This window comes from Paenibacillus rhizoryzae (genome assembly GCF_059686995.1).
Window position 1 is genome coordinate 288357 of record NZ_JCAALT010000003.1, and the last position, 113208, is coordinate 401564.

Annotated in this window: 129 protein-coding genes and 1 riboswitch (1 of these 130 cut by a window edge); of the genes, 113 read left to right on the forward strand and 16 right to left on the reverse strand. The window is 50.6% G+C overall.

Features of this window, described 5'->3' with window-relative positions:
- Window positions 1–416: the 3' end of a stalk domain-containing protein gene (locus tag AC6ESO_RS10140; protein WP_497091262.1), read on the forward strand. Its footprint begins 1558 nt before the window's first position; only the last 416 of its 1974 coding nucleotides appear in the window; the start codon falls outside the window, past its left edge; its stop codon occupies window positions 414–416.
- 88 nt (window positions 417–504) lie between these two features.
- Here the strand turns inward: AC6ESO_RS10140 and AC6ESO_RS10145 are convergent, their stop codons facing one another.
- From AC6ESO_RS10145 to AC6ESO_RS10155, 3 genes are read right to left on the reverse strand one after another with little or no spacing between them, the layout of a single operon-like run.
- A complete protein-coding gene (locus tag AC6ESO_RS10145; RefSeq protein WP_494818835.1) occupies window positions 505–1593 on the reverse strand; it encodes a Gfo/Idh/MocA family oxidoreductase in 1089 nt (362 codons plus the stop codon).
- Complete coding sequence (locus tag AC6ESO_RS10150; protein WP_497091263.1) at window positions 1590–2567, reverse strand: AraC family transcriptional regulator; 978 nt, start codon at window positions 2565–2567, stop codon at window positions 1590–1592. Before AC6ESO_RS10150 ends, AC6ESO_RS10145 begins: the two co-directional genes overlap by 4 nt.
- Window positions 2568–2598: 31 nt before the next feature.
- Window positions 2599–3594 carry a Gfo/Idh/MocA family protein gene (locus AC6ESO_RS10155; protein ID WP_091219297.1) on the reverse strand — a complete coding sequence of 332 codons (996 nt, stop codon included), beginning with the start codon at window positions 3592–3594 and terminating at the stop codon, window positions 2599–2601.
- Between the two features lie 241 nt (window positions 3595–3835).
- Between AC6ESO_RS10155 and yidD the strand changes: the two genes are divergently transcribed.
- From yidD to AC6ESO_RS10185, 6 genes are all read left to right on the forward strand, one after another.
- Window positions 3836–4111 carry a membrane protein insertion efficiency factor YidD gene (yidD, locus tag AC6ESO_RS10160; RefSeq protein WP_475779293.1) on the forward strand — a complete coding sequence of 92 codons (276 nt, stop codon included), beginning with the start codon at window positions 3836–3838 and terminating at the stop codon, window positions 4109–4111.
- 378 nt (window positions 4112–4489) lie between these two features.
- On the forward strand, window positions 4490–6508 hold the full coding sequence (gene metG, locus AC6ESO_RS10165) for a methionine--tRNA ligase (RefSeq protein ID WP_497091264.1): 2019 nt from the start codon (window positions 4490–4492) through the stop codon (window positions 6506–6508).
- A 120-nt stretch (window positions 6509–6628) separates the two neighbouring features.
- Window positions 6629–7576: a metal ABC transporter solute-binding protein, Zn/Mn family gene (locus AC6ESO_RS10170; protein WP_497091265.1), complete on the forward strand. Its 948-nt coding sequence runs from the start codon at window positions 6629–6631 to the stop codon at window positions 7574–7576.
- A gap of 15 nt (window positions 7577–7591) precedes the next feature.
- Window positions 7592–8392: an ATP-binding cassette domain-containing protein gene (locus AC6ESO_RS10175; RefSeq protein WP_494818840.1), complete on the forward strand. Its 801-nt coding sequence runs from the start codon at window positions 7592–7594 to the stop codon at window positions 8390–8392.
- Complete coding sequence (locus AC6ESO_RS10180; protein ID WP_494818841.1) at window positions 8393–9199, forward strand: metal ABC transporter permease; 807 nt, start codon at window positions 8393–8395, stop codon at window positions 9197–9199.
- Window positions 9200–9217: 18 nt separating this feature from the next.
- Window positions 9218–9931: a cytochrome c biogenesis CcdA family protein gene (locus AC6ESO_RS10185; protein ID WP_497091266.1), complete on the forward strand. Its 714-nt coding sequence runs from the start codon at window positions 9218–9220 to the stop codon at window positions 9929–9931.
- Window positions 9932–10102: 171 nt separating this feature from the next.
- On the opposite strand, the gene splB is transcribed toward AC6ESO_RS10185, so the two are convergent.
- Entirely contained in the window at window positions 10103–11173 is a 1071-nt protein-coding gene (gene splB / locus AC6ESO_RS10190) for a spore photoproduct lyase (RefSeq protein ID WP_497091267.1), read from the reverse strand.
- A gap of 183 nt (window positions 11174–11356) precedes the next feature.
- On the opposite strand from splB, the gene mntR reads away from it, so the two are divergent.
- Window positions 11357–11779, forward strand: coding sequence for a transcriptional regulator MntR (mntR, locus tag AC6ESO_RS10195; RefSeq protein WP_494818844.1), 423 nt, complete (start codon window positions 11357–11359; stop codon window positions 11777–11779).
- 70 nt (window positions 11780–11849) lie between these two features.
- Here mntR and AC6ESO_RS10200 read toward each other — a convergent pair whose 3' ends face one another.
- Window positions 11850–12146 carry a hypothetical protein gene (locus AC6ESO_RS10200; RefSeq protein ID WP_494818845.1) on the reverse strand — a complete coding sequence of 99 codons (297 nt, stop codon included), beginning with the start codon at window positions 12144–12146 and terminating at the stop codon, window positions 11850–11852.
- 32 nt (window positions 12147–12178) lie between these two features.
- Window positions 12179–13075 carry a DUF1385 domain-containing protein gene (locus AC6ESO_RS10205; protein ID WP_497091624.1) on the reverse strand — a complete coding sequence of 299 codons (897 nt, stop codon included), beginning with the start codon at window positions 13073–13075 and terminating at the stop codon, window positions 12179–12181.
- A gap of 256 nt (window positions 13076–13331) precedes the next feature.
- Here AC6ESO_RS10205 and AC6ESO_RS10210 point away from each other — a divergent pair, with 256 nt between their 5' ends.
- From AC6ESO_RS10210 to AC6ESO_RS10230, 5 genes are all read left to right on the forward strand, one after another.
- On the forward strand, window positions 13332–13856 hold the full coding sequence (locus AC6ESO_RS10210) for a YqhR family membrane protein (protein ID WP_497091268.1): 525 nt from the start codon (window positions 13332–13334) through the stop codon (window positions 13854–13856).
- Between the two features lie 85 nt (window positions 13857–13941).
- Complete coding sequence (aroQ, locus tag AC6ESO_RS10215; protein ID WP_494818848.1) at window positions 13942–14394, forward strand: type II 3-dehydroquinate dehydratase; 453 nt, start codon at window positions 13942–13944, stop codon at window positions 14392–14394.
- Between the two features lie 4 nt (window positions 14395–14398).
- Window positions 14399–15475, forward strand: a complete 1077-nt coding sequence (locus AC6ESO_RS10220) for a M24 family metallopeptidase (protein WP_497091269.1) — start codon at window positions 14399–14401, stop codon at window positions 15473–15475.
- A 133-nt stretch (window positions 15476–15608) separates the two neighbouring features.
- On the forward strand, window positions 15609–16175 hold the full coding sequence (gene efp, locus AC6ESO_RS10225) for an elongation factor P (RefSeq protein ID WP_090976934.1): 567 nt from the start codon (window positions 15609–15611) through the stop codon (window positions 16173–16175).
- A 138-nt stretch (window positions 16176–16313) separates the two neighbouring features.
- A complete protein-coding gene (locus AC6ESO_RS10230) occupies window positions 16314–17567 on the forward strand; it encodes an aspartate kinase (protein ID WP_494818850.1) in 1254 nt (417 codons plus the stop codon).
- 75 nt (window positions 17568–17642) lie between these two features.
- Here the strand turns inward: AC6ESO_RS10230 and AC6ESO_RS10235 are convergent, their stop codons facing one another.
- The 3 genes from AC6ESO_RS10235 to comA all read right to left on the reverse strand — a co-directional run bounded on the left by AC6ESO_RS10235 (window position 17643) and on the right by comA (window position 19800).
- Complete coding sequence (locus tag AC6ESO_RS10235; RefSeq protein WP_494818851.1) at window positions 17643–18104, reverse strand: DUF441 family protein; 462 nt, start codon at window positions 18102–18104, stop codon at window positions 17643–17645.
- Window positions 18105–18219: 115 nt separating this feature from the next.
- On the reverse strand, window positions 18220–18930 hold the full coding sequence (locus AC6ESO_RS10240; protein ID WP_497091270.1) for a 2-phosphosulfolactate phosphatase: 711 nt from the start codon (window positions 18928–18930) through the stop codon (window positions 18220–18222).
- Between the two features lie 30 nt (window positions 18931–18960).
- Complete coding sequence (comA, locus tag AC6ESO_RS10245; protein ID WP_497091271.1) at window positions 18961–19800, reverse strand: phosphosulfolactate synthase; 840 nt, start codon at window positions 19798–19800, stop codon at window positions 18961–18963.
- 204 nt (window positions 19801–20004) lie between these two features.
- Between comA and AC6ESO_RS10250 the strand changes: the two genes are divergently transcribed.
- From AC6ESO_RS10250 to clpP, 29 genes are all read left to right on the forward strand, one after another.
- Window positions 20005–20271 carry a YqhV family protein gene (locus AC6ESO_RS10250; RefSeq protein ID WP_497091272.1) on the forward strand — a complete coding sequence of 89 codons (267 nt, stop codon included), beginning with the start codon at window positions 20005–20007 and terminating at the stop codon, window positions 20269–20271.
- A gap of 149 nt (window positions 20272–20420) precedes the next feature.
- Complete coding sequence (spoIIIAA, locus tag AC6ESO_RS10255) at window positions 20421–21431, forward strand: stage III sporulation protein AA (protein WP_497091273.1); 1011 nt, start codon at window positions 20421–20423, stop codon at window positions 21429–21431.
- The gene (gene spoIIIAB / locus AC6ESO_RS10260) at window positions 21424–21942 is read left to right on the forward strand and encodes a stage III sporulation protein SpoIIIAB (RefSeq protein WP_494818855.1); all 519 of its coding nucleotides are present in this window, start codon (window positions 21424–21426) and stop codon (window positions 21940–21942) included. The genes spoIIIAA and spoIIIAB overlap by 8 nt, the downstream gene beginning before the upstream one ends.
- A 15-nt stretch (window positions 21943–21957) precedes the next feature.
- Entirely contained in the window at window positions 21958–22161 is a 204-nt protein-coding gene (spoIIIAC, locus tag AC6ESO_RS10265; RefSeq protein WP_494818856.1) for a stage III sporulation protein AC, read from the forward strand.
- Between the two features lie 30 nt (window positions 22162–22191).
- On the forward strand, window positions 22192–22587 hold the full coding sequence (gene spoIIIAD / locus AC6ESO_RS10270) for a stage III sporulation protein AD (RefSeq protein ID WP_091219247.1): 396 nt from the start codon (window positions 22192–22194) through the stop codon (window positions 22585–22587).
- 6 nt (window positions 22588–22593) lie between these two features.
- Window positions 22594–23874, forward strand: a complete 1281-nt coding sequence (gene spoIIIAE / locus AC6ESO_RS10275) for a stage III sporulation protein AE (protein WP_497091274.1) — start codon at window positions 22594–22596, stop codon at window positions 23872–23874.
- A gap of 23 nt (window positions 23875–23897) precedes the next feature.
- Window positions 23898–24602: a stage III sporulation protein AF gene (gene spoIIIAF, locus AC6ESO_RS10280; protein ID WP_497091275.1), complete on the forward strand. Its 705-nt coding sequence runs from the start codon at window positions 23898–23900 to the stop codon at window positions 24600–24602.
- 18 nt (window positions 24603–24620) lie between these two features.
- Complete coding sequence (gene spoIIIAG / locus AC6ESO_RS10285) at window positions 24621–25256, forward strand: stage III sporulation protein AG (RefSeq protein ID WP_497091276.1); 636 nt, start codon at window positions 24621–24623, stop codon at window positions 25254–25256.
- A gap of 36 nt (window positions 25257–25292) precedes the next feature.
- Window positions 25293–26015 carry a SpoIIIAH-like family protein gene (locus AC6ESO_RS10290; RefSeq protein WP_494818860.1) on the forward strand — a complete coding sequence of 241 codons (723 nt, stop codon included), beginning with the start codon at window positions 25293–25295 and terminating at the stop codon, window positions 26013–26015.
- 265 nt (window positions 26016–26280) lie between these two features.
- Entirely contained in the window at window positions 26281–26772 is a 492-nt protein-coding gene (accB, locus tag AC6ESO_RS10295; protein WP_497091277.1) for an acetyl-CoA carboxylase biotin carboxyl carrier protein, read from the forward strand.
- A 55-nt stretch (window positions 26773–26827) separates the two neighbouring features.
- Window positions 26828–28186 (forward strand): acetyl-CoA carboxylase biotin carboxylase subunit, encoded by a 1359-nt coding sequence (gene accC, locus AC6ESO_RS10300; protein WP_497091278.1) that lies wholly within the window; start codon window positions 26828–26830, stop codon window positions 28184–28186.
- A gap of 139 nt (window positions 28187–28325) precedes the next feature.
- On the forward strand, window positions 28326–28733 hold the full coding sequence (locus AC6ESO_RS10305; RefSeq protein WP_090976899.1) for an Asp23/Gls24 family envelope stress response protein: 408 nt from the start codon (window positions 28326–28328) through the stop codon (window positions 28731–28733).
- A gap of 100 nt (window positions 28734–28833) precedes the next feature.
- Entirely contained in the window at window positions 28834–29397 is a 564-nt protein-coding gene (gene amaP, locus AC6ESO_RS10310) for an alkaline shock response membrane anchor protein AmaP (RefSeq protein ID WP_497091279.1), read from the forward strand.
- A gap of 11 nt (window positions 29398–29408) precedes the next feature.
- Entirely contained in the window at window positions 29409–29639 is a 231-nt protein-coding gene (locus tag AC6ESO_RS10315; RefSeq protein ID WP_497091280.1) for a DUF2273 domain-containing protein, read from the forward strand.
- A 105-nt stretch (window positions 29640–29744) separates the two neighbouring features.
- Complete coding sequence (gene nusB / locus AC6ESO_RS10320; RefSeq protein WP_494818865.1) at window positions 29745–30197, forward strand: transcription antitermination factor NusB; 453 nt, start codon at window positions 29745–29747, stop codon at window positions 30195–30197.
- Between the two features lie 134 nt (window positions 30198–30331).
- On the forward strand, window positions 30332–31192 hold the full coding sequence (folD, locus tag AC6ESO_RS10325) for a bifunctional methylenetetrahydrofolate dehydrogenase/methenyltetrahydrofolate cyclohydrolase FolD (RefSeq protein ID WP_497091281.1): 861 nt from the start codon (window positions 30332–30334) through the stop codon (window positions 31190–31192).
- An 11-nt stretch (window positions 31193–31203) separates the two neighbouring features.
- On the forward strand, window positions 31204–32556 hold the full coding sequence (xseA, locus tag AC6ESO_RS10330; RefSeq protein WP_497091282.1) for an exodeoxyribonuclease VII large subunit: 1353 nt from the start codon (window positions 31204–31206) through the stop codon (window positions 32554–32556).
- Window positions 32557–32559: 3 nt separating this feature from the next.
- Window positions 32560–32817 carry an exodeoxyribonuclease VII small subunit gene (gene xseB, locus AC6ESO_RS10335; protein WP_091219218.1) on the forward strand — a complete coding sequence of 86 codons (258 nt, stop codon included), beginning with the start codon at window positions 32560–32562 and terminating at the stop codon, window positions 32815–32817.
- Between the two features lie 2 nt (window positions 32818–32819).
- Window positions 32820–33731 (forward strand): farnesyl diphosphate synthase, encoded by a 912-nt coding sequence (locus AC6ESO_RS10340; protein ID WP_494818868.1) that lies wholly within the window; start codon window positions 32820–32822, stop codon window positions 33729–33731.
- Window positions 33732–33834: 103 nt separating this feature from the next.
- Window positions 33835–35733 (forward strand): 1-deoxy-D-xylulose-5-phosphate synthase, encoded by a 1899-nt coding sequence (gene dxs / locus AC6ESO_RS10345; protein ID WP_497091283.1) that lies wholly within the window; start codon window positions 33835–33837, stop codon window positions 35731–35733.
- 17 nt (window positions 35734–35750) lie between these two features.
- Complete coding sequence (locus AC6ESO_RS10350) at window positions 35751–36584, forward strand: TlyA family RNA methyltransferase (protein ID WP_497091284.1); 834 nt, start codon at window positions 35751–35753, stop codon at window positions 36582–36584.
- Between the two features lie 231 nt (window positions 36585–36815).
- Window positions 36816–37277: a hypothetical protein gene (locus AC6ESO_RS10355; RefSeq protein WP_497091285.1), complete on the forward strand. Its 462-nt coding sequence runs from the start codon at window positions 36816–36818 to the stop codon at window positions 37275–37277.
- Window positions 37278–37343: 66 nt separating this feature from the next.
- Window positions 37344–37793, forward strand: coding sequence for a transcriptional regulator AhrC/ArgR (gene ahrC, locus AC6ESO_RS10360; protein WP_494818872.1), 450 nt, complete (start codon window positions 37344–37346; stop codon window positions 37791–37793).
- A gap of 60 nt (window positions 37794–37853) precedes the next feature.
- On the forward strand, window positions 37854–39554 hold the full coding sequence (recN, locus tag AC6ESO_RS10365; protein WP_497091286.1) for a DNA repair protein RecN: 1701 nt from the start codon (window positions 37854–37856) through the stop codon (window positions 39552–39554).
- Window positions 39555–39677: 123 nt separating this feature from the next.
- Window positions 39678–41003 carry a SpoIVB peptidase gene (gene spoIVB, locus AC6ESO_RS10370; RefSeq protein WP_494818874.1) on the forward strand — a complete coding sequence of 442 codons (1326 nt, stop codon included), beginning with the start codon at window positions 39678–39680 and terminating at the stop codon, window positions 41001–41003.
- Window positions 41004–41234: 231 nt separating this feature from the next.
- Window positions 41235–42053 carry a sporulation transcription factor Spo0A gene (gene spo0A, locus AC6ESO_RS10375; protein WP_475779326.1) on the forward strand — a complete coding sequence of 273 codons (819 nt, stop codon included), beginning with the start codon at window positions 41235–41237 and terminating at the stop codon, window positions 42051–42053.
- Window positions 42054–42179: 126 nt separating this feature from the next.
- Entirely contained in the window at window positions 42180–43370 is a 1191-nt protein-coding gene (locus AC6ESO_RS10380; RefSeq protein WP_497091287.1) for an MFS transporter, read from the forward strand.
- 80 nt (window positions 43371–43450) lie between these two features.
- The gene (locus AC6ESO_RS10385; RefSeq protein ID WP_497091288.1) at window positions 43451–44131 is read left to right on the forward strand and encodes an RNA polymerase sigma factor; all 681 of its coding nucleotides are present in this window, start codon (window positions 43451–43453) and stop codon (window positions 44129–44131) included.
- Between the two features lie 27 nt (window positions 44132–44158).
- A complete protein-coding gene (gene clpP / locus AC6ESO_RS10390) occupies window positions 44159–44731 on the forward strand; it encodes an ATP-dependent Clp endopeptidase proteolytic subunit ClpP (RefSeq protein WP_494818877.1) in 573 nt (190 codons plus the stop codon).
- Between the two features lie 70 nt (window positions 44732–44801).
- Here the strand turns inward: clpP and AC6ESO_RS10395 are convergent, their stop codons facing one another.
- On the reverse strand, window positions 44802–45095 hold the full coding sequence (locus tag AC6ESO_RS10395) for a DUF2627 domain-containing protein (protein WP_497091289.1): 294 nt from the start codon (window positions 45093–45095) through the stop codon (window positions 44802–44804).
- A gap of 161 nt (window positions 45096–45256) precedes the next feature.
- Here AC6ESO_RS10395 and lpdA point away from each other — a divergent pair, with 161 nt between their 5' ends.
- The 5 genes from lpdA (at window position 45257) to lipB (ending at window position 51024) form a co-directional block, all read left to right on the forward strand.
- Window positions 45257–46684: a dihydrolipoyl dehydrogenase gene (gene lpdA, locus AC6ESO_RS10400; RefSeq protein WP_497091290.1), complete on the forward strand. Its 1428-nt coding sequence runs from the start codon at window positions 45257–45259 to the stop codon at window positions 46682–46684.
- Window positions 46685–46830: 146 nt separating this feature from the next.
- On the forward strand, window positions 46831–47865 hold the full coding sequence (locus AC6ESO_RS10405; RefSeq protein ID WP_497091291.1) for a thiamine pyrophosphate-dependent dehydrogenase E1 component subunit alpha: 1035 nt from the start codon (window positions 46831–46833) through the stop codon (window positions 47863–47865).
- 1 nt (window position 47866) lies between these two features.
- Window positions 47867–48850: an alpha-ketoacid dehydrogenase subunit beta gene (locus tag AC6ESO_RS10410; protein WP_497091292.1), complete on the forward strand. Its 984-nt coding sequence runs from the start codon at window positions 47867–47869 to the stop codon at window positions 48848–48850.
- A 39-nt stretch (window positions 48851–48889) separates the two neighbouring features.
- Window positions 48890–50284 (forward strand): dihydrolipoamide acetyltransferase family protein, encoded by a 1395-nt coding sequence (locus tag AC6ESO_RS10415; protein WP_497091293.1) that lies wholly within the window; start codon window positions 48890–48892, stop codon window positions 50282–50284.
- A 17-nt stretch (window positions 50285–50301) separates the two neighbouring features.
- Window positions 50302–51024: a lipoyl(octanoyl) transferase LipB gene (gene lipB, locus AC6ESO_RS10420; protein ID WP_497091294.1), complete on the forward strand. Its 723-nt coding sequence runs from the start codon at window positions 50302–50304 to the stop codon at window positions 51022–51024.
- Here the strand turns inward: lipB and prli42 are convergent.
- The gene (gene prli42, locus AC6ESO_RS10425; RefSeq protein ID WP_494818884.1) at window positions 50992–51090 is read right to left on the reverse strand and encodes a stressosome-associated protein Prli42; all 99 of its coding nucleotides are present in this window, start codon (window positions 51088–51090) and stop codon (window positions 50992–50994) included. The two genes, lipB and prli42, sit on opposite strands and share 33 nt — an antisense overlap.
- Before the next feature lie 78 nt (window positions 51091–51168).
- Between prli42 and AC6ESO_RS10430 the strand changes: the two genes are divergently transcribed.
- Complete coding sequence (locus AC6ESO_RS10430) at window positions 51169–52302, forward strand: M20/M25/M40 family metallo-hydrolase (RefSeq protein ID WP_497091295.1); 1134 nt, start codon at window positions 51169–51171, stop codon at window positions 52300–52302.
- Window positions 52303–52394: 92 nt separating this feature from the next.
- On the opposite strand, the gene mciZ is transcribed toward AC6ESO_RS10430, so the two are convergent.
- A complete protein-coding gene (mciZ, locus tag AC6ESO_RS10435; protein WP_497091296.1) occupies window positions 52395–52553 on the reverse strand; it encodes a Z-ring formation inhibitor MciZ in 159 nt (52 codons plus the stop codon).
- 109 nt (window positions 52554–52662) lie between these two features.
- Between mciZ and AC6ESO_RS10440 the strand changes: the two genes are divergently transcribed.
- The 4 genes from AC6ESO_RS10440 to fur all read left to right on the forward strand — a co-directional run bounded on the left by AC6ESO_RS10440 (window position 52663) and on the right by fur (window position 55717).
- The gene (locus AC6ESO_RS10440) at window positions 52663–53220 is read left to right on the forward strand and encodes an NUDIX hydrolase (RefSeq protein WP_497091297.1); all 558 of its coding nucleotides are present in this window, start codon (window positions 52663–52665) and stop codon (window positions 53218–53220) included.
- Between the two features lie 2 nt (window positions 53221–53222).
- Window positions 53223–54443, forward strand: a complete 1221-nt coding sequence (locus AC6ESO_RS10445; RefSeq protein WP_497091298.1) for an endonuclease Q family protein — start codon at window positions 53223–53225, stop codon at window positions 54441–54443.
- A 65-nt stretch (window positions 54444–54508) separates the two neighbouring features.
- The gene (gene spoIIM / locus AC6ESO_RS10450; RefSeq protein WP_497091299.1) at window positions 54509–55153 is read left to right on the forward strand and encodes a stage II sporulation protein M; all 645 of its coding nucleotides are present in this window, start codon (window positions 54509–54511) and stop codon (window positions 55151–55153) included.
- Between the two features lie 99 nt (window positions 55154–55252).
- Entirely contained in the window at window positions 55253–55717 is a 465-nt protein-coding gene (fur, locus tag AC6ESO_RS10455; protein WP_497091300.1) for a ferric iron uptake transcriptional regulator, read from the forward strand.
- Window positions 55718–55787: 70 nt separating this feature from the next.
- On the opposite strand, the gene AC6ESO_RS10460 is transcribed toward fur, so the two are convergent.
- Entirely contained in the window at window positions 55788–57080 is a 1293-nt protein-coding gene (locus AC6ESO_RS10460) for a S8 family peptidase (RefSeq protein ID WP_497091301.1), read from the reverse strand.
- A gap of 207 nt (window positions 57081–57287) precedes the next feature.
- On the opposite strand from AC6ESO_RS10460, the gene ald reads away from it, so the two are divergent.
- The 34 genes from ald to AC6ESO_RS10630 all read left to right on the forward strand — a co-directional run bounded on the left by ald (window position 57288) and on the right by AC6ESO_RS10630 (window position 90086).
- Window positions 57288–58430, forward strand: coding sequence for an alanine dehydrogenase (ald, locus tag AC6ESO_RS10465; RefSeq protein ID WP_497091625.1), 1143 nt, complete (start codon window positions 57288–57290; stop codon window positions 58428–58430).
- A 119-nt stretch (window positions 58431–58549) separates the two neighbouring features.
- On the forward strand, window positions 58550–58783 hold the full coding sequence (locus AC6ESO_RS10470; protein ID WP_497091302.1) for a DUF4227 family protein: 234 nt from the start codon (window positions 58550–58552) through the stop codon (window positions 58781–58783).
- A 100-nt stretch (window positions 58784–58883) separates the two neighbouring features.
- On the forward strand, window positions 58884–59792 hold the full coding sequence (gene xerD, locus AC6ESO_RS10475; protein ID WP_497091303.1) for a site-specific tyrosine recombinase XerD: 909 nt from the start codon (window positions 58884–58886) through the stop codon (window positions 59790–59792).
- Window positions 59793–59799: 7 nt separating this feature from the next.
- Entirely contained in the window at window positions 59800–60975 is a 1176-nt protein-coding gene (locus tag AC6ESO_RS10480) for a phosphopentomutase (protein ID WP_497091304.1), read from the forward strand.
- A 58-nt stretch (window positions 60976–61033) separates the two neighbouring features.
- The gene (locus tag AC6ESO_RS10485; RefSeq protein ID WP_497091305.1) at window positions 61034–61858 is read left to right on the forward strand and encodes a purine-nucleoside phosphorylase; all 825 of its coding nucleotides are present in this window, start codon (window positions 61034–61036) and stop codon (window positions 61856–61858) included.
- Between the two features lie 112 nt (window positions 61859–61970).
- Window positions 61971–62144: an aspartyl-phosphate phosphatase Spo0E family protein gene (locus AC6ESO_RS10490; protein ID WP_497091306.1), complete on the forward strand. Its 174-nt coding sequence runs from the start codon at window positions 61971–61973 to the stop codon at window positions 62142–62144.
- Window positions 62145–62192: 48 nt separating this feature from the next.
- Window positions 62193–63521, forward strand: a complete 1329-nt coding sequence (locus AC6ESO_RS10495) for a pyrimidine-nucleoside phosphorylase (protein WP_497091307.1) — start codon at window positions 62193–62195, stop codon at window positions 63519–63521.
- A gap of 195 nt (window positions 63522–63716) precedes the next feature.
- A complete protein-coding gene (locus AC6ESO_RS10500) occupies window positions 63717–64907 on the forward strand; it encodes a serine hydrolase (protein WP_494818898.1) in 1191 nt (396 codons plus the stop codon).
- 206 nt (window positions 64908–65113) lie between these two features.
- On the forward strand, window positions 65114–65467 hold the full coding sequence (gene spoIIAA / locus AC6ESO_RS10505; protein WP_494818899.1) for an anti-sigma F factor antagonist: 354 nt from the start codon (window positions 65114–65116) through the stop codon (window positions 65465–65467).
- Window positions 65464–65910, forward strand: a complete 447-nt coding sequence (gene spoIIAB / locus AC6ESO_RS10510) for an anti-sigma F factor (protein WP_497091308.1) — start codon at window positions 65464–65466, stop codon at window positions 65908–65910. The genes spoIIAA and spoIIAB overlap by 4 nt, the downstream gene beginning before the upstream one ends.
- Before the next feature lie 20 nt (window positions 65911–65930).
- Window positions 65931–66686 carry an RNA polymerase sporulation sigma factor SigF gene (sigF, locus tag AC6ESO_RS10515; RefSeq protein ID WP_494818901.1) on the forward strand — a complete coding sequence of 252 codons (756 nt, stop codon included), beginning with the start codon at window positions 65931–65933 and terminating at the stop codon, window positions 66684–66686.
- Between the two features lie 128 nt (window positions 66687–66814).
- Entirely contained in the window at window positions 66815–67480 is a 666-nt protein-coding gene (locus AC6ESO_RS10520; RefSeq protein WP_497091309.1) for a stage V sporulation protein AA, read from the forward strand.
- On the forward strand, window positions 67473–67916 hold the full coding sequence (locus tag AC6ESO_RS10525) for a stage V sporulation protein AB (RefSeq protein ID WP_494818903.1): 444 nt from the start codon (window positions 67473–67475) through the stop codon (window positions 67914–67916). Before AC6ESO_RS10520 ends, AC6ESO_RS10525 begins: the two co-directional genes overlap by 8 nt.
- A gap of 180 nt (window positions 67917–68096) precedes the next feature.
- Window positions 68097–69677, forward strand: coding sequence for a spore germination protein (locus tag AC6ESO_RS10530; protein WP_497091626.1), 1581 nt, complete (start codon window positions 68097–68099; stop codon window positions 69675–69677).
- A gap of 132 nt (window positions 69678–69809) precedes the next feature.
- The gene (lysA, locus tag AC6ESO_RS10535) at window positions 69810–71141 is read left to right on the forward strand and encodes a diaminopimelate decarboxylase (RefSeq protein ID WP_497091310.1); all 1332 of its coding nucleotides are present in this window, start codon (window positions 69810–69812) and stop codon (window positions 71139–71141) included.
- A gap of 26 nt (window positions 71142–71167) precedes the next feature.
- Window positions 71168–71599: a peptidylprolyl isomerase gene (locus AC6ESO_RS10540; protein WP_494818905.1), complete on the forward strand. Its 432-nt coding sequence runs from the start codon at window positions 71168–71170 to the stop codon at window positions 71597–71599.
- Window positions 71600–72163: 564 nt separating this feature from the next.
- Window positions 72164–72367: riboswitch (FMN riboswitch) on the forward strand.
- Between the two features lie 150 nt (window positions 72368–72517).
- Window positions 72518–73642, forward strand: a complete 1125-nt coding sequence (ribD, locus tag AC6ESO_RS10545) for a bifunctional diaminohydroxyphosphoribosylaminopyrimidine deaminase/5-amino-6-(5-phosphoribosylamino)uracil reductase RibD (RefSeq protein WP_497091311.1) — start codon at window positions 72518–72520, stop codon at window positions 73640–73642.
- Window positions 73643–73662: 20 nt separating this feature from the next.
- Window positions 73663–74352 (forward strand): riboflavin synthase, encoded by a 690-nt coding sequence (ribE, locus tag AC6ESO_RS10550; RefSeq protein WP_497091312.1) that lies wholly within the window; start codon window positions 73663–73665, stop codon window positions 74350–74352.
- Window positions 74353–74387: 35 nt separating this feature from the next.
- A complete protein-coding gene (locus AC6ESO_RS10555) occupies window positions 74388–75614 on the forward strand; it encodes a bifunctional 3,4-dihydroxy-2-butanone-4-phosphate synthase/GTP cyclohydrolase II (RefSeq protein WP_497091313.1) in 1227 nt (408 codons plus the stop codon).
- 57 nt (window positions 75615–75671) lie between these two features.
- Complete coding sequence (ribH, locus tag AC6ESO_RS10560; RefSeq protein ID WP_494818909.1) at window positions 75672–76142, forward strand: 6,7-dimethyl-8-ribityllumazine synthase; 471 nt, start codon at window positions 75672–75674, stop codon at window positions 76140–76142.
- A gap of 36 nt (window positions 76143–76178) precedes the next feature.
- Entirely contained in the window at window positions 76179–76964 is a 786-nt protein-coding gene (locus AC6ESO_RS10565) for a segregation/condensation protein A (RefSeq protein ID WP_494818910.1), read from the forward strand.
- The gene (scpB, locus tag AC6ESO_RS10570) at window positions 76933–77547 is read left to right on the forward strand and encodes an SMC-Scp complex subunit ScpB (protein WP_497091314.1); all 615 of its coding nucleotides are present in this window, start codon (window positions 76933–76935) and stop codon (window positions 77545–77547) included. Before AC6ESO_RS10565 ends, scpB begins: the two co-directional genes overlap by 32 nt.
- Before the next feature lie 69 nt (window positions 77548–77616).
- A complete protein-coding gene (locus AC6ESO_RS10575; protein WP_497091315.1) occupies window positions 77617–78312 on the forward strand; it encodes a DUF2953 domain-containing protein in 696 nt (231 codons plus the stop codon).
- 83 nt (window positions 78313–78395) lie between these two features.
- Window positions 78396–78848, forward strand: a complete 453-nt coding sequence (gene ytfJ / locus AC6ESO_RS10580; RefSeq protein ID WP_494818913.1) for a GerW family sporulation protein — start codon at window positions 78396–78398, stop codon at window positions 78846–78848.
- A gap of 131 nt (window positions 78849–78979) precedes the next feature.
- Complete coding sequence (locus tag AC6ESO_RS10585) at window positions 78980–80188, forward strand: D-alanyl-D-alanine carboxypeptidase family protein (RefSeq protein ID WP_497091316.1); 1209 nt, start codon at window positions 78980–78982, stop codon at window positions 80186–80188.
- Window positions 80182–80862 carry a nucleoside recognition domain-containing protein gene (locus AC6ESO_RS10590; RefSeq protein ID WP_497091317.1) on the forward strand — a complete coding sequence of 227 codons (681 nt, stop codon included), beginning with the start codon at window positions 80182–80184 and terminating at the stop codon, window positions 80860–80862. The genes AC6ESO_RS10585 and AC6ESO_RS10590 overlap by 7 nt, the downstream gene beginning before the upstream one ends.
- A 37-nt stretch (window positions 80863–80899) precedes the next feature.
- Window positions 80900–81388, forward strand: a complete 489-nt coding sequence (locus AC6ESO_RS10595) for a spore maturation protein (RefSeq protein ID WP_497091627.1) — start codon at window positions 80900–80902, stop codon at window positions 81386–81388.
- A gap of 121 nt (window positions 81389–81509) precedes the next feature.
- The gene (locus AC6ESO_RS10600; protein WP_090976791.1) at window positions 81510–82250 is read left to right on the forward strand and encodes a pseudouridine synthase; all 741 of its coding nucleotides are present in this window, start codon (window positions 81510–81512) and stop codon (window positions 82248–82250) included.
- A 102-nt stretch (window positions 82251–82352) separates the two neighbouring features.
- Window positions 82353–82880 (forward strand): redoxin domain-containing protein, encoded by a 528-nt coding sequence (locus tag AC6ESO_RS10605; protein ID WP_494818916.1) that lies wholly within the window; start codon window positions 82353–82355, stop codon window positions 82878–82880.
- 18 nt (window positions 82881–82898) lie between these two features.
- A complete protein-coding gene (gene resB, locus AC6ESO_RS10610) occupies window positions 82899–84563 on the forward strand; it encodes a cytochrome c biogenesis protein ResB (protein ID WP_497091318.1) in 1665 nt (554 codons plus the stop codon).
- Window positions 84560–85819 (forward strand): cytochrome c biogenesis protein CcsA, encoded by a 1260-nt coding sequence (gene ccsA / locus AC6ESO_RS10615; RefSeq protein ID WP_497091319.1) that lies wholly within the window; start codon window positions 84560–84562, stop codon window positions 85817–85819. Before resB ends, ccsA begins: the two co-directional genes overlap by 4 nt.
- Window positions 85820–85855: 36 nt before the next feature.
- Window positions 85856–86572, forward strand: coding sequence for a response regulator transcription factor (locus tag AC6ESO_RS10620; RefSeq protein WP_091219085.1), 717 nt, complete (start codon window positions 85856–85858; stop codon window positions 86570–86572).
- Window positions 86573–87982 (forward strand): ATP-binding protein, encoded by a 1410-nt coding sequence (locus tag AC6ESO_RS10625; protein ID WP_497091320.1) that lies wholly within the window; start codon window positions 86573–86575, stop codon window positions 87980–87982.
- A gap of 178 nt (window positions 87983–88160) precedes the next feature.
- A complete protein-coding gene (locus tag AC6ESO_RS10630) occupies window positions 88161–90086 on the forward strand; it encodes a glycoside hydrolase family 130 protein (RefSeq protein ID WP_497091321.1) in 1926 nt (641 codons plus the stop codon).
- Window positions 90087–90205: 119 nt separating this feature from the next.
- On the opposite strand, the gene serA is transcribed toward AC6ESO_RS10630, so the two are convergent.
- On the reverse strand, window positions 90206–91798 hold the full coding sequence (gene serA, locus AC6ESO_RS10635) for a phosphoglycerate dehydrogenase (protein WP_497091322.1): 1593 nt from the start codon (window positions 91796–91798) through the stop codon (window positions 90206–90208).
- A gap of 264 nt (window positions 91799–92062) precedes the next feature.
- Between serA and AC6ESO_RS10640 the strand changes: the two genes are divergently transcribed.
- Window positions 92063–92389, forward strand: coding sequence for a rhodanese-like domain-containing protein (locus AC6ESO_RS10640; RefSeq protein WP_497091323.1), 327 nt, complete (start codon window positions 92063–92065; stop codon window positions 92387–92389).
- A 4-nt stretch (window positions 92390–92393) separates the two neighbouring features.
- On the opposite strand, the gene AC6ESO_RS10645 is transcribed toward AC6ESO_RS10640, so the two are convergent.
- The gene (locus AC6ESO_RS10645) at window positions 92394–93320 is read right to left on the reverse strand and encodes a hypothetical protein (RefSeq protein ID WP_497091324.1); all 927 of its coding nucleotides are present in this window, start codon (window positions 93318–93320) and stop codon (window positions 92394–92396) included.
- 164 nt (window positions 93321–93484) lie between these two features.
- Between AC6ESO_RS10645 and AC6ESO_RS10650 the strand changes: the two genes are divergently transcribed.
- From AC6ESO_RS10650 to AC6ESO_RS10660, 3 genes are read left to right on the forward strand one after another with little or no spacing between them, the layout of a single operon-like run.
- Window positions 93485–94078: a CPBP family intramembrane glutamic endopeptidase gene (locus AC6ESO_RS10650; protein ID WP_497091325.1), complete on the forward strand. Its 594-nt coding sequence runs from the start codon at window positions 93485–93487 to the stop codon at window positions 94076–94078.
- Window positions 94075–94311: a hypothetical protein gene (locus tag AC6ESO_RS10655; RefSeq protein ID WP_497091326.1), complete on the forward strand. Its 237-nt coding sequence runs from the start codon at window positions 94075–94077 to the stop codon at window positions 94309–94311. Before AC6ESO_RS10650 ends, AC6ESO_RS10655 begins: the two co-directional genes overlap by 4 nt.
- A 44-nt stretch (window positions 94312–94355) precedes the next feature.
- Window positions 94356–95228, forward strand: a complete 873-nt coding sequence (locus AC6ESO_RS10660; protein ID WP_497091327.1) for a metallophosphoesterase — start codon at window positions 94356–94358, stop codon at window positions 95226–95228.
- Here AC6ESO_RS10660 and AC6ESO_RS10665 read toward each other — a convergent pair.
- Window positions 95182–96183, reverse strand: coding sequence for a polysaccharide deacetylase family protein (locus AC6ESO_RS10665; RefSeq protein WP_497091328.1), 1002 nt, complete (start codon window positions 96181–96183; stop codon window positions 95182–95184). The two genes, AC6ESO_RS10660 and AC6ESO_RS10665, sit on opposite strands and share 47 nt — an antisense overlap.
- Window positions 96184–96361: 178 nt before the next feature.
- Here AC6ESO_RS10665 and AC6ESO_RS10670 point away from each other — a divergent pair, with 178 nt between their 5' ends.
- The 23 genes from AC6ESO_RS10670 (at window position 96362) to AC6ESO_RS10780 (ending at window position 113184) form a co-directional block, all read left to right on the forward strand.
- On the forward strand, window positions 96362–96682 hold the full coding sequence (locus tag AC6ESO_RS10670; protein ID WP_494818928.1) for a hypothetical protein: 321 nt from the start codon (window positions 96362–96364) through the stop codon (window positions 96680–96682).
- Between the two features lie 359 nt (window positions 96683–97041).
- Window positions 97042–97647 (forward strand): genetic competence negative regulator, encoded by a 606-nt coding sequence (locus tag AC6ESO_RS10675; RefSeq protein WP_475779370.1) that lies wholly within the window; start codon window positions 97042–97044, stop codon window positions 97645–97647.
- A gap of 159 nt (window positions 97648–97806) precedes the next feature.
- The gene (locus AC6ESO_RS10680) at window positions 97807–99048 is read left to right on the forward strand and encodes a Glu/Leu/Phe/Val family dehydrogenase (protein WP_497091628.1); all 1242 of its coding nucleotides are present in this window, start codon (window positions 97807–97809) and stop codon (window positions 99046–99048) included.
- 72 nt (window positions 99049–99120) lie between these two features.
- Window positions 99121–99819: a glutamic-type intramembrane protease PrsW gene (gene prsW / locus AC6ESO_RS10685; protein ID WP_494818929.1), complete on the forward strand. Its 699-nt coding sequence runs from the start codon at window positions 99121–99123 to the stop codon at window positions 99817–99819.
- A 50-nt stretch (window positions 99820–99869) separates the two neighbouring features.
- Window positions 99870–100028: a hypothetical protein gene (locus tag AC6ESO_RS10690; RefSeq protein ID WP_475779372.1), complete on the forward strand. Its 159-nt coding sequence runs from the start codon at window positions 99870–99872 to the stop codon at window positions 100026–100028.
- A gap of 101 nt (window positions 100029–100129) precedes the next feature.
- The gene (ypeB, locus tag AC6ESO_RS10695) at window positions 100130–101464 is read left to right on the forward strand and encodes a germination protein YpeB (RefSeq protein WP_497091329.1); all 1335 of its coding nucleotides are present in this window, start codon (window positions 100130–100132) and stop codon (window positions 101462–101464) included.
- A gap of 108 nt (window positions 101465–101572) precedes the next feature.
- Complete coding sequence (locus tag AC6ESO_RS10700) at window positions 101573–102226, forward strand: flagellar brake protein (protein ID WP_497091330.1); 654 nt, start codon at window positions 101573–101575, stop codon at window positions 102224–102226.
- 100 nt (window positions 102227–102326) lie between these two features.
- On the forward strand, window positions 102327–102503 hold the full coding sequence (locus AC6ESO_RS10705) for a hypothetical protein (protein WP_497091331.1): 177 nt from the start codon (window positions 102327–102329) through the stop codon (window positions 102501–102503).
- Window positions 102504–102642: 139 nt separating this feature from the next.
- Entirely contained in the window at window positions 102643–103338 is a 696-nt protein-coding gene (gene cmk / locus AC6ESO_RS10710; RefSeq protein WP_497091629.1) for a (d)CMP kinase, read from the forward strand.
- 3 nt (window positions 103339–103341) lie between these two features.
- Window positions 103342–103920, forward strand: coding sequence for a lysophospholipid acyltransferase family protein (locus AC6ESO_RS10715; RefSeq protein WP_497091332.1), 579 nt, complete (start codon window positions 103342–103344; stop codon window positions 103918–103920).
- Between the two features lie 107 nt (window positions 103921–104027).
- The gene (gene rpsA, locus AC6ESO_RS10720; protein ID WP_497091333.1) at window positions 104028–105275 is read left to right on the forward strand and encodes a 30S ribosomal protein S1; all 1248 of its coding nucleotides are present in this window, start codon (window positions 104028–104030) and stop codon (window positions 105273–105275) included.
- Window positions 105276–105418: 143 nt separating this feature from the next.
- Window positions 105419–106048, forward strand: a complete 630-nt coding sequence (locus AC6ESO_RS10725; protein ID WP_497091334.1) for a YphA family membrane protein — start codon at window positions 105419–105421, stop codon at window positions 106046–106048.
- A 3-nt stretch (window positions 106049–106051) separates the two neighbouring features.
- Complete coding sequence (locus AC6ESO_RS10730; RefSeq protein ID WP_497091335.1) at window positions 106052–106990, forward strand: YIEGIA family protein; 939 nt, start codon at window positions 106052–106054, stop codon at window positions 106988–106990.
- Window positions 106983–107168, forward strand: a complete 186-nt coding sequence (locus AC6ESO_RS10735) for a capping complex subunit for YIEGIA (RefSeq protein WP_091219041.1) — start codon at window positions 106983–106985, stop codon at window positions 107166–107168. Before AC6ESO_RS10730 ends, AC6ESO_RS10735 begins: the two co-directional genes overlap by 8 nt.
- A 139-nt stretch (window positions 107169–107307) precedes the next feature.
- Window positions 107308–108630, forward strand: coding sequence for a ribosome biogenesis GTPase Der (der, locus tag AC6ESO_RS10740; RefSeq protein ID WP_494818936.1), 1323 nt, complete (start codon window positions 107308–107310; stop codon window positions 108628–108630).
- Between the two features lie 78 nt (window positions 108631–108708).
- Window positions 108709–109308, forward strand: coding sequence for a glycerol-3-phosphate 1-O-acyltransferase PlsY (plsY, locus tag AC6ESO_RS10745; RefSeq protein ID WP_494819232.1), 600 nt, complete (start codon window positions 108709–108711; stop codon window positions 109306–109308).
- Window positions 109309–109320: 12 nt separating this feature from the next.
- Window positions 109321–110343, forward strand: a complete 1023-nt coding sequence (locus tag AC6ESO_RS10750) for an NAD(P)H-dependent glycerol-3-phosphate dehydrogenase (protein ID WP_494818937.1) — start codon at window positions 109321–109323, stop codon at window positions 110341–110343.
- Window positions 110344–110462: 119 nt separating this feature from the next.
- The gene (locus AC6ESO_RS10755) at window positions 110463–110744 is read left to right on the forward strand and encodes a stage VI sporulation protein F (protein ID WP_091219033.1); all 282 of its coding nucleotides are present in this window, start codon (window positions 110463–110465) and stop codon (window positions 110742–110744) included.
- A gap of 178 nt (window positions 110745–110922) precedes the next feature.
- The gene (locus AC6ESO_RS10760) at window positions 110923–111102 is read left to right on the forward strand and encodes a DUF2768 family protein (protein WP_494818938.1); all 180 of its coding nucleotides are present in this window, start codon (window positions 110923–110925) and stop codon (window positions 111100–111102) included.
- A gap of 52 nt (window positions 111103–111154) precedes the next feature.
- Window positions 111155–111451, forward strand: a complete 297-nt coding sequence (locus AC6ESO_RS10765; RefSeq protein WP_494818939.1) for a 2Fe-2S iron-sulfur cluster-binding protein — start codon at window positions 111155–111157, stop codon at window positions 111449–111451.
- A 17-nt stretch (window positions 111452–111468) separates the two neighbouring features.
- A complete protein-coding gene (locus tag AC6ESO_RS10770) occupies window positions 111469–112047 on the forward strand; it encodes a hypothetical protein (RefSeq protein ID WP_497091336.1) in 579 nt (192 codons plus the stop codon).
- 42 nt (window positions 112048–112089) lie between these two features.
- Window positions 112090–112437, forward strand: a complete 348-nt coding sequence (locus tag AC6ESO_RS10775) for a 2Fe-2S iron-sulfur cluster-binding protein (RefSeq protein ID WP_497091337.1) — start codon at window positions 112090–112092, stop codon at window positions 112435–112437.
- 15 nt (window positions 112438–112452) lie between these two features.
- On the forward strand, window positions 112453–113184 hold the full coding sequence (locus AC6ESO_RS10780) for a YphF family lipoprotein (protein WP_497091338.1): 732 nt from the start codon (window positions 112453–112455) through the stop codon (window positions 113182–113184).
- The last annotated feature ends 24 nt before the right edge of the window (window positions 113185–113208 follow it).

A 113208-nucleotide genomic window follows, 5' to 3' on the forward strand; every position in this document is an offset into this window, starting at 1 on the left:
ATAACGCAGACCGCGACATCGATCTGACTGACTCCCTGGGTGAAACGCCGCAGCGCATTATGCTTGGCGATAAGAAGCTGGACACGTATTTGGATGGAATCGATGAAACTAGCGGTCAATTAGAGTACAACATCGGCAATTTCGGCGTACTTTACAAAATACGTCTGCCGCATGTAGCGCCTAATACGCTTATTGCTCTTAATGCAAGAGGCGGGTACTATACCGGGGCCTTTATGATCAATGGTCAGGTGGTTACCGTCGCGAACGAAACGATTCTTAAGGACAATAAGGAAGCGGTTGTGTTATACCGCACCGGCAATTCGGAAGAATCCGTTGAACTGGTATTCACCTTAGCCGCGGGCAGCAACCTGCCTGTTGCGATGTTGTTCCTGCCGCTGCCGGGTTTCCGGCGGTAAATGAAAAAGCCTGCAAGCTGGATACACGCTCTGGAGAAGAGCGGGTACCTGGCTTGCAGGCTTTTTTGTCGGTTACAGGTAGTTTAGTTTACCAAGGCAGTACGATTTCAACTTCGCGACGAAGCTCAGCGGAACGAATAACACCGTCAATAATCGCTTGCTGAATCATGATTTGCTCGCCTGGGATCGGGGCAGGACGGCCTTCGCGAATCGCATCCACGAAGTCGCGGACTTTCTCGAAGAACAGGTCTTTATTGTGCTCGATGGCAGGTACCGGCGTAGAGGTTTGCTGGCCCATGAAGTCATGGTACAGCGTCATGCTGCCGACTTTGCCATCCCAGACGCCGGACCAGTTGCCGGTCCCGTGCGGGTTGACTTTGAGGCCGCCATCCGTGCCAAGGAAAATCGTGGAGCCGAGTGAGTCCATATGCATCGCCCAAGAAATTTTGAACTGAAGCACAAGGTCGTTCTCGAAACGGACCATCGCAACGCCGAAGTCTTCGACTTCGAACTTGCTTGCTTCGGGATGATAAAGCGGATTCGTGCCGAAATGATTGCTTGTAAAAGCCGAGACGGTAAGAGGACGCGGGTAGCCAAGTGCATTCAACGCCATATCGAGCGAGTAGCAGCCGATATCCGCCATTGCGCCGGCGCCGGCAAGCGCTTTGCTGATGAACGTGCCCCCAGGCATACCGCGTCTGCGTCCGCCGCCGGTTTCTACGTAGTAAACATTGCCGAGCTTGCCGGACTGTACGATGTCCTGAACAAGCTTCATATTAGGGTCGTAGCGCGGCTGAAAGCCAATTGTCAGCATGCGATCCGTTTCGCGGGCGGTTTGCACCATGTCTACGGCTTCAGCCAGAGTAACGGACATCGGCTTCTCAAGCAGAACTTGCTTGCCGGCACGAAGGGAATCGACCGTAGTGGCATGATGGGACACGTTCGGCGTACAAATGCTGACTCCGTCCAGATCCAATTCCAGCATACTGCGGTGACTGTCAAAAGCTTGCGTATCTGTCAATGAGAGCGATTCCGTAAATTGCTTGGCTTTGCCTGGAATGACGTCGGCTACTGCTACAATTTCAACGCCCGGTAACTGTTTATATTGCCGAACATGGGCATGCGCGATTCCGCCGCTTCCGATAATCCCGATTCGAATAGGCTTCGTTGTGGTCAACTTCGATTCATCTCCTTTAGCTTCTCGTCCATTCCGGACGACTTCACCGACGTATGCTGAATGCGGAACTGTCTCGGCGTCATATTGAACCGCTTCTTGAAGACATAATACAAATAATTGCTGCTGGCAAAACCATGCTCAAGCGCAATATGCTCAATCGGATTCTGGCCTTCAATAATCGCGGAGCATACTTGAGAGAGCCGGTAATTTTCTAGATACGCACTGAACGATTCTTCACCTTGCTCGCGGAAGATCCGCTGCAGCTGCCTTGCACTGATCGGAATACGCTCCGCAACCTCTTGGAGGGTCAATGGCTGCGCATAGTTGTCGTGAATAAATTGGGTAGCGATACGAAAACGGTGCTCATTCATATTCCTTGACGGCGGTTTGAACGTTGCGTTAGGAACCGACGACATCCGTGATGCACGAAGCAGGATCTGTATAATCGACTGCTTGATCGAAGAGAAAGCACCGGGCTGTCCTTCTGTCCAAGCTCGGTAAGCCGACAGAAACCAAGACATTGCATTGTACTGGTCGACATGCGGACGCAGCGGCAGGTTGTTGAGCGCCTGAATACAATTCTCCGCCTCATGGCGTTCCCAAGGATCTCCCCAGCTTTCCTCATCATCACTTTCGGGAATCGGCACGATATCAATATGCAGACACAGCTCATCCATCGCTTCGCGGGCATCCGCTTCTTGCTGATGGAGTACATTCGGGCCGGTCAAATAAAACAGCCCTTCGTGCAGCTGGTGGACCGTGTCTTCCATAATAACCGTACCTTTGCCGCGAGGAATAAAATGAAACTCGTATTCCGAATGCTTGTGGAAACGAACGATTTTGCCCGGAGAGAAGGTAGCGAGATGGCAGCGAAGTACGCGAAAGCCATACCCTCCCCAGCGGAACTGAATGTCCAGCCGATCTATTTCATCACTGCGAGTTGCCATGATTGAATACGTAAACGGTTTAGCCAAGGCGCTGCCACCTCCTTCTTCGGAATTTCGTTTAGTTTTTCAGCTCGGACAGGGATACCGAACGTTTCTCGTTCTCGGAAATCGTGGAAGCTTCCATGATTTTAGTCAGATCGATCGCAAGTGCGATGTTCTCATCGGCAGTTGTGTCATTCAAGATATGACCTACCCATTGATCGAAAGCTGGGATACGGTTAGCCGGTTGGTCGATCGTTACCCACTCTTGCGGCGAATCCGACTTCGTGCTGCGTACGCGAACCGCATTGTCCGGGAAGCCGTAGAGGAGCGATCCGTCTGTACCATGGATTTCGAAGCAGAATGGGGAGCACGCGTTAACGAAGCCCGCTTCCGCGATACCGAATGCGCCGTTTGCATAACGCAAAGTTGTAACGGTGTTGTCATCGACTTCTTTGCCTGTAACGTGACCGAAAGTCGCATTAACGCTCTCAGGCAAGCCGAGGAACAAACGAGTCAGGTAAACCGGGTGGCAGCCCAGATCGATCAGAGCGCCGCCGCCGCATTGCTCCAAGTTGTAGAAATGCTCAGGCAGCCAGCCAGCTGTCGCACCGTTGTGGGACAGACGAACGCGCACTTGAGTCAAATCGCCAAGCAGACCTTGGCTAAGCACTTCTTGTGCAGCAAGCGTGTAAGAATCGTTGATACGCGGAAGGGAAACGGTCAATTTCACGCCTGCTTCATTAACAGCAGCGATAATTTCGTTTACTTCGCTAAGCGTTGGAGCGATTACTTTCTCTGTGAAAATATGTTTGCCGGCGCGCGCAGCCTTAACCATTACGTCGCGGTGCATGTTTGTCGGTGTATCTACAACTACAGCGTCGATATCTGTGCGAGCAAGCAGCTCATCCAGGTCAGCGATGAATTGTACGCCGAGTTTGTCCGCATTTTCTTGACCGCGGTTTGGCAGCTCGTCCCATACAGCTACGATCTCTGTGTTTGGATTTTCTTGAACTTGTTTGGTGTAATCCCAGGCATGAACATGCCAGTAGCTAAGCATTCCTACGCGAATCATCTAGAAATTCCTCCTGTTAAGTGCTTGAATTTGGGTAACGATGTCGTGCGATCGCAGTTTTTTGTGCTCTGATTATGCGACATGGTTTAACCCTAACACAATTGAAACCGCTGTTTAATACGTTACTATGACATATTAACTATAAAATTACGACATTGCTAGTGTGAAGTGGGTTCATATGTTTGTAAAATTGACGTTAAGATGAAATTAGGTCAAAATAGAACAAAAGGAGGCTGCGGCCATGCGAGCGATCATTAAAGCACCGATTCACGTATACCGCCGGTTCATTTCGCCGATCAAGCCGCCGACCTGCCGTTTCTATCCGAGCTGCTCTGCCTACGCGCTGGAGGCGATCGATAAGCATGGTCCGCTTCGCGGAAGCTGGCTGGCAGCCAAACGCATTTGCCGCTGTCATCCCTTTCATCCCGGAGGCATCGATTATGTACCGCCGACCCGCGAAGAACGCGAGAGGCAGGCATCTGCCGGCCTTGACAGTGATACGCAAGATTCGGTATAGTTTTCGCAAGAGAATCATTACCAATAGGATGTTCGATGAACGGATAAGTACAAGAGAAATGACCTAACCAGAGAGCCGGGACAGGTGGAAGCCGGCAAGGTGCAGCTTTTGGAAAATGGTCCGGGAGAACTCGTGCTCGAGCGCTCAGCCGATTGGAAGGCTGAAGTAAGGGTACGGCGACTGACCTCGTTATCGGTTTGAAGGCCATCTCTTTGCATGTGCGGGCAGATGGTTCTAATGAAGCTTTCTTCGGAGCAGCATGCCGGGGAGAGAAAATTGGGTGGTACCGCGTTAGCGACAAGCTTTCGTCCCATAGTGGATGGAAGCTTTTTTTGCGTTTATGATTCAGACAAAACCCGAACAAGGAGACGAGAGACAATGAGCGAAACGACGAAACCATCCTTTTATATTACGACACCCATCTATTATCCGAGCGACAAGCTCCATATCGGCCATGCGTATACGACGGTAGCAGGTGATGCGATGGCCCGCTACAAGCGTCTGCGCGGTTATGACGTTTGGTATTTGACCGGCACTGACGAGCACGGCCAGAAGATCGAACGCAAGGCACAAGAGAAGGGCAAGACGCCTCAGCAGTTCGTCGACGATATCGTAGTAACCATTAAAGAGCTGTGGAAGAAGCTGGATATCTCCAACGATGATTTCATTCGCACAACGGAAGATCGCCATAAAGCAGTCGTGGAGCAAATCTTCGACCAGCTGCTTCAGCAAGGCGATATCTATAAAGGAAACTACGAAGGCCTGTACTGTACGCCATGTGAATCGTTCTTCCTGGAGCGCCAGCTGGTAAACGGAAACTGTCCGGATTGCGGACGTCCGGTCGAGCTCGTGAAGGAAGAGAGCTACTTCTTCCGGATGAGCAAATACGCGGATCGTTTGCTGCAGTTCTACGAAGAGAATCCGGAGTTCATTCAGCCGGAATCCCGCAAGAACGAAATGATCAACAACTTCATTAAGCCGGGTCTGGAAGACTTGGCGGTATCCCGTACAACGTTCGATTGGGGCGTCAAAGTAAAAGGCGATCCGAAGCATGTCGTGTATGTATGGATCGACGCATTGTCGAACTATATTACGGCACTGGGTTACGGGTCGGCCAATCAAAGCCAATACGACAAGTTCTGGCCGGCCGACGTTCATCTGGTTGGCAAAGAAATCGTTCGTTTCCATACGATCTATTGGCCGATTATGCTGATGGCGCTTGATCTGCCGCTTCCGAAGAAGGTCTTCGCACACGGATGGCTTCTAATGAAGGATGGCAAAATGTCCAAGTCCAAAGGCAATGTCGTGGATCCTGTAACGTTGATCGACCGTTACGGCCTAGATGCGCTTCGTTATTACTTGCTGCGCGAAGTTCCGTTTGGTGCAGATGGTACGTTCACACCGGAGAATTTCGTGGAACGGATCAACTTCGACCTAGCGAATGATCTTGGAAACCTGCTGAACCGGACGATCGCGATGATCGACAAATATTTTGGCGGCAACGTTCCGGCTTACGACGGCATTGTAACAGCATTCGATGAGACATTGTCCACACTTGCAATTGGCACGGCTGAGCAGGTTGAAGCAGCCATGGAGCGTATGGAGTTCTCCGTAGCGCTTACTGCAATTTGGCAGCTAGTCAGCCGCACAAATAAATATATCGATGAAACCCAGCCATGGACGCTTGCTAAGAACGAAGAGAAACGCGGCGAACTTGCTTCTGTTATGCACCACTTGGCGGAATCGCTCCGGATCATCTCGATACTGCTGCAGCCGTTCCTGACGAATGCACCGCTTAAGATCCGCGCTCAGCTTGGCCTTACCGAAGGCGCGTTGACGGATTGGAACAGCACGAAGCAATTCGGCCAATTCCCGGGCGGCACAAAAGTAGCGAAAGGCGATCCGATCTTCCCGCGCCTCGACGTAGCGGAGGAGACATCGTTTATTGCCATCTCCATGGCCGGCGGAACTGCGACTGCTGAAGCTGCTGAAGAGCCGGCTGCAGGTGCTGAAACTGCGGCGTCTGCTGCAGCTCCAACTGCTCCTGCCGAGACAGAAGCACCTGCGCTGAAAGAAGAGATTGCCATTGACGAGTTCGCCAAGGTAGAGCTGCGCGTGGCGCAAGTGCTGGCTGCCGAGCCGATTCCAAAGGCGGATAAGCTTCTGAAGCTGCAGCTCGACCTCGGCTTTGAGAAACGCCAGGTCGTATCCGGCATTGCCAAATTCTACACACCGGAGCAGCTTGTAGGACGCAAGGTCATTTGCGTAACGAACCTGAAGCCGGTGAAGCTGCGCGGCGAAATGTCGCAGGGCATGATTCTTGCCGCTTCACACGGCGATCAATTGACATTGGCGACTGTGCCTGATGATATGCCTAATGGCGCAATTGTGAAATAAGCATGAACGATAGACCGCCGGAGCGCTATGCTCCGGCGGTTGCTTGTTGACAGGGCATATAGGCGTCTATATAATCAAATTGTAATGTTTACGATTATGAGAAGTAGAGGTGCAGTGTAAATGGTTTCGAAATCGTTCCGTCCAATGGCACTGTCAGCGATTACGCTGGCATTTCTTGTTTTTATACTTGCTGGCTGCGGTTCCGCATCGAAAGGCAAGCTTGTCGAGGGGAAGCTGAATGTGGTTACCAGCTTCTACCCGCTCTATTTCCTCGCTAAGGAAATCGGCGGAAACGGCACGAATGCCATTAACATGATTCCGGCCGGCGTAGAGCCGCATGATTGGAGTCCGAAGAGCCGTGACTTGGACACGGCATCGCAAGCGCGGCTGTTTCTGTATAATGGCGCTGGGCTAGAAGGCTGGGTAGATGACTTCTTGGAAGGTTTGCCGAGCGATACGAAGGTGATGACCGTAGAAGCAAGTAAAGATATTGAGAAGCTTTCCGGTAATCCGGAGGAAGAAGAAGGGCACACCGATGACAGCCATCATATTGATCCTCATACGTGGGTAAGCCCGAAATCGATGCTCATCATGGCGAAGACCGTACTCGATAGTTTCATTGCGGCAGATCAGTCGCATAAGAGCGATTATGAAGCGAACTATGCAACGCTGCATGCGAAGCTAACGGAATTGGATGACTCGTATACGAAGGCGTTAAGCGCAGCCCCTCGTAAGGATATAGTGACATCGCATCAAGCATTTGGTTATTTGGCCCGTGATTATGGACTGAAACAAGTGGCTATAATGGGGTTGTCCCCTGATGCAGAGCCGAAGGCGCAGGATTTGCTTCGGATCGCCAAGTATGTGAAGGACAATGGGATCAAGTATATCTTCTTTGAAGAGCTGGTAAGCGATGAATTAGCTAAGACGCTTGCTAGAGAAGCTGATGTGAGCACCATGGTGCTGAACCCGCTAGAAGGGCTTACGCCGGAGCAGGAAGCCAAGGGGGAAGATTACTTCTCTCTAATGAAGGTGAATTTGCAAAATCTAGTTCAAGCCTTACAATAGAAAGAAGGAAGTAAGATGCAGACAAAGCAGCAACAACCGCAATTTGTGTGTCATCAGCCGATCATAGAGTTAAACGATGTTTCGTTTGCTTATGAGCAAAAACCGGTCATCGACGATGTCTGTTTTTCGATCCAGGAGCGGGACTTCGTTGGGCTGATTGGCTCGAACGGCGCAGGGAAGACGACACTACTGCGTATGATTGTAGGCTTGATGAAACCAACTAGCGGGACGATCAAGCTGTTCGGAGAGCCAATCGGGCAGTTTAGAGATTGGAATCGAATCGGCTATGTACCGCAAAAGAATTCGTTTAATCCACTGTTTCCGGCTACCGTGCGCGAGGTCGTGTTATCCGGGTTATACAGCCGCAACAAACTGTTTAAACGTGTGTCGAAGGCGGATGGCATAAAATGCGATGAAGCACTGCATGCGATGAAGATCGAGGATCTGGCCGGCAAACGTATCGGTCAATTGTCCGGCGGCCAACAGCAGCGTGCTTTTCTCGCGCGTGCACTCATCAACAATCCCGCATTGCTCATCCTGGACGAGCCGACGGTAGGCATCGATTCCGAGACGCAGGAAGGATTCTTCCACCTGATCAAACATATGCATCAGCACCATAACATTACGTTCCTGATGGTTTCGCATGATATGGAGATGATCCGTTCTTACCTGGGTCAGCAGCCGAAGCAGCAATGCGGCAAAATCAAGTTTTATGTGAAGCATTCCCATGATCTGGAGGATTGTGTGGAAACGAATTTGACGCATAGCTTAAGAGAGCTGCGTCATTCCATGGAGAGAGGGAAAGTAGGCGTTTAGGTGGATATCGTAACGAGTGAATTTTTTCAGAGGGCGCTGATCGGGGGCGTGCTCATTGGTATCACGGCCCCGTTGATGGGCCTTTTTCTTGTCTTGCGTAGGCTCTCTATGATCGGAGATACGTTAGCGCATGTGTCGATAGCGGGGGTTGCACTTGGTTTTCTGATCGGCGTCTACCCTGTTGCAATGGGTCTTCTATTCGCGCTTGCCGCTACCTTCGCCATAGAGAAGCTGCGCAAAGCGTACAAGACCTATGCAGAGCTATCTATCGCAATCATCATGTCAGGCGGCGTAGCGCTCGCATCCTTGCTTTTTACAATGGGCAAAGGCTTTAACGTAAGCGTCAGCGGTTATTTGTTCGGCAGCATCTATACGCTTGATTCCGTGGATCTCATCTTAATCGGAGTCGTAACCGTCATCGTTCTGCTCGCTGTAGCGCTTCATGCGAAGGAATTGTTTCTGCTCACCTTCGACGAAGATGCAGCCGCCGTCAGCGGTTTGCCGACGCGTTATTTTAATTTCATGATAAGCGTACTGACGGCACTCGTGATCAGCGTGTCAATCAAGATCGTCGGAGCGCTGCTTGTGTCCGCACTGCTAACTATTCCGGCGGCCTGCAGCCTAATCATCGCCAGAAGCTTCCGGCAATCGGTAGTCACCGTCGTTGTCATCGCAGAACTTGCGGTTACGATCGGGTTGCTCGTTGCAGGTGTTTGGAACTTGGCGCCTGGCGGTACGATTGTTATGCTGCTTATTGTTTTTCTATTGCTGCTGCTTTCCATCAGACGGAAATTTAGCGCAGGATGAAGATGGGGGTGAGTACATATGTCTGACGTAACGATTTGGGCTGCTTTCGGAGCAGGGATCGCTTCTTTTATTTCTCCGTGCTGTCTGCCGCTGTACCCGTCCTATTTATCCTATATTACCGGCGTGTCCGTAAGTGATCTGAAGAGCGAGCATCCCGGCAAAGAAGTGCGGATTCGCACGATGGCCCATACGTTTTTCTTCATCTTAGGGTTCTCCGTCGTCTATTACACGCTGGGTTATGGCACCAATGCGTTCGCGGAGCTGTTCTCCGAGTATCAGACGCTAATCCGGCAGCTCTCTGCTGTCCTTATCATTCTGATGGGCCTTGTCTTAATGGGACTGATTCAGCCGAAATTATTGCTGCGCGAAATGAAAATTCCGCTTAAAACCAACCGTTCCGGTTACTTTGCATCGTTCATCTTCGGCATCGGCTTCTCAGCAGGCTGGTCGCCGTGTACGGGTCCGATTCTGGCCAGTATCCTCTTAATGGCTGCTTCCGAGCCGGGAACATGGTTCCAGCTCACGACCGCTTATGCCCTTGGATTTGCGATCCCGTTCTTCGTATTAGCCTTCTTCATTGGCTCGACAAGATGGATCGTGCGTTACTCCAGTATCATGATGAAAATCGGCGGCGCCGTTATGCTGCTCATGGGCATCCTGCTCTTCACCGACCGGATGACCAAAATTACGATCTGGCTGAACACCATCACGCCGGATTGGCTGAAGTTCTAAGAGTACTTTCATTACCGTTTTTAACGGGGGAAGATAAGAAGGGATTGTGACCGGAGAGTTTACGTGCCGCCTTTGATAGGGGGATATCACCTTATAACCTAATCCAGAATAACCCCCTATCAACAGCGGCCGCAGGCACATCCCTTCGTTCTGAAGATTCCGTTTAAACCATCAAGTGAAGTATTCAATCTTAGCGTCTTCAAAATGTTCAAAGATGCGCTCCGAGATAAACATGCGGAGCGCTTCTGCTTGTTCATTGGGATATACATATTTGCCTTGTCCCCAGCGGCCCCATTTGTATTTGCGCTTCTCGATGTCCATCTCCAGCTTAGTGCGTGGATACCGTTTCTCGATGACGTTCTTCGCTGTTTTCGTGAAGCGATGCTGAATGAGCTCGAAGGTCAAATTCGATGAGGCATCCTTCGGGAGAGCGGCAGCAAGAGAAGAGAGGAGCTCCGCATAACCTTCTTGCCATCCGTCGTACCAAATAATCGGCGCGATGATGAAGCCGAGCGGGTAGCCGGCTCTGGCGATTTTGGCGGCAGCTTCAATACGCTGTTCGAACCTTGAGGTGTTCGGCTCGAAATTCTTGATGACGTAATTGGCATTGACGCTGAAACGGATGCGGGTGTGATTATTATGTTTAATATCCAGCAGCGAATCGACATAGTGATATTTCGTAACGAAACGGAGCCTGCCGTACTCTTGTCCGGCCATGAACGTGATAAGCTCGCGCAAGCTGCCTGAAATGGGCTCGAGCCCAACCGGGTCTGAGGTACAGGCAGCCTCGAACCTTGTGATTTCCGGAATGCGCTCATCGATATAGCCTTTAGCGGCTTGAATGATCTCATCGGTATTCACGTAAATACGGATATAGGGCTTAGCTCCCAGCGTGGTTTGAAGGTAACAATAATGGCAGTGACCCATGCAGCCGGTGGCGATGGGAATGGCGTATTCGGCCGATGGCTTGGACGTATCAAATTTCAGCGTTTTTCGGATACCGACAACAAGCGTTCTTTTCGCGATTTTATATTGTTCCAGCTCGGTTTCACCGGGTAAATTGGTGATTCGGTTATGGGAGGTCGTCATCTTATAGGGAATACCGATCGACTTCACCCATTCCATTATTCGTTGGCCTTTAGGGTAGTCAAGCGCGGCAGGCTCGAAATAAACAAGCTCCGGAATAAAGGACTCATGCACCCGTATGTTCACGGGCGGTCGTTCCAGCAAAGTTGTACTCAAGTGGAATACACCTCCTTAGGATTCAAACGAAAAGTAGCATTAGTTTGAGGAAATTCGTCACAAAGCAAACATGGAAAGTTAAGTGCGACAGGTTGCGGCGCGTATGGCGGGCGGTGTATGATACTAAGAGTAATGCGAGGATGGTCCTAACGTACGGGATGACGGTGAATGGAGGAAAGTGGAATGCCTACTCCGAGTATGGAGGATTATTTAGAACGAATTTATAAATTAATCGATGAAAAAGGATACGCGCGGGTCTCCGATATTGCGGAGGGACTTGAGGTTCATCCTTCATCTGTAACGAAAATGATTCAGAAGCTGGATAAAGACAGCTATCTGATCTATGAGAAGTACCGCGGCCTAGTGCTGACCAATAAAGGGAAGAAAATGGGCAAACGTCTCGTGGAGCGGCATCATTTGCTCGAAACGTTCCTGACACTTATAGGGGTACAAGACGAGAACATTTATAAAGATGTGGAAGGGATCGAGCATCACTTAAGCTGGGATTCGATTACCTGCATCGAAACGCTTGTGGAATTTTTCCGTCGGGATCCTTCGCGCATGGAAGATTTCAAGGCCGTACACGCAGATCTGAATAACGAGTAGAACAAAGGGGCATCTCCAAACGTCATGATTGTCATGGCGCTTAGGGATGCCCCTTTATAGGTGGTGCTGCTTAATGATATTTAGGTAAATTGTCATCATCCTTGCCGCCTTCGATCACGCGAAACGGCATATTCTTGCGAGTTTTACTCTTGCTTGCCTGCGGTTGGTCTTTTCGTGCTCCGGTCTTATACCGCGGCTTTGCTTTTGCCCTTGCGGCGCCCGGAGGGAATTTGTAAAGCAGGTAGATAGCACCGAATACGGCGACCGGGATGATAAGCTGGTAGGGATTGCTTATCGTTTGGCTAATGATACCGATGACGACAAGCGCTAGGATGATGACTGACAGAAGGCTCATTTTACGAGGCATGACCTTCACCCTTCCTTCCCATATCTTGACTATTAGGCTTGCGTTTTGGCTACTTGACCGTCCAGCTCCAGCATACGGTTGAAGGAAGCGATCGATACAGCTACTTGCTCATCGGTAGGCTCTTTCGTCGTAAGCTTCTGAAGCCACAGCCCCGGGTAACCAAGGAAACGAAGTACGGGCAGATCACGCAGCGCGTTCGTGAAACGAAGGGCTTCGTAAGATGCACCGAGTACTACAGGCAACAACAAGATGCGAATATAAATTCGTTCCCATAACGAATCCCAATGGAAGAACGAATATACGATCACGCCGACCAATACGGAGAACACGATGAAACTGCTTCCGCAGCGGTAATGCAAGCGTGTGAATCGTTGTACATTGGAAACCGTGAGCTCCGCTCCTGCTTCGTAAGCGCTTATTACTTTATGCTCGGCGCCGTGATACTGGAACAATCGTTTAATGATCGGTGTGAGCGAGATGAAATATAAATAAGAGAGCAGCAGCAAGATTTTGATAAAACCTTCAATAAGGTTGTGTACTATTATATTCTCGAAAGCATGTTCGAAGAGCAACTGTTCGAGAAGTGCAGGTACAAGTGTGAAAATTAATTTACCGAATACGAAGGATAGAATACCCGCGATCGCAACCCCGACAATCATGCTGAGGCTCCAGCCGCTTTTCTCCTTGGCTGCGGGCTTGTCTCCGTCTTTGGATTCGTCAAGCTCATCTTCCGCATACGATTCCATCGAGAAGTTTAAATGCTGTGATCCTTTGGCGCTTGATTCTAGAATTGCGACCACGCCGCGGAGCAACGGTATTTTTTTGAGCTTCTGAATCCAAGGTTTTGTCGTGCGTGGTACCTCATAGAAAATAATTTCATTATTCTTCCGACGAACCGCAGTCACATTCGCATGTCTTCCTGCAAACATAACTCCTTCAATGACGGCTTGTCCGCCATAAATATTTTGCGTGCTCTGAGACAAGGGCGAATCACCATCCTTTAGTTTGACATTTGCGTCTATGAATAATTTCGAATTCTCTCCTTATTGTACTTGATTCGCGTACTGATTGCGAGTAGCATCGATTCCCTGAAATGCCGAATGTTCCGATTTGCGGCAGAAACGATTGCGCATACTAATGTCAATCACTCGCTTGATCAAGCCAATTATAGGAGGCACACGACAGATGCGGAAAGTAAAGTCAGAGCGCAGAAAGCACAACAGTCCAAGCGATTACAACGGTAAGGCGCATACAAACTCGTTTCGTTATTGTTTAAAATTAGGTTTCTATGCAGGCTTAATATGGGGCTTGCTGCACTGGTTGCTTTTCGCGATCAAATTTACGAAGGTAACGCCGGGGTTTCTCATTGAGCCTTTCTTCCAACAGTCCTTCATCAAGACAGGATGGGGATATTTCGTTGGCATCTTAGCGTTTATCGTGTTCTCGATTGTGGCTGCTTTTATTTATAAGCTGCTGCTGGGAAGGTTACAAGGTCCATGGGCCGGGCTAATCTACGGCTTAGTCTGGTGGCTCCTGCTGTCCATGACGATCGGTCCGGTCATGCGGATGATGGATCCCGTCAATAAAATCGGCTACGATACGTTAATTACAGAAGGCTGTTTCTTCACCCTATGGGGACTGTTTATCGGCTTTACAATTGCCTTCGAATTTACCGACGAAGCGTCCAGAGAGCCGGCTGGCGCACTCTAGAAACACACGGGTCTGGAGAGCTCTTCTCAAAGGGTGGGTCTTTGTGATAGAATGGCTAATGATCTATGCGCCGGGAGGACTCTCCATGACCAGAATACTCGTACTAAATGGGCCGAATTTAAACATGCTCGGCATCCGGGAACCCGGTGTTTACGGCTCGATGTCGCTTCAAGCCATCGAAGCGCTCGTGAAGGAAACCGCGGATTCGCTTGGAGTGGAAGTTTCGTTCTTTCAGTCGAATCATGAGGGAGCGATTATCGATCGCATTCATGAAGCCTATGGCCAAGCGGATGGAATCGTAATGAATCCGGGAGCCTTTACACATTACAGCTATGCGATTCGCGATGCGATTGGCGGCGTAGGCTTGCCTGTGGTAGAGGTGCATATCTCGAATATTCATAAACGTGAAGCTTTCCGCCATGTTTCGGTCATTGCGCCTGTGGCCATCGGTCAAATCGCCGGTTTCGGTGCACAGAGCTATGTACTTGGCCTAAACGCACTGATTCAACATTTACAGCAGCATAATGAAAAAGGGTGATTCCATGACATCTAAACGATTAGCCGGTTTACGCGACAAGCTCCCTGCCCTGCAGGTGGATGCGATTCTCGTAACGAGTGCCGTTAACCGTCGGTACATAAGTGGATTTACAGGCTCATCAGGCGTGCTGCTCATCACCGCTACGGACAGTTGGCTGTTGACCGATTTCCGTTATATGACACAGGCCCCGCAGCAAGCACCGAACTTTACGGTTGTTGAGCATGGACCGAAGTGGATTGAAACGGTAAGAGATCTGGCCGCTTCTGCGGGAGTTCGCAAGCTCGCTTTTGAACAGGATCACGTCGTATTCAGCAGCTACACCGCTTGGAACGAAGCGCTTGGCGCTGCCATCGAATTAACTCCGGCTTCCGGTGTTATCGAAGATCTGCGATTGTTCAAGGATGAAGCGGAGCTAGCGGTAATACGCGAATCTTGTGCGCTTGCAGATGAAACGTTCAAGCATATTCTTGGCTTTATCAAGCCGGGTCTGCGGGAACGCGAGGTAGCGCTTGAGATGGAGATGTTTATGCGCAGCAGAGGCGCGACATCGTCGTCATTTGATACGATTGTAGCTTCCGGGGAACGTTCCGCACTGCCGCATGGTGTTGCAAGTGATCGGGTTATTGGCAATAATGAGTTTGTAAAGCTTGATTTTGGCGCTTTATATAACGGTTATTGCTCCGATTTAACGAGAACGATCGTTGTAGGGAAGCCTACAGATCGCCATCGTGAGATTTATGGCATTGTATTGGAAGCACAGCTTGCTGCATTGGCAGGCATTAAACCGGGCATGACCGGACGTGAAGCAGATGCGCTGGCGCGCGACATTATTACGCGTCATGGCTACGGCGACAAATTCGGACATGGTACAGGTCACGGCTTTGGCATGGAAATTCACGAGTCGCCGCGTTTGTCGGTGGGCGGAACAACCGTGCTTGAACCGGGCATGACCGTTACGGTAGAGCCGGGCATTTACATTCCCGGTTTTGGCGGCGTTCGGATCGAAGACGATATCGTCATCACCGCTGATGGAAATGCGTTATTAACCTCATCACCGAAGACATTGTTCACTTTGGCGTGAGTTTTATAAAAGAAGGGGTCTCAAACACCCTATTACCATTTAAGGTGAGAGTTTGACTTCGTCAAACGCCCCTATTACCAATCAAGGAGAGGGTTTGACTCCGTCAAACGCCCCTATTACAGGAGGAAAAGCAGTGATTTCAGTTAATGATTTTAAAACAGGCCTAACCGTTGAGGTAGAAGGCGATATCTTTACCGTTATTGATTTTCAACACGTTAAACCGGGTAAAGGCGCAGCATTCGTTCGCTCGAAGCTGAAAAACCTTAGAAACGGTAACACAGTTGAAAGAACGTTCCGCGCAGGCGAGAACATCGGTAAAGCAAACATCGAGAACCGCGCGGTTCAATACCTGTACAACTCCGGTTCCGAGTATTCTTTCATGGACAACGAAACTTATGACCAATTCACGCTTGATAAAAAGCAGTTGGAATGGGAAATTAACTTCCTGAAAGAAAACATGACCGTTAACATCTCCAGCTACAATACAGAAATCATCGGTATCCAATTGCCGAACACGGTTGACCTGAAAGTAACTGAAACAGAGCCAGGCGTTAAAGGAAACACAGCACAAGGCGCTACGAAGAACGCAACTTGTGAAACAGGCCTTAACGTTCAAGTTCCTCTGTTCATTAACGAAGGCGATGTACTGCTGATCGATACACGCGACGGCAAATATATCTCCCGTGCTAAAGAGCAATAAGAACCAGCAGCAAAGCCGTCCGGACATCGTGCCGTACGGCTTTTTTGTCATATTCAAACTTACGCATATATGCTATAATCTTGTTTTATGAAGAACTTTAGACTTTACACTTAGAACTGCGTTGGGAGTGGATCAGAAGTGTCGTTGATAGTAATGAAGTTCGGCGGCAGCTCCGTCGGCTCAACAGAGCGGATGCAACGGGTTGCAAGGCGAATCGCCGATTATAAGGAAGCCGGTCATAAGGTTGTAGTAGTCGTCTCCGCTATGGGAGATACAACCGATGACCTAATCGATCAATCCAAGCTGCTAAACGCGAACCCGCCCGCACGCGAAATGGATATGCTGCTGACGGTAGGCGAACAAATATCGGTTGCGCTGCTTTCGATGGCCATTGATGCAATTGGGCATAAGGCCATGTCATTCACAGGTTGGCAAGCAGGAATCGAGACGGAAGCGGTACATGCGAAAGCACGGATTACGGATATCAAGCCGGATCGTATTTTTGCTGCATTGGACAATGGGTACACGGTTATTGTTGCGGGCTTCCAGGGTTCCACTTCTGAAGGCGAAATTACGACACTGGGCCGCGGAGGCTCCGATACTACGGCTGTAGCGCTGGCTGCTGCCATTAAAGCGGATGTCTGTGAAATCTACACGGATGTGGACGGAATCTACTCCACAGATCCGCGCGTAGTCAAATGTGCTCGTAAATTGGATGAGATTTCGTATGACGAAATGCTCGAGCTCGCGAACTTAGGTGCAGCGGTCCTTCATCCACGAGCGGTAGAATATGCGAAAAATTATAATGTGCGTCTTGTAGTTCGTTCTAGCTTTACGCAAAATGAAGGCACGAGTGTGAAGGAGGAAGCGGTCATGGAACAAGGGATGGTCGTTCGCGGCATCGCCTATGACAAAAACGTAGCACGAATCAGTATTCTGGGTGTAGAAGATATTCCGGGCGTACTTGCAAAAGTGTTCGGCGCGCTTGCTTCTAGCGGCATCGACGTCGATATCATCGTTCAAAGCGGCACCCAAGACGGCAAAGCAGACTTTGCGTTCACGGTTTCCCTGAACGATAAAGATAAAGCAATCGCAGTCGTAGAGCGCATCCGCAGCGAAGTGCCATACCGTGAAGTGAACTCGGAAGTTGACCTCGTTAAAGTGTCTATCGTTGGCGCAGGCATGGTCAGCAATCCGGGGGTTGCAGCGAAAATGTTCGCGGCGATCTACGAGCTCGGCATCAGCATCAAGCTGGTTTCGACTTCCGAGATTCGTCTATCGGTTGTAATCGCGGCCGATACGGTTCATGATGTTATCCGTGCGCTTCATACCGCTTACGGATTGGACACGGCGGAGCAAGTATTCGTTGGCGGACCACAAGACAGACGTTAATTTCATACAACCAATAGAAAAAAGGACAGCAGCGCGATTGAGCGCTGCTGTCCTTTTTGTTTTCTGATTAAGTGCTTAGAAACGTTCGGCGATAAAGCTGAATAGCTTAAACAAGATTGCCGTGATCCCGGCAGCCATAAGCGGACCAACCGGAATGCCGCGCAGAAACACAATGCCAATTATAGATCCGACGACAAGGCCAACGATGAGCTGGGGATCAAACTTTAGCATTTCGAGGCCTTTTCCGTTCACGTAAGTGGCGATCGCGCCGCCGGTCAGCGCCAGTATACCGGGCCAGGAGGTGATGACATTCAGCATATCCTTGGAGCTGATTCGCTCGGATGCAAATGGAACGAGAACGCTGAACGTCAGAAATAACAACCCTAGCTCGAGTCCTCTGCGTTCGATCGTAGGGAGAAAACGCTCCAAATGGACGAGCTTGACGATCAGCAGCACGCAGGCTGCCGTTGAAATAATCGGCGAACGGCCGATTAAGCCGATCACAATCAGAAGAACAAGAACTACTTCCCCGCTCATGCTTGTTGACTCCTTCAATTCGTATGTCACCGCCTTCGCGCCTCACGCGCAGGCGCCCATACCCCATTGTATGGAACAAGCCTCCCGGTTATGTCATGACAGCTGTCAGCAAAGCTCAGCTCTGTACGAGCATATCGCCTTGCATCCTCGGCACGATACCGCTGATATTCACTTGACTGCAGCGCTCAATATCGCGTCCGCTGCCATTCTTGTTCAGCCGTTTACCCGTCGTGCTGGTCTGAAGCAGCTCATGGATCGTACTCTCAGCACTTCTATATAGGCCAAGCATCGCGGAGCCAATATCGTTCATCTCAAGCGGAGCGGGGCTGAGCAGCTGAAGCTCGCTTATGAGCAAGCCCGCGCATAAGCCGTCCTCGAGAGCGAACTCATCGTGGCTGCCGGCGCACAGCAGCACGATATCGCGGCGCAGCTCCAGCGCCGTACGCGCGCAGGCTGCCGCATTATTGAGGGAACCGACAAGCACATGATCGGCTCGCATCGCTTTATGAATGGCACGCGTGCCATTCGTTGTGGTTAATACGATCCGGCGGCCGAGTACGTTGTCAGCCGTGAACTCCTCCGGGGAGTTTCCCAGATCAAAGCCGGGAATTTTGCGGCAGAAGCGTTCGCCCGCGATCAAATTGCCGCCGCTTTGCAGCGCTCTCGCTTCAAGAACGGTTTCGACAGGCACAATGCCGGCAGCTCCGGCTTCCAACGCAGCAACGATCGTACTCGTAGCGCGCAGCACATCTATGACGATAGCCGTCCGATGCGTAAAGCGTTCGGATTGCGCTTCGTTGACGTTGGAAATGACTTCGATATGCATACGTGAAACAACATCCCTTCCCATGCTTCCTTAAATCATATAAATAAACGGCTCAACGCGAGCGCCGAAATGGAACGTATCTGAGCGGAGTCCGCGGCGCATCGTTTCCAGCGCCATCACTTCAGTAGGTTGAATATTGCCTAAATTCACTTCCGGGCCGAAGGTTTGCAGAAGCAGAACCTGCTGCTGCTTCAAGGGCGTTTCCCACATGATGCGAGAAATATCGCCTAGGGAGTGGCTGACAGCTTCCAGCACGCTTTGGGAGCAATCGCCGTTGCGATCGAATAAGCCCACGTCCATCCCCGATTCTCTTGCTTCAATCGTGACCAATGAGGCGCCTGCCTGCCAGTCAGCCTCTGCAGTTACGACTAATTCATTGGCATCTACAAGGGAACCGGATAATTTCTTGCCGTATTCCGTGACGACATTCAGACCATTGTTAAGTCCTTCTTTAATAAGCTCTGTACGGAGCTTGCGGCTCAGCTCGATGGTGCCATCCGATACTTCGATCCCATTAAAGCCGAGCCGGCATACCGTGCGGAAGAAAGCAGGCACGACATCCTGTTGAACGGCCGTCTCAAGCAGCGTGCCGCCGGGCATGATCGTAAGTCCGCACCGTTTGGCCAGTTCGATTTTGCTCAAGAGGAGATCGGTCGGATAGAGGGGAGCAGTCCCGAATCCGAGCTTAATGCAATCGATGTAACCTGCTGATGTTTCGAGCAGATCAGAGAACGCATGACGTCCGAGTCCTTTGTCAATGACCATGGTTTTGCCGCGTCCGGAAGTCCGGTGCGCATGTTGGGCGACCTCACGCTGGCCGCTTGGATCGTTTAAAGCCGAAGGCCAAGTAGCCTGTGAAATAGATCTCATGATATCTCCTCGCAATCGTTTCTTTTCCACAGCAATATATGCAGGGAGCCCAGAGCGTGTGCGAGGGGGAAAGTGCCTCGTACTCGCATTTTGCCAAAGTTATGAGAATGAAAGAGAGACAGGCCTGCATAGGCTGTAGAAGAGCCGGGCGTTCTAGCAATACGTGCTGCGCGCTCATGTTCACTAGGGAAAGAGGCGATAGAGATGCTTAACAAAATCGTGCTTAGTATGGCATCGATCCGCATGTTCTCCGGCTCGCTGGAGATTATGGCCGCACTGCTGATGCTGCGCCTGAATCAAATCGATAAAGCGCTCGTTGTGAATTCGTCACTTGCACTCGTCGGACCGTTCGTGCTTATTTCGACGACGATGATCGGCCTCGTTGGTCTATCAGATAAATTATCCTTTGGCAAAATGCTTTGGATCGTTTGCGGCGTCGCCTGCATTCTGGTCGGTGTTCTCAAGAAATGAACGAGCGGCGCCTTCCGCGACGATCAAGGACGCAGTGAATCTAGTCATATTACGCGGCTCTGCGGAATAGAATGGGATACAAAGATGGACAATCACTCATCACTCACTCTATCAATCTAGTAGAAACGAAGAGCCGGGAGGGATGCCGGATGCTAAAAAAAGTGCAGCACTTGCTGCCTTCCGAGCTTACAGAGGTGCTCGGACGAATACCGGAGCGGCTGAAGGACGCCGTTGAAGAGATTCGCATCCGAGAGAACAGACCGCTTGAAATCAGCACCGGACTAGCCTTCTGGTTCGTCTCCGCGCAAGGTGTCCTGCTGCCGAATCCGGAGAATGCGTACAAGCCTTCTCCGGAGACATGCCGCAAGCTGCTCGAACGAGTGACGAATCATTCGCTTTATGCGATGGAAGAAGAACTGCGTCGCGGCTACATTACAGTCGCCGGCGGCCATCGAATTGGACTGGCTGGGCGCACGGTGCTGGAGCACGGACAAGTTCGCGGCATCCGTGATATAGCTGCGTTTAACGTGCGGATTGCAAGAGAAGTCATCGGCGCTGCTTCCTCGCTGCTGCCGAAGCTGCTGGATCATCAGAGACGGTCCTTGCAGTCAACGCTCGTGATCGCACCGCCTCAGCAAGGAAAGACGACGTTGGTCCGCGATCTGGCAAGGGCGGTCAGCAGTGGTTCTTGGGGACATCCTGCCGCGCTGGACTGGCCCGGACGCAAGGTCGGCATTGTAGATGAACGTTCTGAAATCGCCGCTTGTGTCAGAGGAGTCCCCACCTTTAATGTTGGCCCTCGAACCGATGTGATGGATGCATGTCCTAAAGCAGAGGGGATGATGATGATGCTTCGCTCGATGTCGCCGGAGATCATGATCGTCGATGAAATCGGCCGCGAAGAGGATGGCGATGCCATTCTGGACGCGAGCCATGCCGGCGTTACGGTCATCGCGACAGCACATGCCAAGGACTTGGAGGATGCAAGAGGCCGACCGGTGCTTGGCAGATTGCTCGCTGCCGGAGCCTTCCAACAATGCGTGGAGCTTCGGCGCAACGGTGGAAGCCTGATGAGCCGAGTGCTCCCGGCTGCGGCGGCCGGAAGGGCGCCGACGGCAAGAGAGCCCACTGTCTGGAATGGGGGCGATCGCCATGGTTAAGCTTATCGGCGCTGCGTTAATCTTGTTCGCCGGCACCATGATTGGCTTCCTCCAGGCGTCGCGCTATGCTTCGAGGCCGATTCAGATCAGGCAGCTCATCTACGCCTTACAACGGCTTGAGACCGAAATCGGTTATGGATATACGCCGCTTCCGGAAGCCATCAGCCGCTGCGCAGCTTACTTGCCTGAACCGGTAGCATCGTTGCTCCTTGACGTTAACAGACGGCTCGAGCAAGCAGGTGAGCTTACCTTCCGCGAAAGCTGGGAAGGGGCCGCGAACGCATTTTGGCCGCATACGGCCATGCGGCAGCCAGAGCAGGCTGCACTGATTCGGCTCGGCTCTGCGCTTGGCATAAGCGACAGGGAAGATCAGATCAAGAACCTGAAGCTTGCGATGCAGCAGCTGCAGTCGGAGGAAGAAGCGGCACGGCACGATAGTGCGCGGTTTTCGAAAATGTGGAAGAGCCTCGGAGTTCTCACAGCCGCGCTAGTCGTCATTTTGATTTTGTAGCGGGGTGCCGAAAGAATGAACATTGATGTGAGCGCCATCTTTCAAATTGCCGGAATCGGCATTATCACGGCGATGATCCATACCGTACTCAAGCAGATGAACAAAGAAGATATGGCGCATTGGGTGACGCTGATCGGCTTTGTCGTCGTCCTTTTTATGGTCGTGAGTCTCTTGAATGATCTGTTTCAAGAAATCAAAACGATCTTCCTGTTTCAATGACGCTACTGGGGCAAGGCGGGTGAACGGAACTTGGAAATCATCCAAATCGTCGGGCTGGGCTTAGTCGCGACGGTGCTCGTCCTCGTCGTACGCGAACAGAAGCCGATGTTCGGTTTCCTGCTGGCAGCATTTACGGGGCTCTTCATTTTCTTGTTTGTTATCGGCAAAATCGAAGCGGTCATCACTGTGCTGGAACAGCTCGCCGATCGTTCCGGCATACCGTCCATCTACCTGAAGACCATTTTGAAAATCATTGGAATTGCCTACATTGCGGAGTTCGGTTCTCAGATTGTACGCGACGCCGGTCAGGAAAGCATCGCCTCCAAGATTGAATTTGCCGGAAAAATACTCATTCTTGTGCTGGCCGTCCCAATCATCAGCGTCATTGTAGAAACAGTACTCGGCCTTCTGCCGGTGGGGAGTTGAAGCATTATGCGGCGGCACTGGACCATCCGCTTCGCGGTGCTGCAAGCCGTGCTCTTGCTGGGGCTGCTGACGATTCTGCCAATCGCCGCATTTGCGGATTCACAAACCGGCAGTCACAATACAGCCGCTATAGTCGAACCGACAGCTGCGCCTGAAGCGGACGACCCTTCTCTGAACGATAATGCAGCCTCGGTGAATAAGAACTTGGCCGGAGATCAGGTCAAGGAGATCAACACGGAGGACGTAGAGAAGTATTGGAACAAGCTGGTGTCTGAATATGGGGGGTTCTTCCCGGATAACGATGTGCCAAGCTTCGCCGAAATGATCATGCCCGGCGGTGAAGGCCTGAAGCTGACTACGGTGCTTGCCGGATTGCTCAAGTATATCCTGCACGAGATCTTGTATAACGGTAAACTGCTGGTCACGATTGTCATTCTCACCGTGTTCAGCATGATGCTGGAGACGATGCAAACTGCCTTCGAACGCAATACGGTCAGCAAAGTAGCATACAGCATTACCTACATGGTCATGATCGTCCTGGCAGTGAACAGCTTTAACGTAGCCATTGGCTACGCGAAGGATGCCATCACCGGTATGATCCAGTTCATGCTCGCGATGGTGCCGCTGCTGCTGACGCTTCTGGCCACAATGGGCAGCGTTGTAACGGTCTCGGTGCTTCACCCGTTGATCATCTTCATGATTAACGCGGTCGGCACGGTTATCTACACCTTCGTCTTTCCGCTGCTGTTCTTCTCAGCTGTCTTGCATATCGCGAGTGCGGTATCGGATAAGTTCAAGGTGACGCAGCTGGCGAATGTACTTCGTAACTTCAGCGTCGGTTTACTGGGTGTCATGCTCACGGTATTCCTTGGGGTCATCTCCGTGCAGGGTGCTACCGGGTCAGTGACGGATGGCGTTACAATGCGGACCGCGAAGTTTATTACGGGAAATTTCGTCCCTGTTATCGGACGAACCTTCTCGGATGCAGCGGATACGGTCATGTCGGCATCACTGCTTGTGAAGAATGCAATCGGTCTTGCAGGTGTAGTCATTATTTTGTTCCTCTGTGCGTTTCCTGCGATCAAAATCATTACACTTGCGCTCATCTACAACGTTTCAGCAGCCATCATGCAGCCGCTTGGCGATAGTCCTATCGTGAGCTGTCTGCAAACCATTGGCAAAACGCTGATTTATGTGTTTGCCGCACTAGCCGCTGTCGGACTCATGTTCTTCCTGGCCATCACCATCGTTTTGACAGCAGGCAATGCAGCAATCATGATTCGGTAAAAAGTTAGGCGGTGGACTTCAACATGATGAGCTGGCTGGCGGTTTGGCTGCAGCAAATAATCGCGGTTGTGCTGCTGGCGGGGTTTATCGACCTGCTGCTGCCGAACAAAGCGATGCAGCGTTATGTCAGACTTGTAGCGGGTTTGATTATTCTGCTGACGATCCTGACACCAATCATCAGAGTGCTGCAGGGTGATTTTAACGCTAAGCTTGACGCGCAGGTGGAGAATTGGGTTAACAGTTCGAAAACCGAACAATTTCACATGCCGACACTTGAAGATATCCAGCAAAATGCCAAGGATCTGCAGCGCAAGCAGCAGTCCGCAGCGACGGCATTGACCGAGCAGAAGCTGGAGGAAGCGATGAAGGCAGAACTGGCAGAGAACGCGGGGCTTCATGCAGCGGCAGTCCAGGTCAAGCTCGAATTGAACAAAGACGGCCAATCCGCTCAAATTGCAGGCGTTACCGTGTCGCTGCTGCCGCCCGAAGAGCAGGCTGCAGCCGAAGCTGAGCAGTCTGATCAAACGAAGAGCGTCGATGAGGTCCAAGCCGTTGATGTTACCGTACAGCCGGACTCGACAGTCCAGGGCGATAGGGAAACGGCCGTGAAAGAAGCACCGGATGCAGTGGCCAATGCGGTGAAAGATGTCCTTCGATTAGGGTGGGGCGTAGCGCCTCGATTCGTTGAGGTGAACGTACTGAATGCAGACTCGGACGCGGCGTACTAATGAAAGGGGAGAACGAAGTTGGCCAATTGGCTGAGCGGGTTAGAGACAACCATCGGCAAAGGGCAAGGCGGACCTAGGCGAGTCAGGACGCTGCGCTGGCTGCTCATTATCGGCTTAATCGGAATAGGGCTTATGGTGGTCAACTCTTTTCTGTCCTATCAGAAAGTGCCAACTGCAGACCAAGCTGCTTCCGGAACACCGCCAACTGAAGAAGCGTTCCTCAGCAATAATTCATCCGAGCATTCTTCCTTTGACGGCATCGAACAGCCGCTTGAGGCGAGGCTCAAAGATATTTTGGAGAAAATCGTCGGTGTCGGCTTGGTCGATGTACTCGTGACCGTCGATTCGACGGAAGAGGTAACGGTCCATATCGACGAGAAGGAATCGCAGCAAATTACGAATGAAGTCGATAAGAATGGCGGCAAACGCAGCATTACGTCCATCACCAAAGAAGGCAAAGTCGTGCTCTACAACACGAATGGAGATACGGCTCCGATTATCGTCAAACGGATCCAGCCGAAGATCCGCGGTGTGCTTATAGTGGCTAAAGGCGCGGAGAACGGCGTGGTTAGACGTTTAATTATAGACGCGGTGGAGAAAGGGCTCAATGTCGCGATTAATCGAATTTCGGTCGTTCCACGCAAGCATCAATAATACCAATTGGACAATGAAAAGGGAGGCTGTTCGTTCATGAACAACAAAAGGCAAACGATTTGGCTGGTATCCATGCTGAGCTTGATGGTTATATTATCGGCCTACTACTTGTTTACGGAGGATGTGAATCCATCGCCGGTAGCAACAGACGGCACGCAGCAAGAACAGGTAAAAGGGGATGCGACCGAGGCATCCGGCACGTCGGCGAATGATGATGGAATTACAGTTTCGGACGTAACAGACGGGACAAACGCGAATGCAACCGATCCGAATGCAACAGATTCAAATGCAGCAAATTCGAATGCGGCTGACGCGAAGGATCAAGGAACGGCAGCAGATTCTGCGGCAACGGCAGCCGGTAATGCGGAAGATCAAGAGGTGCTCCGTCAACTCGGAGAAGCGGGCGGCTTCAGCGCGAGCGTATTCAGCCAAATGCAGGAGAAACGTGATCAGAAATTATACGATGAGTATAATAAACTGTATGGCACAATCTCAGATACGAAGCAGGATGACAAAGCAGCCGGGTCGGCAGTCGAACAGCTGAATCTGCTTGAAGACAAGAGCTCTAAGATCACAGGGCTTGAGGAAGAACTGGTGAAGCAATTCAATAACGCAGCTGTTTATCCGGACGGAGATCGCTATAAAGTCGTAGTACAAAGCGACAAATTAGAGAAAAGCCAAGCGGACAGCATCCTTACAATGGTCATTACAGAGCTCGGTGTTTCGCCGGAGCAAGTCACCATTCAGTACGTGAAGTAAGGCAAATGCGGAAGGCCCCGATGCCAAAGTTAGCGGCAATGGGGCTTTTTCCCATCAGGGATGTATAAAAAATGGGTTCGTGTTCCGCGCGGTTTGTGCTATAATGGTTTCGGTATGTGCAGGTTTGGTAAATGTCACCTTTTTGCAGGGTGCTTACAACCTCACACAGTAGAAGCAGGCTGATGCATGCAGTAGAGCAGCAGGCAGCAATGCAATCACGCAGCGTCTTCTTGCATGAGGCGCAAAAACTTATAGGAGTGAAACGATGTTTAAGCTGAGCGAGATTAAAGAATTGATCAAGCTGGTTGATGGGACTTCCGTACACGAACTTGAAATTGAAAACGATGGCGCCCGCCTGATGATCCGCAAGCCCGGCAAAGCGGAAGTGGTGAATGTACAAGCTGCGTCTCTCGTTCCTACATATACGCAGTCTTACCAGCCACAAGTTCAACCGGCGCAAGGTATGCCTGGCGGTGCTGCGGCAGCTCCGCAAGCACCTGCGCCTAAAGAAGAGAACTATCACCAAATCCTCTCTCCGATGGTCGGTACTTTCTACCGCGCATCGTCGCCTGAGAAAGGACCTTTCGTAAACGTAGGTGACCGTATCAACGAGAAGTCGATCGTATGTATTCTTGAAGCGATGAAGCTGATGAATGAGCTGGAAGCGGAAGTTCGCGGCGAGATCGTGGAAATTCTCGTTGAGAATGGCCAGCTTGTCGAGTACGGGCAGCCATTGTTCTTGGTTAAACCGGAGTAGCAGAACAAAGCTAAGGTGACACCTAGATACAATGCGCACGAGAGGAGCTTTTACCGTGAAATTCAATAAAATTTTGATTGCCAATCGGGGAGAAATTGCCGTACGTATTATTCGCGCTTGCCGCGAGCTCGGCATTCAAACCGTTGCCGTCTACTCCGAGGCAGACCGTGAATCGCTGCATGTCCGTTTGGCGGACGAGGCTTATTGCATCGGTCCCGTTGCTTCCAAAGACAGCTATCTCAATTTAACTAATATTATGAGCGTTGCAACCTTAACGGACTGTGATGCTATTCATCCCGGCTATGGTTTCTTGGCGGAGAATGCGGATTTCGCGGAAATTTGTGAGTCCTGCAATGTGACGTTTATCGGACCTTCTCCTCAAGCCATCAGCAAGATGGGCGATAAAGCAGTAGCGAAGAAAACGATGAAGGAAGCGGATGTGCCGATTATTCCGGGCTCCGACGGACTTGTCGAAGATATGGACGATGCGATTCGCGTTGCGCGCGAAATCGGTTATCCGGTTATTATTAAAGCGACTGCGGGCGGCGGCGGTAAAGGCATCCGGATCGCGGAAGATGAAGAAACGCTGATTTCCCAAATCTCGACGGCACAGAACGAAGCGCAGAAAGCATTCGGTAATTCAGGCGTCTATTTGGAGAAATATTTGACAGGCATGAAGCATGTCGAAATTCAAATTATGGCTGACAAGCACGGCAATGCCGTTCATTTGTTTGAACGCGATTGTTCGGTACAACGCCGTCGCCAGAAGCTCGTGGAAGAAGCGCCATGTCCGGTACTGAGTCCTGCTATGCGGGAACGTATGGGTCAAGCGGCAGTACGTGCCGCACTGGCTGTGCAATATTCAGGTGCCGGAACGCTCGAGTTCCTGCTTGGTCCGGATGGTAATTTCTACTTCATGGAGATGAACACTCGTATTCAAGTTGAGCATCCGGTAACGGAAATGATTACCGGCGTAGATTTGATTAAAGAGATGATTTCCGTCGCAGAAGGCAATCCGTTGTCGATCAAACAAGAAGAACTGAAGATTAACGGCTGGTCGATTGAATGTCGCATCAATGCCGAGGATTCGGAACGCGGCTTTATGCCTTCGCCGGGTCAAATCCAGTTTTACTTGCCTCCGGGCGGCTTGGGCGTTCGCGTAGACAGCGGCGCTTATCCCGGCTATACGATTTCACCTCATTACGACTCCATGATCGCGAAGCTGATCGTATGGGGAGCAACGCGTGAGGATGCAATTGCCAGGATGAAACGAGCGCTTGCGGAGTTTGCAATCGACGGTATTCGTACGACGATTCCATTCCATATGAAGCTGCTTAATCATCCAAAGTTTCTCAAAGGGAATTTCGACATCAAGTTCTTAGAGGAAAATGACGTCAACAATCCAGAGGAATAATCGTCTATTCTGGCGGTAAACTCAAGCGGAGCGGTTTGTCATATTTCCCTCAGAATGCTATAGTATAGGAATAAGAAGCGGATAAGCTATCGGTTTTTCGATCGGTAGCAAGCTACTTTACGGGAGGTGTAGGATAACCATGAGTACGCTGGCAGCGGACTACGAGAAAACAGACATGGGCACTATTCAAATCGCACCCGAAGTCATTGAAGTGATTGCAGGACTTGCGACAATTGAGGTTCGTGGCGTGGCAGGCATGAGCGGCGGTTTTGCCGGGGGCATCGCTGAGCTATTGGGCCGTAAAAATTTGTCCAAGGGCGTTAAAGTTGAGGTAGGTCAACGCGAGGCGGCAGTCGATGTGTCCATCATTGTAGAATATGGTCACAGGATTCCGGAAATTGCGGCAGACATCCAAAACAACGTCAAACGTTCGATCGAGATGATGACTGGCTTGCATGTCGTTGAAGTGAATGTTCATATTCATGACGTTCATTTCAAAACGGTTGAGAAGCCGGAAGAAGAAGAGATCCAACTGCGAGTCAAATAACGGATCAAGCGTGAATGAATGACGACATACCCCCTAGTGGTTGGGCTTGCCGCTCGGCGCTAGGGGGTTTTATCTAGTCCGCCCCGAGGAGGAACTCTCGTTGATAAGAGTGTTGGACAAGCTTCTGCTGTTTCTATACAGCATCGCGATCGGCGCTGTAGCCGTAATCGCGTTTAGTGCAGGCGTATACTGGTTTCCGGAAGAATGGCTGAACAACCTGGTACATAATTTGTACGGCGGCGATTACCGCTGGCTGCAAGCGACGGTTATTATTGTTTCCACGATTGTGTTATTAATCAGTCTTCGTTTCCTTTACGTATCGCTTCGCCGCAGCAACGCCTCGGCACCTTCTATTGACCAACGGACGGAATTCGGTGATATTCGGATCTCGCTGGAAACGGTGGAGAACTTAGCGCTTAAAGCAGCGAGCCGTCAGAAGGGTGTCAAAGATTTAAAGGCGCGGATCAGAATCAGCGAAGCGGGTATCGAAGTTTCGCTTCGCGCAATTGCAGATGGTGAGAGCTCTATTCCGACATTGACGGAAGAAATACAACGTGCTGTCAAATCCCATGTGGAAGAGATTACAGGTATTCCTGTAGCGGGCGTGTCCGTATTTGTAGCTAACATCATCCAAACCGCGAACTTTAAAAGTCGCGTAGAATAGGGGTGATGCCGATGTGGAAGGAAATCTGGACAACCTATGGTGGACGGATCGCCGGTGTGTCAGTAGGTATCATTCTCGGATTGCTTTATTTTATCGTTGGATTTTGGGACATGTTATTTTTCGGCTTACTGCTTTGGATCGGCTACACGATCGGGAAAGTTAAAGACGAGCAAAGCGGCCCTATTATTCCATGGCATCGGGTAACCGAGTGGCTTATGGAGAGATGGCGGCCGTTCAAATAGTACTATGGTCTCCTCCGTACCCCGGACATTGCATGATGAATGTTCGGGGCAGGGAGGAGATCATATTTTGTAGATCGAATCTGTGCGAAATTGTCAGGAGGCCCCATGAAACGTAGGTTAGCGCGGGAGATTGTGGTACAGAGCTTGTACCAAATGGAAATGAATGAAGAAGCTACGGCAGCGTCAGCTGTAGATATGCTTGTTAACGAAGTGAATGACGAGAATGAAATTGAGGCCGATGCGGCGGATGTGGAACGGATTGATGTGTATGTCCGTGAAATGGTTCAAGGTGTCATTGAACGCAAGACAGCGATTGACGACATGCTGCAGCATTATTTAACGGGCTGGCAGGTAGATCGTTTATCGCGCGTTGACCGTCAAATATTGCGTCTGGCTTGCTACGAGCTGGTGTTCCGCGATGATGTTCCGCCGAAGGCGATTATCAACGAGGCTATCGAGCTTGCGAAGCATTTTGGAACCGATGAATCCGGCAAGTTTGTCAACGGTGTTCTGGGACGGCTGCTTCAAGCATTGGACGAGCTAAAGCCGAAGGCATAATGGTAGGAATATGCCATGGCCATGTAGCCGTTTAGCTTCATAACGAGTAGTACGAGCCCCTTAGAGCCCTCCATCATGAGGGATTTAAGGGGCTTACGAAAATTTATAATAAAGACACGATTGGGAGTGATTGCATGTCTGCACAACGTATCGAGGGAAAAGTGATTTCAGATGCAATTCGTTTGGAGATTAGCGAAGCTGCGGCGAAGCTTGCCGAGAGAGACATTAAACCCGGCTTGGCTGTAGTTTTGGTTGGCGAAGATCCGGCTTCCAAGGTATATGTGGGAAGCAAAGAGAAGGCATGCCAGCAGCTCGGCTTTTACTCGGAAGTGCATAGGCTGGATGCAGCGACATCGCAAGAAGAGCTGCTCGCTCTTATCGATAAATTGAACAACCAAGCAAACATTCATGGAATCCTCGTGCAGTTGCCGCTTCCAAAGCATATTGATGAGAAATCGGTTATCGATGCCATCAGTACGGCTAAAGATGTGGATGGCTTCCATCCTGAAAGCGTCGGTAATCTCGTAATTGGCGATGACAGCCTGCTGCCATGTACGCCGGCTGGCGTCATAGAGATGATTAAACGGACAGGACTTACAATTGCAGGGAAACATGCCGTTGTTATCGGCCGTAGTAATATTGTCGGTAAACCGGTTTCAATGCTGCTTCTTAGAGAGCATGCGACTGTGACAATCTGCCATTCCAGAACGGCGAACATGGAGGAAATCGCGCGTACTGCCGATATTCTCGTAGTCGCCATCGGTAAGGCCAAAGCGATCGGCCGTCAATTCGTTAAGCCGGGTGCAATCCTAATCGATGTGGGTATTAACCGCCTTGAAGACGGCAAGCTTGCCGGAGACGTTGATTATGATGATGTTTTGGAAACAGCCGGATATATTACTCCGGTACCTGGCGGCGTTGGCCCAATGACCATTACAATGCTGATGCAGAACACGCTTAAAGCGGCAAAACAACAACATGCAATCAAGGAGTGAGTAATCCGAAGATGGCTGAACCGGCGCGTATACTTTCGATTAAAGAAATAAACCGCTATATCGGGATGAAGCTGGAATCGGACGAGCTGCTCAGCGACGTTTGGCTGCGCGGCGAAATATCAAACTTTACGCATCATTCCAGCGGACATATGTATTTCACCTTGAAGGACAAAGACAGCCGGCTGAAATGCATTATGTTTGCCTCTTATAATCAGAGACTTCCGTTCATCCCGAAGGAAGGCGCCAAGGTGTTGGCGCGCGGTAATATATCCGTCTATGAACGAGATGGCAATTATCAATTTTATTGTACAGCGATGCAGCCCGATGGAATCGGCAGTCTTTATCTTGCTTATGAGCAGTTGAAGCGGAAGCTTCAAGACGAAGGGCTTTTTGATGGGGCAAGGAAAAGGCCGATTCCGCGTTTTCCGAAAGCAATCGGTATTATTACGTCGCCGACCGGCGCTGCTGTCAGAGATATAATTATTACGCTGCAGCGCCGTCACCCTTCTGTGCCGGTGCTGCTTTTTCCCGTACTGGTTCAAGGGACCGGCGCTGCACCTTCGATCGTGAAGGCGATCGAAACAATGAACCGTTTAGCCGAAGTTGACGTATTAATAATTGGCCGGGGCGGAGGCTCTTTGGAAGAACTTTGGGCTTTCAATGAAGAATCTGTTGCAAGAAGCATTGCGAAGTCATCTATCCCGATCATATCCGCCGTCGGTCACGAGACGGATTTTACGATTGCTGACTTTGTAGCGGATCTTCGTGCCGCAACCCCTACAGCTGCAGCTGAGCTGGCTGTTACGAGTATGCAAGAGATGAAAACCAGACTTTCGCAAGTGGAGTCCAGGCTCGTGCAGAATCTTCGGATGACGCTGCAGAACCGCAAGGATCGGCTTGCAAGGCTGCGGAGATCACCGCTTTTCTTGAACCCGCGCAAGTATCTGCTCCAGCATGCCGAACGGCTTGATCGTACGGAGGAGAGATTGAGGGCGAGAGCCATTCGTTTCGCGGAGAAACATCGGGAGCGGTACGCAGCACTGAATCATGCTTTGACACGCGTTTATCCCGGAGCGCAGGCCACCTTGGCTGCTAAACAATTGGAACGTCTAAGCGTACGATTAGAGTCAACCATGCAGCAAGGCTTGAAGTCGCGGCGCGTTCAACTGCTGGCTTCTATCCGTCAGCTGGATGCACTGAGTCCTCTTAAAGTAATGTCTAGGGGTTATAGCTTAGTTTACGATGATAAAGATCAAAGGCTCATTAAATCAATTTCGGATGTACAGCTTGGCGATTTGCTCCACGTTAAGGTGGCCGATGGTCAGCTGGAATGTCAGGTTTGGGGAATGAAAGGGGAGGCCTAGCAGATGGCAGCAGCTAAAGAACAAGAAGCGATGAGCTTTGAAGCGGCGATGGAGCGTTTAGAGTCGATCGTAAGTAAGCTGGAGAGCGGCGATGTTCCTCTGGAAACGGCAATCGAGCTTTTTCAAGAAGGAATGAAGCTGTCTTCCTTGTGCGGCTCCAAGCTTGAACAAGTGGAGCGGAAGATCGAGGTTCTGATTGAAACCGAAAATGGGTTACATAAAAAACCGTTTGCGCAAGCAAACGAAGATAGAGGGGAATAACAGTGAAAACTTCGGTTTCTACTGCAGATTATTTAACACGCTCCGTTCTGGAAATCGAAGAGGCGCTGCAGTCCTCACTGCCGCAGGGCTGGGATATTCCGCCGAAGCTTCGTGAGGCGATGATGTATTCCCTTGAAGCGGGCGGTAAGCGTCTTCGCCCGATTCTTGTACTCACAGCTGCCGAGGCGGTTGGCCAAGATTTAAAGGCGCGTAAACAAGCGATGCCCATTGCTTGCGCGATTGAGATGATCCACACGTATTCGCTCGTTCATGATGATTTGCCTGCGATGGATAATGATGATTATCGCCGAGGCAAACTAACGAATCATAAAGTATTCGGCGAAGCCATGGCTATTCTGGCCGGTGACGGCTTGCTCACGCATGCTTTCTACTCCGTAACGCAGGCTTCTGCCCTAGGTGCATCGCCGGAGACAACTCTTGCGATTGTGGCTGACCTCGCTAAACTGGCGGGAGCTGCCGGTATGGTCGGCGGGCAAGTAGCTGATATTTTGGGCGAGCAAGGTGTTACTTCTCTGGAAGAGCTCGAATATATCCATCTTCATAAAACAAGTGATTTGATCGTATTCTCTGTGCTGGCTGGCGCTCGGATCGGTGGAGCAAGTCAGCAACAGCTGGAATCGCTGCAGCAATTTGCTCGAAAACTTGGTCTTGCTTTTCAAATCCAGGATGATATTCTCGATTTAATCGGTGATGAATCAAAGCTCGGCAAGCCGGTCCAAAGTGATGTGGAGCAGCAGAAGGTAACTTATCCTTACCTGATTGGGATGGATGAAAGCCTTGCACTCGTAGAGCGACTGACCCAAGATGCGAAGCAAGCACTTGCAGAATCGAAGCTTGCAATGCCTGATTACTTGCTTGCGATTGCAGATTATTTAATGCGCAGGGATCATTAATAAGCGAGACTTGGGATTTTTGCGTCGTTCTATGTTATAATTTAGCCACATTTGGAGTTTACTGGACAACGGGGATTGCCCACCGGGAAAGCGAGGAAATACCGTGTTACTGGAACACATTCATGATCCTAAAGATTTGAAATCTCTCTCAGTTGCACAATTAGAGCAGCTTGCAGCTGAAATTCGTGCTTTTCTCATCGAGAAGCTATCGGAGACGGGAGGTCATCTTGCGCCGAATTTAGGCGTCGTCGAGCTTACTTTGGCGCTGCATTATTTATTTGACAGCCCGAAGGATAAGTTTCTTTTTGACGTAGGCCATCAATCATACGTTCATAAAATTTTAACGGGTCGCAAGGACCAATTCGATACACTTCGTAAATATAAGGGACTGTGCGGTTTCGTTAAACGCTCAGAAAGCCCGCACGATGTATGGGAAGCTGGACATAGCAGCACATCGCTGTCTGCCGCAATGGGAATGGCGCTCGCGCGTGACTTGAAAGGCGAGAAGAACAAGGTAGTCGCGATTATTGGCGATGGCGCCTTAACGGGCGGTATGGCTCTGGAAGCGCTCAACCATATCGGACATGAGAAGAAGAATTTGATGGTCATTCTTAATGACAACGAAATGTCGATTGCGCCGAATGTCGGTGCCTTACATCATTACCTCGGAAAGATCCGAACAGATCGCCATTATCAGAAGGCGAAGGAAGAGCTGAATCAACTGCTTAACAAAATTCCGGCAATCGGGGGCAAGCTTGCCAAGACTGCAGAGCGCTTGAAGGACAGCGTGAAGTACTTGCTTATGAGCGGTATTTTGTTTGAACAGTTTGGTTTCACCTATTTCGGACCGGTAGACGGTCACGACTTGGAGCAATTGACGGAGCTGCTTGAACAGGCGAGCCATGTACCTGGGCCGGTTCTGGTACACGTTATTACGACTAAAGGCAAAGGCTATTCGCCGGCGGAAGCCGATTCCCATAAATGGCATGGCACCACGCCGTACAAAATCGAGTCCGGTCAAATGCTCAAGGCTGTTGGACCGCCGATGTATACGGAAGTTTTCAGCGAAGCATTGATGGACCTGGCTGATGAAGATAGCCGAATCGTAGCGGTAACTCCGGCGATGCCTGGAGGATCCGGATTGACTAAATTCGCTGCTAAATACCCGAATCGGATGATCGATGTAGGGATTGCCGAGCAGCATGCTGCGACGATGTGCGCAGCGATGGCTTTGGAAGGTCTTAAACCGGTTTATGCGGTCTATTCCACCTTCCTGCAGCGTGCATACGACCAAGTCGTTCATGATATTTGCCGTCAAAATACGAATGTCTTATTCGCGATTGATCGTGCAGGTTTCGTTGGGCCGGATGGCGAGACACATCAAGGGGTATATGATATTCCTTTCCTGCGACACATTCCGAATATGGTGCTGATGATGCCTAAGGATGAGAATGAGCTGCGCCGGATGATGAAGACGGCGATCGATTATAATGAGGGGCCAATCGCGATTCGCTACCCTCGGATTAACGGGCTAGGCGTGCAGATCGAGAAAGAAATGAAGCCGATTCCGTTTGGTACATGGGAAACGGTGCGTGAAGGGGATTCAGCGGTTATCGCTGCGATCGGACCGATGATTCCAGTGGCGGAAGAAGCCGCTGAACTGTTGAAACGCGAAGGACTCAATGTACGCGTAGTTAACGCGCGATTCATTAAACCGATGGATGAAGCGATGCTGCTGCAGATCGCCAAAGAAGGATTGAATATGCTTGTACTGGAGGAAAGTGCCGTACAAGGCGGTCTTGGCAGTGCAGTGCTGGAATTCTATTCCTTGCATAACGAGCATAATATTTCGGTACGCATTATGGGTGTGCCGGACGTCTTCGTGGAGCATGGAACGATCAAAGAACAGCGGCAGGAAGTCGGCCTTACTGCGGAACATGTGGCAGTTGAACTTAAGACGCTGCTGCCACGACTTCGTAAGCGCGTAACCGGCCAAGTGTAGAAGAGCGGGAGACACCGATGACGATTGCGAAAGAACGAATTGATATTTTGTTAGTCGAGCAAGGCTTCTATGACAGCCGCGTGAAGGCGAAGGCGGCACTGATGGCAGGACTCGTTATCGTCGACGGTGAGCGGATCGAGAAGAGCGGCATGAAAGTGCCAAGATCAGCCTCCATAGTCGTAAAAGGAGCTCTCCATCCGTATGTCAGCCGCGGAGGATTGAAGCTGGAGAAGGCGATCAAGCAATTCCAGCTTCAGCTGGATGGAGCGGTCATGCTGGATATCGGAGCTTCCACCGGCGGGTTTACCGACTGTGCGCTGCAGAACGGGGCGGCATATGTATATGCCATTGATGTAGGCTACAACCAATTAGACTGGTCGCTGCGCCAGGATGAACGCGTCAATGTGATGGAGCGTACCAATTTCAGATATACCGTGCCGGAAGATTTGAAGGGGCCGCAGCCGACATTTGCGACAATCGACGTCTCCTTCATCTCGCTGAAGCTCATACTGCCTACGCTTGGCACGCTGCTTAAGCAAGGTGCGGGAATTGTAGCGTTGATTAAACCGCAATTCGAAGCAGGCCGTGAGAAGGTACCTAAAACCGGTGTCGTACGGGAGTCTGCTGTACATCGGGAAGTGCTTGGGCAAGTGCTAAGCATGGCAGCTTCGGAAGGTTATGTGCTGGATCAGCTCACGTTCTCTCCAATTACCGGGGGAGAAGGGAATATTGAATTTCTGGCTTATTGGCGGTGGGAACCGGGTAGTCAGTCAGAGCCTCCGGGTGAAGAAGCGATTGCGGCTGTAGTGAAAGAAGCTGCAGGAACATTCTCGCTAGAGGGTAAAGGGTAACGAATGAAAGCCTTTCTTCATGGCTGCGGCCGTGTTGAAGGGCTTTTTATGTTTTTTTAGGCGGCCCCTCTTTGCAGGATGGACATTATTTGGTACACTAGGAACGAAACCAAACAAACGTTCGGTATTAGGCCGAAACCTCTGGCATATGGCGTCCTCTTGTTAGAGGAAAAGCATCTGGAGAAGCGAAATGAATAGGGTATGCCTAATCATGGTGCTGGAGGGATCCTGATGGGAAACTACGGGGACTGGCTGGTTATGTTTGTTGCCGGCGGGTTGATCTTGTTCTGGCTTTATCGCATGTTTTACCGCTGGCTTCACGAACCGCCTGGAATGAATACGAAGCTTCTTCTAAGCGATGCCGAGGATGTGCACGATGATGATATTAACGTGCAGTTTCTGGAGAAAGCAGGCTATGAGGTTACGCATGGCAAGTACCGAGTTCCGATTACGATTGACTTAGATGGCACTACTTTGCAGAGCCGATTATTTATCGATTTATTTGCAGAGAAAGATGGCAAACATTATATTGTAAAAACAGCGCGCGAACGGATGCCGATTGATTGGACAGGCAGTGGCGTTCGAGATCGATTGCTTGTCTACGCGCTGCTGCTGCCTGAGTGCGAAGGGATCCTGTTTGTAGATCATAAGGAGCTTACCATTCGCACGATCACATTTCGATTCGGTTCCTAACTATTGAATGGCTCAAGATCGAATTCGATTCATGAATTCAAAATCTTGATCCTACAGGAGGATATTATGAAGAGTGTAAGACAAATGAAAATACGTGAACTGATCACAAGTCAAATCGTGGAGACGCAGGACGAGCTGGTCGATACGTTGCGATCGGAAGGCTTACAGGTCACGCAAGCGACAATCTCAAGGGATATTAAGGAAATGCAGCTGATCAAGGTTCCTATCGAGGATGGACGCTACAAATACTCGCTGCCTCAGGAGACTAGATCCAATTCCATTCACAAGCTGAAGCGGACGTTGTCCGATCACTTTCTGCATATTGACTACACGGATAATCTGGTTGTGATGAAGTGTTTACCGGGTACGGCGAACGCGATTGGAGCCATGATCGACAATATGGAATGGTCTGAGGTTATGGGGACGATCTGCGGGGATGATACGATTCTGTTGATTTGCCGGACGAAACCACAGAGCGGGGAAATTGTAGAACGACTGCTCGGTTTGATGAATTAAAGACGCAATGAAAGCAAATATATCAATGGGTGCGGAGAATCTTTAAGGAGGAGAGCAACAATGCTAAGCGAGCTGTCTATACGTAATTTGGCTGTTATTGAGTATGTTTCGGTGAAATTCCACGATGGGTTTCATGTATTAACGGGCGAAACCGGAGCGGGGAAATCCATTCTAATCGATGCGCTGAGCCTTGTGGTCGGAGGAAGAGGCGCATCAGACATGGTCAGGTATGGCTGTGACAAAGCTGAAATTGAAGCTATGTTCGAGCTTCCGGCTTCGCATCCGGTTTGGTACACGCTGAAAACCTTCGGCATCCATGTTACGCCTGAAGAAGGGCTCGTCATTAGACGGGAGCTCTCCTCCCAAGGCAAGAGCATCAGCCGCGTCAATGGACATATCGTAACTTTATCGATGCTTCGTGAAACCGGGGAATGTTTAGTCAATATTCACGGTCAGCATGAGCATCAATCTCTCCTTCGTACGGAGAAGCATTTGGAATGGCTGGATTTATATGCTGGAGAAACCGTTGCTGAAACTTTGAATGCATATCGAGCTATTTACAGAGAATATGAGAAAGTACGCATTCAGCTTAAAGAGCTGGAGGATACTTCGCGTCAGAATATGCAGATGCTGGACTTATTCCGCTTTCAAATCGAAGAGATCGCATCTGCCCGGTTGAAGGCAGGGGAAGACGAAGCAATGGCGGAAGAAAAACAGAAACTCATGTATGCGGTCAAACGCAGAGATTCAGCTTCCGAAGCGTATGCACTGCTGCATGGCAATAAAGGTTTAGATGCCATTAGCCGTGCCGTCAGCCGGGTATCGGACATTCGGGAATATGACCCAGCGATTCTGGAGCCGCTGCTCGAGCAGCTGCAATCGGCTTTTTATCAGCTTGAAGATGCGGCTTTCCAGCTAAGGGATTACCGTGATTCTGTTGAATCTGACCCGGAACGATTAACGCATATTGAAGATCGCCTTGATTTGATTCACAGCTTGAAACGGAAGTACGGGGAAACAATCCCTGATATTTTGTCCTATTTGAGCGGAATCAAATCGGAAGCAGATAAGATCGAGAATCGGGACGAGCATTTGGCGCGTCTACAAGCAGAGCAGTCCCGTTTGTTCGCAGAAGCTGTTGTCCTTGGCAACACACTTTCCGTATACCGCAGGGAAGCCGCTGATAAGCTGTCGGGAGCGATTGAGAGCGAGCTGCGTCAACTACAGATGGAACGTACAACGTTCCATGTTCAGCTGCAGCAAACTAAAGATGGCGATTCCTACAAGCTGCACGCAAACGGAATCGACGAAGCAGCATTCCTAATTGCACCGAATCCGGGCGAACCGTTGAAACCAATCAGCAAAATTGCCTCCGGCGGTGAAATGTCGCGTATTATGCTTGCACTCAAAACCATTTTTGCATCTATAGATGAAGTGCCCGTGCTTGTTTTTGACGAGGTGGACACGGGCGTTAGCGGTCGTGCCGCTCAAGCTATTGCCGAGAAGATGTCGAGACTGTCAACGCATTGTCAGGTGTTCTCCATCACTCATCTGCCTCAGGTTGCTTGTATGGCGGATCATCATTATGAAATCAAGAAAACGATTATTGCGGAACGGACATCAACAATGGTAACCGAGCTTGGTTCGTCGACGCGCATCGAGGAACTTGCCCGAATGCTGGGTGGCGTGGAAGTCACGGAAAAAACCCGCCATCATGCACAAGAAATGCTTGACTTGGCAGATAGACAAAAGGGAGCGTAATGGAAGGCAATCAGGGAATGTTTTTGGCGACATAAAACTGTTGGGGCGGGGATACCTTAAAGGTACGCAAATGGCGAACCACCTTTCTCGTCAAGCGATTTTGCAACAGGGAGCGTGAAGTCATTGAATGCCAATCAGCGGAAGCGGTGGCTGGGTTTACTTCTCGTTATCATCGTTTGCATGCTTGGTCTATCCTCTCCAATTCAACATTTCGCCGCATTTCCGAACGAAGTTCGTTTGTTCTCCGGCCAGTTGAAGCAATTAGACTATGGTATGCCTGTACATGCTCAAGTTACCGTTGATCCGCACATGCTGCAAGTCAACGGTTCATCTGACCGTTCACTGTCCATCAATTTGAACAAACCGCTCTCCATTCAGTCGTCACACAGCGGAAAGACTACAATGAAATTGAAATTATTTGGAAAAATTCCGTTTAAGACTGTCAAAGTAAATGTTGTACCTGATTTACGTGTCATTCCCGGTGGACAAACCATCGGCGTCAAAGTGAAATCAGCCGGTATTATGGTTGTAGGCCATCATCAGGTTACTGATGCAAAAGGCGCTCGGGTATCGCCCGGCGAACAAGCGAATTTACAGCTTGGCGATCTTATTATCCGAATTAATGGGAAGTACATTAACGAGGTGCATAAAGTTGCCCAGATGGCAGAAGAAGCGGGCGACGCGAAACAGGCGCTGCAATTAACGGTTAAACGCGGAACACGTTTATTTGAAACGAAGCTTTCGCCTGTATTTGACTCGGAGGACCGTGCATGGCGGTTAGGACTGTACATTCGAGATTCTGCTGCAGGTGTTGGGACATTAACTTTCTATGCTCCGGATCAAGGCGTTTACGGTGCACTCGGACATGTCATTACCGATATGGATACTCAAACTCCGATTGAAGTTGGTGAAGGTCAGATTTTGCAGTCCAATGTGACGTCCATCAACAAGAGCCAAAATGGCGAACCCGGGGAAAAAAGAGCACATTTCATTAAAGAAAGTAAAGTGCTTGGCAATATTGAGCGCAATACGTCGTTTGGCATCTTCGGCAAAATGAAGGAACTGCCGTCACATAGCTACAATCAGCAGTCGCTTCCTGTTGCATTTGCAGAAGAAGTGAAGGAAGGTCCGGCTCAATTGCTCACTGTTGTAAATGGTCAGAAGGTGGAACGTTTTAATGTAGAGATCGTTCATGTCACAAGGCAGCAATCACCGGCAACGAAGGGTATGGTTATCAAAATTACGGACAAGCGTTTGCTGGAACAAACAGGCGGCATTGTGCAGGGGATGAGCGGCAGTCCAATTATTCAAGATGGCAAGCTGATCGGTGCGGTTACTCATGTATTTGTTAATGATCCTACATCGGGGTATGGCTGCTTTATCGAGTGGATGCTGCAAGATGCGGGCGTTCTTCTCAAACCAGCAAGCTTAAATCTTAAGGCGGCCTAGCCACCTTAAGATTTTTATTTTTTTGTCGAATTAGTGCGAATTCTGATAAATGTTGTAGTAAATTATCCATTATAAATCAGATCAATTTAATAATAAAGAAAAATATTATTCGACAGAAGGAATTTCATTGGTCATGTCGAAAATGTTAGTTAGACAAGCTAAGATACGCACAGAGGGCTTTTAAGCGTTAACGACAATAGAGTGAATTACTAGTCTAAGGAGGACTTTACCTTGCAAAGAATTGAAGTGTTGTTGGCTGATGACAATCGGGAATTTACAAATTTGTTGTCCGAGTATATTTCTGAACAAAACGATATGGTCGTTACCGGTGTCGCCTATAACGGCGAGGAAGTGCTTCGCTTATTGGAAGAAACGCGGGAAGTACCGGATGTTCTGATTTTGGATATTATTATGCCGCATCTTGATGGTCTTGGCGTGTTGGAACGGCTTCGTGAAATGAATTTGCCGCAAATGCCCAAAATCATTATGCTAACAGCATTTGGTCAAGAGAATATTACGCAAAAGGCTGTACAGCTTGGCGCATCTTACTACATATTGAAGCCATTTGACATGGAAATACTTGCGAACCGCATTCGCCAATTGGTTGGAAATCCAACCGTCATTTCATCATCATATTCGTCATCCGCTTCTTCATCCATTTCGAATAAATCCAATGTTGTACCGATTGCAAAAGGTAAAAACCTGGATGCAAACATTACGAGCATTATTCATGAAATCGGAGTGCCTGCACATATTAAAGGGTATCAATATTTGCGTGAAGCCATTACGATGGTGTACAACAATATTGAAATTCTTGGTGCGATTACAAAGACGCTTTATCCTGCGATTGCCGAGAAGTTTAAGACGACGCCTTCGCGTGTTGAACGTGCTATCCGTCATGCTATCGAAGTAGCATGGACGCGCGGCAATATTGACAGCATCAGTCACCTCTTCGGCTATACAATTAATATCAGTAAATCGAAGCCGACAAACAGCGAGTTTATCGCGATGGTAGCCGACAAGCTGCGGATCGAGCATAAGGTTTCCTGAGAGCCCCCGAAATGATGGTAATGATTATGAATACATGATAAGCGCCACTTTCGTGCAAGCTGCGAATGTGGCGTTTTTCTTGGTTTGATTTAAACATGTCAGAGGAATACATGCAGGAGGATTGTTTTGTCACCTATAGAATTAACTGCTGCTCCTTCACGGAAGCGATTATTTATTTTGTTATCAGTCACACTTGTCTCGGGTTTCAATCAAGGGTTGATTCTGCCACTTCTGTCAATTTTGCTGGACCGGCAAGGCGTATCGTCGGATGTAAATGGGATTAATTCCATGGCGTTATATATCGGAACATTCAGCACGATGTTCTTTATCGAGAAGCCGATTCGCAGCATGGGTTATAAGAAAGGCATCATTATCGGCATTATACTCGCTGCAATCGGCACGCTGCTGTTTCCTTTTCTCACGTCGATTTGGGTATGGTTTGTGCTTCGCATTATCGTTGGCGTCGGTGACAGTGCCCTTCATTATTGCACGCAGCTCTGGATCGTAAGCAGCAGCCCTGCAGAGAGCAGAGGCCGTTATATATCGCTTTACGGAATGGCTTACGGAATCGGGTTTAGCTTAGGACCAACCGGCATCAATTTATTGTCCATTGCGGATTGGGTACCATTTTGTTTGAATACGGTTCTGTTCGTGCTCATTCTACTGTTTGTCAGAACGCTTCATCCGGAATATCCGGAGCATTCGGCAAAGCTTGCCAATTCTTCGTCGAACCGATACGCTAGGGTGTACCGCATTGCATGGTTTGCGCTGCTGCCGGCAATTTTGTACGGTTTGATGGAAGCGACGATGAACAGTAATTTTCCATTGTATGGATTGCGTATTCATCTAAGTCAAGCATCGATCTCATTACTGCTTCCGGCTTTGGGCGTAGGCAGTTTGCTGCTCATGTTCCCGCTCGGGATGCTTAGTGACCGAATTGGTCGTAAGCCGGTTCTGATGGGATGTGCTTGTATTGCTGGCCTGATGTTTCTCTCTGTTCCGCTTGCAGGCGATCATGTAGCGGTATTATTCATCCTGCTTGCGATGATTGGCGGATTTATCGGCTCATTCTTCTCACTTGGCCTTGCCTACGCAGCAGATTTGCTGCCGCGCGAATTGCTGCCATCCGCGAATGTAACGGCATCTATCCATTTCAGCATCGGCAGTTTGCTCGGTCCCGGCATCAGCGGGTTCGGCATACAATATGTATCAACGAATAGTATGTTTATCATGCTCGGCAGTGCATTTACGCTGTTTGCGCTCATCGGACTCTTCACTCGAGAGGCGCGCCATCAAAAATTGCAATCGAATCCATAATTAATTTTAAACATGGAGTATCTTTTTGACACATTCATTCGTTTACGTCATGAATCTACGCTAACAGATGAGGAGGTGCCATGATGACAATACAACCGACTGTCGATGAAATGCGGCTTACCTTGTACCGCTACTGCTTGTCGCTTACGCGTTCCACCTGGGATGCGGAGGATCTTGTACAGGAGACTTGTTTACGGGCGCTGCCGGTCATGAACGGCGCGCTTGTACATCCTAATCCAACGGCTTATTTGCTGCGTATCGCGAAAAACATCTCGGTTGATCAAGCACGGCGAATGAAACGAGCCAGACACTTGCTGGAACAGCAAGAAACGGTGCTGGACCGTTTATTCGGCGAATCGCATGAACTTGAATATGCGCTCCGGCTGCTTATTTATCATTTATCCCCATTGCAGAGGACAGTTTTTCTGCTTAAAGAAGTATTCGGCTATAAAGGCCACGATGTGGCCGCTAAGCTTACCATGTCTGAGGGGGCTGTAAAAGCAGCTCTGTACAGAGCAAGAGCTGCCATAGCTAAACTCAAACAGCAATCGGATCTTGCGCAAGTTTCGAAGCTGGCGGAGCGAAAAGTCGAGGACAGTCAGCTTTATGCTTATGTTCATGCCGTTCGTGCAGGTGATGCTCAGGCGTTAGTTGTGCTAGCTAACGTGGAGGAGCAGCTTATGGATCCGGTACAGGCAATTGGTCAGCTTCATATTTCACAAGGCAACCGCTCATCCGTTAGCATGATGTATGCAGCCTAACGGCAACGAATGAGGAGGTTTCCGGCAATGAGTTTAGTGCCTTATATTGTGGAATCAACCAATCGGGGAGAGCGCAGCTATGATATCTATTCGAGGCTGCTCAAAGACCGTATTGTCATGGTAAGCGGCGAAATTGAAGATCAAATGGCTAATGCGGTCGTGGCCCAGCTGCTCTTTCTTGCTGCTGATGATCCGGATAAAGACATTCAGCTGTATATCAATAGCCCCGGCGGCTCGGTAACGGCGGGTTTCTCTATTTTTGACACGATGCAGTTTATTAAACCGGAGGTATCCACGATTTGCACGGGGTTTGCGGCGAGCTTCGGCGCGATTCTGTTAGCGGGCGGAGCCAAAGGGAAACGTTACGTACTTCCTAACAGCGAAGTGATGATTCACCAGCCGCTCGGGGGTGCAAGAGGGCAGGCTTCCGATATCCAGATTCACGCCAGCTGGATCTTGAAGACGAGGGAGAAAATCAACACGCTGCTTGCGCTTCATACGGGGCAATCGAAAGAACAGATCGAACGAGATTCCGACAGAGACCGGTTCATGAGTGCGGAAGAAGCGGTGGCTTACGGGATTGTAGATAAGATTCTTTAACCTAAAAAGGCGAGCATCTCCATCACCGGAGGGCTCGCCTTTTTCACGTTGTCATGCTGCTACTTTAAGATTAAACGCCCGGCCGAGGCGGACGAGGCCGTTTCTCGCGAAAACGGGATGCGACATAATTGCGTTTGCGATCGCGAAAGAAAGTCCATCCTCCGATAAAACCGACCCCAAGCAGGAACAGCACCATGCCAATAATAAAGGTCCACCACTCAAAATGATGGACAGCGGCTTCGTTGCCGAAGGATGAGAAATAATGAAAGATAGCATCCTTCATGAGAAGAAATCCATAAGTTGCGGCGATTCCCGGAATAACGAGCAGTAAAACGGCAATAAAACGAATAGTAACCTGCTTCATGCGAATAAATCCTCCTGTACAGAAACAACGGCAATGATGCTATAATCATACCTTTTTCGGGGGAGGCTGTCCATTTCATCCCTTGTGGCAGTTTCAAGGAGCTTTGAAAAAAGGTACAATAGACATGAAACGGCTTTACGATCTGGAGAGGAGCAACAGGAATGACGATTCAATGCGATTTGGCCATCATCGGCGGAGGCATTGCAGGATATACAGCTGCGATCAAAGCGGCACAAGCAGGGAAGAAAGTGATTATCGTGGAAAGAGAGAAGCTGGGTGGAACTTGTTTACATAAAGGCTGTATACCTAGTAAAGCGCTGCTCCGCAGTGCTGAAGTATACACCACGATGCGCAAGGCGGATACATATGGCATTCATGTGGCTGAGGGAGCGATTTCACTTGATTTCCCTAAAGTACAGCGCCGGAAAGAAAGTACGGTAGAAGGGCTATACAAAGGGCTCCAATATTTGATGCGAAAGCATAACATCACCGTCATGCAGGGCAGCGGCAGAGTAATTGGACCTTCTATCTTCTCGCCGAAGAGCGGCAGCGTGGCAATTGAGCTCCCTGATGGCGAAATGGAAACCATCGTACCGACGAATCTTATCATTGCGACGGGCTCGCGTCCGCGGTCACTACCGGGTCTGGAACCAAAGCCAGGCGAGATCATGTCGAGCGATGAAGCGCTGACGATGGACGAGCTGCCGAAATCCATCTTGATCGTCGGCGGCGGCGTCATTGGCGTAGAGTGGGCATCCATGCTCATCGACTTCGGCGTTGACGTTACGTTGATCGAAGCGGCATCGCGGCTACTGCCGGGTGAAGATGTTGAAGCATCAGCAGAGCTGACGAAGCAACTGCGCCGCAGAGGGGTACGTATTTTGACAGGTATTCAATTGAAGCTTGAAACGTATACCTATAATGATGGACAAGCCTCCGTAACAGCGGATACAGCAGATGGTCCGGTTATCTTGAATGCCGAGCGGCTGCTTGTTTCCGTTGGCCGTCAAGCGAATGTCGAAGAGATCGGTCTCGAAAATACGGATGTTCGCGTCGAGAAAGGCGTTATCCGCGTGAACGGGTATTTTCAAACGAATGAACCTCATATTTATGCGATCGGGGATGTGAACGGAGGCTTGCAGCTGGCACATGCGGCGGCTCATGAAGCGATTGTTGCTGTTGATCATATGCTCGGCGGGAAAGAACAGGCACCTGATCACTCGCGGGTGCCAAGAGCGATTTATTCCAAACCGGAGCTGGCTTCCATCGGACTGACGGAAGACGAAGCGCGCAAACAAGGGCATGATATCAAAGTCGGCAAAGTTCCGTTCCAAGCGATTGGCAAGGCACATGTGCTGGGAGAAACGGATGGTTTTGCGAAAGTTATAGCGGATGCGAAGACGAATGATATACTTGGCGTTCATCTAATCGGGCCGCATGCGACCGACTTATTATCTGAGGCATCGCTCGCTATGCTGCTGAATGCGACTCCTTGGGAAGTTGGACAGCTCATTCACCCGCATCCTACGCTTTCCGAAGTGCTGGGTGAAGCTATGCTGGCAGTTAATGGGAATTCATTGGCATTTTAGGTCGGAGCTGCATCTTTATATAGTAAGCAACAACACAATTCGCAGCAGTGGACGGAGCATTTCTTTTTCGGTAAAAGTCGGTTATAATGGGTATAGGCAAGTCTTAGTACCTGGTTATAATAGCAGCTAAAAGGAGGGCATCCCTCATGACACAATCCGAATCTGCCGTGCAGCAATCCAAACATGCTGCGCTTGGGCTAACGGACGATCAAGCCATTGAAATGTATACGTTAATGACAACCGCTCGTCGGTATGATGAGCGCTGTCTGCTGCTTCAACGGGCAGGCAAAATCAAGTTCCACGTATCCGGCATCGGGCAAGAAGCCGCACAGGTTGGCGCAGCCTTTGCGTTAGACCGGAATCAAGATTATTACCTGCCTTATTATCGCGACTACGCATTTGTGCTTGCAGTAGGTATGACATTGCGCGAGCTTATGCTTTCCCTATTCTCTAAAGCGGCTGACCCGAATAGCGGCGGTCGCCAAATGCCGGGACACTTCGGTTCGAAGCGTCTGCGCATCGTTACGGGCTCAAGCCCTGTGACAACGCAAGTGCCGCATGCCGTTGGTTTTGCGCTGGCTTCCAAGATGAAGAAGAAAAATTTCGTATCCTTTGTTACCTTCGGCGACGGCTCCAGCAATCAGGGGGACTTCCACGAGGGTGCAAACTTTGCCGGAGTGCATAAACTGCCGGTTATTTTCATGTGCGAAAACAATCAATATGCGATTTCGGTTCCGCTTCATAAGCAAATCGGCGGAAAAATCGCTGACCGTGCCATTGGATACGGTTTCCCTGGCTATAGCGTAGATGGCAACGACCCGCTGGAAGTGTATCGCGTCGTCAAAGAAGCACGCGAGCGCGCAGCAAACGGCGAAGGACCAACACTGGTAGAAGCCGTGATGTACCGTTTGTCACCGCATTCCACATCGGATGAGGATCTTGCTTACCGTACGAAGGAAGAAGTCGACTCGCATCGCGACAAAGACGGCTTGCCGAAGTTCAAGCAATATTTGATTGACAGCGGAATTTGGGATGAAGAGCGGGATGCAGCCTTGATGCAGCAGATTAAAGCGGCTCTGGACGATGCGACCTCCTATGGGGATCAAGCAGCTTTCCCAGAGCCTGAAGATATATTGAAACATGTTTACGCCGATGATCATCATGGCGAAGGAGGACGCTAACATGCCGAAAATGGACTATATCGATGCGATCCGCTTGGCCATGAAAGAGGAAATGGAACGCGATGAGGATGTATTCGTGCTCGGAGAAGACGTTGGCCACAAAGGCGGCGTATTCACGACGACGAAAGGGCTTATCGGCCAGTTTGGCGAGGAACGTGTACTAGATACTCCGCTTGCGGAATCCGCAATCGTCGGCGCTGCCATCGGCGCGGCCATGTATGGCATGAAGCCGATTGCCGAAATGCAATATTCGGACTTTATGTTCCCGGCTACCAATCAAATTATTAGCGAAGCGGCCAAGATCCGTTATCGCTCCAATAATGACTGGACATGCCCGCTTGTAATCCGTGCGCCGATCGGCGGCGGTATCTTCGGCGGGCTGTACCATTCCCAGTGCCCCGAGTCCGTATTCTTCGGAACACCCGGTCTCAAGATCGTAGCGCCGTATACGGCATACGATGCGAAAGGGCTTCTGAAAGCAGCTGTTCGCGATCCGGATCCGGTTATTTATTTTGAAAACAAGAAATGCTACAAGCTTGTAACCGGCGATGTTCCGGAAGGCGATTATATCGTTCCGATCGGGGAGTCAAACATCCTTCGCGAAGGCGACGACATTACGGTCATCAGCTACAGCCTGCCGCTTCACTTCGTGCTCGAAGCAGCCGAGGAGCTTGCAGAAGAAGGCGTGTCGACGCATGTGCTCGACTTGCGGACACTCCAGCCGCTTGACAAAGAAGGCGTTCTGGAAGCTGCCCGTCGTACCGGTAAAGTGCTCATCATTCATGAAGATAACAAATTCGGAGGCATTGGCGCAGAAGTGTCCGCTATCATAGCAGAAGAGATGCTTTATGAGCTGGATGCTCCAATTATGCGGCTATGCGGTCCGGACGTTCCGGCAATGCCGATCAATCCACCGGGCGAGAAATTCTTTATGCTGAATAAAGATAAAGTGAAAGAAGCGATGAAGAAGCTGGCATTATTCTAAGATCGAAGTCGCTTCGCAAAACATTTAGGAGTGGTCGGAATGAAGAAATTGACGGAAGTCGTCATGCCACAGCTCGCAGAATCGCTTGTCTCCGCAACGATCGACAAATGGCTGAAGCAGCCTGGCGATTCGATCGAGATGTATGAGCCGATCTGTGAAATTCTTACTGACAAAGTAAATGCAGAACTACCCGCGACCATTCAAGGGACGCTGATCCGAATATTAGTCGGTGCAGGTGAGACGGTGCCTGTAGGTACGCCGCTTTGCCTCATCGAGGTTGATGAAGAGGGAGCGGGTACTGCTGCTCCGACTGCGTCACACGCAGGAAGCAGCAATACCCTTGCAGCGTCGTCCGGCGCTCCGGCCCGCGGCAACGAGCGAGCAGCGGTTCGTGCTCAAGGTGCAGCAGCTGAAGCAGGCGGGGATGGCAATGATCATATGCGTCATCGCTACTCTCCTGCGGTTCAGTCTCTTGCAGCAGAACATAATGTAAACTTGTCTGGAATAGAAGGAACAGGGCTTGGCGGACGAATCACTCGAAAAGACGTGCTTGCTTTCGTGGAGTCCGGACGCGGGGCTAAAGCTACTGGAACAGCAGCCGGACATGTAGGCAGCGCTCAGCAAACACAGCAGTCGAATAAGAGCGGCGGGGAGCAGGTTCGTTCCTCCGGCCTTCATTTGTCTGAAACGCCTCGTATTCCGGGTGTTGAAGTGGAAGGGCAGCAAGTGCCGGGCAGAAGCGAATATTTTATCGATGTTACGCCTGTCCGCAATGCTATCGCACGTAATATGCGCCAAAGCGTTACTGAAATTCCACATGCTTGGATGATGATGGAAGTGGATGTGACCAACCTCGTCTCCCTGCGCAACAAATTGAAAGATGACTTCAAGAAGCGTGAAGGCGTGAATCTTACTTATCTCGCATTCTGGGTGAAAGCCGTCGTTAATGCGATCAAAGATTTCCCGATTATGAATTCGGTTTGGGCCGTTGACAAAATCATCGTGAAGCGCGATATCCATATCGGTCTTGCGGTGGGTACAGAGGATGCGGTTAAAGTACCTGTCATCAAAAACGCGGATCAGAAAAATATTGCCGGCCTCGCCAGGGAGATTGAAGATCTTGCCCGCAAAACGCGCGAAGGCAAGCTAACGCTCGCAGACATGGAAGGCGGAACGTTCACCGTAAACAATACGGGGTCGTTTGGCTCGATCTTGTCATACCCAATCATCAACTATCCGCAAGCAGCTATCGTTACCTGCGAATCCATCGTGAAGCGTCCTGTCGTCATCAATGATATGATTGCGGTTCGTTCGATGGCCAATATTTGTTTGTCGCTGGATCACCGGATTCTCGATGGCGTCATTTGCGGACGTTTCTTGCAGCGGGTGAAAGAAAATTTGGAAAGCTTCAATCTAGATACGAAGCTGTATTGAAACGGGGCTTACATGTTATGACAACGAACGCGAAAGCGATCGATGTTCACTATACGCCCATGCTCGGTTATGCCGAAGCATGGGATTTACAGAAGGCATACGTCAAACAAATCGACAAGGAGGAGCGACGTGAAACGCTGCTCCTTCTTCAGCATCCGCCGACCTATACGATCGGTTCGCAGCGCCATCCCGAGCATTTGCTCTATTCGGAAGAAGAATTAGCCGCTCGCGGCATCGGCGTGTTTCAAATTGACCGCGGCGGGGATATTACGTATCATGGACCGGGTCAGCTTGTCGGGTACCCGTTGCTTTATTTGGATGGAGCGGGCCTTGATCTGCACGGTTACTTGCGTCAGCTGGAGCAGGCCATCATGGACTGGCTGGCTGGGTATGGAATCGAAACGAACCGGAAGTCGGAGTATACCGGTGTTTGGGTTGGCGATGCCAAAATTGCGGCGATCGGCGTGAAGTTTAATAAAGCCAGGACTCGACGCGGATTCGTGACGAGCCATGGCTTTGCGCTTAATATTAAAGCAGGCATTGCGCAGGATGGATTTCGAGGCATCATTCCTTGCGGGATCCAGGAATATGCGGTAACTTCTTTTGCCGACGTAACAGGTATTAACTTAAGTGTGGAACAAGCGGCACGCGAGCTGCTGCCGCATTTCTGCAAACAGTTTGGCTGTGAAGTGGAAGAAGAAACCGGACTATTCGAAGATCCAGCCGATACCCATCAATAATGTGGAGATCAGCAGCGAGGCGATGAGCAGCCAGATGAACACTTTCATCAATTGGTTCTGACGCACGAGAGCATGCTCCTTTCGTAAATAAGATGTACAAGTATGAGACTATTGTAAACGAAATCCATGAACGGAGGAAAGCCGATGATTAATAACCAACGAATAATCGATGAATTTATGGCGCTTGTCCAGGTGGACAGCGAAACGAAATATGAGCGTGACATATGCGACGTGCTTACCGGAAAGCTGAAAGAGCTTGGTTTCTCAGTAGAAGAAGACGATGCGGCAAGTATTACGGGGCACGGGGCAGGCAATCTGTTCGCGATGCTTGAAGCAAACGGCAGCGAGAATGCACCGACGATTTTCTTTACTTCCCACATGGATACGGTAGTGCCGGGAAAAGGAATTAAACCGCGTCTGGATGCAGACGGCTACATAAGAAGTGACGGCACGACAATCCTTGGAGCCGACGATAAAGCCGGACTCGCAGCCATGTTCGAAGCCATTCGCGTAATCAAGGAACAGAGTCGTGCTCATGGTCCGATTCAGCTTGTTATTACGGTTGGAGAAGAAAGCGGGCTTGTAGGCGCGGCAGCGATCGATCCGAAGAAGCTGAAAGCGAAGTTCGGTTACGCGCTGGATTCCAACGGTCCGATCGGCGATATTGCCGTTGCTGCGCCGTCCCAAGCGAAGATTACGATCAAAATCCACGGTAAATCGGCACATGCAGGCGTTAATCCGGAGGATGGCATCAGTGCCATCCAAGTGGCAGGCAAAGCGATCTCCCGTATGTCGCTTGGAAGAATCGATCATGAAACAACGGCAAATATCGGACGTTTCGAGGGCGGAGGTGCAACGAACATCGTTTGTGATTTCGTGAAACTAGATGCGGAAGCCCGCAGCATTGTGCAGGATAAACTCGACAAGCAGGTCGGGTCGATGCGCGAAACCGTCCTTGCGGTTGCAGGTGAGTTCGGCGCAAAGGCGGAGTTTGAAAGCAAGCTGATTTATCCGGCGTTCAACTTTACCGACGGAGATCCGGTTGTGGAGCTGGCGAAGGCTGCCATTGAGAAAATCGGCAGAACACCGAAGCTGTTTCACTCCGGCGGCGGAAGCGACGCGAATATTTTCAACGGGCATGGCGTCCCGACGGTGAACCTTGCGATTGGCTATGAACATATCCATACGACGAATGAACAAATTAAGGCAGAGGATTTAGTGAAAACGGCTGAGCTGGTTGTAGCGATTATCGAACAAGCGGCGGAACTGACGGAATAACAGCTTGCCTATACGAATAAGGGTTGCCGGCTGTAGAGTGATCTACGGCGGCAACCCTTTCTATTGTTTGAGCGTGATGCGTCCTACGACGTTCAGCGCGTCGACTGTAAATATTCACCAAGCGTGCGACCGGACTTGCCGTTAATCGGGCTTGTCTTCGCGCTCGCTTTGGCAAGCAGCTTCAGTTGATGACGGATTTCCCAGGCTTTTCCCACAAGTGCCATCGAGCTTTTTACCGTGTATTGTTTCATGATTGATCTCCCCTTTTGCTATACTGATAGATAGATATGAGAGAGTTAGAGAACATATGCCAACTGAAATGCCGATTTGCCGAATTGCCTTCAAAGGAGCCGATGAGAGATGTTAGAGAAAACCGATCAATTCCGAGAGAAAACAATCAAGACTGAACCGATTTTCGAAGGGAAAATAATTTCGCTGCAGGTCGATACGATCGAGCTGCCTGATGGCAAAACAGCTACGCGCGAAATTGTGAGACATCCCGGAGCGGCAGCCGTTCTTGCCCTAATCGATGATAAAATGCTGGTCGTGGAGCAGTATCGCAAGCCGATGGAGAAGTTCCAGATCGAGATTCCGGCTGGGAAGCTGGATGCCGGCGAAGATCCGATGGTTGCGGCAGCGCGTGAGCTTGAAGAGGAAACCGGCTACCGTGCCGGGAAGCTTCGTCCGCTAAGTGCGTTCTATACGTCACCTGGATTCGCCGACGAGAAGCTGTACGTGTATCTTGCAGAGGATCTTGTGAAAGGGGAAAGCGCGCCGGATGAGGATGAGTTTCTGGCGGTAGAAGCGATTACGTTCGAGCAGGCCCAGCAATATATGAAAGAAGAGCGGATCAGCGATGCGAAGACCATTCTGGCTGTCTATGCATGGCATATTTACAGGCTTACGGGAGAGATCTAGAGGTGACGACTGTGAAAGCGGCTGTACAAGAAGGGAAGCTGGGCCGTGTATTTGCCGATCTTCATTTGCATATTGGACGGACGGAGCGGGGAGAACCGGTTAAGATCAGCGGCAGCAAGGATCTAACCTTCCGCAACATTGCACACGAGGCGGCGGTTCGCAAAGGAATCGGTCTGCTTGGCGTGATCGACTGCCACTCTCCCGGTGTTCAGCGAGATATAGAGTCCTTACTTGATTCTGGGGAAATGACCGAAATTAGCGGTGGAGGTATTCGCTACAGGAATACGACGATTCTTCTCGGCTCCGAAATTGAGGTTCGCGATGCCGGTTTCGGCACGGCACATCATCTGATCTATCTGCCCGATTTTGCAGAGATGCAATCGTTCACGAAGTGGATGTCCCGCTCGATGCGCAATGTACAGCTCAGCTCACAGCGTTTATATGTGCCATCCCGAGAGCTGCAAGCGGAAGTGAAGGGACGAGGCGGGCTGTTCATCCCTGCTCATATTTTCACGCCGCATAAGAGCTTGTTCGGGAGCTGCTCCGATCAGCTAAGCGATACGTTGGATCCGAGTCTCGTAGATGCCGTCGAGCTCGGATTAAGCTCGGACAGCGAGATGGCAGGGCTTATTCCTGAGCTTGATACGCTGCCGTTTCTGACGAATTCAGATGCGCATTCCTTAGCGAAGATCGGTCGTGAGTACAATGAGCTATACCTTCAAGAGCCGTCATTTAGGGAGCTGAAGCTGGCACTTGAAGGGGCTGAAGGACGGGCAATAACGGCCAATTATGGGCTGAATCCGGTGCTCGGAAAGTATCATCGCACGTACTGCGTGAATTGCGGTTCACTCGTGGAGGACAAGCAGGATGCCGAGCGTTGCTTGCAATGCGGCAGTCTCAAGCAAGTACGAGGTGTATTGGACCGGATTATGGAGCTAGGGGCTAAAGCGGGGCGAAGCGAGCCGGTAGTGCCGCAAAATCGTCCGTATTATATTTATCAAGTACCGCTGGAATTTATCCCGGGGATCGGCCCGAAGACGTTGTCCAAGCTGCTGGATCAGTTTGGTACGGAGATGAACATTCTTCATGATGTACCGACGGCGGCGATTGCAGAGATTGCAGGCGAATCGGCGGCAGCGATTATAGCTGAAGCCCGTACTGGTTCTTTAAAGCTGCAAGCAGGCGGCGGAGGCAACTACGGCAAAGTCGCAAGCAAGTCGTAAGCAGACCGTCATAGCTGCGGGGGCTTGGACATACACTGAACCATCTGGGTTTAGGGGGATATGCCATGCGATCATCCGCGCTTCAGCCGAATATGAAGGATCAGCTGACGCTTTATGTATTCGTGTCTGTATTATTTGTCGTAGGGGTAGTTTTCGGTGCGCTTCTCGTTAATGCATTGACGCTGGATCAGCAGCAAAATTTGGCGGGGGATGTACAGCAATTCATCCATCATATCCAGGAAGGCGTCTTGCAAAGCGGCGGCGAGTCGTTCTGGGATCGGGCTTGGTTCCATGCCAAATGGCTGATCCTCATCTGGGTGCTAGGTCTGACTGTCGTTGGGATGCCGCTTGTGCTGGCGCTTGATTTTCTGAAAGGCGTCTTGGTAGGCTTCGCGATCGGTACACTGGTGCGGCAATTTGCGTGGAAAGGTCTGATCTTCTCGCTAGCTTCAGTCGCCCCGCCAAATTTACTGGCTGTACCGGCCTTTCTCATCATTAGCGTGTCGGCTGTATCTTTCGGACTGTATGTGATTAAGAACCGGCTCTTAGGCCGTTTCGGCACGCTTAGCCAGCCATTATTCACTTTCACATCCAGCGCTGTCATGATGCTGATCATCATTCTGGGAGCTGCTGCCGTGGAGTGTTATGTCACTCCGATGCTGCTAAAATGGGCCGCTCCGCTTATCGTAGGTGTCAGCGGTGGATTGTAATGATTCTAAAAAAAATTGACTTTGTTCGTTATGAGCACCTATAATAAAAGCAAACCGATTCCGTGATTATGGCACAAGTCAGGTATGAGGGGGGAAGCCATGGAATCCCGGATTGATAAGATTAAGCAGCAGCTGCAGTCGCAGGGGTACAAGCTCACCCCACAGCGAGAAGCTACAGTTCGTGTGCTTCTGGAGAACGAAGAGGATCATCTTAGCGCGGAAGACGTGTTCATGCTCGTCAAGGACATCGCGCCTGAGATCGGATTAGCAACAGTATATCGAACATTGGAACTGCTGAGCGAGCTGCATGTCGTGGAGAAGATGAATTTTGGGGATGGCGTTGCGCGGTACGATTTACGGGCAGACAACAACAAACATCATCATCACCACCTCATCTGCGTGCAATGTGGAACCATGAGTGAAATATTGGAAGATTGGCTGGGGCCGCTTGAAGAGCGACTCGAGCGGGAATACGGTTTTATGGTTCTTGACCATCGCCTTGATTTTCAAGGCGTATGCGTCAATTGCAAAGCGAAGAACGACGCACTCAAGGTCGAAAACTAAACACTCCCTTCTGCAGTGTTCTCAGCACTAGTGCTGAGCAACACTGTTAAAGGGAGTTTTTTGTGCGCTTCTAGGGTCTCTTCCTTCTTGACTTGTGACCGGATTTGGACTTGCGAGAAGCCGCTTCTGTCGATTGATCGGAGGAGGAGTAAGCTGCTGCCCCTCCAAGCTGCATAATCCCATAGCCCTGCGCTTTGGAGGAGTAGTTCGAGATTCGCTTGGCTGAAGCGCGCAGCCGCTTCGTAATCGTCGAGGGACTGAGCGAGGGATCCAGTGACTTCAATAGCGCAACGCCGCCGGCCACATGAGGGCTGGACATGCTCGTGCCGGATAACACTTGATAACCGCCGCCCAGCGATGTCGATTTGATATAGCTGCCCGGGGCAGTGACGTCGATGCCATAGCCGCGGCTGCTATAATTAGCGACCTTTCCTTTACGTGTAGATGCTGCAACGGCAATCGCTGTCGAGTACCTAGCGGGCTGATCTATTCGTCCGGTGCTAGTTCCGCTGTTTCCCGCTGAGGCCACGACGATAATGCCGTTCTGTCTGGCGCGCTGAACGGCTTCCTTCAGCGCGCTGCTCGTTTCCCCTTCGAGACCAAGGCTCATATTGATGATGGGAATCTTCTTGGAGATACACCAGTCGATGCCTTTAATGATATCAGAGACGTAACCTGCGCCGCTCGCATCGAGCGCTTTGACGGCGTACAGCCTCGCGCGGGGTGCTACGCCTTGCAGCACGCCGTTTGAACCGGCTGCCGCCGCTATGCCTGCTACATGGGTGCCATGGCCGTTGTCGTCTTTGTAAGACGAACCGCCCATCGTATTGACGCCCCCGTAAATGCGAAGGTCAGAATGTTTGGCGATGCCTGTATCGATAATGGCGATTCCTGCGCCTTTGCCTTTCGTGGACGACCATACTTTATTCGCTTCTATTTGCGAGTGATTCCAGCCTACGCTGCCTGAGGACGAATCCGAGTGCAGCGTTCCTTTGCCTGCGCCGCGCGTTCGCAAGTTTTTTCTCATGTAGAGGGAAGCTTTTGCGCTGATGCGGACCTTTGCGTTCTTCGTTTTGGTCTGCACCGGGAAACCATGCGCATGGAGCTTGAAATCGGGCTCCACGTAGCTGACATTCGGATGCTCGGCTAATGATTGCAGCTGCTGGGTACGACGGCTGTCGACGTGACAGCAGATGACGCGGTTGCGGCGAATGCTCTTAACCGGTCGTATGCCGTATTTGGCAAGCTCCTTAAGACATTGCGTATATTGGGATTGCGATTTGAAGCCGATTAATTTACGCGTCGTATGACCTGATGATCTGCCTTTTGAGCAGCTGAGCAGCAGCCGTTCAACATTTGGCAAAGATGCTCCTCCTTTGACGATAGACTGAACTTCCAATCGGTGCAGGAACCAATACTCCAGTGTATGGAGACATTCGTACAAGGGCATGGGTAGATGCTGATACACGGGTACATATTTTCCGTTCCGCGAGAGAAAGTATCAGGGAGGACTGTCAACCCGTCCTCTGCCTGCATATGAAGAATCAAGGAGACGGAGAGGGAGATGCATATGATTATCGGCGTGCCGAAAGAAATCAAAGCAAGCGAGTATCGAGTTGCGCTTACCCCTGCAGGAGCGGGAATGTTGAAGGCTGCCGGTCATGAGGTCGTGGTCGAAAGCGGTGCCGGAGAAGGAAGCAGCTTTACTGATGAGGCCTATATAGCGGAAGGCGCTGCCATCTTACCGACGGCGAAGGAAGTCTGGGCGAAAGCAGAAATGATTATGAAGGTGAAGGAGCCATTGCCGGAAGAGTTTGGCTATTTCCGCGAAGGGCTGCTCCTGTTTACGTACTTGCACCTAGCCGCTGCGCCTGAACTCACAAAGGCACTCATCGAGAAGGATGTCTCGGGAGTCGCCTATGAAACGATTCAGATGCCTAATGGCAGCTTGCCGCTGCTCACTCCGATGAGCGAGGTAGCGGGCAGGATGGCGGTGCAGGTTGGGTCTCAATTCTTGGAAGCCTTCTACGGCGGACGCGGGATATTGCTTGGCGGCGTACCGGGCGTTCCTCCTGCCGAGGTAATTATCCTTGGCGGCGGCATCGTGGGTACGAATGCGGCTCGTATTGCGCTTGGCATGGGAGCAAGCGTCGTTATTCTGGAACGCAGCGCGGATCGGATGCGTTATATCGATGAAGTGTTTGAAGGCCGCATTCGTACATTAATGTCGAACCCCTATAACATTGCAAGCGCGGTGAAGAAAGCGGATCTGTTGATCGGAGCGGTCCTCATTCCAGGTGCCAGAGCACCGCACTTGGTCACCGAAGAGATGGTGAAGACGATGAAGAAAGGTGCCGTCATCGTGGACGTTGCCGTTGACCAAGGGGGAACCATTGCGACAATCGACCGCGTAACAACGCATAAGGATCCGGTTTATGAGAAACATGGCGTCCTCCATTATGCCGTTGCGAATATGCCCGGAGCCGTTCCGAGAACCTCTACACTGGCCTTGACGAACGTGACAATGCCGTATGCGCTGGAGCTTGCCGGCAAAGGGCTGGAGGAAGCCGTGCGGGCGAACGAGCCGCTTCGTAAAGGTGTGAACACGTACAAAGGCCGCGTTACGCATCCGCAGGTAGCTGAGGCTGTAAATATGCCGTACATCAGCATGACTCAATTGCTTGAGAGCGTAGCTTTCGATAAACTAAGCTAGCTGGGCGCTTATGCATGATTCGTCGTCCCTGCTCATAAGGTGTTGTAAAGGACAACCATTGCCCGTCTGCAAACGGGAAAGGCTGCCCATTCTTCGCTTTAGGAAAAGGGGTAAATGCGATGGTGGTGTCGGTTCGCAGGTGGCTGAGACGGATAATTTTTGTGCTGCTGCTCTGTTTTTTCACAATTACGATGTATGGCGGCTGCCGGTTTATCGCCGTTTGGATTACGCCTGAGGATCCGTATCGCGTACCGCAGGGTCAAGCATTGAAGGTATTCAAAGAAGAACCGTTTCAGGTGGATGCAAGCAGCATTTATGACAAGCTCCGTTTATTTTACTGGTATGGCGAATAGGATGCGCGTGTTTTGGCTTCCTTTGGCAGGATATCAAGCAGCTTTGTGGAATATAGCAGGGATACCTGCTGAAGCTGTTTATCCGGGAAAGGAACGACCCATGAGAGTGCATCTGCGAACATTTATACAGTATTTACAGGAAGGGCGGAGGCTGTCCGCCAATACGTTGTCTTCCTATGAACGCGATTTGTCGTTATTTCTGGATTACGCAGAGAGTCAGGGCATTTCGTACGTGGACGGCATCCAAAAGCACCACCTCTCTCTCTACATGCTTCAGCTGAAGCAGCAGGGACGGGCGGTTGCGACTGTTTCCAGGCATATGGTCTCGATACGTGCTTTTTTCCATTATTTAATTATGCAGCGGCATATGCAAAGCGATCCGACGATTCATTTGGAGATGCCTAAGCAAGAGAAGCGGTTGCCCAAAATAGTTACGATTACAGATGTGGAGAGACTGCTCGCCGCACCAGATCCCGAAACGAATGCCGGTATACGCGATCTTGCCATGCTGGAGGTTCTCTATGCAACAGGGATCCGCGTATCTGAACTTATCTCTTTAGATGATGAGCATATTAACCTGCCGATGGGCTTCATTCGTTGTATCGGCTCCGCGACCAAGGAGCGAATCATTCCGCTTGGCAATGTTGCCACTGAAGCACTGACCGTGTATTTAAAGCAGGTGCGCGTGAAGCTGCGTAAGCATGACGAAACGGCGCTGTTTCTCAATCAGCAAGGGGCCAGAATGACCCGGCAAGGCTTTTGGAAAATTTTGAAGAAATACGCTGCAGAAGCGGGCATCGAGGGCGAAATGACGCCGCATACGCTTCGGCATTCCTTCGCTGCTCATCTGCTCGAGAACGGCGCGGATTTGCGTGCCGTGCAAGAAATGCTCGGCCATGCCGATATTTCCACAACCCAGGTGTATGTGCAGGTGACCAAACCGCGCATTAAAGAGGTGTACAACCTGGCACATCCGCGGGCTAGAAGTAAACATACGAATTCGGAGTGATCAGGCTATGAAGTTTGACCGTATTACAGTAATCGTGCTCGACAGCGTCGGAATCGGCGAGCTTCCGGATGCACCGGCATTCGGCGATGTAGGTTCCCATACATTGGGTCATATTTTGCAAGAGGTGCCGGAGCTTCAAATGCCGCATCTTCGCAGCTGGGGACTTGATAGAATCGCTCCCCTTGGCGGTTGGAACCCGGAAGCAGACGCCTTAGCTTACTATGGCAAAATGGCTGAAGTATCCGTGGGTAAAGATACGATGACCGGCCACTGGGAAATCGCAGGCTTGAAGGTGACCGTACCCTTCCGGACATTCCCGGACGGATTCCCGGACGAGCTGCTCAGCGAGTTTGAGGCTCGGACTGGCCGTGGCGTGCTTGGCAACAAATCAGCCAGCGGTACCGATATTATGGACGAACTGGGCGAAGAGCAGCTGAATACAGGGAAATGGATCGTTTACACGAGTGCGGACAGTGTATTCCAAATTGCTGCGAACGAAGACATCATTCCGTTAGAGGAGCTGTACCGTGCCTGTGAAATCGCGCGTGAGCTTACGCTGGACGATCGGTATGCCGTTGGACGAGTCATCGCGAGGCCATTCGTGGGCAAGCCAGGCTTTTTCAAACGAACGGCGAATCGGCATGATTACGCGGTGAAGCCGCCGGCACCGACCGTTCTGAATGCGCTGAAGGACGGCGGATTCGATGTCATTGCTGTCGGCAAGATCGATGATATCTTCGTCGGCGAAGGCATTACCGAGGCGCTTCATACGAAGAGCAACGAGGATGGCGTGAATAAAACCATCGCAGCGCTGGATCGTCCTTTTAAAGGCATGCTCTTCACGAATCTGGTCGATTTCGATTCGCTATATGGTCATCGTCGCGACCCTCAAGGTTACGCCGGCGCGCTTGAAGCGTTCGACCGCAGTGTGCCGGAGCTGACGAAGCGTCTCGGAGAGCGGGATATGCTCATCGTGACAGCCGATCATGGTAACGATCCAACCTATTCCGGCACCGATCATACGAGAGAGTATGTGCCCTTGCTGGTATACGGACCGGCTTTGAAGACGCCGGGATCGCTTGGCATTCGTTCAACATTTGCGGATGTGGCTGCCACAATCGCCGATAATTTTGGCGTGGCGCGTCCCGATCATGGAGTGTCATTTTTGAATGAACTAAACTGATTAAGTTATACCTGCGCTATACCTGCACGACAACAAATTTTACAGGAGGTTCATCAACGTGAACACACTTAAAGCATCCCATATTCAAGAAGCGGCAGCCTACATTAATTCGAAAATAGCCATACAGCCGGAGGTTGGCCTTATTATGGGTTCCGGACTCGGCATTCTTGGTGACTACATCGAAGAGGCTGTCGTCATTCCTTATCACGAAATTCCGCATTTCCCGATCTCCACTGTAGAAGGTCATGCCGGCGAGCTGATGATCGGCAAACTATCCGGTCGTCCGGTTGTCCTCATGCGCGGGCGGTTCCACTTGTATGAAGGATACGGCCCTGATCTGACCGCTTTCCCGGTACGCGTAATGAAAGCAATCGGCGCTTCGAAGCTTGTGGTTACGAATGCGGCCGGCGGCGTGAATACGACCTACAATCCGGGCGATCTTATGCTGATCAGCGATCACATTAACTTCCAAGGCCACAACCCGCTTGTCGGGCCTAATGACAAGGAGCTTGGCGTTCGTTTCCCGGATATGTCCCAGCCTTACAGCAAACGTTTGCGCGAACTGGCAAGAGACGTAGCGCTGGATCAAGGGTTCACACTTCAAGAAGGCGTGTACATTGCGGTGCTTGGACCCTCTTACGAGACCCCTGCAGAAATTCGCATGATGCGTATATTAGGAGCGGATGCTGTCGGCATGTCGACGGTTTCCGAGGTTATTGCGGCAAGCCATTCCGGCATTGAAGTGCTCGGCATCTCTTGTATCAGCAACATGGCATCGGGTATTTTGGATCAGCCGCTGTCGCATGATGAAGTCATGGAAACGACGGAACGTGTGAAATCCAGGTTCCTTGGCCTAGTAAACGGCGTTATTCCGCTTATGTAGGCTGTAACAAAAATGTAATAAAGGCCTCGACTGATTGTGACATTCTTTGTCCGCTTGTCGTCGTATAATGTCCGTGACAGATAGTACACAATAAAGTGGGGATTGCGAGTTCATGGACAATCAAAGTTATCGTCGACTGGAACGACTGCGAGGACAATTGGTGGCGGCTGCGATGAGTAAGGAAACATTTCTTCACCGAGATGTGATCCAGCTCAGCCAGACGCTTGACCAATTGATCGTCAAAGTGCAGGCAGAGAAAAGCAAATCGTCGAGTGCCCAAAGGTGACCTGATGCAAGTTACGAACATGGTTTATACATAAGGAGGCTCATCCGCTTGCGAGCAGTCGATATCATTCAAAAGAAACGAAATGGCGGAGTGCTGTCTAAGGACGAGCTGTCATTTCTTATAAAAGGCTATAGCCAAGGCGATATCCCGGATTATCAGCTTTCCGCCTGGGCTATGGCTGTTTTTTTTCGCGGTATGAACGCGGAAGAAACGGCTAACCTAACGATGGCCATGGCAGAATCGGGCGATCAAGTCGATCTGTCGCCGATTCGCGGCATTAAAGTAGATAAACACAGCACCGGCGGTGTTGGTGATAAAACGAGTCTGATTATCGGCCCCCTTGTCGCCTCATGCGGTGTACCGGTGGCGAAGATGTCAGGTCGCGGACTTGGACATACGGGCGGCACGATCGACAAAATGGAAGCGATGGCAGGGTTCCGTACCGAGCTGACGAGCGAGGAATTTATTGCGCAGATGAACGAAATCGGGCTTGCCATTGTCGGCCAAAGCGGCAATATGACGCCTGCTGACAAGAAGCTCTATGCGCTCCGCGACGTAACGGCAACCGTAGAGTCGATCCCGCTTATTGCGAGCTCAGTTATGAGCAAGAAGATTGCAGCCGGTGCGGACGCAATCGTGCTCGACGTGAAAACAGGAAGCGGCGCTTTCATGAAGACGCTGGAGGATTCCGAGGAATTGGCCAAAGCGATGGTAGCGATCGGGACGGAGGTTGGCCGAAAAACGGCAGCGCTGATCAGCGATATGGATCAGCCGCTTGGTTATGCGATCGGCAATGCCCTTGAAGTACAGGAAGCGATTGATACGCTCCATGGTAAAGGGCCTGAGGATTTGACTGCTCTGTGTCTGGCGCTCAGCTCACACATGGTTGTGCTTGGCGGTCAAGCCGGCAGTCTCGCGGAAGCCGAGGCCATGCTGCGCGACCGTCTGGCTTCCGGCGCGGCTCTGGAGAAGTTTAAAGTCTTCGTAGCGGCGCAAGGCGGTAATCCGCAGGTGGCTGAAGACCGGTCATTGCTGCCGCAAGCGCCGCTTGTGCTAGAAGTTCCGGCAGAGCAGGATGGCTACGTGAGTGCTATTCAAGCGGAGGAACTTGGTCTTGCGGCGATGCTGCTTGGCGCAGGTCGCGCAACGAAGGAATCGGTCATCGATTATGCGGTTGGCGTTGTCATGCAGCGCAAAGTCGGCGACAAGGTGAAGAAAGGCGATTGTCTTGCGCTGCTGCATGTGCGTGAGGACAACGCGTCTGTTCGTGACGTTGTTAAGCGCGTGCAGGAGGCGTATACGTTCAGCAGTGAACCGGTAGCACCTTCGCCGCTTCTTCTGTCTGTAGTGACAGAGCAAGGCGTACAGCGGTTTTAGTATGGCGTTAGTTGGAAGATCTGAGCGGCTATTCGGGGTAAATCCCGAATGGCCGCTTTTTTTTGCAGGATAGTTTTGATTTTCAATCTAAAAAATGGAATATTTTACTGTTCACTCGTCCACACTAGGAATGAGATTTTAGCCGATTTGCGGCCATAGCTATGCCGCGGGCATCATTCAGGAGGAGAACAACCTATGATTAGCAAATGGAAGCAATTGCTCGCCATGAGTTTAACGGCGATATTCGTTCTATCGGCACCTGCAGCTGCCTTGGCGAAAGAAGGCGCGGCGCCGAATGCCGCACCTGCCGGCGCAGCGGATTTGGCACCGTCTGCCCGCTCCGCCATTCTGATGGACGCAGACAGCGGTACGATTATTTATGAGAAAAACAGCCATGCTGCCTTGCCGCCTGCCAGCATTACGAAGGTGATGACGATGCTGCTCATCATGGAGTCGCTGGACGAAGGCCGTATCAAGCTGACAGACAAAGTTTCCACGAGTGATTATGCCGCTTCTATGGGAGGCTCGCAAATTTTCCTGGAGCCGGGCGAGCAAATGAGCGTCGATGAGATGCTGAAGGGCATCGCGCTGGCATCAGGCAATGACGCCTCTGTGGCCATGGCCGAGAAGATCGCCGGAACGGAAGCCGCTTTTGTCGACATGATGAATAAGCGTGCGGCTGAGCTGGGCCTCAAGAACACTCATTTTAACAATTGCAATGGGCTTCCGGCTACCGATCACTACTCATCTGCACATGATATTGCAGTGATGTCCAGAGAGCTGCTCAAGCATGCCGAAATTACGAAATATACAGGGCTGTACCAGGATTATCTGCGTAAATCCAGCGAGAAGCCGTTCTGGCTCGTGAACACCAATAAACTAGTCCGGTTCTACACAGGTGCAGACGGCCTCAAAACCGGTTTTACAAGTGAAGCGAAGTTTTGCCTGACAGCTACTGCTCGTCGTGACAATCTGCGTGTAATCGCGGTTGTTATGGGAGAGCCAAACACGAAAACGCGTAATGCCGAAGTTTCCCAGATGTTCGATTATTCGTTCGCGCAGTACATGAACCATACGATCTTCCAGAAGGGGGACGAAATGGGAGTCGTGTCTGTTGAGAAAGGTGTACTGCCTGAGCTTAAGCTGACGGCGAAACACTCGTATAGCGTGCTGCTCAAGAAAGGCAGCTCGGTGAAAGATATCCGCTACCAACTGCAGCTGAATCCGCTGAAGGCGCCGGTGACGATCAACGAACCGATCGGGAAGCTGATCGTATTCCAAGGCGACCAGGTGCTGACTGAGTTTGCGGTGGATTCCCCTGCTACGGTGGAGCGTGCCGGCTGGTGGACGTTGTTCAAACGGTCCTGCGGCAGTTTATTTAAATAATTTTGTCGTCAAATGATGCAGCTCCCGCGCGGTATTTGTCTGCTTCTAGCGCTCTGCTTCTAGTTTTGTCGGGGGGCAGGAAATGAAAGCTGAAGCGTAGAATTGCTTGTTCAACACTAACTTATCCATCGTCTGCTTTACGCTGGCTGATGGATAGCTTGTGCTCCGCAATAGCAGGGCAATAATCGTTAGGAGTGAACAACAGTATGAGTCTTCAGATCGAATTGGAGCATTATCGAAATGTACTGATCGTTAGACTGCGGGGCGAGCTTGATCACCATACCGCGGATGTTGTCCGGTTCAAGATGGAAGAAGCGATTCTGCATGGCAACAGCGCCCACATCATTCTCAGCCTGAAGGATTTGCTGTTCATGGACAGCTCAGGACTTGGCGTTATTCTCGGCAGGTATAAGCAGCTCAAAGCCAGAGGCGGCAAGATGGTAGTATGCGATGTCAATCAAAGCGTCTACCGGCTGTTCGAACTGTCGGGATTGTTCAAAATATTGCCGATTCACGAGAACGAGCGGCTCGCGCTCACAAGTTTGGAGGTCGTTTCATGAACGGAAGAAATGAGATGACACTTTCATTCTCCGCACGTTCGGAGAATGAAGCGTTCGCGCGTGTTGCGGTTGCGGCTTTCGTATCTCAGCTGGACCCGACAATGGAAGAATTGAACGATTTGAAGACGGCTATCTCCGAAGCGGTAACCAATGCGATTATTCACGGCTATGACGGCGACCCGAACGGCGTCGTTACGATCGAAGGCTTCATTGACGGGGATGTCGTTAAGCTTACCGTCCTTGACAAGGGCAGAGGCATTGAAGATCTGGACCTTGCACGCCAGCCGCTTTATACCTCTAAACCGGAAATGGAGCGCTCCGGCATGGGATTTACCATTATGGAGAACTTCATGGATGGCTTCGATGTGTTCAGCGAGCCGGGCAACGGGACGTCGATCGCGATGACAAAGCGCATTGAATCGAAAAAAGCGCTGTTTAATTAGGCGCATAGGGGTTGGACCGCATGAATGTCGATATGAAACAAACGGCGCAGCCTTATTTGGATGACTCCGAGGTCAAGCGGCTCATTGCGCTTAGTCAATCCGGAGATACGCTCGCGCGCGATACGCTCGTGCAATGCAACATCCGGCTCGTATGGTCCGTAGTTCAGCGGTTTATGGGGCGTGGCTATGAACCGGAAGATTTGTTCCAGATCGGCTGCATCGGCTTGCTCAAATCGGTCGATAAGTTCGATCTCTCCTATGAAGTGAAGTTTTCCACTTATGCAGTGCCGATGATTATCGGCGAAATTCAGCGTTTCCTACGGGATGACGGGACGCTTAAGGTAAGCCGCTCGTTGAAAGAGACGGCCAATAAGGTGCGTAAGACCAAGGATGAGCTGTCCAAGGTACTGGGCCGACTCCCGACGATTAAAGAAGTGGCGGAGCGGCTAGGCATCACCCCTGAGGATGTTGTCTTCGCTCAGGAGGCGAATAAGCCGCCGACGTCTATTCATGAGACCGTGTTTGAGAACGACGGTGATCCGATAACGCTGATGGACCAAATCGCCGATGATTCCCAAGATCGCTGGTTTGACAAGCTGGCGCTGAATGAAGCGATCGGCGGCTTGTCGGAGCGGGAGCGGCTCATCGTATTTCTCAGGTATTATCGGGATCAAACGCAGTCGGAGGTCGCCGCAAGGCTAGGTATCTCGCAGGTACAGGTATCCCGGCTGGAGAAAAAAATATTGCAGCTGATTCGCAATCAAATTGCGCAATGAGCGCTGCTCACCAAAGCCAAATTGCCCGAAGGGGCAATTTGGCTTTTTTTGCTGTGTTTGTTCCGATTATCCTGTCCCTCCTTTAATCATACTAACAAGGAAATCCTGACTGGAAAGGGGGTGCCGGCATGAACGCTGACATGCAGCCCAACTTGTATTTGCGCCTTCGCAAGCGGATAGGTATACGACCGGGCGAGCACGTGACGCTGGGTCATGCCGCCCGCTTATTCTCAAGCGATGCCGAGCTGGAACGAAGGCTTACGTCGCTGGTGCTTCACCGCCATTCAAGGAAGGACGGCAATCGCGTCGTCATTGATTTGCTTCAAATCGTCAAGCTGATCCGGGAAGCAGAACCCGGAACGCTTGTTGATTCGTTTGGTGATCCGCAGGTGCTAGTCATTGTCGCAGATGCGCCGAGAAAACCTCGCATCGTCATCCTTATCGTCACTTGGCTGCTGCTGTTCTTTGGCTCCGGCTTGGCGATTATGAATTTCCATACGGATGTCAGTATGAAGGAAGTCCATTCTCGCATCACCGAGATGGTAACCGGTACGAAAACAGAGCATCCGCTGTGGTTCCAAGTGCCTTATTCGATCGGGATCGGCATTGGGATGCTGGTGTTCTTCAATCATCTGTTCCGCAAACGGTTCAATGAAGAACCCAATCCGCTCGAGGTTGAGCTCTATATGTATGAGGAGAATGTCAATGCTTACGTCATTGCCGATGAGATGCGTAAGAAAAGCGAGGCCGGCTCAGCGTTAAAACAGCCGAGAACGGGGATTGACGATGGCTAGTGCAGCAGCGAATCTGTTTGTCGCGATACTGGGCTTTGCAGGGGGACTTGGGGTAGGCAGCGCGCTTGTCGCCCTGTTGATCGTGCTGGATGTGATCCCAAGGCTGGCACAGCTGGCCTACGCGTACCGGAAGTCCATTTGGTTCGAAACGGCGGTCGTTTGCGGCGCCGTGTTCTGGTCGCTTGCCGATTTCCTGGATTGGCGGCTGATGCTGCCAAGGACCGGGACATTGGCATTTATCGGCACGTTTGACGGAATTTTCGTCGGGATGCTCGGCGCTGCACTGACTGAGGTCATGAATGTGATTCCGATTCTGGCCAAACGAATGAGGCTCAGCCGCTATATGGTTAGTTTGGTGATGGCGATGATGCTTGGCAAAGTAACCGGCTCCTTATTCGATTGGCTCATTTTTCAATGGATGGATGATGCATCGTAATACCGATTGGAAGGGAAGGAAGGGTTCGATATGAGTGGACGCGAGACTGGCGACAATGAAGAACAAACGGGTTCAGGCTTCAAGAAGCCCGTTCATGTTTTCTGGTATGACAGCGAAGGCAAGTTGAAAGAAAATGAGGGGGAAGAAGAGACGAGGGGGGAATCAGGCACCGGCGCAGAAATGCATCAGGATGAGGGTGGGGAGGGGATACAGTTCTCTGAGCCTCCGTTTGCAGAAGAAGATCAGCCGATTATCAGTCATCGCAAACGGCTGAAGTCGCAGACCGAGAAGCCCAAAGTTCCGATTCCTCTGAAGATGGAGGATTTCCTGCAGAAGCTGGAGGACGAGGTTGGCTATAAGATGAGCTTCGATATTGTTGTCCGTGAGATGACCTTCGGCAACAAACGAACCGCCTTCTTCTTCCTGAATGGCTTTGCCAAAGATACGGTGCTGACGGAAATTATCAAACGGTTGACCTACCTGGAATCGGAGGATCTCTCCACCGATGTGCTGCATGATTTCTTCGATCTCTATGTGTCGGCCGTGCAGGTGGCGCAGGAGCAAGACTGGGAGCTCATGCTGACGAATGTACTTGCAGGGGGAACTGCGATGTACATCGAAGGTCAATTGACCGTGCTGCTCATCGATGCGAAGGCTTTCCCGGCGCGAAATCCCGAGGAGCCTTCCTTAGAGCGGGTCGTCCGCGGAGCAAGGGATGGATTCGTCGAGACCATGCTCGTCAATGTGACGCTCGTCCGCCGGCGGCTGCGGGATAAGAAGCTGCGCTATGAGATTATGCGTGTCGGGGAACGAACGCAGACCGATGTTTGTATCGCGTACATCGACGATATAGTCGATAAAGAGATGCTCGAGTCCATCAAGGATAAAATCAAAAATATCAAGATCGACGGCTTGCCGCTTGCCGATAAGCAGTTGGAGGAGGCTACGGTGAAGCGGGGCTGGAACCCGTTCCCGCTCGTCCGTTATTCGGAGCGTCCGGATACGGTAGCCGTCCATCTGATGGAAGGGCATATCGCCCTGTTTGTGGATACAACGCCGAGCGTTATGATTTTGCCGACGACATTCTTTGATCTTGTACAGCATGCGGAAGAAAATCGGCAAACGCCGTTTATCGGCACCTATTTGCGTTGGGTCCGTTTTTTCGGGATTGCAGCTTCTTTGTTCCTGCTTCCCTTGTGGTTCCTCTTCACGCTCAAGCCGGAGCTTAAGCCGCCGGCGCTTGATTTCATCGGGGCGCAGAAGCCGGGGAAACTGCCGATGGTCGCGCAATTTCTGCTCGCTGAGGTCGGGGTCGATTTGATGCGAATGGCATCCATTCATACGCCGACGCCGCTTGCTACGGCTATGTCTTTGATTGCCGCCATCTTGATTGGCGACATCGCCGTGAAGACGGGACTATTTGTCAATGAGGTAGTGCTGTATATGGCGATTGCCGCGATCGGGATGTTCGCGACGCCAAGCTATGAGCTTGGCCTTGCCAATCGCATAATCAGGCTGCTTCTCATTGTCGCTGTAGCTATATTCAGAGTGCCTGGTTTTATGGTCGCGACGACTGTCGTATTCATCATGCTGGTCATGAGCCGCTCCTTCAACAGACCCTATATGTGGCCGCTTATCCCGTTTGACGCCAAAGGATTGATGAGCATAATCATCCGCGTGCCGGTGCTTTCGAACCGGACAAGGCCGAATTTGCTGAAGCCGCAGCAGCGGGATCGGATGCCTACTGGCAAGCATCGCTGAATGCTTTTGCAAAAAATGCAAATCAAATGTGGATTTATCCATTTCGGCCATTGACCGAATACGCTATACTGATGTTAAATGGTGCAAACATAATCATTGGGAATTTCATGGGAGAAAACGGAGGAGAACTACATGTACTTACACGGTACTAGCAAAATTAATGCACAAGGCCATCTGGAAATCGGCGGCTGCGATACGGCTGATTTGGCCGCACAATTCGGAACACCCCTTTATATTGTCGACGAGGCGCTCGTTCGTCAGAGAGCTCGTGAGTACGTCGAAGCTTTCCGCGCTTCAGGCCTTAAATTCCAAGTGGCGTACGCAAGTAAAGCATTCAGCGTAATGGCTATGTGTACGATCGCTGAACAAGAAGGTCTGTCGCTGGACGTTGTGTCCGACGGCGAGCTGTATACAGCGATTAAAGCGGGTTTCCCTGCAGCGCGCATCCACTTCCACGGCAACAACAAAACGCCGGAAGAGATCAACATGGCGCTTGATGCGAACATTGGCTGCTTCGTAGTCGATAACTTTAACGAATTGTACCTGCTTAACGCTTTGGCAGGCGACAAAGGCAAGAAAGTAAACGTATTGCTTCGTATAACACCAGGTGTTGAAGCACATACACATGAATATATCACCACAGGCCAAACCGATTCCAAATTCGGATTCGACCTTGGTAACGGCACAGCTTACAAAGCCATTCAAGAAGCAGACGCTCAGCCTAATCTGGAGCTGCTTGGCGTTCACTCCCACATCGGTTCGCAGATTTTCGAGGTTGAAGGTTTTACGATGGCGGTTGATAAAGTTGCCGGCTTCGCTGTGAAAGTGCGCGAAGAGCTGAACATCACGTTCCGCGTCATCAACCTTGGCGGCGGCTTCGGTATCCGCTATGTCGAAGGCGATACTCCGCTGCCGATTTCGCAATACGTGAACGCGATTACGGATTCCATCAAAACGAACTTCTCGGCAGCCGGCTATCCGCTTCCTGAGATCTGGGTTGAGCCCGGCCGCAGTATGGTTGGCGATGCAGGTACGACGCTGTACACGGTTGGGACAAGCAAAGATATCCCTGGCGTACGCAAGTACATTGCCGTCGATGGCGGTATGACAGACAATCCGCGCCCTGCGCTGTATGAGTCCAAATACGAAGCGGTTCTAGCTAACCGTGCCAATGATGCCCTCGAAGAAACGGTTACAGTTGCAGGCAAATGCTGCGAGAGCGGCGACAAATTGATCATCGATTTGGAGCTTCCTAAAGCGAATAGCGGTGACTTACTTGCTGTATTCTGCACAGGCGCGTACAATTATGCTATGGCGAGTAACTACAATCGCATTCGCCGCCCAGCAGTCGTCTTTGTAAAAGACGGTGCAGCTGACGTAGCTGTCAAACGGGAATCGCTTGACGATATTATCGGCAATGACGTCATTCCTGCGCGTATGCAGCAAACGTCGGCAGCTAAATAATAGGGTTTTGAGGAGGCAGCAATACAATGGCAAAACAAGCAAAAATCACGATGGAAAACGGTGCAGAGGTTCATATTGACCTGTTCGAGAAGGACGCACCGAGAACGGTAGCAAACTTTGAGAAGCTGACAAACGAAGGCTTCTACAACGGTTTGACGTTCCACCGCGTTATCCCGGGCTTCGTCGCTCAAGGCGGATGCCCGAACGGTACAGGCACTGGCGGCCCAGGCTACCAAATCGATTGCGAAATCAATCCGAACAAACATGAGCGTGGAACGCTCGCTATGGCGCATGCGGGCCGTAACACTGGCGGAAGCCAGTTCTACATCGCGTACCAGCCACAGCCGCACCTTGATGGTGGACATACTGTATTCGGTAAAGTGTCCAAAGGCATGGAGCATGTCGATGCTTTCAAAGGCCGCGACAAAATGAGCAAGGTTGAAATCGTAGAAGTGTAAGAAATGAAGGGGTTGCCCGTTGTGTCATCTGGTGATGGCAGGGGGCAACTCCTTTTTTGTTTACGCACTGGAAGAGGTTATGTACATAAATGGAAGTCTCAGTTAGCGTTTGAATCGATTTCACAGGTGTTTGGAGTGTGAGAGTTCGAAAATGGAACTCTCAGCGTCCAAAGCGTGCATGAAAGAGGTCGAGAGTATGATAATGGAACTCTCAGTTAACGTTTGAATCGATTTCACAGGTGGTTGGAGTGTGAGAATACGGAAATGGAACTTTCAGCGTCGAAATCATGCATGAGAGAGGCTTAGAGTACGGAAATGGAACTCTCAGTTAACTTTAGAAGCAAACGTCGAATTCGCAGCCTAGTCTCGCTGATCGTGGAGGGGCTTGCCTTCCCTGAGCAGTCCAAGTAACACTCGAGTACACCGAAAACGAGCTTTAATCAAGCATTTAGCAAGAAACGAAAACATGAAAAATAGGAGCTGCCGGTTCTTATAAGAAGCACGTGGCGGAAACAAGTTGCAATTTCCATGGTGAAGTGGTAACATTTCTACAAAGTATTTGCGTTTTTCCTTCGGGGTAGGGTGAAATTCCCAACCGGCGGTGATCAAAGGGCTGTGCTGCTCGATAATCGAATGGCAGCCGATAACTTTGTCAGTCCGTGACCCGGGTCACATTGTTCCAGACGCCGAGTGGCATGGGGCATGTGAAACGGTGGACCTGGTGCAAATCCGGGACCGACAGTAAAGTCTGGATGGGAGAAGGAGACTGTACGCGAATTCCATTTTTTCATTTCTCGCCAACTTTGTTCTTTTTTTCACAATGTTGATGAGTTTGTTTGAATGTGTCTTCGAATACGTCCCTTTATGGTTTTTTCAACCCATCACCCCGTTGGCCGACTGCCAAGGGGTGATTTTTTTATGTCAATCGCAGTATTGAACGACGAAATGTATATGCGGCTCGCACTGGATATGGCGTCAAAAGCACAGGGGCAAACGGATATTAATCCGGTTGTCGGCTGTGTGATAGTCAAGGATGGACGCATCGTTGGACTTGGCGCGCATCTTCGGCGAGGCGAAGGTCATGCAGAAGTGCATGCACTCAACATGGCCGGAGATCAAGCAGAAGGTGCGACCGCATACGTAACACTGGAGCCGTGCAGCCATCATGGCCGAACACCGCCATGCTGCGACCGATTGATTGCAGCTAAGGTAGCAAGAGTAGTCGTAGCGTGCACAGATCCGAATCCGCAGGTTGCAGGCCGAGGAATTGCGAAACTGCAGCAAGCGGGGATTGAGGTAGAGGTTGGCATTCTCGGCGCAGAATCTACACGCATGAATGAAATGTTTAATAAATTTATCGTCACTCGGCTCCCGTTTGTCACCATGAAATCAGCGATGACCCTGGATGGGAAGCTGGCGGCCAAGACCGGCGACAGCAGATATGTCAGCGGTACGGGGGCCAGAGAGCTGACACATACGCTGCGGCATCGGCACATGGGCATTATGGTCGGCGTCGAGACGGCGCTGGCCGACGACCCTGAGCTTACGACTCGGCTGACCGTGCCTGCCGTACATCCTGCTCGCATTATAGTGGATTCAACGCTTCGACTGCCGCTTGGGGCAAGAGTGATTCAAGATCGCTCCTCACGTGTCATTGTGCTTACGACTGAAGGTGCTGATCCGGTAAAAGAAGCCTCACTCACAGAAGCGGGCGTTGAAGTAATCCGCTGCGGAAGCGGGGGCCGAGTAGATCTCAAGCTTGCCATGCGTAAGCTGGGTGAACTAGAGATCGGCTCCATCCTGCTAGAAGGCGGCGGCAAGCTGAACGGGGCCATGCTGGAGCTTGGGTTAATCGATAAGCTGCTTCTGTTTATAGCACCGAAGCTTATTGGCGGCTCCGGCGCACCGGGCGTCTTCCAATTCGAAGGCTTTGATAAAATGTCCGATGCCATTAGGTTGGAAGAGATGGCCGTGGAACGAGTCGGAGACGATGTTCTGATCAGTGGCTATCTGCGCAATGGAAATGAAGAACGTGCAAACTAAAGGGAGAGGGGGAGAGAACGTTGTTCACGGGACTTATTGAAGAAGTCGGCACACTTAAGAAGACCCATAAGCAGGGGGAAGCGATGGTTCTGACGATCGAAGCCCCTCACATCCTGAAGGACGCCGCCATCGGCGACAGTATTTCCGTCAATGGCGTATGTTTGACGGTGACCGAGCTCAGTACCACTATATTCACTGCAGACGTCATGCCGCAGACGTTCCGGCACACGAATCTAAAGGATATAAGACCTGGCGAGCGTGTCAATCTGGAGCGGGCTATGCAGGCAGGCGGTCGTTTCGGCGGTCATATTGTACAGGGGCATGTTGATGGGACAGGCGAAGTGCTTAGCCGAGAGAATAATGTGAACGCGGTTGTGTTTACAATCCGTCCCCATGATTCCGGACTTATGCGCTATGTCGTTCCTCAAGGCTCCATTACGCTTGATGGCATCAGCTTGACGGTAGTGACTGCGAGCACAGACAGCTTCTCCGTCTCCATCATTCCGCACACGCTTCGCGAGACTGCGCTGCAACTGAAGCAAGCCGGCAGTGTAATCAATGTAGAATGCGATGTGCTAGGCAAGTATGTCGATCATCTGCTTCATTTTAAAGGCGAACGTCCACAAGCAGACGCAAGAGGCAACAGCAAAGCTTCGGAGCCGAAGAGCAGTATAACGGCAGCTTTTTTGGCAGAGAACGGTTTTATGTAAATAGAGACAGACAGCCTTGATAAGGAGAGTGAGAAATGATGAGTACCCCAGCATTTGATACAATCGAGGAAGCCATTTATGATTTGATCTTAGGCAAAGCGATTATAGTCACGGATGACGAAGACCGAGAGAACGAAGGCGATCTAATTGCACTTGCCAGTAAAGCAACTCCCGAGATTATCAATTTTATGATCACGGAAGCCCGCGGACTCGTATGCGTGCCTATTACAGCCGAACGGGCCGAGGAGCTGGATCTTCCGCCGATGGTGCAGCGCAACACGGACTATCATGGGACGGCCTTCACGGTTTCCGTTGACCATGCTTCAACGACAACTGGCATTTCCGCCTATGAGCGTTCGCAAACCATTCAAGCACTGATGGACGGTTCCGGCGCGAAAGCAGACGATTTCAGACGCCCGGGCCATATTTTCCCGCTTATTGCGAAGAAGGGCGGCGTACTGCGCCGTGCCGGTCATACGGAAGCCGCAATCGATTTGGCTCGCATGTGCGGCTCCAAACCCGCAGCAGTCATCTGCGAGATTATTAAAGAAGACGGCTCCATGGCTCGCCTGCCGGATCTCATCGAATTCAAAGCGAAACATAATTTGAAGCTGATTTCCATTCAGTCGCTGATCCACTACCGCAATGAGAAGGAAAAGCTGGTTGAACGTGTCGTGGATGTGAAGATGCCAACGGATTACGGCGTGTTCCGCGCCGTTGCCTACACGAACGAAGTAGATAACAAGGAACATGTTGCCTTGGTTAAAGGCGAAATCGATCCGGCTCAGCCAACGCTTGTCCGTGTTCACTCCGAATGTTTAACCGGCGATGTGTTTCATTCCCATCGTTGCGACTGCGGTCCTCAGCTTGAAGCGGCGCTGCGCCAAATCAACGAAGCCGGCAATGGCGTACTGCTCTATATGCGCCAAGAAGGCCGCGGTATTGGCTTAATCAACAAATTGAAAGCCTATCAGCTGCAGGAGCAGGGATTAGATACCGTCGACGCGAATATTAAACTGGGCTTTGCCCCGGATTTGCGCGAATACGGCATCGGAGCTCAGATTCTTAAAGATCTCGGTATCCGCAAGATGCGTCTTCTGACGAACAATCCGCGCAAAATTCGCGGTTTGGAAGGATACGGGATCGAAGTGGTCGAACGTGTTCCGATTCAAATGGACGCGAACGAAGACAACAACAGCTATTTGCACACCAAAAAGTCAAAGCTCGGCCATTTGCTGAATTTTGATGAATTGCCACAATAAATCACAACAAACTAAACTAACCTTGCTAACAAGGAAAACCGAGAGGATGAATAATCAATGCCGCAAGTTTTTGAAGGACATTTAATTTCTGAAGGAATGCGATATGGTGTAGTTGTAGGACGTTTTAACGAGTTTATTTCCAGCAAGCTGCTTGGCGGAGCACTCGATGCATTCAAACGTCACGGCGCTGCGGACAGTGAAGTGGATGTAGCTTGGGTACCGGGGGCATTCGAAATTCCGCTTATCGCGCAAAAGATGGCCGAGAGCGGCAAATACGACGCTGTTATCACGCTTGGTGCCGTTATTCGGGGGTCAACTCCTCACTTCGATTATGTATGTAACGAAGCGGCTAAAGGCGTTTCCGCTATCGCGCTGAAAACCGGCGTTCCAACGATCTTCGGCGTGTTGACGGTAGATTCAATTGAGCAAGCCATTGAACGTGCAGGTACGAAAGCCGGCAATAAAGGCTGGGAAGCCGCGGTTACGGCCATCGAAATGGCGAACCTGACTAAAGTGCTGCAAGGCTAGGCTAAGACGAGAATAGTGTAGGAGTTGGCTTTCACCATGGCGGTGACGTATAAGCTGGAATCGTTCGAAGGACCGCTCGATCTTCTGCTTCATCTCATCGATAAAGCGGAAATCGACATTCACGAGGTGTCCATCAGCGAAATAACGGATCAATATATGGACTACTTGAATGCGATGCAAGAACTGGAGCTGGAGGTCACGAGCGAATTTCTCGTCATGGCGGCCACGCTGCTTTCCATCAAAAGCAAACAGCTGCTGCCGAAACCGCCGGTCATCGATCACGACGACTTTGACGACGAATGGCCCGATGACGGGCTTGATCCTCGTGATGAGCTCATCGCGAAGCTGGTGGAATACCGGAAGTATAAGCAAATCGCCGAGCAGCTCCGCGAACAAGAATTCGAGCGGAGTCTTGTCTACACGAAGGAGCCGGAGGATTTGACGCCTTTCATGAAGGCTATTCCGGAGAATCCGGTCAAAGGACTGAATGTCGGCGATCTCATCGCAGCCTTTCAGAAAGCGCTCCGCAAAGCGGCAAGACGCAATGTCATCGCGACCATTCAGCGAGACGAAATTTCGGTCAAAGACCGTATACGCGATATTATCGAGGTGCTCCGCGAATTCGAAACGGTCCGCTTCTCTAAGCTGATCCGTGACGATATGAGCCGGCACGAGGTAGTCGTTACCTTCCTGGCGCTTCTTGAGCTGATGAAAATGAAGCATATTCGTTGTTATCAGCACAGCCTGTTTGATGATATCGTCGTGCATTGGAGAGGAGAAGCAGTCGAAGGTGGATTTCTCGAAACTGAAGTCGATTATTGAGGGTCTGCTGTTCATGGCCGGGGATGAAGGGCTGACGGCAAAGCAGCTATCAGAAATTCTAGAGCTGGATGCAGCTGTGGCGGCAGACATCGCGAAAGATCTTACGAAGGATTTGAAAAGCAAGAAGCGCGGCATTCAGGTTTCCTTCGTAGCCGGTGCCTATCGGCTTACGACCAACCCTGCGCATGCAGCCTACTTCGAGCGAATGGCTTATTCGCCGACTCGTTCCAGTTTGTCGCAGGCGGCGCTTGAGACGTTATCTATCGTTGCTTACAGACAACCGATAACGCGTGTCGATATTGAGGAAATCCGCGGCGTGAAGAGCGACCGGGCCATTGCATCGCTGGTGAACAAGGACTTAATCGAAGAGATCGGCCGCGCCGAGCAAATCGGCAGACCGATTCTGTATGGAACGACGAAGTCGTTCCTCGATTATTTCGGACTGGCAGGTCTTGATGCGCTGCCTGAGCCTTCGGCAGTGATCGACGATTCCTTGGACGAGCAGACGCAAGCGCTGTTCGAGAGGCTGGAAGGCCGTCAAATGACGCTCGAAGAGATGCCTACTCCAACAGAAGAAAGCTAGAAACAAGAATGAGATTTGTCCGCTAGGTCATACTATATCCGACCAATTAAGGGAAACGGGGGAAACGCCATGTTAGGCTACCCGCTCGGATGGATGATCGGGACAGGTCTCTTTTTTTTGCTCTTGATCATTGCGCTATCGTCTCCCGTTGTGATTCGCGGCCATATGAAACGGATCGGCAGCGATGATGATGCGGAATTGCGCATTCGGGCACTTTTCGGTTTGATTCATTATCATTGGCAGCTGCCGATTGTGAAATTCAAAGGGATGAGCATCGAATTGAAACAGGAATTGACGGCGGAGAACGCAGGCGGGGTTGATCTGGATGCCAAGATGAACAAAGTGGATGCGAATTCGATTATGAGTTCCATCGACAAAGCGCATTTGCTGCTTAAGCATACGGACGACATGCTCGGCTGGGTTCGCATCACGCTAGGACATGTAAGACTGACAGAATGGCAATGGCGGACTGCGGTTGGCACGGATGACGCCATGTGGACGGCCATGCTGACCGGCATGGTCTGGTCGGTGAAGACTACGACAATCGGCGTCTTATCGCAGCTCGTACGGTTAACCACGGAACCGAGTTTTGTGGTTGAACCGGTGTACCAGAAGCCGCATTTCTCAACGGAGGGCCAATTTACGGCAAAGGTGCCGTTCGGTTATGCGATTTTTGCCATTGTGCGGTTATTCGTCCGGATTAAGAAAGCTCACGGACTTCCGGGCGGCTTGCTCGGCTTACAGCGTATTCTGCTTCGCGGCTGATTACATAATGCTCCTTCAGCGGGGGAACGATATGAACGGCAAGGTGCAGCTACCGACTTTGAACCAAGGAGGACTTTTTTGAGATGACAGACCATCCGATACAAGGGTTAATGCAGACAGCAATGGAAAATATTAAGGAAATGGTGGATGTAAATACCATAGTTGGAGATCCTGTCCAAACTCCGGACGGCAGCGTCATCATGCCGATATCGAAAGTGGGCTTCGGCTTTGTCGCGGGGGGCAGTGATATCCGGTTCGACGAGCATAAGCACGGAGAAGCGCATAACGCGGCCGTGCAATTGCCATTTGGCGGCGGTAGCGGCGGCGGGGTATCCATAACGCCAATCGCTTTCCTTGTCGTAGGCACGCAGGGGGTACGTATTGTACCGCTGGATAATCAGACTCATTTGATGGAAAAGGTCATTGATTCTGCGCCGCAAGTGTTCGAGAAAATCCAGAGTATGTTCAAAAAAGGAACGACAAGCAGTGACAGCGGGCTGGAATCAGTCCTCATCGAAAGTATGGATGGCCACTAAATGCATATGGAACCGTCCCTGCGGGGCGGTTTCTTTTTTTTTAGGACGGGCTTGGTAGTATATCTCATGGACCGGTTCATATACTGGTACAAGACCATGTTCTTGCCCGCCAGTTTCGAAGGAGGAAGTGTATGAGGTCGAGATTCACCCGAAAATGGTACAAACTGATTCTGCTTGCAACCGCGGCTTTGCTCTCCCTGTCCGGAATAACGACAGCTGCCGCTGCTCCGAAACAGACCGTTTCGACACATGCCAAAGGCGCTGCGCTGATCGATGTGGAGTCAGGGCGTATTCTTTACAGCTATAACGGGGACAAGCCCATGCTTATTGCAAGCTTAACGAAAATCATGACAGCGATTGTAGCCATCGAGCACGGCAAACTCACGGATAAAGTGAAGACGAGTATTCGGGCGGCAGGGAAAGAAGGGTCGTCCATCTACTTGCAGCGCGGTGAGGAAATGAGCTTGCAAAATATGCTTTACGGACTGATGCTTCGATCCGGGAATGATGCGGCAACAGCCATTGCCGAGCATGTCGGCGGTACGGAGGAAGGTTTCGTCCATATGATGAATGAAAAGGCGCAGATGCTCGGCCTGTCTAATTCCCAGTTCATGAATCCGAGCGGCCTGGATGCCGAGGGACACTATTCCTCAGCAAACGATTTAGCCAAGCTCACTGCCTACGCCTTGAAGAACCCGGTGTTCAAAGAAATCGTGAAGACAAAGGAGAAGAAAGCTCCGAACCCAAACGATAGCTGGGACTACCTATGGCGGAATAAAAATAAAATGCTGTCGATGTACGAAGGGGCAGACGGGGTTAAAACGGGCTATACGAAGAAATCGCTTCGTACTTTAGTCAGCTCCGCTACGCGCAATGGCCAGCAGCTTGTCGCCGTTACCTTAAATGACGGTGATGACTGGCAGGATCACCGAAAGCTGCTCGACTTCGGATTTGCCAATTTCCACTTAACCGAAGTGACGCATAAAGGCCAATCGATCAACGGGTATCCCCTTGCAGTTGGACGAACGCTGCTCTATCCGTTCGCTGACGGCGAGCAGCAGCAGCTTCGCTCGAAGCTGACGTTGATTGATGCGAACTCTACAGCGTACAAACTTGGTGAGCGCGGAAAGCTGGAATGGTTTGTCGGCGAGGAGAGAATCGGCTCGACCCCGGTGTTTGATCCGCAGAGTCAGCGCATTAAACTGCCGGAGAAACCGGCTTGGGTGATCGGCGATCAATCGGAGTCAGCCTATGGCGGATTATCGTCTGCTTCCTTCCGCCGGGCGCTGACCGTCACGCTATCGACTTTGTTTGGAGGGAAGGAGGCCGGGGGATGGTAAACTTCATTTGGCTTTTCTTTATTGCGGTCAGCTTCGTTGCAGCAATTGTGAATGGTCGAATGGAAGCCTTGACCGAGGCCGCGTTCGAAGGGGCGAAGAGCGGAGTCACAGTCAGCTTCGGGCTTATCAGCGTTATGGTATTCTGGCTGGGGCTCATGCGGATTGGCGAGGATGCCGGTCTGCTTCGCAAAATCGCCGCCTTGCTGCAGCCGGTTGTCCGGTTTCTGTTCCCAGACGTGCCGAAGGGTCATCCGGCCCTCGGTTACATAATGAGCAACATGAGTGCAAACATACTTGGGCTTGGCAATGCGGCAACACCAATGGGAATCAAAGCAATGCAGGAGCTTCAGAAGCTGAATCCGGACAAAGAGACTGCATCCGCAGCCATGTGTACGTTGCTTGCGCTCAATACCTCCAGCATTACGCTGGTTCCTACAACGCTGATTGCCATTCGTATGACGTACAGCTCTGCGCATCCCGCGGAGATTGTGGGGACAACGTTAGCCGCTACCTTAATCGCGACGGCCGCAGCCATCGTTGCCGACCGCTGGTATCGGAAACGATATCGCAATAAGCCGCCGCGCTGGACAAGTCGTGATGGAACGGCAGCACCTCCTCGAAGCGTGGAGTCGCTAACCGCAGACGGACAAGGAAAGGGTGAGGCCGTTGTATGAGTGGATAACGGCCATCTCTGCTTGGATCATCCCGTTCATGATCGTGTTTATCCCGCTATATGCCGCTTTTAAACGCGTGCCGGTATATGAAACGTTTATTGAAGGCGCTAAGGATGGCTTCGGTACGGCCATAAACATAATTCCGCATTTGGTCGGTATGATGGTGGCGATCAGTATGTTCCGCGCATCGGGCGCGATGGACATGATGGCAGCGCTGATACGGCCTTTGTTCGATGGCTTAGGCATACCAAGTGAGGTATTGCCTCTCGGCCTGCTCAGGCCGCTTACCGGAGCAGGCTCGCTGGCTTTCACGACGGAGCTTATTAAAACTTACGGACCCGATTCCATGATTGGACGAATATCGTCAACGATTCAAGGCAGTACGGATACGACGCTATACGTGCTCACGGTTTATTTTGGAGCAGTAGGCATCAGGCGCAGTAAATATGCACTTAAAGTCGGTTTGTTTTCAGATTTCGTAGGTTTCTTCGCTGCTATTATTATATGTTTAATGGTATTTGGCTAACTTGTCCGGATAAAGCCCATAGGAGTGCGGCACTTACGGTGCATCGCTCTTGCGGGCTTATTTGTTGTCCACTTTCTTTCCACCTGTCTTTTAGGGTATGATGGTGGGTGAGGTGAAATCATTGGAACGTTTACAGAAGATTTTAGCGCAGGCGGGCGTCGCATCGCGCCGCAAATGCGAGGAGCTCATTTTGTCCGGTCAAGTACAGGTCAATGAGGAGACAGTTACCACACTGGGTGTCAAAGCAGACCCGGCCGTTGATATCATTACGGTTAAGGGCCGCAGAATCCAGAGTGAAAGCAAGCTTTACTTGATGCTTCATAAACCCAAAGGCGTCATTACAAGTGCGAGTGACCCGCAGGGACGTAAGATTGTGGCGGACTATCTGCCCGGCATAACAGAGCGTGTCTATCCTGTTGGCCGGCTTGATTATGATACGGAAGGTTTGCTGCTGCTTACGAATGACGGCGAGTTTGCGAACTTATTGACGCATCCAAGCCATCACGTACCGAAGACCTATTGGGCCACTGTAAAAGGGGTGCCGCATGGTACGGCGCTGGAGCGGCTGCAGCAGGGCATTCTGCTTGAGGACGGAATGACAGCACCTGCTGAGGTAGAGTATCACGATGTAAATACAGAGAAGAATCAGGCGACGATTACGATCACGATCTACGAGGGCCGCAACAGACAGGTCCGTCGGATGTTCGATGCCATTAACCATCCGGTATTGCTGCTTCGCCGCGTACGATTCGGTGAATTGGGCTTACACGGACTGGCGCGTGGAAAGTTCCGCCATTTAACACCTAAAGAGGTCCAAGAGCTGCGAGCAGCGGCTGTCAAGACACATAAAATTCAAAAATAACGAGCGACGGCAACCTCAATTGCCGTCGAATTTTCGTTATAATGATAGTATTCGATTGAAGTAAAATGCAGCATAAGAACGGGCGGTGACTAACGAACATTTATGAAATCGAACCGCAGGCTCATTCAACTGGTTATTTTTCTGGGCGTACTGCTCCTCGGGGGCTATGCGATCGGCAATGCCCTGTTTAGTTCTCACGACGGGCTTCCGCGGAAAGGCTCCAAACCGCCGGATTTCGCCCTGCTCGGCATGGACGGCCAAACACACCGGCTCGCAGACTACAAAGGCAAAGCGCTTGTCATTAATTTCTGGGGTACATACTGCCCGGGCTGCGTAACGGAGACACCGGACTTGGTTGCTCAATACGCTAAGCATAAAGACAAGCCGTTTGAAGTTGTCGGGATTAATCTTGGCGAGGACAAATTGACCGTTTCTAATTTTGCAAAGCAGTTTGATGTCAGCTATTCAATTCTGCTTAACGAGAACAATGACGTACAGCGAAAGTACGGTTTGAAGTCGTATCCCACTACCTTCTTTGTGAAGCCGGATGGAACGATTCAAGACATCTTTGTCGGACCGATGGCGGAAGCGGACATGGACAAGCGCATCGAGAAATTGCTTCAGTCCTAGTCGAAGGAGGTTTTTTGCATGTTGACTTTTGAAAATACGAAATGCGAATGCGGTCACCAGAATCCGGTCGGAACCGTACTTTGCGAGCATTGCGGTAATCCGCTGGACGGCGAAGAGGCGGAGAGCGAAGCGCCGCTTGAGATGCGCTACGACGGCATTGCCCGCCGCTCGCAGAAGAGCAATCCATCACCGATTGACCGCGTTTGGAACTTTTTCTCTTCGGTTAAGATCGCTGTTCGATTGATCGTCATTACACTGATTGCGGCTATGGTCGGCACGATTTTCACGCAAGAGAATGCCTTTATCTCATTTGATCCTACGACGTATTACGAAGAGCGTTACGGTTGGATCGGCAAATGGTATTATAAGCTCGGCTTGTCCAATACGTACGAGTCGTGGTGGTTTATCGGACTATTGGTTATGATCGGAACTTCGCTTGTTATTTGCAGTCTTGACCGTGTGCTGCCGCTCTATCGGGCATTGAACAAGCAGCAAATTCGAAAGCATAACAACTTCTTGACCAGACAGAAGACCGTGTATACGAGCGATATTGAGGGCTCCGCAGAGAATTGGACCGCGGCTATGGCCAAGGAGCTGAAGCGCAAGCATTATAAGGTTCATCATGAAGGCGACGCGCTGCTGGCGGAGAAGTATCGGTTCAGCCGCTGGGGACCTTATATTAATCATATCGGCTTGATTATCTTCTTGCTCGCGGTATTGCTTCGGACGCTTCCCGGTTGGGCAATGGACAACTACGTAACGGTGACGGAAGGGGAAACGGTTCAAATCCCCGAAACGAATTATTACGTAAAGAACGAGAAGTTTACGATTAATTATTATACGGATGCTGAGCTTCCGGAATCGCTGAAAGGGACACCCCGGGCTAAGCTCTATGAGACGAAGGCCGTGTTGTATGAATGCGAGGCGGATTGCGATGACCCATCTAAGCAGCCGCAGCTGAAGGAAGTGAAGCGTCACAATATTATTGTGAACGATCCGCTTTCCTACAAAGGCATCAAGGCGTATCAGTTCGGCTTTGACGATACACCGAAGCTGAAGGCTGTACATCCCGTTCTGATCGATCATAAGACGGGTAAAACCTATGGACCCTTTGATCTTGTCATGCGAAATCCGGAATTAACCTATACGCTTGGACCGTACACGCTTGAACTCCGCCAGACGTACATGGATTTTGCGCTGGACGCGGAGGGCAAGCCGACAACGAAATCCAAGGAGCCGAATGCTCCGGCATTTGTGTTCGTCATGAAAGGCCCGGATTTGGCGGCAGACGGCGAGCCGTATATGTACTTCCCGAAACAGACGGACAAAGCGAGATTCAGTCAAGACCTCATCAATGGGGAGTTGGCTAAACGATTCGAGCTGAAGGTGCCGGCTATGGAAGGCGTTGAGTTCGCAGGTGTAATGACCTCGCTCAACATTCGCTCGGATCGGGCGATGCCCTATATTTGGGTAGGGGCCGGCATCTCGATGTTCGGACTGCTGCTGGGTTCTTATTGGCATCACCGCAGAATTTGGCTTCGCATAGACGGCGGCCGCGTCACGCTAGGCGCACATACGAACAAGAATAATTACGGCATGCGTGCCGAGGTCGCTTCCGCGTTGCGCGGTTTAGGCGTCGTCGTAGAGCCGAAGTCGCTCGATAACGGGAGGAACAAATCGTGAGTTTGCTTGATTTTAGCAGCGACGCCTTTATAGTCGCATTTTTCTTGTATTGCTTCGGATTTATGTTTTATGGCGTTTCGGCACTGGGCCGCAAATGGAGTAACCGCAGCCCGGAAGAGCATGTTCGCCGCTGGGGCCGTTTCGCTTACGCGGTATCGATTCTCGGATTTGCTTCGCATCTTACGTTCTTTATTACACGCTGGATCGGCGGAGGTCACATCCCGACCAGTAACATGTATGAGTTTATGACCTTCTTGGCGATGGCGATCATGTTTGCTTTTATCGTCGTCAATGCCATTTACCGCAAACCGCTGCTTGGTTTGTTTACACTCCCGCTGACGGTTGTGATCGTTGCGTATGCGGCGGTATTCCCGCAAGAGGTACAGCCGCTTATCCCGGCGCTCCAATCCATCTGGCTTAAAGTTCACGTTACGACAGCGGCAACGGGCGAAGCATTCTTCGCGGTCGGTTTTGCAGCCGGACTTATGTACTTGCTTCGTACGGTCGACTTCAAGAAAACGAGTCCGCAAGCAAGACGCGAACAACGCTGGGTCGAATTTACGCTCTATGTTATCGTACTCATCATTGCCTTTATCGGTTCGGTCTTTGCCTTCCGCGGTGCAGGCTATGAAGCGTCATTCAAGCAAGAGAATGTGGTTATCGATGATAAAGGGATTGAAAGCACGACGACCGAAACGGTAGAATACTCCCTTCCACCGATCTTTAAACCTTTCAACAGCCAGGATGTATCGGTTGATCCTTTCCTCGGCGTGAAGAAACCACTGATGGAGACGCCGTCGTGGATGAAAGGTGTCAATGCTGCACGGAAGCTGAACACGATCACGTGGTCCATTATAAACGGGACGATTCTATACGGACTTCTGCGCCTCGCTTTGCGCAGGCGCATTGGGGCCGCGATTCATCCGCTTATGGATGGCATCGACGAAGATGATATCGATGAAATCAGTTATCGCGCCATTGCAATCGGGTATCCGATCTTCATGTTAGGCGCGCTCATATTCGCGATGATCTGGGCTTACATCGCTTGGTCGCGTTTCTGGGGCTGGGATCCGAAAGAGGTGTGGGCGCTTATTACTTGGCTGTACTACACAGCCTACCTGCACTTGCGTCTATCGCGCGGATGGCATGGCTCCAAGTCGGCATGGCTCGCGGTTATCGGGTTTGTCGTCGTTATGTTTACGCTGATTGGGGTTAACTTGGTCCTCGTCGGCTTGCACTCTTATGCAGGCGTTTAAAGATGATTAGCGCAGAATTGAAAGGAGACAACGGACATGTCTGAAGAACTTCACCGCATTCTTGTAGTCGATGACGAAGAACGGATTCGCAGGCTGCTCAAAATGTACCTGGAAAAGGAAGGCTATCTCATCGAGGAGGCCGAGGACGGCGAAACGGCATTGCGCCTTGCAACGGCAGGCGAGTTTGACTTGATTCTGCTGGATGTCATGCTGCCGGGTATTGATGGCATAGAGGTCTGTTCCAGGCTTCGTCAGGTAAAGGCCACGCCGGTTATTATGTTGACGGCTAAAGGCGAGGAAATGAACCGCGTTCAAGGCTTTGAAGTAGGTGCCGATGACTATGTGGTTAAGCCATTTAGCCCTCGCGAAGTGATTTATCGTGTGAAAGCGATACTGCGCCGTTCGTCGGCGACCGCGTTCTTAACGAAGGAAGCACTGACGAGCAATAATATCGTGTTCCCGCATCTCATTATCGAGCATGATGCTCATCGTGTGATGGCCGGTGGGCAAGAGGTCAGCTTAACGCCGAAGGAATATGAGCTGCTTCACTACTTGGCGATTTCGCCGGATAAAGTATTCTCCCGCGAGGAACTGCTGAAAGACGTCTGGAACTATGAATTCTTCGGAGATCTTCGTACGGTGGATACCCATGTGAAACGACTTCGCGAGAAGCTGAATAAAGTTTCTCCGGAAGCTGCGATGATGATCACGACGGTTTGGGGCGTAGGCTATAAGCTTGAGGTGCCGAAGTAAGTGATGATCTGGCGCAGTGTTGTCGGGAAGCTATGGATTACTATTATCGCGCTTGTGGCGGTCGTATTGCTGATTCTGGGGATGTTCCTGCTGCAGTATATCGACATTGCCTTTAAGAACTCGCATGATGTCAAGGTGCTGTTTGTCTACACGGCCATCATCGGGTTTCTGTTATCGACGTTCTTTGCGTTTTTCCTATCGACCAAAATCACACAGCCGCTGCTTCAGCTGAAGAAAGCGGCTGATCTAATCTCCCAAGGCGAGTATCGTACGCGAGTACCGATTCGCTCGACGGATGAGATCGGTGACTTGGCCACCACGTTTAATAATATGGCTTCCGAGCTGGATACGTTGATTCATGACCTGAATCATGAGAAGGATCACCTCGCGAGCGTCCATCGCAGTATGGCGGATGCGGTCGTGACCTTCGATGCGGAAGGCCAGATCATATTGGCCAATCCACATGGTCAGAAGTTAATTGACAAGTGGAATGAGCTGGAATGGACAGAGGATTACATCGGCTCACACACGCAGGTGCCGGAGCCGATGTTTGACCTTTACCGCAAAGTACTTCGGGAAGGTCGGGACTTGTCCGATAAAGTGCATGTGCAAAGCGGCGTATGGTCTGTTGTGATGGCTCCGCTCAAATCCAATCATACCGTTCGCGGTGCGGTTGCGGTGATGCGGGATGTCACGGAGGAGACGAAGCTGGAGAAGCTTCGCCGCGACTTCGTTGCCAATGTCTCGCATGAAATCAGGACGCCACTATCGATGCTGCAAGGCTACAGCGAAGCGTTGCTCGACGATATTGCGGGTTCACCTGAGGAACGTAAGGAGTTAGCACAGGTGATCTACGAGGAGTCGCTGCGAATGGGGCGCCTCGTGAAAGATTTGCTTGATTTGGCCAGAATGGAAGCCGGGCATATTGAGATGAAGCTGGTCGAGACGGATCTGACCGGACTGCTTAAGCGAGTCCATCGCAAGTTCTTAGTGCTGGCGAAGGAGCAGGACATCCACCTCCATATCGAGCTCCCTGCAGAGCCGCTCGTCATCGGGCAGGCAGACGAGGATCGGATGGAGCAGGTGCTGACGAACCTGCTCGATAATGCGATTCGCCATACGGCGAAGCAGGCGTCGATCACGCTCAGTGCACGCAATTTGATCGTCGAACAGAAGGCTTTTGTAGAAATTAAAGTAACAGATGAGGGAGAGGGGATTCCGCAAGGTGACCTTCCGTTTATCTTCGAACGATTCTACAAGGCTGATAAAGCTCGAACACGCGGAACGGGCGGAACAGGTCTCGGCCTTGCCATCGTGAAGAACATTATCGATTCGCATCGCGGTCAAATTAAAGCGGAAAGCGCGATGGGAGCCGGTACTACGTTTACCATTCTATTGCCCGTTGTATAGCATACAGAAGAAGCTGCTCCTCACGTGGGGCAGCTTTTTTCTCTGTTTACTCGATGGATGTCCCTTTCAAAAAAAGTTGCAAAAAGAGCTTGGTTGCTATAGAAGGCTATATTGACTGGTCAAATTGTACTAAATTAAACTGAGCTTGCATTCACTTCCACTTCAAAGGAGGATGTTTATGAAAGCCGATCAGGTGAAGAAATGGGTCCTGCTATTCTTATCGACGGTTTTGATGACAGGCATGTTTGCGGCAACGGCAACCGCAGGCGCTAACCCATGGGCAGGCGGTGATATCGTTTCGCTCAGCGTGACGAATGACGCCAGCAGTACAGCGAACAAGTATATATACAAACGCATTTCGAACAAAGCGTATACGTTTGTTTCCGGTGATTATATCGAATATGATGTGAAGATTTCCAATGGCATTGACGGTGCCGGCGGCATCGAAATTATGAATGCCGACGGGACTTACTTCCGGGATACCGGAACATCCGTCTGGAAGGATCAGAACAATATTAGCGGACATCCGAATGCCAATATCTCCGCCTATGCCACGAATAAGTGGTACCATCGCAAGCTGGCGGTGCCAGCCTCCATGATCGGTAAAACCTCATCCAAATGGGATATCGTCGGGGAGAACGACAGTCCTTCTCAAACGTATTCCGCGCAGTATGACAACATTAAAGTTACGAGCGGAAGCACGACGACGAAGAGCGTAGTATTTGTAAATAGCGCCGATTATAACTCGGCTGCGACAGATATCGGTCCTGCTGCAGTATCCTCTGGTAACGTGGCAACCTTGAATATCGCATCCAACATGTCACATTTGATCGATAATCAAGCCTTTATTAAGCTGGATAAAATCAATCCGTTCATCGGCACCTCGTTTTCGATGCACTTCATATCTACCCTTAAAGTGAACGGCGAGATATGGGCGTATTACATCAAATGGGATGCATTCGGAAAAGGGGGCGTCGGCTTAGCGAAGTCTACCGACGGCGTTAATTTTACGGATAACGGCTTTGTGTTAACGGCAGGATCGCCCGGACAATGGGATGACTCGTTTGCTACGTTTCCTGGCGTCTGGTACGACAGCGGTACCTTCTATCTCGTCTATGAAGGAACGGGTACGGGGTCACCTGGACAGATTGGTTTGGCAACCTCGACGGACGGCGTTAATTTCACGAAACAGGGTCAGATTCTAACCCACAACTCTACCGGCTGGGAAAGCGTCAATATCGGGACACCGTCGCTCTATAAAGAAGGCAGCACGTGGTATTTATTCTATCATGGCTATGATGGCTCAGATTGCCGCATAGGCGTTGCAACGGGAACGAGCTTGACGGCACTGACCAAATATTCCGGCAATCCGGTAATCGATACCGTACCCGGTACATGGGAAGCCGGAACGGCAGGGCATCGCGATGTTGTCAAAGTAGGCGGCACCTATTATATGACCTATGAAGGCAGCGAAGATCCACCTTACAACACGGCCAAATGGTCTTCCGGCGTTGCGAGCTCGACGGATCTGCTCCACTGGAGCAAGTTTAGTCAAAATAACATTTTGCCTCAGACGGATAATACGTTCGGAAACGACGGACCTAGTTTCTTATCGGTAGACGGCGAGAACTTCATCTATTATCGGACGAATCCTACAAGCAGGGCGCTTATCGCCAATGAGAATGACGGGGGCTTTGACTTGAAATGGGGGATGTCGGATTCCGGTATCGGTCACGTCATTGGGCGGAGCGACGGTGACGGCTGGTCGGCTTCTACAAGCTTGGACGGCCCTGATTACATGCAATATGGTCCGTATACGACCAATACACCGGTAGGGGATAATATTGCCACTTGGAAAATGATGGTTGACAGCAACAGCGGAACAAACGACGTCATTAGGCTTGAGGTTGTCGATGCGGATGATTCGGGTACGGTGATTGCGGAGCGGATTCTTCAGCGTAACGACTGGAAGCAAGCGAATCGCTATGAATACTTCTCTGTGCCGTTTCATTGGGCTGCAGGCAGAAGCGGTCATCGTATTGAGCTTCGCGCGCATTGGTATGATTCGACCTATGTGAAAATGCAGCTTGTCGGGATTAGCTGACGCTTGAAAGTCGGTTCTTGTTGAAGGAAGTAGAGAAATCTTGTTGGTCGTGAAACATTTTCATGACGGAAGAGTGCATAAAAAAGCTCCGACCCTCGAAAAGGGTCGGAGCTTATTCATTAATAGAGATTAATTTCTTTCGCTTTGTTCAAATCAGGCAATTGGACCAGCTCGGCGATAACGTCTTTCGACACGCCTTTGTCTACAGTCAATACCATGATTGCGGAACCGCCAACAAGCTCACGACCAACCTGCATCGTTGCGATGTTCACGTTGTTGTTGCCAAGCAGCATGCCGACATTGCCGATAATACCCGGTTTGTCGTTATGCGAGATCAAGATGATGTTGCCTTCAGGCGCAACATCGACAGGGAAACGGTCAATTTGTACAATTCGCGGTCCGTAACCGGTCAACATCGTACCTGTTACGAGGCGAGTTGCTGTTTTGGAACGAAGTGTAACTGTGATGGAATTCGTGAAGTCACGCGCTTCGTGCGACTTCTGTACGACGATATTCACATGGCGTTCTTTCGCAAGATGCATGGAATTGACGACATTGACTTGATCCGAACCCAGGTGGTGAGAAAGCACTCCGCGTACCACGTAACGTGTCAGCGGCTGTGTATCAACCTCAGCCAGCTCGCCTGCATAGCTGACATTGATTTCTTCCACGGCGCCTTCAGTCAGTTGAGCAATAAAGTTACCCAGCTTCTCGCCAAGACCGAAGTACGGTTGAAGCTTATTCAGCACGTTCGCCGGAATTGGAGGCATGTTGACCGCGTTCATAAACGGTTTATCGCGAAGGATGTTCAACACTTGCTCCGATACATCAATGGCCACGTTCTCTTGTGCTTCAACCGTAGACGCACCAAGATGAGGGGTTACGATGATTTTCGGATGCTTCAGGAACGGATGATCGGCTGCCGGTGGTTCAACCTCGAATACGTCGAATGCCGCACCTGCTACGATTCCTTGATCGATAGCTTCCACAAGCGCTTGCTCATCAATGATACCGCCGCGTGCGCAGTTCACGATGCGCATGCCTTTCTTCATGACTTCGAATTGCGCACGAGAGATCATGTGGCGCGTTTCCGGTGTAAGCGGCGTATGAACCGTCATAAAGTCCGCATTCCGTACGATGTCATCTACGCTGGAGAGACGAACGCCAAGCTTCTCGGCGCGCTCTTCCGTGAGGAATGGGTCATAACCCCAAATTTCCATGTCGAACGCTTTCGCGCGTTTGGCAACTTCGCTGCCGATACGGCCCATACCGAGTACGCCAAGCACTTTGCCGCGTAGTTCGACGCCGAGGAACGACTTGCGATCCCACTCGCCGCCTACAGTCTTGAGGTAGGCTTGTGGAATGAAACGAGCAACGGACATCATCATGGCAAATGTATGCTCACAAGTTGTGATGGTGTTGCCGTCTGGTGCATTAATAACAATAATTCCGCGTTGCGTAGCTGCTTCCAAGTCGATGTTGTCCACTCCGACGCCGGCGCGACCGATAACCTTAAGCGATTTACCAGCATCCATAATGCGCGCTGTAACGCGCGTCTGACTGCGTACGAGAAGGGCATCGTATTCGCCGATAATGGCTACGAGCTCGTCCTCGCTTAATCCGGGCTTCTTGTCGACAACGACATCCTCTGCATCCATAAGTTTCTGAATGCCTAGATCGCTGATTGGATCTGAGACCAATACTTTAAACATGGTGGGTTGCCTCCTGAGCGTTTGTATGATGGATGTATAGTAGAAGTGAAAGACCCTCGTTAAGATGCCGCACAGCGCAGCAGCTTAGGCGAGGGTCTGTCACACGATCACACGTCAAAGCTATTGTTGTACCGGATGGACCAACAGAACCAGGCTACATTAATGTTTACTATTTTAATGCAAGTAGAACGCAAATTGCAATGATTAAAACTTGCCCAAATGTGAAATTTTCGTTATGATCGACCGTAAAAAGGGGGCATTCTTGTGGAACAATGGAGCAATATCGAACCAGAGCCGTTTATGGCGCTTGTACGAGAGGGAAAGCTCTCGCCTGATCAAATTATTGATGTCAGAGAAATGAATGAATGGAATTATTATCATTTAGATAACAGTACACTCATGCCGCTGTCGACCTTCGAGGAAGACTCGGAAGCAATCCATAAAGATAAACCGGTCTATATAATTTGCGCACACGGTGTAAGGAGTGCTGCAGTCTGCCGCTATCTAAGCGAAAGAGGATACGGCAACCTCACCAATGTCATTGGCGGAATGGCTGCCGTATCCTCGTTGGATGGCTTTCAATACGATTAAGAACTTATTCTTGCTCTGGGAAGAAGAAGGGCAGCTGCGGAAGAAGTTCCTTGGCGTACAGCAGAGCTTTACTATCGCTGAAATCCCCTGATCTCACAGCCTCCGTACTGATAAGCAGGTCGACAATGGAATCAACTGTCTTCATCTTCATGCTGCTGGCTTGTCCGGAAACGATAAATTGATCGACGCGGGACGCCAGATCCTGCGGGTAGAACGGAGCTAAAGTTTTGCGGGCGTTCAACATATCCGCCATCAGCTTATTCTTGATAGTCAGAGGCAGCGGTTTCCATTGCTGGATGCTTAGCACGGAGGCGATGTCGTAATGATCCGGAATGTTCGGATTGACCGAAGCACTCCATTTCAGCATCGCATTATAGTAACTTTGCTGTCCGGCCATTGCGAACTTTACACCTTGCGTATAGTAGGCGTCTTTCATTAAGGCTTTCATAAGATCGGCGTTTGTCATGTCTTTGGCTGATCCGGCACCGCGCTGCGCGGCTTCGCTGAACATTCGTAAGCTCTTGAGCAGCTGGAGCTGTGCGGTTTCGAGAAGCGGCGAACTCTTCGGCACGGATGCATGTTCAGCCTCGCCGTATTTCTGCTCCGCGATGTTCGATAATTCTTTCATGGCGGAGCCGATGTCCGTTAGCTGCTGCGAGGACAGTTTATGAATGGTTTCAAACCAGTCCGATTGAAATTCACGATAAGGCAGAAATACAGTATGATAGAATGATACCAGATCCTGCTGTTGATAGGCGCCTGCGCTTGCGTTCTTGCTGCTGCTGAGATGCTTGGCGTTCTCGATAAGTTTCGCTTCGGTCTTGTCAGAGCCTATCTTTACGCCATAGAAAAAGGCGGCCACGGCGAAAACGAGCATGAATAGGAAGCCTAAGCTAAAGAGCATTTCAGTACGAGTCAGTCGTTTCTCCATGTTAATCTCCTTCATCCGATATTTCGCCATAATGCTAGTAAATACGAGGCTTAAAGTTAAAATGTTTGTCGAATTCCGGAACTTGATTTGATCGTCCTATTAGTATAGGGGAAAACCTTTGAAAAGGAAATATGCACCTTTCATAGCATAGCAGGGAGTTGAATATGAAAAAATTCGACATTCGCAAATTGAAGATAAAACCGGTGAGCATCGATCAGATTGATGACCGGATGCTTCTTATAAATTTGTATGCCACACAAGCGATTACTTTAGTTATCGGTTTCATATGGTTATTATTTCAGCATCGCAATCCATTTTTATTATTTGTTTTGCCGAAAGGGCTTCATTTTCTGTATTTTGGCGCCGGATTGGCGGCTGCTGTCATCGCAATTGATTTCCTTTCGGCCAGATTTGTTCCGGATGAAGTGAATGATGACGGCGGTGTGAATGATCGCATTTTTAAGAATCGCGCCATTTGGCATGTGGTCGTATTGTCGTTAATCGTATCCATTTGTGAGGAAACGTTATTCCGCGGTGCTATTCAGTATCAATTCGGACCCTATTGGACAAGCATTATTTTCGCAACCATTCATGTTCGTTATTTAAAGCATTGGATTCCGACAGGGCTTGTATTTGCCATCAGCTATGCGTTAGGCTGGATTTATATCAATACCGGCACGTTATGGGCGCCGATATTGGCACACTTTCTGATTGATATGATTATGGGCTTCGTAATCCGTTTCCGGAGGGAAGAATGAGCAGAGTTCAGAAATTTGGCAGCAGAAAACCGACTTCAAGTGTTTCGGCAAAGAAACAGGCGGAACTGGCTGCTTCCGAGGCAGCAGCAGGCAGCGAAGTACCGTTGCCGTCCAGAAGGCAAACGCATCCTTCTAATAAACAGCAGATGGCAGGCTGGTTTTACAAAATCATTATTTTTCTATTCGTTCTCTTATTGGTAGGACTGCTTCTTTGGGGTAAGCAATTTGAATAGCCGATTGGACGACTAATCCGAGGAGAGGGCGGTGCTTCGTTTCCATGACGATTTGGATTTCGGCGGCGGCGGCGGTCTTGGTACTGTTTGTGGCTGCGTTAGTAAGGACATCGTATCAATATACATTGGATCAGCAGTCCGTTACATTAGACCGGCTGCCCCAGGCTTTCGACAGGACAACCTTGCTGCTAATAACAGATATTCATAGAAGACGTATCTCGGATGAAGTGATTGAAGGGATAATCGCCGGCGGTGGAGCTGATTTGGTGTTGATTGGCGGTGATTTGAGGGAGCGGAGAGTGCCGCTTGCCAGGTCTCGAAGCAACATCAAACAGCTGGCGCGAATTGCGCCAATATATATGGTATACGGCAATCATGATTATGATGAAGATATGAGGCCGCTTGAGGTGATGCTGACGGAAGAGCGCGTACGCCTGCTCATCAATGAAGCGGTTGTGTTAGAACAGCGAGACGGCAGCGGCATTCGGCTGGCAGGCGTGGATGACCCCCGCTTGGAGCGAGATCGTTTGGATTTGGCCTTAAGCGAGCCGGAAATGGCTGCAGGCAGTAACCACCTGTTTACGATCGTGCTGGCGCATGATCCCATCCTTCTTGACCGTATGAAAGGGCAGCAGAAGCAGGAAGTTGATTTGGTTCTCTGCGGCCATACGCACGGCGGCCAGATTGCGCTGCCGTTTATTGGCCCTGTTTTACGCGGAACTGAAGACTCCAATTACTGGCGCGGTTGGTTCGACTTCTCTGTACAACAAACAACCGGAGCCAGCAGGGGACCCCGGTTGTTCGTCAGTTGTGGATTTGGTACTTCTCGGTTGCCAATTCGGTTGATGGCACCAGCTCAATATCACCGCATTACTTTGCGGTCTGCGGCTGTTCCTCCAGCCCCAAATCAATCGTAGCAGGATCAATGAAGCCATAACCTTTGCTCTCGAGCTTAGTAAGCAAGGTATCGAGTGCTTCTGTCGTCCAAGGCAGCTCATGCATGAGGATATTCACGCCCGGATGAAGCTGCTCCAGCACATTGGCAATGACTTTGTCCGGCTTATCCTTCGTGCTGCTATCCCAGTCGAGTGAGCCGTCAGACCAGGTCATATAGAGCATGCCGTGATCGCGGACAAGACCTTTTACATAATCATTGCCGTTACCGAATGGCGGACGGAAGAACTGCGGCTCGGTGCCGACAACTTCCTTCACGATTTGTTGAACATCCTCGATCTGCTTCTTCACCGACGCTTGCGTTTCTTTCTTCAAATCGATATGATCCCAAGAATGATTGCCGATCGTTTGCCCGCGATCGGCTATTTTTTTGAGCAATTCCGGGTGTTTCTTCACCCGATATCCGTTCACGAAGAAGATCGCTTTCGCTTTATGCTTATCGAGCGTGTCGAGCAGGGAGCTGACCGTTTTATCTTCCTTCGGGCCGTCATCGAAAGTCAGCAGCACCATCTTATTGCTCGTAGTCGCTTTATCAATCGGGACGAAGCTGTACACCTTATTCATTTTATAAAGCTTCTTAACCGGCTGCTGCGGATCCGTTGTGGCAGTGGAATCAGGTTCAGTCGCAGGTGTATTCTCCGATGGAGTGGGCGAATTTGTAGCATTGTCAGCAGGCTGATTGTTCGTTCCCTGATCGGTTTGGCCGCTGCCCGCAGTTCCATCGCCTGTTGCTGGAGCTGTGGAGTTGTTTGCAGGGTCCGGCGCAGGCTCTGTCACTACAGGTCCACTGTTCGCTGCATTGCCCGTTGTGTTCGAATCTGTGCTGTTAGGCTGGTTTCCGTTGCCGCTGCATCCGGATGTAACCAGCAGGGCCATCATAATGACGATGGAGATGAGGTGAGGTTTACGATTCGGCATGCTGTCGTCCTCCTGTGGCCTTCGAGTTGGTTTCGTCAAAAAACAATGCACTTATTGTATCATATTTCGAACTTGAACCGAACTTTACTACTTCCTTAATTTGTGCAGGGATGACCTTCGCTTGCCGAGGCAAACTAAACGCGAGTCGTAAGCAGCATTCAGCATAGGAGGATTGCCAATGAAATTGTCCGGTTTTCTGATTGGAGGTCTTGCCGGTATGGCAGCGGCGGCTTATATAGCGAAGAAGAGGCCCGGCATGTTTGCCTGGGCGAGCAGCGCAGCTGGCACAGCTGTCAACGGGATGACGAAGAGGGCGATGGGAGCGGTCATTAGTCGGAAATTTGGCGGAGACATGGTGCAGCATGCAGCCCCAAAGCATTCAAACGCTTCCGCAAAAGAGTCCGGCAACGCTTGGGGACAAATTGAGCTGCTGCTCAATAGTGATCCCAGCGTGAAGGAACAGGTCGATCAAATAAAAGCAGAAGCGAAACCTCACTAAGAGGACCTATGGAAGAAACGGTTGTCACCCTTCTTTGGAGGCATCGATCGTTTCTTCGTTTAAACCGTATAGAAATTTATAGACAAATTGTTATAAATTCTATAGGGACAAAAAGAATCGTTTTGCCGTTCAATTGCGTATAAACAATTGGCGGCGGAACGATTCTTTTTTTTTGCGTCTGTAGTGCATTCCACCCACAGACATGCTAACATAGCAACATAAACACATTTTAATCACCCAAATAACTGCTGCTTCATACGCTATGTATAACAGATACTATCCGCGTTCAATGTGCTTTCGAAGACGGTTTTTGCTCCGAGAATACGAAGCAGATACTACTCGAGAAGGAGGATCCTATCATGAAAATCGAACGGCTCAATCAAGACAAAATACGAATATTCCTGACGTTCGACGACTTGCTGGAACGGGGGATCCAGAAGGAAGACATGTGGCGCGAAATTCCAAAGGTGCACGAGCTGTTCAGTGAAATGATGGACCAAGCTTACAGCGAGCTCGGCTTTGACGCCAGCGGACCGCTCGCCGTCGAAGTGTTTGCACTTCCAGCCCAAGGTATGGTCGTCATCGTTACACGAGGCAAAGTGAACGGGAAGTCCGAGGATCATATTCAGGAAGAAGACAACGAGGAAGACGTTTACGAGATGGAAGTTACGCTCGAGCAAAGTGACATTGTGCTATACGCGTTCCGAGACATCGAGGATGTCATTTCAGTTTGCAAGCAGCTTAAGAGCGCTGAACTGATTGAGGATGGACGTCTTTATGCCTACAACGGCAAATATATGCTGGCCTTTGAGCCAGTCGGCATTGAGCTTCCACGCTACCACGCAATTATTGCGCTGCTGGCAGAGTACGGAGAGGCGACTTCCATTACGACCGCTATTCTTGAAGAGTACGGTAAAGTAATCGTTCCAGCCAAAGCCGTCATGGAAATTTGCACTCATTTCTAACGCGTTCAATTATTGAGAAGCATCAGCTTACGGCATATTCCGTAGGTCTGGTGCTTTTTGTTTGTTACTGCCTATGAGGGAATGTAAGTTTACCGCATAGCCGATCCGGTAACCGCTCATATTACAAAGGAAAAGGTGGTGAACATTCCTTTGAATGGAATGGAGAGCAGCAACGTACTGACATCGACACAAACCGTGATTGAAGAAGCGCTCAAGAAGCTTGGCTACGGTGAAGATATGATTGCCTTATTGAAGGAGCCGATGAGGCTTCTGACCGTTCGCATACCGGTTCGAATGGATGATGGCAAGACACGTGTATTCGTGGGATATAGAGCGCAGCATAACGATGCCGTAGGGCCGACAAAGGGTGGAGTCCGGTTTCATCCGGATGTAGACGAAATCGAAGTGAAGGCGTTATCCATTTGGATGAGTATTAAATGCGGGATAGCCGACCTGCCTTATGGCGGAGGCAAAGGCGGTATTATTTGCGATCCGAGAAAAATGTCATTCCGCGAGCTGGAGCGTCTAAGCCGCGGGTATGTTCGGGCGATTAGCCAAATCGTCGGACCGAACAAAGATATTCCGGCGCCGGACGTCATGACCAATTCGCAAATTATGGCGTGGATGATGGATGAATACAGCCGAATCCGTGAATTTGATTCGCCTGGTTTTATAACCGGAAAGCCGCTTGTCCTGGGTGGATCGCTTGGCCGTGAGAGCGCCACAGCCCGAGGGGTGGCGATCATGATTGACGAAGCGATGGCGAAGAAAGGCATTCCGCTTAAGGGGGCGCGCGTCGTCATTCAAGGCTTCGGCAATGCAGGCAGTTATCTGGCGAAATTCATGTTTGAAGCCGGCGCGAAGGTTGTGGGTATTTCCGATGTCAACGCTGCGTTGTATAATGATCAAGGACTCGACATTGAAGATTTGATGGACCGCCGCGATTCGTTCGGTACCGTAACGAATTTGTTCAAAAATACGATCAGCAACGAAGAACTTCTGGCGATCGATTGCGATGTTCTGGTGCCGGCCGCAATAGAGAACCAAATAACGGCAAGCAACGCGAACCAAATTCGTGCTAAAATCATTGTAGAGGCCGCAAACGGTCCAACGACGCTGGAAGCGACGCAGATGATTACCGATCGCGGCATTCTGCTCGTGCCCGATGTCCTTGCCAGTGCCGGCGGCGTTATCGTTTCTTACTTCGAATGGGTACAGAACAATCAGGGCTATTACTGGTCCGAAGCCGAAGTCGATTCCAAGCTGCGCGATATGATGATCCGCGGCTTTAATAGTGTCTATGAACTGCATAAGCTTAAGAAAGTGGATATGAGGCTCGCCGCTTATATGGTGGGCGTCCGCAAAATGGCAGAAGCCGTCCGCCTTAGGGGGTGGGTGTAGCCGAATGCCGATCAAGCGGGCTTTGCCTGCATCCCGCAGGGAAAGCCCGTCTCTCGGAAGGTGACTTCAACGATGCTGCTCTTTTCCATACTGACGGCGGCGGTTGCTCCGGGCATCTCGCTGCTGACTTACTTTTATCTAAAGGATCGATATGATGCAGAGCCGATTCACATGGTCGTCCGTGTGTTCTTGCTCGGTGTCTTAATCGTACTGCCGATCATGGTGATCCAACGCGGCTTACTGCTGTGGCTGGGAGACGGTCCGATCCTGTTCTCGTTCACGGTATCCGCAGGCGTTGAAGAACTGCTGAAATGGTTTGTGCTGTATCATATCATTTTCAACCATACCGAATTCGACGAGCCTTATGACGGGATTGTCTACGCAGTGGCGATTTCGCTTGGCTTTGCAACGGTGGAGAATGTGCTCTACGCTGTTTTCCAGCCTGCGTCGGTTGGTTCCTTGCTTATTCGCGCTTTGCTGCCGGTTTCCGGCCATGCCTTGTTCGGCGTAACGATGGGCTATTACGTGGGGAAAGCTAAATTCGCCTCCGAAGCGAATAAGAAACGCAATTACCTCATGCTTGCTGCTGCTGTACCGCTGGTGGAGCATGGTGTTTACGACTATATCATGGGCTCCGGCAGCACCTATTGGGTATGGTTTATCGTCCCGTTGATGGGTTACCTGTGGATTAAAGGCGTCCGGAAGATGAATCGCGCCAATGCCAGATCGCCGTTTCGCATGCTTGGTCATGAGGAAGAGATTAAGCTTTAGCATTTCCGTCTATAATAGGAAAAAAGCTGCATCTTACTCAGGAGGATACGATGATTTCGGCTCGTGTAAAGGTAACCATCCGCTGCAACTTGTGCGGCGAGAAATTCGTCCTGCGCGGACGCAGGGAGAAAGACAAGATCGATACCGGGTTCAAACAGTGCCTATGCAACAATCTCAACGACTTCGACGTCGAAGAGCTGGCATTGTAAGAACAGCCATGTAAGCAAAATCATACCAATAACATGCATAAAGCTCCTTTCCGCAAACCAAACTAACACCAGGTTTTGCATACGAAAGGAGCTTTTGCTATATGTACCGTCGTTTAAGCGCTGTGCTGTTTCCGGTGATGACGCTGTTTTTTATCGGCTCTATCTATTGGGGCTATCAAGAGCATCAAGAGAAAAACTCGATCCTGATTAAAGCAGAGAATCAGTATCAACGTGCCTTCCATGATCTGACCTATCATGTCGAGCAGCTCCATCGTCAGCTCGGAAACACACTTGCCGTGAACAGCGCCTCGCAAGGCTTTCACCGCAAAGGTCTCGTCAACGTATGGCGCTTGACCAGCGAAGCGCAGAATGAGATTAATCAACTGCCGCTGACGCTGCTCCCATTCAACAAGACAGAAGAGTTTTTGTCGAAAATTGCGAATTTCTCGTACAAAACCTCCGTTCGTGATCTAACAAAGCAGCCGCTTAGCCCGGATGAATATAAAACGTTAAAAACGTTATATTCCGATTCGGAATATATTTCCAAATCTCTCTACGGCGTACAGGATAAGGTCATCGCGAACAATTTGCGATGGATGGATGTCGAGGTTGCGATTGCTACGGAGAAGTCGACACTGGATAATACGATAATTGACGGCTTCAAAACCGTGGATAAAAAGGTCGGCGAATACCCGGAAATCAACTGGGGGCCTTCGGTAGCAAGCATGTATACCAAGCGTTCGATTAAGATGTTAGGCGGCAAAATGGCAACGCCGGAAGACGTGAAGAAGCTGGCGGCGAAGTTCCTGAAGCTGGACAACCCCAATGATATCAAGGTGGTCGAGAACGGGAAAGGTACGGAGTATATGTCGTATTCCGCTACCTATAAAGGGAATAAAGGAGACAACCCGATTGAGCTGGATTACTCGCAGAAAGGCGCTCAATTGATCTGGTTTGAGAATCCCCGCGATATCGGGAAGCCGATCGTCAGCGTGGGCGACGCGAGGAAGAAGGCAGATGAATTTTTGTCCCGCCATGGCTATCCGAAGATGAAAGCTATCACGTATGACCGTGATGACTCGATGGCCGTATTTACTTTTGTAGCCAATCAGAACGGGGTTCTGATTTACCCTGATAAGCTGACAGTCAAGATCGCGCTTGATAACGGAGATGCGGTCGCTTTGCAAGCGTCAGACTTTGTGTATGAGCATCACAAACGGAATATCCCTAAGCCGAAGCTGATGAGCGCGGATGCCAGAGCCTCGCTCAACCCGGACTTTAAGGTGCAAAGGGAACAGATGGCGATCATCGATAATGACATGGGCGATGAAGTGCTCTGCTACGAGTTCGTCGGCAAAATCAATGGCGGCGTTTATAAAATATATGTGAATGCAGACAGCGGCATTGAGGAATCCATCGAGCAGCTACCCGAATAAACGAGCGAAGGCGTGCATGTTATGCACGTCTTTTCCTGTTCTCCCACCTCTCCCCAAATTTCGACATGCTGTGGTATAATCGAACCATTAGGGGAGGGGGAAGCTAGTATGCTGCCAAAAGTGAATCAGTTTCTATATTTGCATGTAGCTTCGTCCGATGAAGAAGAGGCCGCAATCGAGTATAAATCCAGAATCGCGGACAGTGATAACGATGAGTTGCTTATCGATATTCCGCTTCTTGAAGGAACGGGAAAATATAAAAGGCTGTTTCTGGGGGACGAGCTTTCCGCGCATTTTGTTTCCGAAGACGGTGTGAAGAACTATTTCAATACCCATGTGCTGGGTTTTAAAGAAGACGGCGTGAAATTAATCCGAATCCGCAAGCCCGAACCGGAATCGATAACGAAAGTACAGCGCCGTAATTTTCTGCGCGTTGCCGCGGAGCTGGAGATCGCCATTCAATTGGCTGCCAATATTCGATTTATCGGGATGACGGATGATGTGGGCGGCGGCGGGATTTCGTTCCTCATCGATGGCAAATGGCCGATGAAGCAGGGCACGAACTTGGAATGCTGGCTGCTGCTTCCGTATCGGAACGGCTCGGTGGATCATTCCCATTTCAAAGCAGAGGTTGTTCGCGTGAAGCCACTGGAGTCAGGCCGGAATCAAGTGATGGCGAAATTTTCGAGTATTCTCGACAGCGAACGCCAGCGAATTATCCGCTATTGCTTTGAGCGTCAGCTGGATTTCCGTAAAAGATAATTATACATTTCACCTAGTTTGTTCCATGGCTTGGTGCATAAGGAATGACAACGTGGAAAAACTACCCTTATCCGAGCAAAGCCGGAACAAGGGGGTATCCATGGCTAAGAAATCACAGGGGCGCTACCTGTCCATCTCGGACGAGGTTACACGCGTGCTCATTATTATCTTTCTGCTGCTGCTTGTTGCAGTCATATTAAGCCAGCTCGCACTGCAAATTCCGGCAGTCAGGCTATGGGTAACGGGCGTAGATCGGCTTGAAGGAACCCCCTTCTAGTAGGTCTTTCGTTCTTTGCACTTCATGGGCTGCTGTGGTATAATTCTCACTATCGCAGGCAGAGCCTGCTTTTTTAATGGCGATAAGAGCAACATAGCAGCCGCTTACGACTTTCAAGGAGGGTTTACACCGCTTGGACATGGATGGGGGAAACAACGGCGGCCGCATTAACGTAGCAATCGACGGCCCTGCGGGAGCTGGCAAAAGCACCGTCGCTCGAAGAGTCGCTGAACAATTAGGGTACATATACATTGATACAGGAGCGATGTATCGAGCGGTCGCACTAGCTGCGAATCGTGCGGGAGTTTTGCCAAGTGACGCGGACAGGCTTGCGGAACTCGTGAAAACAGTGGACATTACATTGGAACCGGGAACCGAAGGTCAGATTGTGCGGCTCGGCGGTGAGAACATCACAACCGACATACGTTCAAGAGAAGTAACGCTTAAGGTTTCGGAGATCGCTTCGCATGAAGCCGTTCGGTTGCGTCTTGTCGAGATGCAGCGGGAACTGGCAGCGGCGAAAGGTGTCGTTATGGATGGCCGCGATATCGGTACGCATGTACTGCCCGGGGCGGAAGTAAAGGTATTTCTAGTCGCAAGCGTTCAAGTTCGCGCGTTGCGCCGATACCAGGAGCTATCTGAAAGCGAGCTTGTGCCGCTTGAGCAATTGGAGCAAGAAATTGCGAATCGCGACCGAAGCGACGAGAGCAGGGAATTTTCTCCGCTGATTCGTGCGAAGGATGCAGAAGTTCTCGACAGCACAGAAATGACGATTGACCAAGTCGTCGCACATATTCTAGACTTATGCCGAACCAAATCGGCGGAGGCGAAGTAAACTATGGTATATAACATTTGCCGAAGCCTGCTGCGAATCATCTACGCCGTACTATTCCGGTTCGAAGCAACCGGATTAGAGAACATTCCGGCCACAGGGCCTGTCGTGCTATGCTGCAATCATATCAGCTTGCTTGATCCTACAACGGTAGGCACGAAGGTGGACCGCAAAGTCCATTACATGGCTAAGGCGGAACTGTTCGAGGTACCTTTGCTTGGGCCGTTTATTCGGACGCTTGGCGCATTCCCGGTGAAACGGGGAGGAGTCAGCAAGGATGCTATTCGCAATGCCATCAACTTGCTGAAAGAAGGCAATGTGATGGGGATTTTCCCGGAGGGCACTCGTAATGCAGGCGATAACAGCGCAGGCAAGAAAGGTGCTGCGATGATTGCGCTTCGAAGCGGAGCCGTAGTCATTCCGGTCGCCATTATCGGGAAGTACCAATTATTCCGTAAGATGCGCATCAAGTATGGCAAGCCCATTGATATGACGGCCTTTATTCAGGATTCATCTTCCGATGTGCTCGAACAAGTAACCGAAACCATAATGGCGAATATTCGTTTGATGGCGAAGCAAGGGTAATTATTTTTGTTTTTTATATGTTTTAGACGGTGGGCCTGCGAGAGTGTTTCATTCTGAGGCTGCACGTTTAAATAAAGTTGGGGTATGATCTGAGGAGGTAATTTTAAATGTCAGAAGAAACAAAAGTACAAGAAACCGCAGCAGCGGAAGTTAGTCAAGATGCGATGGACAATTTCGTGTCCTTGAAAAAAGGGGACACTGTGAATGGTACGATCGTCAAAATTGAAGATAACCAAGTGTTCGTAAGCCTTGGATATAAATATGACGGCGTTATTCCCCTTCGTGAGCTATCGTCGGTTCAGCTTGAAAGTGCGCAAAACGCAGTTCAAGTCGGCCAAGAAGTACAACTGAAAGTCGTCAGCATTGACGATGAGAAAGAAAAACTCGTTCTCTCCAAAAAAGTGGTTGACGGCGAGAAAGCTTGGGACGGTCTTCAAGCTCGCTTTGATTCCGGCGAAGTATTTGAAGTTACGGTTGCAGACGTCGTTAAAGGCGGCCTAGTTGCTGACGTTGGCGTTCGCGGCTTTATCCCTGCTTCCATGGTTGAGCGTCATTTCGTTGAAGATTTCAGCGACTACAAAGGACGTACGCTTCGCGTTAAAGTGAAAGAAATCGACCGCGAGAACAACAAAGTCATTCTTTCCGCGAAAGAAGTGCTGGACGCTGAGTTTGAGCAAAACAAACAAGCCGTTATCGGCAACCTGCAAGTTGGTCAAGAGCTTGATGGTACGGTTCAACGTTTGACTCCGTTCGGCGCGTTCGTTGATATCGGCGGCATCGATGGCTTGGTTCACGTATCCGAGCTTTCCTGGCAGCACGTAGCTCATCCGAAGGATGTTGTTACAGAAGGTCAATCCGTTCGTGTTAAAGTACTTAAAGTGGATCCTGCTGCCGGCAAAATCAGCCTGAGCATCAAAGCTGCTCAACCAGGTCCATGGGAATCGACTAACGGTCAATTCAACGTAGGTGACATCGTGACAGGTACGGTTCGCCGTATCGTGAGCTTCGGTGTATTCGTTGAAATCGCACCGGGCGTTGAAGGTCTAGTACACATTTCGCAGCTTGCACACCGTCACGTAGCAACTCCGAACGAGGTTGTGAAAGAAGGCCAAGAAGTGAAAGCGAAAATTCTTGACTTCAACCCTGCTGAGAAACGCGTATCCCTCAGCATTAAAGAAACAGAAGAAGCTCCTGAGCAAGCGCCTGATCAGAAGAGAGAGCGCAGCGACCGTGGAGAGCGTGCACCTCGCGCACCTAAAGTCGAGCTTAATAATCCAAACGTCAGCCTAAGCAACGAAAGCATGAGCTTCACGCTTGCTGAACGTTTCGGCGACAAGCTGAGCAAATTGAAATAATCGTAACTACGATGAAATAAGAGCCTGTTACTTTGCACATTCGTGCTTGGTAACAGGCTTTTTTCGTTTGCCTAAAACAGGTCCGGCTGGATTAGGTTCACTCTCCTAAGCGCATAATATAGGCCATAAAGAGGTGAAGCACTGTGAATGATGGGTTTATTGCGTTCTGGCTGCTGTCGATGGCATTCATTCTCTACGCGACAGGCTGGAAAGAGCAAGTTGCGGAAGGGATGCCATTCCGGGTGCTTGGTTTATTTATTATGGGAGCCTTATTGCTTCATGTCGCTGAACTCGCGATTGGGGAGAGCATGGTCATTACCGGCAGTGCAGCTCTTTCGATAGCTGTGGCGGTTGTTCTGTTGGTAAGGATCGGACATTATGGAAGCATGCTGTTCGTCTTCTTCTCGGCGCTGCTTACCGGATTTATGTGGATGTGGGTGCGGTACATTTATGGTATGGATCCTGTGTTTGTCGCCTTGAATCCGGCATGGGATGGACCGCTGCTTGCGGGTTTATTCGCAGGCCTGCTGGCAGATCGGTTTCGCAGTCAATTTGTGATTGTCGTATTTGCAGCCGTCATCGCTCAGCTTGATCTGCTAATCAGTCCATTGGTCGTATCCAAACTGCTGACGATTGGCTCACCGGCATGGTGGGACGGCTTAGTCATTGCACTTACTGCAGCACGAGTAACCGGTAACGTGAAGAATTGGTTGAAACAGAAAGCTGTCCGTTTAGTAGAAGGTCGATCAGGCGAGAGCGGGGGGAATGTATAGTTCATGTGGGAGCAATTATGGACACAGTTGAAAGCTGGACAGCCGCATCATGTGCTGTATGGCATTATGCTCGGTGTCGTGTTTGGCGTAACGGCAAGATTATTAATGCTGCGGACGGATTATCGGCAATACCCGACCTACCCGCACGGCAGAATCATCCACATTTCGCTTGGCGTCATAGCAGCAGCGCTAGGCGCAGTTGCCGTTCCGGCGCTGTATAAGAAGGATTTCACCGCCATTACATTTCTGACACTGGCTGCGCAGCAATTTCGTGACGTTCGTAAGATGGAACGGGAGACACTGGACAAAATCGACAGCATGGAGCTAGTTCCTCGCGGTACTACTTATATCGAAGGCATTGCGATGGTATTTGAGGGCCGCAATTACCTTGTGATTTTATCAGCTTTATTGACCAGTCTTGCTTCATTGGCATTGGGGCTGCCGTTTGGGTTAGGTATGGGGATTCTGACATTGCTGCTTGTTTACGCCTTGAAGTCGGGCAAAGCCGTATCCCATATTGCCAAAGCGGTAATTGCAGATGTCAAAGTAGATGGCCCCGATTTGTTTGTTGGGGATATCTACATCATGAATGTGGGTCTCACTTCGAATCAGCAGCTGATCGCCGAACGCGGACTTGGCATTATTTTGACACCTTTCAATCCGAATGGGAAAGCGACATTGAGCAATTTAGGACAACGGCAAGCCATCTTGTTTGATTTATCCACCATTCTGGGTGTGTATCGCGATGACGGCGAACCGGCGCTCGTTCCTATGGCGAAGCTCGATATGAAAGACGGCAGGCTGGCGATATTTCTGATTCCTCAGGAGAAAGATGCGACAAAGGCGAAGATTATCGTGGAGAAGGTGCCGATTCTGGAATCAGCCGTACGTATGCCGACGGAAGCGAGCGTAAACAAGGAGAAGGGAGAACAGCATGGCTAAAATTGTGGCAATCGTGACGATGCAGCATGAGCAGGTAGGAGGAGGGGCGCCGATCTTCGTGGAACCCGATATTGCCAAACGAGAATCGACCGCTTTTCTACTCGAAAAGATATTGGATGCGAGTGTACACGATTTGAAGAACGGTTGTTTCATATTGGTAGATCATCACCGAGAATGAAATGTTAGCCAATCCCGTTGTTTTTTGCTATGATGGTAGGCGTGAGTATTTGAGTATGCCCCTCTATTACTTGTTATGCAAGCCCAGTGTTACCAATTTAGTCGGCGATCAGCCGGTTCATTATTGAGGAGTGAAAGATGTGTCTAAACCCATTATTGCCATAGTAGGTCGGCCTAATGTGGGGAAGTCTACGATATTTAACCGCGTTATCGGCGATCGGTTAGCCATTGTAGAAGACAAGCCTGGTGTAACTCGTGACCGTTTGTACGGTACGGGAGAATGGAATGGTCGTGCTTTCAGTATCGTAGATACTGGCGGTATCGAAATTGACGGTGAAGATGAAATCATGAAGTCCGTCCGCATGCAAGCGGAACTGGCTGTTGAAGAAGCTGACGTCATCATTTTCATGGTAGATGCCAAAACCGGGCTGACCCATGCCGACGACGAGGTTGCGCAAATGCTGCTTCGTTCACGCAAACCCATTGTGGTTGCGGTTAATAAAGTCGATAACTTAAATCGGCGCGATGATATTTACGAATTTTATAACCTTGGCTTCGGAGATCCGATTGCGATCTCGGGCTCGCACGGAATGGGAATCGGCGATCTGCTGGATGCAGCGGTCGAGAAGCTTCCTGAAATTGTGGAAGAGCATTATGATGATGACGTTATTCGGGTTGCGTTAATTGGACGGCCGAATGTGGGCAAGTCTTCGCTGGTTAATGCGCTGCTTGGTGAAGAACGCGTTATTGTAAGCAATGTTGCAGGTACGACGCGCGACGCGATCGATACGCCGTTCGAACGCGATGGGCAGAAGTACGTGCTGATCGATACAGCGGGTATGCGCAAACGCGGCAAAGTATACGAGTCGACGGAGAAATACAGCGTGATGCGCGCGCTTAAAGCGATTGAACGCGCAGATGTTGTCCTTGTGCTGATCAATGGTGAGGAAGGGATCATTGAACAGGATAAACATATCGCAGGCTACGCGCATGAAGCGGGTAAAGCTTCGATCTTTGTCGTGAATAAGTGGGACGCTGTCGAGAAAGACGACAAGACCATGCAGCATTTCGAGAAAGATATCCGCGATCACTTCCTGTTTATGACGTATGCGCCGGTCATCTTCTTGTCCGCACTTACCAAGCAACGGCTGCATAAGCTGCTGCCGGTTGTCTGTCACGTGTCGGAGCAGCATGCGCTTCGCATTCAAACTCATCTGCTTAACGATGTAGTGTCTGATGCGATCGCGATTAATCCGCCGCCAACTGACAAGGGCAGACGCCTTCGCATTAACTACGTAACGCAGGTTGCGGTTAAACCGCCAACCATCGTACTGTTTGCGAACGATCCGGACATGATGCACTTCTCGTATGAGCGTTACCTTGAGAACAAAATCAGGGCAGCCTTCCAGTTTGAAGGTACGCCTGTACGCATTTTCACCAGAAAGAAATCCGACGAAGATTAAAAATATGGCTGCTGCTCGATTCTGGTGTCTCTGTTTATCGGGGCACCAGTTTCCTTATCTGAAGAAAGAGGCGAAATTATCGTGTTCACCATACTTGCGGTACTCATCAGTTATTTGCTAGGTTCGCTTTCATTTAGTATTTTGATTGCCAAATGGGTAAAAGGCATTGATATCCGCAATTTCGGCAGCGGTAATGCCGGAGCAACAAATACGCTGCGGGTGCTCGGCAAAGGCCCGGGCATCACCGTATTTCTGCTTGATATCGCCAAAGGTGTCGTTGCGGTACTGCTGGGCATCTATATGGCCGGCGGTGACTGGGGACCGGTTCTATGCGGTTTAGCGGCAATTGCCGGACATAACTGGCCGGTATGGTTTGGATTTAAAGGCGGCAAAGGCATTGCGACGACTGTCGGCGTAATGGCAACGCTCGCGATTATCCCTGCGTTGATTGCAGGAGCGGTGGCGATCATTTCGATCGCAATTACACGCTTCGTTTCACTGGGATCGCTTCTTTTTGCTGTGCTGATGCCCATCTTCGTATGGAATATCGGCGATAAGCCCTTCTCCTATGTATGGGCGAGTCTGATCATCTGCGTGCTGGCGTTCGTTCGACACCGTACGAACATTGTGAAGCTGCTGCAGGGGAAAGAGAATAAGCTTGGAGCCAGAAAAGGGTAAGGAGGCGAGTACATGACGAAACGTAAAGCGGCGGTGCTCGTAGGCGGCAGTTGGGGTACTGCACTTGCGGCAGTCTTAGCTGATAATAACTACGAGGTTGCCTTGTGGGCTCGCAGCGAGTCACAAGTCGATGAAATCAACACGCTACATACCAATAGTCGGTTCTTGAAGGATGCAGTGCTGCCACATCATATTACGGCTACTACCGATATCAAGACGGCTGTTACAGGTGCGGAAATTGTATTGTTCGTTGCGCCGTCCTCTGCGATGCGCGATGTCGCGAAGCTGGCTGCACCCTATATTGCCGAAGATGCCATCTGTATTCATGCGACGAAGGGCTTTGAATCGGTCACTTACAAACGGATGACCACCGTGCTTCTGGAAGAATTGCCGATCACGGCGAATCGGCTGGTCGTATTGTCTGGTCCAAGCCATGCCGAGGAGGTTGTCCGCAAATTGCCGACAACCGTCGTCGTTGCATCCGCAAACATAGAAGCGGCTGAGAAAGCGCAGGATGCGTTCATTACGCCTTACTTCCGTGTCTACACCAATAAAGATGTGATCGGCGTGGAAGTAGCCGGTGCCATCAAGAACATTATTGCGCTCGGAGCGGGACTTACAGATGGACTGGGCTTCGGCGACAATGCTAAGGCCGCGCTCCTTACGCGCGGCTTGGCCGAAATTAGCCGGCTCGGTACAGCCATGGGTGCGAATCCCATCACGTTTGCCGGACTTGCAGGCGTAGGCGATCTGGTTGTTACTTGTACGAGTAAGCACAGCCGTAACTGGCGTGCAGGCTCCATGCTGGCAGAAGGCTTGTCACTGGACGAAGTGCTAAGCCGCATGGGCATGGTAGTCGAAGGTGTGCGTACAACGAGTGCAGCACGTGAGCTGGCTCATGAGTACGGCGTAGAGATGCCTATTACGGAGCAGCTGTTTGCTGTATTGTTCCAGAACAAATCGCCGCGCAGTGCCGTTGAGTCACTGATGGGAAGAGGCCGCACACACGAGACAGAAGACCTGCCGGGCGTATAGTATGGAAGTTCTTTAGCCTACACCAATCCCGTCCTTCCTTCATATGATGCTAGCAGCAGCCTTCGGGGTTGCTCGCGAAGCGAGTTTTTACGACGTAAAAACTTGAAGGAGGGAAACTTTTGAGCGGGAAGAAAGATATCTCTAAAGATGTTCTGAGCGCTGTCAATAAAAAGACGGGCAAGCCGATTACCGAGAATGCAGTTAAGAAGCTGGCCAGCGGCGTTACTTCAGATACGATGCAAAGCGAAGAAGAGCTGCGCAAGCTGATCCAATCCGTCTCCGCCATGGCGAAGGTGCCCGTATCGGAAAAAACGATTAATGACATCGTAGGAGCCGTCAAGAAGAGCGGCATGAATATCAATAACATGGAAATGCTGATGAAGCTGATGCTCAAGAAGTAACAGTGAGGACTTAAGCAAAAAGCGCCCGGCATTGCAAGCTCAACGCCGGTTTTAGCTTTCGCTGAAGTCCTTTTCTTTTTGCACCAAATTCGGTTAATCGCGGCAATAGTAGCTGTTCAAACACGACAAGTGGTATAATAGAACGAATAATTGGTGCACAAGGTGGTTTGAGATCATAATGGATCCAATGATGAAGATGTGGGTTTCATTCGTAGGAATTGGATTAATGGCAATAGCGGCGGTATTGATATCGCTGGCAAGATTCAAGACTAAAGGCGTGCTTCGGCTGCTGTTATCCATGACAGCCTTTTTCTTTCTGGTTATCGGCGGTTTCCTCGGCCTGATCTCCATTTCATAACACGCAACTACAAGACGAATTCGGACATGGAGTGGAAAAGGAGTAACGAACGATGCTGGAATTGAAGGGACGCTCTAAAAGTACGACAGTCTATCCTTTGCAGGGGATGTCGCTGCTCGATATGGCGATGAAGCATGAGATTGACTGGGCTTTCTCGTGTTCGCGGGGGACTTGTGCAAGATGCCGCTGTCTAATTGAAGAAGGTGCGGAGTTTCTTGAGGAAGTTACCGATGCAGAATGGGACCGTCTTGAGCCAAGTGAGCTGGAGGAAGGCTATCGCCTCGGCTGCCAGGCGATCATCAAGAAGAATGCGGGCACAATTAAGGCTGTGAACCGGCCGTACTTCTGATGGAAAGACGTGAGCACATGCAAGCTGCTGAGCCGTTCTACCGCGCACTTGAAGTCATTGCAAGGGAAGCCGCTCCAACAGGAGCTAAATGGCTGATCGGCGGCAGTGCAGGGCTGCTGCTGCGAGGGCTGGAGCTAAGTGATCCGCCCCGGGACCTGGATCTATATGCGGATGATGCGGCTGCGGCCGTACTTCATAAGGCGCTGCTTCCCTACGCTGTAGATGAGCAGCATGAAAGCGTGAGTTCGATCTATCGATCGGTGCTCAGCCATTACCTGATCGAAGGTATTCAGGTCGAATTGGTCGGCGGGTTTATTGTATCTGCCGGAGAGGACCGTTATGCAGTTGAAGTGGAAGAGGTACTCACTCCACTGCAAGCGCCTGTTACAATTGGTGCCTATAAGCTGGGCATCGTCCCGCTCGCGCACGAGCTCTGGTTTAATGTTCTGCGAGAGCGAGAGGACCGCACCCGGCTCATTGTTACCCAAATACGCCAAGAACCTGTTTTACACATGGAGGCTGTCAGATTGATCGCCTCCAGAAACAAGCTTACAGGGAAGACGAAACAGTATGTACAGCAACTGCTAAACGAATAGATAGTATGCATAATGTAGGAAGCAGGAAGCGAGGGATTCGCCATGAATGTTCAAGTTACATTCCTCCCTTCCGGACGCAGTGTAACGGTACGTGCCGGGACAACAGTCCTGGATGCTGCCAGACGTGCCGGTGTGCCCATTCGAACACGGTGTGACGGGAAAGCTGCATGTCTCATGTGTAAAGTAACAGCGCCGAACAGCTCCTCAGGACTGTCTCCGCTAAATGACAATGAGCGTTATAAGCTCGCAGGTCTAGACCGCTCGGGGACAAGGCTCGCTTGTCAGGCGAGAGTGTTTGGCCGTGCCGTAGTCGAGGTTCCGGAAGATCCGCTTCGCGCAGCAGTCAGAAGACAAATGATGCGCCAAGCGGAAGATGATGAATTATGGTAGGGGGAAGTTAGTGTCATGAAAGGCTTGAGAAAAGCGGCTGCAGCTATGGTGCTTGCACTTATGGCTGCTTTGCTGTCTGGCTGTCTGTATCCCAAGGACCAAATGGGCCAATATCAGAAGCCGCCAAAAGATGCAATTCTAAATGTACAAACCGTTATTGATCAGTTTCAAAAAGACACGGGCTTGCTTCCGATGCAGAACAGCGACGAAACGACGCCGGTATACGAGAAATTCAAAGTGGATTTTGACAAATTGAAGAGAATGAATTACGTCTCAAGCATCCCGGAAACTGCGTTTGAGCAAGGCGGAAGCTACTATTATCTCATCATTAACGAGGATAAAGATCCTACTATTAAGCTTATGAATCTTGTTCTCTATCAACAAATGAACGATGTACAAGCGGCTGTTAAGGCGTACTCTGATTCAAACGGCGGCAAACTTCCTGAAGGCGCAGCGCTGTATCCGGACTTTAAAGCCATTGATTTTGATGCGCTGGACCTGAAGGAGCCGGTACTTCACAGTATGTTCACGGGGGGCATTTTGACCCCAATGATGGACGCCAAAGGCAATGTTTATATTGACTATGGCTCAGATATTATGCAGGCTCTTTCCAAGCAAGACAGCGCCAATAAACCGGATGAACACGCGGATTTACGTACGCTCCTTGTAGATTCTTCAGACTTTGTACCTGTCAAATCTCCTGTGTACCGTATAGTAAACGGAGAGCCGCAGGCTGTGCTCAACTAACCAGATCGACTTGTTTGACCTAAG

Excerpts from the sequence above, each read along its gene's own strand:
- AC6ESO_RS10155 (WP_091219297.1), bottom strand. The coding sequence starts at position 3,594 with ATGATTCGCGTAGGAATGCTTAGCTACTGGCATGTTCATGCCTGGGAT.
- yidD (WP_475779293.1), top strand. The coding sequence starts at position 3,836 with ATGCGAGCGATCATTAAAGCACCGATTCACGTATACCGCCGGTTCATT.
- metG (WP_497091264.1), top strand. The coding sequence starts at position 4,490 with ATGAGCGAAACGACGAAACCATCCTTTTATATTACGACACCCATCTAT.
- AC6ESO_RS10170 (WP_497091265.1), top strand. The coding sequence starts at position 6,629 with ATGGTTTCGAAATCGTTCCGTCCAATGGCACTGTCAGCGATTACGCTG.
- AC6ESO_RS10175 (WP_494818840.1), top strand. The coding sequence starts at position 7,592 with ATGCAGACAAAGCAGCAACAACCGCAATTTGTGTGTCATCAGCCGATC.
- AC6ESO_RS10185 (WP_497091266.1), top strand. The coding sequence starts at position 9,218 with ATGTCTGACGTAACGATTTGGGCTGCTTTCGGAGCAGGGATCGCTTCT.
- mntR (WP_494818844.1), top strand. The coding sequence starts at position 11,357 with ATGCCTACTCCGAGTATGGAGGATTATTTAGAACGAATTTATAAATTA.
- AC6ESO_RS10200 (WP_494818845.1), bottom strand. The coding sequence starts at position 12,146 with ATGCCTCGTAAAATGAGCCTTCTGTCAGTCATCATCCTAGCGCTTGTC.
- AC6ESO_RS10205 (WP_497091624.1), bottom strand. The coding sequence starts at position 13,075 with ATGTTTGCAGGAAGACATGCGAATGTGACTGCGGTTCGTCGGAAGAAT.
- AC6ESO_RS10210 (WP_497091268.1), top strand. The coding sequence starts at position 13,332 with ATGCGGAAAGTAAAGTCAGAGCGCAGAAAGCACAACAGTCCAAGCGAT.
- aroQ (WP_494818848.1), top strand. The coding sequence starts at position 13,942 with ATGACCAGAATACTCGTACTAAATGGGCCGAATTTAAACATGCTCGGC.
- AC6ESO_RS10220 (WP_497091269.1), top strand. The coding sequence starts at position 14,399 with ATGACATCTAAACGATTAGCCGGTTTACGCGACAAGCTCCCTGCCCTG.
- AC6ESO_RS10235 (WP_494818851.1), bottom strand. The coding sequence starts at position 18,104 with ATGAGCGGGGAAGTAGTTCTTGTTCTTCTGATTGTGATCGGCTTAATC.
- AC6ESO_RS10240 (WP_497091270.1), bottom strand. The coding sequence starts at position 18,930 with ATGCATATCGAAGTCATTTCCAACGTCAACGAAGCGCAATCCGAACGC.
- comA (WP_497091271.1), bottom strand. The coding sequence starts at position 19,800 with ATGAGATCTATTTCACAGGCTACTTGGCCTTCGGCTTTAAACGATCCA.
- AC6ESO_RS10250 (WP_497091272.1), top strand. The coding sequence starts at position 20,005 with ATGCTTAACAAAATCGTGCTTAGTATGGCATCGATCCGCATGTTCTCC.
- spoIIIAA (WP_497091273.1), top strand. The coding sequence starts at position 20,421 with ATGCTAAAAAAAGTGCAGCACTTGCTGCCTTCCGAGCTTACAGAGGTG.
- spoIIIAB (WP_494818855.1), top strand. The coding sequence starts at position 21,424 with ATGGTTAAGCTTATCGGCGCTGCGTTAATCTTGTTCGCCGGCACCATG.
- spoIIIAC (WP_494818856.1), top strand. The coding sequence starts at position 21,958 with ATGAACATTGATGTGAGCGCCATCTTTCAAATTGCCGGAATCGGCATT.
- spoIIIAE (WP_497091274.1), top strand. The coding sequence starts at position 22,594 with ATGCGGCGGCACTGGACCATCCGCTTCGCGGTGCTGCAAGCCGTGCTC.
- spoIIIAF (WP_497091275.1), top strand. The coding sequence starts at position 23,898 with ATGATGAGCTGGCTGGCGGTTTGGCTGCAGCAAATAATCGCGGTTGTG.
- AC6ESO_RS10290 (WP_494818860.1), top strand. The coding sequence starts at position 25,293 with ATGAACAACAAAAGGCAAACGATTTGGCTGGTATCCATGCTGAGCTTG.
- accB (WP_497091277.1), top strand. The coding sequence starts at position 26,281 with ATGTTTAAGCTGAGCGAGATTAAAGAATTGATCAAGCTGGTTGATGGG.
- AC6ESO_RS10305 (WP_090976899.1), top strand. The coding sequence starts at position 28,326 with ATGAGTACGCTGGCAGCGGACTACGAGAAAACAGACATGGGCACTATT.
- AC6ESO_RS10315 (WP_497091280.1), top strand. The coding sequence starts at position 29,409 with ATGTGGAAGGAAATCTGGACAACCTATGGTGGACGGATCGCCGGTGTG.
- nusB (WP_494818865.1), top strand. The coding sequence starts at position 29,745 with ATGAAACGTAGGTTAGCGCGGGAGATTGTGGTACAGAGCTTGTACCAA.
- folD (WP_497091281.1), top strand. The coding sequence starts at position 30,332 with ATGTCTGCACAACGTATCGAGGGAAAAGTGATTTCAGATGCAATTCGT.
- xseA (WP_497091282.1), top strand. The coding sequence starts at position 31,204 with ATGGCTGAACCGGCGCGTATACTTTCGATTAAAGAAATAAACCGCTAT.
- xseB (WP_091219218.1), top strand. The coding sequence starts at position 32,560 with ATGGCAGCAGCTAAAGAACAAGAAGCGATGAGCTTTGAAGCGGCGATG.
- AC6ESO_RS10350 (WP_497091284.1), top strand. The coding sequence starts at position 35,751 with ATGACGATTGCGAAAGAACGAATTGATATTTTGTTAGTCGAGCAAGGC.
- AC6ESO_RS10355 (WP_497091285.1), top strand. The coding sequence starts at position 36,816 with ATGGGAAACTACGGGGACTGGCTGGTTATGTTTGTTGCCGGCGGGTTG.
- ahrC (WP_494818872.1), top strand. The coding sequence starts at position 37,344 with ATGAAGAGTGTAAGACAAATGAAAATACGTGAACTGATCACAAGTCAA.
- recN (WP_497091286.1), top strand. The coding sequence starts at position 37,854 with ATGCTAAGCGAGCTGTCTATACGTAATTTGGCTGTTATTGAGTATGTT.
- AC6ESO_RS10385 (WP_497091288.1), top strand. The coding sequence starts at position 43,451 with ATGATGACAATACAACCGACTGTCGATGAAATGCGGCTTACCTTGTAC.
- clpP (WP_494818877.1), top strand. The coding sequence starts at position 44,159 with ATGAGTTTAGTGCCTTATATTGTGGAATCAACCAATCGGGGAGAGCGC.
- AC6ESO_RS10395 (WP_497091289.1), bottom strand. The coding sequence starts at position 45,095 with ATGAAGCAGGTTACTATTCGTTTTATTGCCGTTTTACTGCTCGTTATT.
- lpdA (WP_497091290.1), top strand. The coding sequence starts at position 45,257 with ATGACGATTCAATGCGATTTGGCCATCATCGGCGGAGGCATTGCAGGA.
- AC6ESO_RS10405 (WP_497091291.1), top strand. The coding sequence starts at position 46,831 with ATGACACAATCCGAATCTGCCGTGCAGCAATCCAAACATGCTGCGCTT.
- AC6ESO_RS10410 (WP_497091292.1), top strand. The coding sequence starts at position 47,867 with ATGCCGAAAATGGACTATATCGATGCGATCCGCTTGGCCATGAAAGAG.
- AC6ESO_RS10415 (WP_497091293.1), top strand. The coding sequence starts at position 48,890 with ATGAAGAAATTGACGGAAGTCGTCATGCCACAGCTCGCAGAATCGCTT.
- lipB (WP_497091294.1), top strand. The coding sequence starts at position 50,302 with ATGACAACGAACGCGAAAGCGATCGATGTTCACTATACGCCCATGCTC.
- AC6ESO_RS10430 (WP_497091295.1), top strand. The coding sequence starts at position 51,169 with ATGATTAATAACCAACGAATAATCGATGAATTTATGGCGCTTGTCCAG.
- mciZ (WP_497091296.1), bottom strand. The coding sequence starts at position 52,553 with ATGAAACAATACACGGTAAAAAGCTCGATGGCACTTGTGGGAAAAGCC.
- AC6ESO_RS10440 (WP_497091297.1), top strand. The coding sequence starts at position 52,663 with ATGTTAGAGAAAACCGATCAATTCCGAGAGAAAACAATCAAGACTGAA.
- spoIIM (WP_497091299.1), top strand. The coding sequence starts at position 54,509 with ATGCGATCATCCGCGCTTCAGCCGAATATGAAGGATCAGCTGACGCTT.
- fur (WP_497091300.1), top strand. The coding sequence starts at position 55,253 with ATGGAATCCCGGATTGATAAGATTAAGCAGCAGCTGCAGTCGCAGGGG.
- ald (WP_497091625.1), top strand. The coding sequence starts at position 57,288 with ATGATTATCGGCGTGCCGAAAGAAATCAAAGCAAGCGAGTATCGAGTT.
- AC6ESO_RS10470 (WP_497091302.1), top strand. The coding sequence starts at position 58,550 with ATGGTGGTGTCGGTTCGCAGGTGGCTGAGACGGATAATTTTTGTGCTG.
- xerD (WP_497091303.1), top strand. The coding sequence starts at position 58,884 with ATGAGAGTGCATCTGCGAACATTTATACAGTATTTACAGGAAGGGCGG.
- AC6ESO_RS10480 (WP_497091304.1), top strand. The coding sequence starts at position 59,800 with ATGAAGTTTGACCGTATTACAGTAATCGTGCTCGACAGCGTCGGAATC.
- AC6ESO_RS10490 (WP_497091306.1), top strand. The coding sequence starts at position 61,971 with ATGGACAATCAAAGTTATCGTCGACTGGAACGACTGCGAGGACAATTG.
- AC6ESO_RS10500 (WP_494818898.1), top strand. The coding sequence starts at position 63,717 with ATGATTAGCAAATGGAAGCAATTGCTCGCCATGAGTTTAACGGCGATA.
- spoIIAA (WP_494818899.1), top strand. The coding sequence starts at position 65,114 with ATGAGTCTTCAGATCGAATTGGAGCATTATCGAAATGTACTGATCGTT.
- spoIIAB (WP_497091308.1), top strand. The coding sequence starts at position 65,464 with ATGAACGGAAGAAATGAGATGACACTTTCATTCTCCGCACGTTCGGAG.
- sigF (WP_494818901.1), top strand. The coding sequence starts at position 65,931 with ATGAATGTCGATATGAAACAAACGGCGCAGCCTTATTTGGATGACTCC.
- AC6ESO_RS10520 (WP_497091309.1), top strand. The coding sequence starts at position 66,815 with ATGAACGCTGACATGCAGCCCAACTTGTATTTGCGCCTTCGCAAGCGG.
- AC6ESO_RS10525 (WP_494818903.1), top strand. The coding sequence starts at position 67,473 with ATGGCTAGTGCAGCAGCGAATCTGTTTGTCGCGATACTGGGCTTTGCA.
- AC6ESO_RS10530 (WP_497091626.1), top strand. The coding sequence starts at position 68,097 with ATGCATCAGGATGAGGGTGGGGAGGGGATACAGTTCTCTGAGCCTCCG.
- lysA (WP_497091310.1), top strand. The coding sequence starts at position 69,810 with ATGTACTTACACGGTACTAGCAAAATTAATGCACAAGGCCATCTGGAA.
- AC6ESO_RS10540 (WP_494818905.1), top strand. The coding sequence starts at position 71,168 with ATGGCAAAACAAGCAAAAATCACGATGGAAAACGGTGCAGAGGTTCAT.
- ribD (WP_497091311.1), top strand. The coding sequence starts at position 72,518 with ATGTCAATCGCAGTATTGAACGACGAAATGTATATGCGGCTCGCACTG.
- AC6ESO_RS10555 (WP_497091313.1), top strand. The coding sequence starts at position 74,388 with ATGATGAGTACCCCAGCATTTGATACAATCGAGGAAGCCATTTATGAT.
- ribH (WP_494818909.1), top strand. The coding sequence starts at position 75,672 with ATGCCGCAAGTTTTTGAAGGACATTTAATTTCTGAAGGAATGCGATAT.
- AC6ESO_RS10565 (WP_494818910.1), top strand. The coding sequence starts at position 76,179 with ATGGCGGTGACGTATAAGCTGGAATCGTTCGAAGGACCGCTCGATCTT.
- AC6ESO_RS10575 (WP_497091315.1), top strand. The coding sequence starts at position 77,617 with ATGTTAGGCTACCCGCTCGGATGGATGATCGGGACAGGTCTCTTTTTT.
- ytfJ (WP_494818913.1), top strand. The coding sequence starts at position 78,396 with ATGACAGACCATCCGATACAAGGGTTAATGCAGACAGCAATGGAAAAT.
- AC6ESO_RS10585 (WP_497091316.1), top strand. The coding sequence starts at position 78,980 with ATGAGGTCGAGATTCACCCGAAAATGGTACAAACTGATTCTGCTTGCA.
- AC6ESO_RS10590 (WP_497091317.1), top strand. The coding sequence starts at position 80,182 with ATGGTAAACTTCATTTGGCTTTTCTTTATTGCGGTCAGCTTCGTTGCA.
- AC6ESO_RS10595 (WP_497091627.1), top strand. The coding sequence starts at position 80,900 with ATGATCGTGTTTATCCCGCTATATGCCGCTTTTAAACGCGTGCCGGTA.
- AC6ESO_RS10605 (WP_494818916.1), top strand. The coding sequence starts at position 82,353 with ATGAAATCGAACCGCAGGCTCATTCAACTGGTTATTTTTCTGGGCGTA.
- resB (WP_497091318.1), top strand. The coding sequence starts at position 82,899 with ATGTTGACTTTTGAAAATACGAAATGCGAATGCGGTCACCAGAATCCG.
- AC6ESO_RS10620 (WP_091219085.1), top strand. The coding sequence starts at position 85,856 with ATGTCTGAAGAACTTCACCGCATTCTTGTAGTCGATGACGAAGAACGG.
- AC6ESO_RS10630 (WP_497091321.1), top strand. The coding sequence starts at position 88,161 with ATGAAAGCCGATCAGGTGAAGAAATGGGTCCTGCTATTCTTATCGACG.
- serA (WP_497091322.1), bottom strand. The coding sequence starts at position 91,798 with ATGTTTAAAGTATTGGTCTCAGATCCAATCAGCGATCTAGGCATTCAG.
- AC6ESO_RS10645 (WP_497091324.1), bottom strand. The coding sequence starts at position 93,320 with ATGGAGAAACGACTGACTCGTACTGAAATGCTCTTTAGCTTAGGCTTC.
- AC6ESO_RS10650 (WP_497091325.1), top strand. The coding sequence starts at position 93,485 with ATGAAAAAATTCGACATTCGCAAATTGAAGATAAAACCGGTGAGCATC.
- AC6ESO_RS10655 (WP_497091326.1), top strand. The coding sequence starts at position 94,075 with ATGAGCAGAGTTCAGAAATTTGGCAGCAGAAAACCGACTTCAAGTGTT.
- AC6ESO_RS10660 (WP_497091327.1), top strand. The coding sequence starts at position 94,356 with ATGACGATTTGGATTTCGGCGGCGGCGGCGGTCTTGGTACTGTTTGTG.
- AC6ESO_RS10665 (WP_497091328.1), bottom strand. The coding sequence starts at position 96,183 with ATGCCGAATCGTAAACCTCACCTCATCTCCATCGTCATTATGATGGCC.
- AC6ESO_RS10670 (WP_494818928.1), top strand. The coding sequence starts at position 96,362 with ATGAAATTGTCCGGTTTTCTGATTGGAGGTCTTGCCGGTATGGCAGCG.
- AC6ESO_RS10675 (WP_475779370.1), top strand. The coding sequence starts at position 97,042 with ATGAAAATCGAACGGCTCAATCAAGACAAAATACGAATATTCCTGACG.
- AC6ESO_RS10680 (WP_497091628.1), top strand. The coding sequence starts at position 97,807 with ATGGAGAGCAGCAACGTACTGACATCGACACAAACCGTGATTGAAGAA.
- prsW (WP_494818929.1), top strand. The coding sequence starts at position 99,121 with ATGCTGCTCTTTTCCATACTGACGGCGGCGGTTGCTCCGGGCATCTCG.
- AC6ESO_RS10690 (WP_475779372.1), top strand. The coding sequence starts at position 99,870 with ATGATTTCGGCTCGTGTAAAGGTAACCATCCGCTGCAACTTGTGCGGC.
- ypeB (WP_497091329.1), top strand. The coding sequence starts at position 100,130 with ATGTACCGTCGTTTAAGCGCTGTGCTGTTTCCGGTGATGACGCTGTTT.
- AC6ESO_RS10700 (WP_497091330.1), top strand. The coding sequence starts at position 101,573 with ATGCTGCCAAAAGTGAATCAGTTTCTATATTTGCATGTAGCTTCGTCC.
- AC6ESO_RS10705 (WP_497091331.1), top strand. The coding sequence starts at position 102,327 with ATGGCTAAGAAATCACAGGGGCGCTACCTGTCCATCTCGGACGAGGTT.
- cmk (WP_497091629.1), top strand. The coding sequence starts at position 102,643 with ATGGATGGGGGAAACAACGGCGGCCGCATTAACGTAGCAATCGACGGC.
- AC6ESO_RS10715 (WP_497091332.1), top strand. The coding sequence starts at position 103,342 with ATGGTATATAACATTTGCCGAAGCCTGCTGCGAATCATCTACGCCGTA.
- rpsA (WP_497091333.1), top strand. The coding sequence starts at position 104,028 with ATGTCAGAAGAAACAAAAGTACAAGAAACCGCAGCAGCGGAAGTTAGT.
- AC6ESO_RS10730 (WP_497091335.1), top strand. The coding sequence starts at position 106,052 with ATGTGGGAGCAATTATGGACACAGTTGAAAGCTGGACAGCCGCATCAT.
- AC6ESO_RS10735 (WP_091219041.1), top strand. The coding sequence starts at position 106,983 with ATGGCTAAAATTGTGGCAATCGTGACGATGCAGCATGAGCAGGTAGGA.
- AC6ESO_RS10750 (WP_494818937.1), top strand. The coding sequence starts at position 109,321 with ATGACGAAACGTAAAGCGGCGGTGCTCGTAGGCGGCAGTTGGGGTACT.
- AC6ESO_RS10760 (WP_494818938.1), top strand. The coding sequence starts at position 110,923 with ATGGATCCAATGATGAAGATGTGGGTTTCATTCGTAGGAATTGGATTA.
- AC6ESO_RS10765 (WP_494818939.1), top strand. The coding sequence starts at position 111,155 with ATGCTGGAATTGAAGGGACGCTCTAAAAGTACGACAGTCTATCCTTTG.
- AC6ESO_RS10770 (WP_497091336.1), top strand. The coding sequence starts at position 111,469 with ATGCAAGCTGCTGAGCCGTTCTACCGCGCACTTGAAGTCATTGCAAGG.
- AC6ESO_RS10775 (WP_497091337.1), top strand. The coding sequence starts at position 112,090 with ATGAATGTTCAAGTTACATTCCTCCCTTCCGGACGCAGTGTAACGGTA.
- AC6ESO_RS10780 (WP_497091338.1), top strand. The coding sequence starts at position 112,453 with ATGAAAGGCTTGAGAAAAGCGGCTGCAGCTATGGTGCTTGCACTTATG.